The organism is Amycolatopsis bartoniae, from assembly GCF_014191255.1.
GTDB lineage: Bacteria > Actinomycetota > Actinomycetes > Mycobacteriales > Pseudonocardiaceae > Amycolatopsis_E > Amycolatopsis_E bartoniae.
On sequence record NZ_JACHWH010000003.1, the window covers coordinates 855,552 to 958,450 of the forward strand.

The 102,899-nt window shown below is 72.5% G+C and carries 102 protein-coding genes and 1 riboswitch (1 of these 103 only partly in view); of the genes, 56 read left to right on the forward strand and 46 right to left on the reverse strand.

What is annotated here, in order from left to right; translation table 11 throughout:
* The 4 genes in view from FHX82_RS20780 to FHX82_RS20795 are tightly spaced (at most 21 nt apart) and all read right to left on the reverse strand, a layout consistent with a single transcriptional unit that may run on beyond the window.
* Positions 1-588, reverse strand: the 5' portion of a protein-coding gene (locus FHX82_RS20780; protein WP_145936504.1) for a class I SAM-dependent methyltransferase. 90 nt of this gene lie to the left of the window's left edge; 588 of the gene's 678 nt are visible here — the first part of the coding sequence; the start codon lies at positions 586-588; its stop codon lies beyond the left edge, outside the window.
* Positions 585-896 carry a lycopene cyclase domain-containing protein gene (locus FHX82_RS20785; RefSeq protein ID WP_221216179.1) on the reverse strand — a complete coding sequence of 104 codons (312 nt, stop codon included), beginning with the start codon at positions 894-896 and terminating at the stop codon, positions 585-587. Before FHX82_RS20785 ends, FHX82_RS20780 begins: the two co-directional genes overlap by 4 nt.
* Positions 893-1,210: a lycopene cyclase domain-containing protein gene (locus tag FHX82_RS20790; protein ID WP_145936505.1), complete on the reverse strand. Its 318-nt coding sequence runs from the start codon at positions 1,208-1,210 to the stop codon at positions 893-895. Before FHX82_RS20790 ends, FHX82_RS20785 begins: the two co-directional genes overlap by 4 nt.
* 21 nt (positions 1,211-1,231) lie before the next feature.
* The gene (locus FHX82_RS20795) at positions 1,232-2,167 is read right to left on the reverse strand and encodes a phytoene/squalene synthase family protein (RefSeq protein WP_145936506.1); all 936 of its coding nucleotides are present in this window, start codon (positions 2,165-2,167) and stop codon (positions 1,232-1,234) included.
* 303 nt (positions 2,168-2,470) lie between these two features.
* Here FHX82_RS20795 and FHX82_RS20800 point away from each other — a divergent pair, with 303 nt between their 5' ends.
* Complete coding sequence (locus FHX82_RS20800; protein ID WP_145936507.1) at positions 2,471-3,361, forward strand: hypothetical protein; 891 nt, start codon at positions 2,471-2,473, stop codon at positions 3,359-3,361.
* Positions 3,362-3,453: 92 nt separating this feature from the next.
* Here the strand turns inward: FHX82_RS20800 and FHX82_RS20805 are convergent, their stop codons facing one another.
* Positions 3,454-4,086, reverse strand: a complete 633-nt coding sequence (locus FHX82_RS20805) for a ComEA family DNA-binding protein (RefSeq protein WP_145936508.1) — start codon at positions 4,084-4,086, stop codon at positions 3,454-3,456.
* A 133-nt stretch (positions 4,087-4,219) separates the two neighbouring features.
* Between FHX82_RS20805 and FHX82_RS20810 the strand changes: the two genes are divergently transcribed.
* Entirely contained in the window at positions 4,220-4,834 is a 615-nt protein-coding gene (locus FHX82_RS20810) for a hypothetical protein (protein WP_145936509.1), read from the forward strand.
* A 19-nt stretch (positions 4,835-4,853) separates the two neighbouring features.
* Here FHX82_RS20810 and FHX82_RS20815 read toward each other — a convergent pair whose 3' ends face one another.
* On the reverse strand, positions 4,854-5,486 hold the full coding sequence (locus FHX82_RS20815) for a TetR/AcrR family transcriptional regulator (RefSeq protein ID WP_145936510.1): 633 nt from the start codon (positions 5,484-5,486) through the stop codon (positions 4,854-4,856).
* Positions 5,487-5,610: 124 nt separating this feature from the next.
* Between FHX82_RS20815 and FHX82_RS20820 the strand changes: the two genes are divergently transcribed.
* The 3 genes from FHX82_RS20820 to FHX82_RS20830 are packed head-to-tail and all read left to right on the forward strand — an operon-like array spanning position 5,611 to position 9,573.
* Positions 5,611-7,092 (forward strand): flavin-containing monooxygenase, encoded by a 1,482-nt coding sequence (locus FHX82_RS20820; RefSeq protein ID WP_145936511.1) that lies wholly within the window; start codon positions 5,611-5,613, stop codon positions 7,090-7,092.
* A gap of 16 nt (positions 7,093-7,108) precedes the next feature.
* Entirely contained in the window at positions 7,109-8,614 is a 1,506-nt protein-coding gene (locus FHX82_RS20825; protein WP_145936512.1) for a long-chain-fatty-acid--CoA ligase, read from the forward strand.
* Positions 8,611-9,573: a phosphotriesterase family protein gene (locus FHX82_RS20830; RefSeq protein WP_145936513.1), complete on the forward strand. Its 963-nt coding sequence runs from the start codon at positions 8,611-8,613 to the stop codon at positions 9,571-9,573. The genes FHX82_RS20825 and FHX82_RS20830 overlap by 4 nt, the downstream gene beginning before the upstream one ends.
* Here FHX82_RS20830 and FHX82_RS20835 read toward each other — a convergent pair whose 3' ends face one another.
* Positions 9,574-10,242 (reverse strand): esterase/lipase family protein, encoded by a 669-nt coding sequence (locus FHX82_RS20835; protein ID WP_145936514.1) that lies wholly within the window; start codon positions 10,240-10,242, stop codon positions 9,574-9,576.
* Between the two features lie 130 nt (positions 10,243-10,372).
* Positions 10,373-11,638: a DUF6801 domain-containing protein gene (locus tag FHX82_RS20840; RefSeq protein WP_145936515.1), complete on the reverse strand. Its 1,266-nt coding sequence runs from the start codon at positions 11,636-11,638 to the stop codon at positions 10,373-10,375.
* A gap of 252 nt (positions 11,639-11,890) precedes the next feature.
* Here FHX82_RS20840 and FHX82_RS20845 point away from each other — a divergent pair, with 252 nt between their 5' ends.
* From FHX82_RS20845 to FHX82_RS20895, 11 genes are all read left to right on the forward strand, one after another.
* A complete protein-coding gene (locus FHX82_RS20845) occupies positions 11,891-13,921 on the forward strand; it encodes an AMP-binding protein (protein ID WP_145936516.1) in 2,031 nt (676 codons plus the stop codon).
* Between the two features lie 195 nt (positions 13,922-14,116).
* On the forward strand, positions 14,117-15,235 hold the full coding sequence (locus FHX82_RS20850; protein ID WP_145936517.1) for a DUF6801 domain-containing protein: 1,119 nt from the start codon (positions 14,117-14,119) through the stop codon (positions 15,233-15,235).
* A 1-nt stretch (position 15,236) separates the two neighbouring features.
* Complete coding sequence (locus tag FHX82_RS20855; RefSeq protein WP_145936518.1) at positions 15,237-16,019, forward strand: MlaE family ABC transporter permease; 783 nt, start codon at positions 15,237-15,239, stop codon at positions 16,017-16,019.
* 1 nt (position 16,020) lies between these two features.
* Positions 16,021-16,830: an MlaE family ABC transporter permease gene (locus FHX82_RS20860; RefSeq protein WP_145936519.1), complete on the forward strand. Its 810-nt coding sequence runs from the start codon at positions 16,021-16,023 to the stop codon at positions 16,828-16,830.
* On the forward strand, positions 16,827-18,008 hold the full coding sequence (locus FHX82_RS20865) for an MCE family protein (RefSeq protein ID WP_145936520.1): 1,182 nt from the start codon (positions 16,827-16,829) through the stop codon (positions 18,006-18,008). The genes FHX82_RS20860 and FHX82_RS20865 overlap by 4 nt, the downstream gene beginning before the upstream one ends.
* Complete coding sequence (locus FHX82_RS20870) at positions 18,005-19,018, forward strand: MCE family protein (protein WP_145936521.1); 1,014 nt, start codon at positions 18,005-18,007, stop codon at positions 19,016-19,018. The genes FHX82_RS20865 and FHX82_RS20870 overlap by 4 nt, the downstream gene beginning before the upstream one ends.
* On the forward strand, positions 19,015-20,007 hold the full coding sequence (locus FHX82_RS20875; RefSeq protein ID WP_145936522.1) for an MCE family protein: 993 nt from the start codon (positions 19,015-19,017) through the stop codon (positions 20,005-20,007). The genes FHX82_RS20870 and FHX82_RS20875 overlap by 4 nt, the downstream gene beginning before the upstream one ends.
* Positions 20,007-20,984 carry an MCE family protein gene (locus FHX82_RS20880; RefSeq protein WP_145936523.1) on the forward strand — a complete coding sequence of 326 codons (978 nt, stop codon included), beginning with the start codon at positions 20,007-20,009 and terminating at the stop codon, positions 20,982-20,984. Before FHX82_RS20875 ends, FHX82_RS20880 begins: the two co-directional genes overlap by 1 nt.
* The gene (locus FHX82_RS20885) at positions 20,981-21,970 is read left to right on the forward strand and encodes an MCE family protein (protein WP_145936524.1); all 990 of its coding nucleotides are present in this window, start codon (positions 20,981-20,983) and stop codon (positions 21,968-21,970) included. Before FHX82_RS20880 ends, FHX82_RS20885 begins: the two co-directional genes overlap by 4 nt.
* Positions 21,970-23,022: an MCE family protein gene (locus FHX82_RS20890; RefSeq protein WP_145936525.1), complete on the forward strand. Its 1,053-nt coding sequence runs from the start codon at positions 21,970-21,972 to the stop codon at positions 23,020-23,022. Before FHX82_RS20885 ends, FHX82_RS20890 begins: the two co-directional genes overlap by 1 nt.
* Positions 23,023-23,035: 13 nt before the next feature.
* On the forward strand, positions 23,036-23,575 hold the full coding sequence (locus FHX82_RS20895; protein ID WP_145936526.1) for a hypothetical protein: 540 nt from the start codon (positions 23,036-23,038) through the stop codon (positions 23,573-23,575).
* A gap of 32 nt (positions 23,576-23,607) precedes the next feature.
* On the opposite strand, the gene FHX82_RS20900 is transcribed toward FHX82_RS20895, so the two are convergent.
* The 7 genes from FHX82_RS20900 to FHX82_RS37110 form a co-directional block, all read right to left on the reverse strand.
* Complete coding sequence (locus tag FHX82_RS20900; protein ID WP_145936527.1) at positions 23,608-24,900, reverse strand: PucR family transcriptional regulator; 1,293 nt, start codon at positions 24,898-24,900, stop codon at positions 23,608-23,610.
* A gap of 200 nt (positions 24,901-25,100) precedes the next feature.
* Entirely contained in the window at positions 25,101-26,291 is a 1,191-nt protein-coding gene (locus tag FHX82_RS20905; RefSeq protein ID WP_145936528.1) for a PucR family transcriptional regulator, read from the reverse strand.
* 105 nt (positions 26,292-26,396) lie between these two features.
* Positions 26,397-27,338: a non-homologous end-joining DNA ligase gene (gene ligD / locus FHX82_RS20910; protein ID WP_145936529.1), complete on the reverse strand. Its 942-nt coding sequence runs from the start codon at positions 27,336-27,338 to the stop codon at positions 26,397-26,399.
* A 70-nt stretch (positions 27,339-27,408) separates the two neighbouring features.
* Entirely contained in the window at positions 27,409-28,350 is a 942-nt protein-coding gene (locus tag FHX82_RS20915) for a sigma-70 family RNA polymerase sigma factor (protein WP_229880659.1), read from the reverse strand.
* A 76-nt stretch (positions 28,351-28,426) separates the two neighbouring features.
* Positions 28,427-29,011 (reverse strand): TetR/AcrR family transcriptional regulator, encoded by a 585-nt coding sequence (locus FHX82_RS20920; protein WP_145936531.1) that lies wholly within the window; start codon positions 29,009-29,011, stop codon positions 28,427-28,429.
* Positions 29,008-29,478, reverse strand: a complete 471-nt coding sequence (locus tag FHX82_RS20925; RefSeq protein WP_145936532.1) for a GNAT family N-acetyltransferase — start codon at positions 29,476-29,478, stop codon at positions 29,008-29,010. Before FHX82_RS20925 ends, FHX82_RS20920 begins: the two co-directional genes overlap by 4 nt.
* Before the next feature lie 53 nt (positions 29,479-29,531).
* A complete protein-coding gene (locus FHX82_RS37110) occupies positions 29,532-29,660 on the reverse strand; it encodes a hypothetical protein (RefSeq protein WP_260172216.1) in 129 nt (42 codons plus the stop codon).
* Positions 29,661-29,850: 190 nt separating this feature from the next.
* On the opposite strand from FHX82_RS37110, the gene FHX82_RS20930 reads away from it, so the two are divergent.
* A complete protein-coding gene (locus tag FHX82_RS20930) occupies positions 29,851-30,237 on the forward strand; it encodes an STAS domain-containing protein (protein WP_145936533.1) in 387 nt (128 codons plus the stop codon).
* Between the two features lie 186 nt (positions 30,238-30,423).
* Here FHX82_RS20930 and FHX82_RS20935 read toward each other — a convergent pair whose 3' ends face one another.
* Both FHX82_RS20935 and FHX82_RS20940 read right to left on the reverse strand, forming a co-directional pair.
* Entirely contained in the window at positions 30,424-30,570 is a 147-nt protein-coding gene (locus FHX82_RS20935) for a hypothetical protein (RefSeq protein WP_183176744.1), read from the reverse strand.
* Between the two features lie 7 nt (positions 30,571-30,577).
* Positions 30,578-30,760, reverse strand: a complete 183-nt coding sequence (locus FHX82_RS20940) for a hypothetical protein (protein WP_145936534.1) — start codon at positions 30,758-30,760, stop codon at positions 30,578-30,580.
* 72 nt (positions 30,761-30,832) lie between these two features.
* Between FHX82_RS20940 and dinB the strand changes: the two genes are divergently transcribed.
* The 3 genes from dinB to FHX82_RS20955 all read left to right on the forward strand — a co-directional run bounded on the left by dinB (position 30,833) and on the right by FHX82_RS20955 (position 34,177).
* Positions 30,833-32,023: a DNA polymerase IV gene (gene dinB, locus FHX82_RS20945; protein WP_222425973.1), complete on the forward strand. Its 1,191-nt coding sequence runs from the start codon at positions 30,833-30,835 to the stop codon at positions 32,021-32,023.
* A 62-nt stretch (positions 32,024-32,085) separates the two neighbouring features.
* Positions 32,086-32,988 (forward strand): SRPBCC family protein, encoded by a 903-nt coding sequence (locus tag FHX82_RS20950; RefSeq protein ID WP_145936536.1) that lies wholly within the window; start codon positions 32,086-32,088, stop codon positions 32,986-32,988.
* A 13-nt stretch (positions 32,989-33,001) separates the two neighbouring features.
* Positions 33,002-34,177, forward strand: a complete 1,176-nt coding sequence (locus FHX82_RS20955) for a zinc-dependent alcohol dehydrogenase (protein WP_145936537.1) — start codon at positions 33,002-33,004, stop codon at positions 34,175-34,177.
* A gap of 21 nt (positions 34,178-34,198) precedes the next feature.
* On the opposite strand, the gene FHX82_RS20960 is transcribed toward FHX82_RS20955, so the two are convergent.
* The 3 genes from FHX82_RS20960 to FHX82_RS20970 are packed head-to-tail and all read right to left on the reverse strand — an operon-like array spanning position 34,199 to position 36,960.
* Positions 34,199-35,209 (reverse strand): LLM class flavin-dependent oxidoreductase, encoded by a 1,011-nt coding sequence (locus FHX82_RS20960; protein ID WP_222425974.1) that lies wholly within the window; start codon positions 35,207-35,209, stop codon positions 34,199-34,201.
* Positions 35,210-35,246: 37 nt separating this feature from the next.
* Positions 35,247-35,861 (reverse strand): FMN reductase, encoded by a 615-nt coding sequence (locus tag FHX82_RS20965; protein WP_145936539.1) that lies wholly within the window; start codon positions 35,859-35,861, stop codon positions 35,247-35,249.
* Positions 35,854-36,960: an LLM class flavin-dependent oxidoreductase gene (locus FHX82_RS20970; protein ID WP_145936540.1), complete on the reverse strand. Its 1,107-nt coding sequence runs from the start codon at positions 36,958-36,960 to the stop codon at positions 35,854-35,856. Before FHX82_RS20970 ends, FHX82_RS20965 begins: the two co-directional genes overlap by 8 nt.
* A gap of 174 nt (positions 36,961-37,134) precedes the next feature.
* Between FHX82_RS20970 and FHX82_RS20975 the strand changes: the two genes are divergently transcribed.
* From FHX82_RS20975 to FHX82_RS20985, 3 genes are read left to right on the forward strand one after another with little or no spacing between them, the layout of a single operon-like run.
* Positions 37,135-38,127, forward strand: a complete 993-nt coding sequence (locus tag FHX82_RS20975) for an alpha/beta hydrolase (RefSeq protein ID WP_183176719.1) — start codon at positions 37,135-37,137, stop codon at positions 38,125-38,127.
* A 46-nt stretch (positions 38,128-38,173) separates the two neighbouring features.
* A complete protein-coding gene (locus FHX82_RS20980) occupies positions 38,174-38,488 on the forward strand; it encodes an ArsR/SmtB family transcription factor (protein ID WP_221216181.1) in 315 nt (104 codons plus the stop codon).
* Positions 38,489-38,508: 20 nt separating this feature from the next.
* The gene (locus tag FHX82_RS20985; protein ID WP_145936542.1) at positions 38,509-39,507 is read left to right on the forward strand and encodes an LLM class flavin-dependent oxidoreductase; all 999 of its coding nucleotides are present in this window, start codon (positions 38,509-38,511) and stop codon (positions 39,505-39,507) included.
* Positions 39,508-39,513: 6 nt separating this feature from the next.
* Here FHX82_RS20985 and FHX82_RS20990 read toward each other — a convergent pair whose 3' ends face one another.
* Genes FHX82_RS20990 through FHX82_RS21005 form a run of 4 tightly spaced genes read right to left on the reverse strand, consistent with a single transcriptional unit; the run spans position 39,514 to position 43,167 of the window.
* Positions 39,514-40,665: an LLM class flavin-dependent oxidoreductase gene (locus tag FHX82_RS20990; RefSeq protein ID WP_145936543.1), complete on the reverse strand. Its 1,152-nt coding sequence runs from the start codon at positions 40,663-40,665 to the stop codon at positions 39,514-39,516.
* A 3-nt stretch (positions 40,666-40,668) separates the two neighbouring features.
* Positions 40,669-41,676 (reverse strand): ABC transporter substrate-binding protein, encoded by a 1,008-nt coding sequence (locus tag FHX82_RS20995; RefSeq protein WP_145936544.1) that lies wholly within the window; start codon positions 41,674-41,676, stop codon positions 40,669-40,671.
* Positions 41,663-42,361 (reverse strand): ABC transporter ATP-binding protein, encoded by a 699-nt coding sequence (locus tag FHX82_RS21000; RefSeq protein WP_145936545.1) that lies wholly within the window; start codon positions 42,359-42,361, stop codon positions 41,663-41,665. The genes FHX82_RS20995 and FHX82_RS21000 overlap by 14 nt, the downstream gene beginning before the upstream one ends.
* Entirely contained in the window at positions 42,346-43,167 is an 822-nt protein-coding gene (locus tag FHX82_RS21005; protein WP_145936546.1) for an ABC transporter permease, read from the reverse strand. Before FHX82_RS21005 ends, FHX82_RS21000 begins: the two co-directional genes overlap by 16 nt.
* Before the next feature lie 484 nt (positions 43,168-43,651).
* Here FHX82_RS21005 and FHX82_RS37780 point away from each other — a divergent pair, with 484 nt between their 5' ends.
* Positions 43,652-44,029, forward strand: a complete 378-nt coding sequence (locus tag FHX82_RS37780; protein WP_183176720.1) for an STAS domain-containing protein — start codon at positions 43,652-43,654, stop codon at positions 44,027-44,029.
* Positions 44,030-44,211: 182 nt separating this feature from the next.
* Here FHX82_RS37780 and FHX82_RS21015 read toward each other — a convergent pair whose 3' ends face one another.
* The 3 genes from FHX82_RS21015 to FHX82_RS21025 form a co-directional block, all read right to left on the reverse strand.
* The gene (locus FHX82_RS21015; protein WP_145936548.1) at positions 44,212-45,282 is read right to left on the reverse strand and encodes an isocitrate/isopropylmalate dehydrogenase family protein; all 1,071 of its coding nucleotides are present in this window, start codon (positions 45,280-45,282) and stop codon (positions 44,212-44,214) included.
* 5 nt (positions 45,283-45,287) lie between these two features.
* The gene (locus FHX82_RS21020; RefSeq protein WP_145936549.1) at positions 45,288-45,680 is read right to left on the reverse strand and encodes a hypothetical protein; all 393 of its coding nucleotides are present in this window, start codon (positions 45,678-45,680) and stop codon (positions 45,288-45,290) included.
* 62 nt (positions 45,681-45,742) lie between these two features.
* Positions 45,743-46,594 (reverse strand): SGNH/GDSL hydrolase family protein, encoded by an 852-nt coding sequence (locus FHX82_RS21025; protein WP_145936550.1) that lies wholly within the window; start codon positions 46,592-46,594, stop codon positions 45,743-45,745.
* Between the two features lie 133 nt (positions 46,595-46,727).
* Here FHX82_RS21025 and FHX82_RS21030 point away from each other — a divergent pair, with 133 nt between their 5' ends.
* A complete protein-coding gene (locus tag FHX82_RS21030) occupies positions 46,728-47,672 on the forward strand; it encodes an alpha/beta hydrolase (protein WP_145936551.1) in 945 nt (314 codons plus the stop codon).
* A 9-nt stretch (positions 47,673-47,681) separates the two neighbouring features.
* Entirely contained in the window at positions 47,682-48,281 is a 600-nt protein-coding gene (locus tag FHX82_RS21035; protein WP_145936552.1) for a TetR/AcrR family transcriptional regulator, read from the forward strand.
* On the opposite strand, the gene FHX82_RS21040 is transcribed toward FHX82_RS21035, so the two are convergent.
* Positions 48,235-49,236 (reverse strand): SDR family NAD(P)-dependent oxidoreductase, encoded by a 1,002-nt coding sequence (locus FHX82_RS21040; RefSeq protein ID WP_145936553.1) that lies wholly within the window; start codon positions 49,234-49,236, stop codon positions 48,235-48,237. The two genes, FHX82_RS21035 and FHX82_RS21040, sit on opposite strands and share 47 nt — an antisense overlap.
* 57 nt (positions 49,237-49,293) lie before the next feature.
* Between FHX82_RS21040 and FHX82_RS21045 the strand changes: the two genes are divergently transcribed.
* On the forward strand, positions 49,294-49,635 hold the full coding sequence (locus FHX82_RS21045) for a hypothetical protein (protein ID WP_145936554.1): 342 nt from the start codon (positions 49,294-49,296) through the stop codon (positions 49,633-49,635).
* On the opposite strand, the gene FHX82_RS21050 is transcribed toward FHX82_RS21045, so the two are convergent.
* The gene (locus FHX82_RS21050; protein ID WP_145936555.1) at positions 49,632-50,288 is read right to left on the reverse strand and encodes a dienelactone hydrolase family protein; all 657 of its coding nucleotides are present in this window, start codon (positions 50,286-50,288) and stop codon (positions 49,632-49,634) included. The genes FHX82_RS21045 and FHX82_RS21050 overlap by 4 nt on opposite strands.
* A 171-nt stretch (positions 50,289-50,459) precedes the next feature.
* Here FHX82_RS21050 and FHX82_RS21055 point away from each other — a divergent pair, with 171 nt between their 5' ends.
* The 4 genes from FHX82_RS21055 (at position 50,460) to FHX82_RS21070 (ending at position 53,755) form a co-directional block, all read left to right on the forward strand.
* The gene (locus tag FHX82_RS21055; protein ID WP_145936556.1) at positions 50,460-51,014 is read left to right on the forward strand and encodes a DUF1453 domain-containing protein; all 555 of its coding nucleotides are present in this window, start codon (positions 50,460-50,462) and stop codon (positions 51,012-51,014) included.
* A gap of 10 nt (positions 51,015-51,024) precedes the next feature.
* Positions 51,025-52,140: a sensor histidine kinase gene (locus FHX82_RS21060; protein WP_229880663.1), complete on the forward strand. Its 1,116-nt coding sequence runs from the start codon at positions 51,025-51,027 to the stop codon at positions 52,138-52,140.
* 132 nt (positions 52,141-52,272) lie between these two features.
* Positions 52,273-52,554 (forward strand): response regulator transcription factor, encoded by a 282-nt coding sequence (locus FHX82_RS21065; protein WP_229880665.1) that lies wholly within the window; start codon positions 52,273-52,275, stop codon positions 52,552-52,554.
* Positions 52,555-52,711: 157 nt separating this feature from the next.
* Positions 52,712-53,755: an FAD-dependent oxidoreductase gene (locus FHX82_RS21070; protein ID WP_183176721.1), complete on the forward strand. Its 1,044-nt coding sequence runs from the start codon at positions 52,712-52,714 to the stop codon at positions 53,753-53,755.
* Here the strand turns inward: FHX82_RS21070 and FHX82_RS21075 are convergent.
* Both FHX82_RS21075 and FHX82_RS21080 read right to left on the reverse strand, forming a co-directional pair.
* On the reverse strand, positions 53,752-54,327 hold the full coding sequence (locus FHX82_RS21075; RefSeq protein WP_229880668.1) for a TetR/AcrR family transcriptional regulator: 576 nt from the start codon (positions 54,325-54,327) through the stop codon (positions 53,752-53,754). The genes FHX82_RS21070 and FHX82_RS21075 overlap by 4 nt on opposite strands.
* Positions 54,324-55,088 carry an SDR family NAD(P)-dependent oxidoreductase gene (locus tag FHX82_RS21080; protein ID WP_145936559.1) on the reverse strand — a complete coding sequence of 255 codons (765 nt, stop codon included), beginning with the start codon at positions 55,086-55,088 and terminating at the stop codon, positions 54,324-54,326. Before FHX82_RS21080 ends, FHX82_RS21075 begins: the two co-directional genes overlap by 4 nt.
* Positions 55,089-55,233: 145 nt before the next feature.
* Here FHX82_RS21080 and FHX82_RS21085 point away from each other — a divergent pair, with 145 nt between their 5' ends.
* Genes FHX82_RS21085 through FHX82_RS21095 form a run of 3 tightly spaced genes read left to right on the forward strand, consistent with a single transcriptional unit; the run spans position 55,234 to position 59,934 of the window.
* Positions 55,234-56,169 carry a 5-dehydro-4-deoxyglucarate dehydratase gene (locus FHX82_RS21085; protein WP_145936560.1) on the forward strand — a complete coding sequence of 312 codons (936 nt, stop codon included), beginning with the start codon at positions 55,234-55,236 and terminating at the stop codon, positions 56,167-56,169.
* Positions 56,170-56,188: 19 nt separating this feature from the next.
* Positions 56,189-58,492, forward strand: coding sequence for a polysaccharide lyase 8 family protein (locus FHX82_RS21090; RefSeq protein ID WP_145936561.1), 2,304 nt, complete (start codon positions 56,189-56,191; stop codon positions 58,490-58,492).
* A gap of 53 nt (positions 58,493-58,545) precedes the next feature.
* Positions 58,546-59,934, forward strand: a complete 1,389-nt coding sequence (locus FHX82_RS21095; protein WP_183176722.1) for a sugar porter family MFS transporter — start codon at positions 58,546-58,548, stop codon at positions 59,932-59,934.
* 24 nt (positions 59,935-59,958) lie between these two features.
* Here FHX82_RS21095 and FHX82_RS21100 read toward each other — a convergent pair whose 3' ends face one another.
* Positions 59,959-60,807: a helix-turn-helix transcriptional regulator gene (locus FHX82_RS21100; protein ID WP_183176723.1), complete on the reverse strand. Its 849-nt coding sequence runs from the start codon at positions 60,805-60,807 to the stop codon at positions 59,959-59,961.
* A 55-nt stretch (positions 60,808-60,862) separates the two neighbouring features.
* Between FHX82_RS21100 and FHX82_RS21105 the strand changes: the two genes are divergently transcribed.
* A complete protein-coding gene (locus FHX82_RS21105) occupies positions 60,863-61,642 on the forward strand; it encodes an alpha/beta fold hydrolase (RefSeq protein ID WP_145939254.1) in 780 nt (259 codons plus the stop codon).
* Between the two features lie 25 nt (positions 61,643-61,667).
* Here the strand turns inward: FHX82_RS21105 and FHX82_RS21110 are convergent, their stop codons facing one another.
* Positions 61,668-62,573 carry an aldo/keto reductase gene (locus FHX82_RS21110; protein ID WP_145939253.1) on the reverse strand — a complete coding sequence of 302 codons (906 nt, stop codon included), beginning with the start codon at positions 62,571-62,573 and terminating at the stop codon, positions 61,668-61,670.
* Positions 62,574-62,658: 85 nt separating this feature from the next.
* On the opposite strand from FHX82_RS21110, the gene FHX82_RS21115 reads away from it, so the two are divergent.
* On the forward strand, positions 62,659-63,321 hold the full coding sequence (locus FHX82_RS21115; protein ID WP_145939252.1) for a TetR/AcrR family transcriptional regulator: 663 nt from the start codon (positions 62,659-62,661) through the stop codon (positions 63,319-63,321).
* Positions 63,322-63,326: 5 nt separating this feature from the next.
* Complete coding sequence (locus tag FHX82_RS21120) at positions 63,327-64,193, forward strand: S1 family peptidase (protein WP_229880670.1); 867 nt, start codon at positions 63,327-63,329, stop codon at positions 64,191-64,193.
* A 6-nt stretch (positions 64,194-64,199) separates the two neighbouring features.
* On the opposite strand, the gene FHX82_RS21125 is transcribed toward FHX82_RS21120, so the two are convergent.
* Complete coding sequence (locus FHX82_RS21125; RefSeq protein ID WP_145939251.1) at positions 64,200-64,436, reverse strand: hypothetical protein; 237 nt, start codon at positions 64,434-64,436, stop codon at positions 64,200-64,202.
* 85 nt (positions 64,437-64,521) lie between these two features.
* On the opposite strand from FHX82_RS21125, the gene FHX82_RS21130 reads away from it, so the two are divergent.
* Positions 64,522-65,661, forward strand: coding sequence for a glycosyltransferase (locus FHX82_RS21130; protein WP_229880672.1), 1,140 nt, complete (start codon positions 64,522-64,524; stop codon positions 65,659-65,661).
* A 97-nt stretch (positions 65,662-65,758) separates the two neighbouring features.
* On the opposite strand, the gene FHX82_RS21135 is transcribed toward FHX82_RS21130, so the two are convergent.
* From FHX82_RS21135 to FHX82_RS21150, 4 genes are read right to left on the reverse strand one after another with little or no spacing between them, the layout of a single operon-like run.
* Positions 65,759-67,123, reverse strand: a complete 1,365-nt coding sequence (locus tag FHX82_RS21135; RefSeq protein ID WP_145939249.1) for a GH1 family beta-glucosidase — start codon at positions 67,121-67,123, stop codon at positions 65,759-65,761.
* Positions 67,124-67,156: 33 nt separating this feature from the next.
* Positions 67,157-68,017, reverse strand: coding sequence for a carbohydrate ABC transporter permease (locus FHX82_RS21140; RefSeq protein WP_145939248.1), 861 nt, complete (start codon positions 68,015-68,017; stop codon positions 67,157-67,159).
* Positions 68,010-68,993 carry a carbohydrate ABC transporter permease gene (locus tag FHX82_RS21145; protein WP_145939247.1) on the reverse strand — a complete coding sequence of 328 codons (984 nt, stop codon included), beginning with the start codon at positions 68,991-68,993 and terminating at the stop codon, positions 68,010-68,012. Before FHX82_RS21145 ends, FHX82_RS21140 begins: the two co-directional genes overlap by 8 nt.
* Before the next feature lie 43 nt (positions 68,994-69,036).
* The gene (locus FHX82_RS21150) at positions 69,037-70,377 is read right to left on the reverse strand and encodes an ABC transporter substrate-binding protein (protein WP_145939246.1); all 1,341 of its coding nucleotides are present in this window, start codon (positions 70,375-70,377) and stop codon (positions 69,037-69,039) included.
* Between the two features lie 207 nt (positions 70,378-70,584).
* On the opposite strand from FHX82_RS21150, the gene FHX82_RS21155 reads away from it, so the two are divergent.
* From FHX82_RS21155 to FHX82_RS21200, 10 genes are all read left to right on the forward strand, one after another.
* The gene (locus tag FHX82_RS21155) at positions 70,585-72,219 is read left to right on the forward strand and encodes an ROK family protein (RefSeq protein ID WP_183176724.1); all 1,635 of its coding nucleotides are present in this window, start codon (positions 70,585-70,587) and stop codon (positions 72,217-72,219) included.
* Positions 72,220-72,869: 650 nt separating this feature from the next.
* Complete coding sequence (locus tag FHX82_RS21160; protein WP_145934029.1) at positions 72,870-74,750, forward strand: discoidin domain-containing protein; 1,881 nt, start codon at positions 72,870-72,872, stop codon at positions 74,748-74,750.
* Positions 74,751-74,804: 54 nt separating this feature from the next.
* Positions 74,805-75,914, forward strand: a complete 1,110-nt coding sequence (locus FHX82_RS21165) for an acyl-CoA dehydrogenase family protein (RefSeq protein ID WP_222425946.1) — start codon at positions 74,805-74,807, stop codon at positions 75,912-75,914.
* Entirely contained in the window at positions 75,911-77,242 is a 1,332-nt protein-coding gene (locus FHX82_RS21170) for an amidohydrolase (protein WP_145934028.1), read from the forward strand. The genes FHX82_RS21165 and FHX82_RS21170 overlap by 4 nt, the downstream gene beginning before the upstream one ends.
* 47 nt (positions 77,243-77,289) lie before the next feature.
* Positions 77,290-77,403: riboswitch (SAM riboswitch) on the forward strand.
* 37 nt (positions 77,404-77,440) lie between these two features.
* A complete protein-coding gene (locus FHX82_RS21175; protein ID WP_145934027.1) occupies positions 77,441-78,523 on the forward strand; it encodes an ABC transporter substrate-binding protein in 1,083 nt (360 codons plus the stop codon).
* Positions 78,520-79,536: an ABC transporter ATP-binding protein gene (locus FHX82_RS21180; RefSeq protein ID WP_222425945.1), complete on the forward strand. Its 1,017-nt coding sequence runs from the start codon at positions 78,520-78,522 to the stop codon at positions 79,534-79,536. The genes FHX82_RS21175 and FHX82_RS21180 overlap by 4 nt, the downstream gene beginning before the upstream one ends.
* The gene (locus tag FHX82_RS21185) at positions 79,517-80,398 is read left to right on the forward strand and encodes an ABC transporter permease (RefSeq protein ID WP_145934025.1); all 882 of its coding nucleotides are present in this window, start codon (positions 79,517-79,519) and stop codon (positions 80,396-80,398) included. Before FHX82_RS21180 ends, FHX82_RS21185 begins: the two co-directional genes overlap by 20 nt.
* The gene (locus FHX82_RS21190) at positions 80,391-81,176 is read left to right on the forward strand and encodes an ABC transporter permease (protein WP_145934024.1); all 786 of its coding nucleotides are present in this window, start codon (positions 80,391-80,393) and stop codon (positions 81,174-81,176) included. Before FHX82_RS21185 ends, FHX82_RS21190 begins: the two co-directional genes overlap by 8 nt.
* Complete coding sequence (locus FHX82_RS21195; protein WP_221216183.1) at positions 81,173-83,188, forward strand: hydantoinase/oxoprolinase family protein; 2,016 nt, start codon at positions 81,173-81,175, stop codon at positions 83,186-83,188. Before FHX82_RS21190 ends, FHX82_RS21195 begins: the two co-directional genes overlap by 4 nt.
* On the forward strand, positions 83,185-85,125 hold the full coding sequence (locus tag FHX82_RS21200; protein ID WP_145934023.1) for a hydantoinase B/oxoprolinase family protein: 1,941 nt from the start codon (positions 83,185-83,187) through the stop codon (positions 85,123-85,125). The genes FHX82_RS21195 and FHX82_RS21200 overlap by 4 nt, the downstream gene beginning before the upstream one ends.
* 309 nt (positions 85,126-85,434) lie before the next feature.
* On the opposite strand, the gene FHX82_RS21205 is transcribed toward FHX82_RS21200, so the two are convergent.
* Together FHX82_RS21205 and FHX82_RS21210 are read right to left on the reverse strand one after the other, a co-directional pair.
* Positions 85,435-86,751 carry a tetratricopeptide repeat protein gene (locus tag FHX82_RS21205; protein WP_145934022.1) on the reverse strand — a complete coding sequence of 439 codons (1,317 nt, stop codon included), beginning with the start codon at positions 86,749-86,751 and terminating at the stop codon, positions 85,435-85,437.
* Positions 86,748-87,620 carry an XRE family transcriptional regulator gene (locus FHX82_RS21210; RefSeq protein ID WP_183176725.1) on the reverse strand — a complete coding sequence of 291 codons (873 nt, stop codon included), beginning with the start codon at positions 87,618-87,620 and terminating at the stop codon, positions 86,748-86,750. The genes FHX82_RS21205 and FHX82_RS21210 overlap by 4 nt, the downstream gene beginning before the upstream one ends.
* Positions 87,621-88,089: 469 nt before the next feature.
* On the opposite strand from FHX82_RS21210, the gene FHX82_RS21215 reads away from it, so the two are divergent.
* From FHX82_RS21215 to FHX82_RS21230, 4 genes are all read left to right on the forward strand, one after another.
* Complete coding sequence (locus FHX82_RS21215; protein WP_145934020.1) at positions 88,090-89,049, forward strand: MBL fold metallo-hydrolase; 960 nt, start codon at positions 88,090-88,092, stop codon at positions 89,047-89,049.
* Between the two features lie 14 nt (positions 89,050-89,063).
* Entirely contained in the window at positions 89,064-90,650 is a 1,587-nt protein-coding gene (locus FHX82_RS21220) for an FAD-dependent monooxygenase (protein ID WP_145934019.1), read from the forward strand.
* 102 nt (positions 90,651-90,752) lie between these two features.
* Positions 90,753-91,877 carry an NDMA-dependent alcohol dehydrogenase gene (locus FHX82_RS21225; protein ID WP_145934018.1) on the forward strand — a complete coding sequence of 375 codons (1,125 nt, stop codon included), beginning with the start codon at positions 90,753-90,755 and terminating at the stop codon, positions 91,875-91,877.
* Between the two features lie 18 nt (positions 91,878-91,895).
* On the forward strand, positions 91,896-93,332 hold the full coding sequence (locus FHX82_RS21230; protein WP_145934017.1) for an aldehyde dehydrogenase family protein: 1,437 nt from the start codon (positions 91,896-91,898) through the stop codon (positions 93,330-93,332).
* A gap of 16 nt (positions 93,333-93,348) precedes the next feature.
* Here the strand turns inward: FHX82_RS21230 and FHX82_RS21235 are convergent, their stop codons facing one another.
* The 4 genes from FHX82_RS21235 to FHX82_RS21250 form a co-directional block, all read right to left on the reverse strand.
* Positions 93,349-94,269, reverse strand: coding sequence for an AraC-like ligand-binding domain-containing protein (locus tag FHX82_RS21235; protein WP_145934016.1), 921 nt, complete (start codon positions 94,267-94,269; stop codon positions 93,349-93,351).
* A gap of 37 nt (positions 94,270-94,306) precedes the next feature.
* On the reverse strand, positions 94,307-95,860 hold the full coding sequence (locus tag FHX82_RS21240) for an NHL repeat-containing protein (RefSeq protein WP_145934015.1): 1,554 nt from the start codon (positions 95,858-95,860) through the stop codon (positions 94,307-94,309).
* Positions 95,857-97,677 (reverse strand): flavin-containing monooxygenase, encoded by a 1,821-nt coding sequence (locus tag FHX82_RS21245; RefSeq protein WP_145934014.1) that lies wholly within the window; start codon positions 97,675-97,677, stop codon positions 95,857-95,859. The genes FHX82_RS21240 and FHX82_RS21245 overlap by 4 nt, the downstream gene beginning before the upstream one ends.
* A gap of 65 nt (positions 97,678-97,742) precedes the next feature.
* Entirely contained in the window at positions 97,743-98,264 is a 522-nt protein-coding gene (locus FHX82_RS21250; RefSeq protein ID WP_145934013.1) for a DinB family protein, read from the reverse strand.
* Between the two features lie 84 nt (positions 98,265-98,348).
* On the opposite strand from FHX82_RS21250, the gene FHX82_RS21255 reads away from it, so the two are divergent.
* Positions 98,349-99,299 carry a helix-turn-helix transcriptional regulator gene (locus tag FHX82_RS21255; RefSeq protein WP_145934012.1) on the forward strand — a complete coding sequence of 317 codons (951 nt, stop codon included), beginning with the start codon at positions 98,349-98,351 and terminating at the stop codon, positions 99,297-99,299.
* Between the two features lie 89 nt (positions 99,300-99,388).
* On the opposite strand, the gene FHX82_RS21260 is transcribed toward FHX82_RS21255, so the two are convergent.
* A complete protein-coding gene (locus tag FHX82_RS21260; RefSeq protein ID WP_145934011.1) occupies positions 99,389-100,081 on the reverse strand; it encodes a LysR family substrate-binding domain-containing protein in 693 nt (230 codons plus the stop codon).
* Positions 100,082-100,142: 61 nt separating this feature from the next.
* Here FHX82_RS21260 and FHX82_RS21265 point away from each other — a divergent pair, with 61 nt between their 5' ends.
* Positions 100,143-100,508 carry a DUF5997 family protein gene (locus FHX82_RS21265; protein ID WP_145934010.1) on the forward strand — a complete coding sequence of 122 codons (366 nt, stop codon included), beginning with the start codon at positions 100,143-100,145 and terminating at the stop codon, positions 100,506-100,508.
* Positions 100,509-100,679: 171 nt separating this feature from the next.
* On the opposite strand, the gene FHX82_RS21270 is transcribed toward FHX82_RS21265, so the two are convergent.
* Positions 100,680-101,009: an antibiotic biosynthesis monooxygenase family protein gene (locus FHX82_RS21270; RefSeq protein WP_145934009.1), complete on the reverse strand. Its 330-nt coding sequence runs from the start codon at positions 101,007-101,009 to the stop codon at positions 100,680-100,682.
* Positions 101,010-101,066: 57 nt separating this feature from the next.
* On the opposite strand from FHX82_RS21270, the gene FHX82_RS21275 reads away from it, so the two are divergent.
* Positions 101,067-101,495: a MarR family winged helix-turn-helix transcriptional regulator gene (locus FHX82_RS21275; RefSeq protein ID WP_145934008.1), complete on the forward strand. Its 429-nt coding sequence runs from the start codon at positions 101,067-101,069 to the stop codon at positions 101,493-101,495.
* Between the two features lie 68 nt (positions 101,496-101,563).
* Positions 101,564-102,187, forward strand: coding sequence for a PASTA domain-containing protein (locus FHX82_RS21280; protein WP_145934007.1), 624 nt, complete (start codon positions 101,564-101,566; stop codon positions 102,185-102,187).
* Positions 102,188-102,899: the final 712 nt, after the last annotated feature.

The following is a 102,899-nucleotide window of genomic DNA, read 5'->3' on the forward strand; positions in this document are numbered from 1 at the left end:
CAACCGGGCGGCGAAGGCCGTCGCGCCGTCGAAGTCGAGCACGCTGCGCCACAGGTACCGGTACAGCCCGGCGTCGCCGGAGACCACCTTGCCCAGCGGGATGATCACCGACCAGCACACCGCGGTCCACACGGCCTTTGCGACGAGGCTGTCATTGACGCTGTAGTCGTGCACCACGAGCACCCCACCGGGACGCAGCAGGCCGCGCAACGCGGCGAGCGTGGTGTCCGGGTCGGGGAGGTTGCGGATGAGGTACGCGGCGAAGATCGCGTCGAACCGCCCCTCGATCCCAGCCAGGTCCTCCGCGCGGCTGTGCACGAAGCTCACGCCGTCCGGCCAGGGCTTGCGCCGCGCCTCGGCGAGCATCCCGGCCGACCCGTCGAGCCCGACGACCTCCGCCCCGGGCACCACGCTCAGCACGGCGGCCGTGGACGCCCCGGTGCCGCAGCCGGCGTCGAGGACGCGGCGCGCGTCCGCCGGGATCGCCGCCGCCGAGCGGCGCAGGTGCACGTGGTAGCCGGGGTTGAGACCCACGAGCCGGTCGTAGGCGCGGGCACCGCGGTCGAACGCCGCGGGAACCTCGGTCATGCGGGGGTGTCCTTTCGCGCGCGGAGCCAGCACAGCAGGGTGAGGGTGACGAGGCTGAAGCCGAACAGGTAGTCCTCGACGGGGATGTCGAACGGGAAGCGCACGCCCGTCATGTCGTCCGGGTTGTAGCGCACGATCGGGTCGGGCAACCTGGTGAGCCAGCCGTCCACGGGCACCTGGAAGGCCACGACGATGACCATCGAGATCCAGTAGGCGGGCCGCCGGAACAGGCCGGTGCGCAGCCACAGCAGCTCCACGGCCACCACCGCCGGCACCGACAGCACCGCGGGCACGGTGTAGCCCATCATCGGCGGATCCTGGCGAGCATCCGCTCCACGGTCTCGAACGTCAGCAGCCCGCACAGCGGGACCACGACGAAGAACAGCGCCTCCTCCAGCGGGACACCGAACGGCAGCGTGAGCCCGACCAGGAAGCGCGCGTCGTAGCTCCACACGTGCGCCGCGATGGCCAGCACGTCCCACACCAGGAACACCACGGCCGCGGGCAGGATCGCCCGCGCCAGCCGGGCGGGCCGCCGGTACACCCGCGACCCCGTCAGCTCCAGTGGCAACGTCACCAGCAGGCACGCGGCCAGCACCAGCAGGTACTGCAGGTGGTCCATCCTCCGCCCTTCCCGTTCCTCTCACGCCGGACTCCGCCCGGCCGCGCCGACCCGGGCCCACAGCACGCGCGTCGCGGCGCTGCCGGCGAGCGCGAGCCGGGCCGGGTTGCCGACCGTCGCCCTGGTGCGGAACACGTTGTGCCCCTCCGCCTCGATGCGGTCGAGGATGCGAGCGTAAAGCGTGAAAGCGGTGGCCACACACGGGCGCGACACGGGGTCCAGCAACGCGATCCCCGGCCGGGCACGCCGGTAGATCGCCCGGGTGAAGGCGATCTGGTCGGCCAGCGCGCGCCGCACCCGCTGGTCGAGGCGGCCGGTGCGGTGGCACCACGCGAGCAGCTCGCGGTCGACGCCGTAGGCCGCCAGCTCGTCCTCGGGCAGGTACACGCGGCCGCGGTCGAGGTCCTCGGCCACGTCGCGCAGGAAGTTCGTCAGCTGGAACGCCTCGCCCAGCGCCGCCGCGTGCGGGGCCGCCTCGGCCGGGTCGCCGACCGTGCCCAGCACCGGCAGCATCTGCAGCCCGATCACCTCGGCGGAGCCGTGCACGTAGCGGCGCAGGCTGGCGCGGTCGGGGTAGCCGGTGACGGTGAGGTCCATCCGCATCGAGTCGAGGAACGCCCAGTACAGCGCGGGGTCGATGCCGAACCGCGCGGTGGTGTCCACGACCGCGGCGAGCACGGGGTGCGCCGAGCGGCCGGTGCGCAGGCCCTCGGCCAGGTCCTTCCGCAGCTGTTCCAGTCTGCCGGCGATGTCGCCGCCGGGCTCGTCGACGATGTCGTCGGCGTGGCGGGCGAAGCCGTAGAGCGCGTGGACCGCGGGGCGCTGCCGGGGGTGCAGCAGGCGGGTGGCCAGGAAGTACGTCCGTCCGTGCCGGGCGTTGAGCGTGCGGCACCGGAGGTACGCGTCGTGCAGCAGCGGGTCGGTGATCCGCGCCGCCGCGAGCTCTCGCCGGGTCAAGTGGCCGCTCCTGGAATCCGAGGTGTGCGCCGGGGGTCTCCGGGTACCCGGGTGGGCACGAAGCGATGCACAACCGTTGCAACCATAGCGAGGTGGGGTGCCCTGAGCACGATCACGGACCTCGCGGTACCCCCGTCCACTGTGCCCGACCGGTGGGCGCAGCCGGGAGACGAGCGCCGGGCGGGATGAACCCGGGGGCGAACCCCGCCCCGCGCGGGGGGCCAGAACTTCTCCTCTTCCAATATTGGGATCTATATTGCTGGAACGGACCGCCGAAGCGCCGAAACCCGAAGGGCGGGTCACATGCCCGAAGACACCGCGGACGTCGCCCTCGAGGTCGCGCACACCGCGGACCAGTGCACCCTCGCCATCCGGGCCGACCAGCTCAGCCGGCTGAGCGACCTGATCGCCCGGAGCGGCCACCGCGAGGAGCTGGTCGCGATGTGGGCGCGGCTGCTGGTCACGGTGGTGCCGGAGGACCGGGCCGCCGAGCTGGTCGAGCAGCTGTGGCAGCGGGGTGAGGACCGGTGGCTCGTCGCGGTCGAGCACTTCCTGGACTACGCCCACCGGCGCCACCCGGCGAGCCTGGGGAACTTCGCCGCCGAGGTCACGTCGTGGCCGGGCGCGGAGCAGTCCGCGTTCGCCGAGCTGGTCCTCGCCGCGATCGCGGGCGCGCTGCCGGAGGGGATCGTGCCGTCGCACTACCTCGTGGCGCGCGGCCTGGTCGTCGAGGCCGCGGCGGCGCTGGGTTGCGGCGAGCTGACCGACGCGCTGGCGGGGCTGGTCGCGCTCGGCTGGCGCGAGCCCGGTGCGCTGCCACCCGCCCGGCTGGCGTACGACCTCGCCCGGCACGTGGAGCAGGAGCTGCCGGGCCTGGCCGTGCGGCGGCGGGCGATCGCGGTGCTCGCACTGGTGGTGGGCGGTTTCCGCGACCCGGGGGAGGCCGTGGTGATCCGCCTGCACGACGGCGCGCTGTTGCTGACCGACGGCGACGACCCGGCGGACGCGGCGGGCGAAGCCGAGAAGGCGACGGTGGTCGCGGCGCGCGTGGCGCGTCACGGCGGCCGGGGCGACCTGGCACGGATCGAGACCGAGCTGGCACTGCACGCGCCGGAGGAGCAGGACCTGCTGCCGGTGCTGCTGGCACTGGCGCTGGCCGCCGGGGCCCACGTGCGCGAGGACGCGCGGGTCTGAGCTCGGATGTTTTTCCGGTGGCGGAGCCACTTCATGCGGGCCGTCAGCTTGCTCCGCCACTCGCACCGCTTCGCACGCCTTCAACCACCCTCTCAGGTCAGGACGAGGCCGCGTTCGCGGACGAGGTCCCAGGTGTGCAGGGGCAGGTCGGCGGCGGTGAACACGTCCTCGACGCTCAGGAACCGGCCGCCGAACTCCTGCCGCGCGTCGACGACGGCCTGCGCCTGTTCCGGGGTCAGCTCGCAGACGCGGGCGAGCACGGCGGGCGGCGCGGTGTTGAGGTCGACCAGGCCGCCGTCGTCGTAGTCGCGCCCGAGGTCGGGGCGGCCGATGCCCAGCTCGCGGGCCAGCAGCGGGTCCTTCGCGGCCAGCTCCCGCGCCGCCTGCCGTCGCGCGCGGGCCGCGAGCACCCGGGCGACGGCCGGGTCCACCTCGGGCGCTGGCGCGGGGAGCCGGACCGGCTGCTTCCCCAGCCGCACCTGCAGGACGCAGGCCGACGCGACCCCGGCGAGCACGACGAACCCGCCCGCGGCGCTGGGCAGGGCCACCTCCAGCACCGCCACCACGACGTAGACCAGCGCCCAGAGGTAGAGCCGCGGGCGGGCGAGCCGCGCCGCCGCGTGCAGGAACGGCACCCACCCGAGCAGCCCGGCGCTGAAGATCGTCACCGGCAGGTACCACCACCACGTGAGGCGGCGGGCGGGAGCGGGGTTCGGGGCGGTCATGCTGGTCCTTCCGTTCGTCCGGTGATCGCCGGGCCGCCGGGTGCCGTTACGCGACTCACCCCGACATGTGCCGGACCGCTCGTGCACCTCCGCCGTTCACGTCCGGTTCGCCCGTGGCGGCGACGCTTCGTCGGTGAGCCCTTCGCACGCCCCGGCCCGGCGAGGTGCTGCCTCGTGGTTCGGCCTCGACACCGGCACCCGCACACTCGGAGAGGCGGACGACCTGGCACACGAGCTGGTGGACCGGCTCCGCCTGCCGGAGTCCGCGGTGGTGTGCACGCACCTCGTCCGGCTGGGAGAGCCGCACGTCGCGCTGTCCCTCGCGGTGCCGCCCGGGTTCGACGGGGTGTGGAACGAGCTGACGAGGTACGCCGAGCACGGGACGGCCGGAGCGGCCGGCGGCAGCGGCCGGTCGGGCCGCCCGGACCTGGCCGCGGCGGCGGCGCTGGCGGCGGCCGAGCACCAGGCGGGCACGGGCGGGCGCGCCGTGGTGTTCCCCGGTTCGGCGGCACTGCGCGGGACGGTGCTCGCCGGGGAGCTGCTGGCGCGCTCCGCGATCGGGCGGCTGGTGGTGTTCGGCGGGCAGCCGCCGGAGGCCGGTGACCTGCTCGAAACGCGGGACCACGTCCGTCCGGAATGGAGGGACGGGGAGCTGGTGCTGGCCGTGACGCGGATCCACAATGGACGGTTCGCGCCGTTCGAGGCGGCTCCTTCGGCGGTCTGCCAGGCGGACCAGATCAGTCCATAGTGGACGACGGCTGCCTCGGTCAGCCGTAGATCGCGCGGAGCCAGATCTCCAGCAGCACGTCCACCACGTCGGCCTCCGCGACCGTCGGCTCCTCCGCCGCGAAGGTGGCGTGCAGCATCCGCTCGTTCATCAGGTTCAGCGCCGTCGCGATGTCGCGCGCCGGGCGGCCGGGGGGAGCGGCGCCGCGCTCGCGTTCGGCCTCGATGCTCGCCGCCGTGCGCTCGACCCAGCGGTCCATCACCTTCGACCACAGCTCGCGCACCTCGGCGTTCGCGGGGCGCGCCTCCGCCAGCGCGAGCGCCACCGCCCGGTGCGCGCGGAACGTTTCGTAGAACGCGTTGATGCAGCCCCGCCACGCCTGCGCCTTGTCCTCGTTCGGCTCGTCCAGCACCCGCGACGACGCCCGGTCCGCCTCCTCGGCCACCCGGTCCAGCAGCGCGAGCAGCACCGCGTCCTTGCCGCGGAAGTAGAAGTAGAACGTCGGCCGCGAGATGCCCGCGCCCCGCGCCAGCTCGTCGATCGAGATGTCCCGCAGCGGCCGCTGTTCGAGCAGCCGCTCCGCGGTGGCCAGGATCGCCAGCTCCCGGTCGTCCCCGGTCGCCCGCGGCGGACGGCGCCCGCGGGTGGGCCGGTTGCCGGCTTCGGTGCTCATACCGGCACTCTAGCGGGCGCCGAGCTGGCTCAACACTGTGTCGAGTCCCTCGACGTGGTGTTGACGAGGCGAACCTACTCTGGGTAAGTTCCGGTCAGCAGGAGTCCGCGAGCAAGGGAGCCCGATGACACGCGAACACGGAGACGTCCTCATCGTCGGCGCCGGGCTGTCCGGCATCGGCGCGGCCTGCCACCTCGTGCGCGAGAACCCTGGCAAGACCTTCACGATCCTGGAGGCACGCGGCGCGATCGGCGGCACGTGGGACCTGTTCCGGTACCCCGGTATCCGCTCCGACTCCGACATGTTCACCCTCGGCTACGAGTTCCGGCCGTGGACCGACGCCAAGGCCATCGCCGACGGCGAGTCGATCCGCCGCTACATCCGCGAGACCGCGCGCGAGTACGGCGTCGAGGACCGGATCCGCTTCCACCACAAGGTCGTGCGGGCCGAGTGGTCGAGTGCCGACGCGCGCTGGACCGTGACCGCGGAGCGTTCGGACACCGGCGAGACCGCCGAGTTCACCTGCGGCTTCCTGTTCACCAACGCCGGGTACTACGACTACGACGAGGGCTACACGCCGAAGTTCCCGGGCGTCGAGGACTACCGCGGCCGCCTCGTCCATCCGCAGCACTGGCCCGAGGACCTCGACTACGCCGGCCGGCGCGTCGTCGTCATCGGCAGCGGCGCCACCGCCGTCACGCTCGTGCCCGCGATGGCCGAAAAGGCCGGGCACGTGACGATGCTGCAGCGCTCGCCCAGCTACGTCCTCGCGCTGCCGGGTACCGACCGGCTCGCGCAGCGGCTGCGCCGGATCCTGCCGTCGAAGGTCGCCGACCCGGTCATCCGCTGGCAGCACGTCCTGGCGAGCTCGCTGCTGTTCAGCCTTTCCCGCCGCCGTCCCGGGCTCGTCAAGAAGCTCCTGCGCAAGGCGGCGCAGCGGCAGCTGCCGCCGGACTTCGACGTCGACACCCACTTCAACCCCAGCTACGACCCGTGGGACCAGCGCCTGTGCGTGGTGCCCGACGGCGACCTGTTCCGGGCCGTGCGCCACGGCCGCGCCTCCGTGGTGACCGACCGGATCGCGACGTTCACCGAGCGCGGGCTGCGGCTGGAGTCGGGCCGGGAGCTGGCGGCCGACGTGATCGTCACCGCCACCGGGCTGAACCTGCAGCCCGTCGGCGGGATGACGCTCGCCGTCGACGGCGAGGACGTGGACCTGAGCAGGACGGTGTCCTACAAGGGGATGATGCTCTCCGGGGTGCCCAACTTCGCCTTGACCGTCGGCTACACGAACGCGTCCTGGACGCTCAAGGCCGACCTCGTCGCCCGGTACGTCGGCCGCCTGCTCCGCCACATGGACGAGCACGGCTACGACCGCTGCACGCCCAAGGCGCCCCCGGGGCCGCTGCCGAGCGTGCCGTTCATCGACCTCAAGTCCGGGTACGTCCTGCGCAGCATCGACAAGCTGCCGAAGCAGGGAGATGACGCCCCTTGGCGGCTGTACCAGAACTACCCGCGGGACGTACTGTTGCTCCGCCGCGGGCCGCTGGAGGACGAGGGGATCGAGTTCTCCAGGGCGGCGGCGCGGAAGACGGCGGCGGTCTGAGCGGAGGAAGAACCCGATGAGCTTCACGCTGGCAACGATGCTGCGGGAGTCCCGGCTGGCGGCGCCGGACAAGGTGCTGTGCCACTTCGGCGACGCGTCGTTCACCTACGCGCAGGTCGACGAGCTGTCCGGGCGGGTCGCCGCGAGCCTGCTCGACCTCGGGCTGACGCGGGGGGACAAGGTCGCCGTGCACCTGCCGAACCTGCCGCAGTTCCTGTTCGCCTACTTCGGCATCCTCAAGGCCGGGCTGGTGATGGTGCCGCTCAACCCGTTGCTGCGCGCGGCGGAGATCGCCTACCATCTGTCCGATTCGGACGCTCGTATGATCGTCACGTTCGAGTCCTTCGCGGCCGAGGCCGTCAAGGCAGCGTCCGAAGTGGACGTTCCGGCCTACGTCGTGACCGCCCCCGGTGCCGAGCCGCCCGCGGGCACGCGCCACTTCGACGAGCTCTACCGCGGCGCCGACACCGGCGACCTCGTGCCGACGAACGCCGACGACACCGCCGTGCTGCTCTACACCAGCGGCACGACGGGGAGGCCCAAGGGCGCCGAGCTGACGCACTTCCAGCTGTACATGAACTGCACGGTCAGCGGCGAGCTGTTCGGCTACCGCGACGACGACGTCGCCATGGGCGTGCTCCCGCTGTTCCACGTGTTCGGGTTGTCCAGCGTGCTCAACATCTCCGTGCGCTTCGGCGGCACGGTCGTGCTGGTGCCCCGGTTCGAGGTGGCCGCCGTGCTCGACGCCGTCGAACGGCACCGGTGCACGATCTTCTCCGGGGTGCCGACGATGTTCCACGCGCTGGCGCACGCCGACGTGGCCGGGCGCGACCTGTCGTCGCTGCGGGTCGGGGTGTCCGGTGGTGCCGCGATCCCCGGCGACACGATGCGCGCGTTCGAGGAGAAGTTCTCGGGCGTGGTGATCCTGGAGGGCTACGGGCTGTCGGAGACGGCGAGCACCGCGACCTTCAACCGCAGCGCGCAGGAGCGCAGGGTGCTCTCGATCGGGAAGCCGATCTGGGGCGTGGAGGTCCGCGTGGTGGACGAGAACGACACGCCGTTGCCGCCGGGGGCGGGGAACGTCGGCGAGGTCGTCGTCCGCGGGCACAACGTGATGAAGGGCTACTACCAGCGGCCCGAGGCGACGGCGGAGGCGTTCCGCGGCGGCTGGTTCCACACCGGCGACCTCGCGTACGCCGACGAGGACGGCTATCTGTACATTGTGGACCGCAAGAAGGACCTGATCATCCGCGGCGGCTACAACGTCTACCCGCGGGAGATCGAGGAGGTCCTCTACGAGCACCCGGCGGTCGGCGAGGCCGCGGTGATCGGCAGGCCCGACGCGAAGCTCGGCGAGGAGGTCGTCGCCGTCGTCAGCACCACGGCGGAGATCACGCCGGACGAGCTGGTGGAGTACTGCCGGGAACGGCTCGCGGCGTACAAGTACCCGCGTGAGGTGCGGATCGTGCCCGAGCTGCCGAAGGGGCCGACGGGCAAGATCCTCAAGAAGGAGCTGCGGTGACGGCCGTGCCCACCGTGCGCGGCACGGTGGACAGCGGGGAGCTCGGCCGCACCTACATGCACGAGCACATCTTCGCGCTCACGGCCGACGTGCAGCAGAACTTCCCCGAGGAGTGGGGCGACGAGGACGCGCGGGTCGCCGACGCCGCGGCCAAGCTGAAAGCGCTTGCCGCGCAGGGCGTCCGGTCTATTGTGGACCCCACGGTGATCGGGCTGGGCCGGTACATCCCGCGGATCCAGCGGGTCGCGGAGCTGGTGCCGGAGCTGAACATCGTGGTGGCGACGGGGATCTACACCTACGAGAGCGTGCCGCCGTTCTTCTACCACCGCGGGCCCGCGGTGGGGCGGCCCGAGCCGATGGTGGACATGTTCGTCCGCGACATCACCGAGGGCATCACCGGCACCGGCGTGCGGGCGGGGATGCTCAAGTGCGCGATCGACGCGCAGGGCCTGACCGAGGGCGTCGAGCGGGTGATGCGCGCGGTCGCGCAGGCGCACCACCGCACGGGCACGCCGGTCACCGTCCACACGCACCCGGACTCGAAGACGGGCCGCCACGTCAAGCGCGTGCTGTGCGACGAGGAAGGCGTCGACCCGCGGCGCGTGGTGCTCGGGCACAGCGGCGACACCACCGACTGCGACCACCTGAGCGAGCTCGCCGATGCCGGTTTCGTGCTGGGCATGGACCGGTTCGGGATCAACCTCGCCACCACCTTCGAGGCGCGCGCCGACACGCTGGTCGAGATGTGCCGCCGCGGCTACGCGGACCGCATGGTGCTCTCGCAGGACGCGGCGTGCTACATCGACTGGATCGACCCCGAGGTACTGGGCCTGCTGCCGCAGTGGCACTACCTGCACATCGCCGACGAGGTGCTGCCGTACGTGCGCGAGCGCGGCGTCACCGAGGAGCAGGTTCAGACCATGCTCGTCGAGACGCCGCGCCGCGTCTTCGAGGGGTGATCAGGTGCCGAGGAACGTCCGCACCTGGGTCAGGACCGCGGTGTCGGTGAGGTACCCGATGTGCGTCTGGCACGCGACGTAGTTGTTCGTCGCCCCGTTCAGCTCCGTGCTGGTGTACGGGATGATGATGCCGTCACACGGCGAGTACCACGTGGCGTACCGCGTCGGGCCCGGGGTTTCGTCGCCGGAGGTCACCTGCGCGATGAACGACGAGCCCGGGTACATCTCCTGGCACGACGGGTTGGTCAGGCACGCGCCGGCGTACGTCGTGCCGTGGTTGGCGCCCGCGATCGACGCCACGTGGTTCACGTACGCCGACCCGCCGAGCTCGTGGACGTACCAGTCCGTCACGAGACCGCCCATCGAGTGGTTCACGATGTCGACCTTCGCCGAGCCGGTCTGCTGCCGCACCTGGTTGACGTAGGACGCGAGGCCCTGCGCGCTCGTCTTGTTGGATCCCGCCCAGTTGTAGTTGTAGGCGTACAGCTCGTTGCTGCTGTACCCGGCCGCGGCGAACAGCGCCTCCGCGGTCGTCCAGTTCGACGCGTTTCCGGAGTAGCCGTGGACGAAGATCACGGGGGTGTGGGTGGCGGCCTGCGCGGGACCGGCACCGGCGAGCATCAGCACGCCGGTGCACAACGCGAGCAGTGCGCCCAGGACACGACGCATGGAACCTCCTCGTCGAGGGAACAGGGATCTCCGAGTGTCGCGTGCCGCGCACGGGCGCACATCGGTGAAACGGCCAGTGCGCGACAGGAAAGGACCCCGGCCCGCGGGCCGGGGTCCTCCCGGTGCGAGGTCAGGACGCCTTGGGGGTCAGCGTCGCGTTGATGGTGTTGCCCGGGCCGGTGGCCAGCGCGCTGATGAGCCCGTTCAGCGGCCCGCAGCCGGTCAGCGACGCCACGTCGTAGGTGCCGCTGAGGTTTCCGCCCGTCAGCGGGTCGAACCCGGGGCCGGACCGCAGCGCGATGTCCGACGGGGCCGAGGTCCGGCAGCTGGGCGACTTGCTGATCGGGAAGCCCAGCACCTTCACGACCGGCAGCTTGATCGTCGTGCTGCTGTGGGAGGTGAGCACGCCGTTCGCGAGCGTGCCGGTGGTCTGGCCCTCCTGCTGGAACGCCACGTTCGCGGTGATCGGGATGAAGTGGAACAGCTTCGCCTGGAGGCTGCTCGGGTCGAGCGTCAGGTCCGCGGTGAAGGCCCCGGTCGCGAGGTCGAGGTTAGCGTCGATGCCGCCGGTCAGCGGCACGTTCGCGCCGAGCTTCTTCAGCGTGGACGAGCCCTGCAGCGCGTAGCCGTACTGGATGCCGCCACCGGGGTTGCCGGGCGTCGTGGTGGGCGCGGTCGTCGTCGGCTCGGTGGTGGTGGGTTCGGTGGTGGTGGGCTGCGTCGTGGTCGGCTCGGTGGTGGTGGGTTCGGTGGTGGTTGGCTCCGTCGTGGTGCCGCCGCCGTTGATGGTGATCGTGGCCAGTGTGTTGTTCTGGCCCGGCACCTGCGTGCACTGGGAGTCGAACGTGCCGAGCCCGGTGTCACTGCCGTCCGCCCGCTTCGGGTGCAGCGTCAGCTTGACGTCCCCGACCGTGATGGTCGCGGTGCCGGGCTGGGTGAACGTCATCGACGGCGCGGAACCCGTCGCGGTGACGTCGAACGAGCCGGACGCGGGCACCGGGGTGGTCGGGATGGTCGCCGGCACGGTGACCGGGATCGTGCCCTCCGGCGCGGTGACCGTGGAGCTCGCCGCGGCCGAGCCTTCGACGGTGGCGGCCCCGACCAGCGTCAGGCCCTGGGTGGCCGTCGCCGGCACCGTCGAGACCGTCGTGACGTCGAACGCCGGGGTCGGTTCCCCGACCGTCGCCGTGTCCGGGACGTCGGCGCTGATCCTGATCGGCAGCGTCTGCGTGCCGATCAGCGGGAACGGGCACGTGTAGTTCAGCGTCAGCGACGCCGGCGCCGCCGAGCTGACGCCGCCGCCGAGCAGCACGGCGGTGAGCGCGGTCCCCGCCGCCACACAGCCGGACGCGCCCGCAGCGAGCCATTTCTTCGTTCTGTTCCGGTGCTTCACCATGATCCTCCGAATATCGGCGGTGATACCCGAGATCCCACGAGGAGAAATCGGCGGAAACGGTTTTGCTACCGGTGAGTAAGCTAGTTTCGCGGAATCGGCGGCCGCAAGGTGCCGGACCATTTCCCCGGTGAAGTTGTCACGGGACGGCACGCTCGCGCGGGCCCGACTGGCACGCGGAGGCCAAGAGTGGGCCCGAGCTTCGTGCTCCGGGAGCGTTGACCGGACGCCAGGAACGGCTCTAGTTTCGGCCGAATGCCGGACTGTGTCAGCGTCGACATCGACATCGACTCCCCGCGCTCCGAGGTGTGGCAGGTGATCAGCACCCCGGAGCTGTACCCGCGCTACTTCCGCGGGGTGGGCACGTGCGAACGCACGGGCACCGTGGGCGGGCGGGGCGCCCGCTACCGGATCAGGCTGAGCCTCTGCGGCGCCCCGGCCGAGCACGAGCTGCGCGTGCTGATCAGCCGCCGCGACGAACAGCTGGTGCTCGACAGCGAGGGTGACACCGCGGGCTCGGTGTCGCTGCAGCTCACCGACGCCGGCCCCGGCCGCACGCAGGTGCGGTGCATCTTCTTCCGCCCGCCGGGCAACCCGAACGACCTGCGGGAGTGGGTGCGCGACGGGCTCGCGCGCGTCGGCAGGCACCTCGCGGGCGTGCCGGACCAGCTGCCCGCCGAGCGCGCGCCGACGGCGCTGCAGATCGCGAACACGCTGGTCTCGGCCGGCATCATCACCGCGGGCCGCCCCGACCGGCTGCTGCGTCAGCTGCGGGCGGTGTCGAAGTGGGGCGCCACCCTCGCGGGCGGCTACACCGCGGCCGCGGCGAGCGCGCCGAAAGAGCTGGCGGTCATCGACGACGAGGGCCCGCGCTGGACGTTCGCGGAGCTGTCGCACCGCGCCGACCGCCTCGCGGGCGTGCTGCGCACGATGGGTGCCGGTCCGGACGGGAAGGTCGCCGTGCTGGCCCGCAACTCCGGCGAGCTCGTGCTCACGCTGCTGGCCTGCGGAAAGCTCGGCGCCGACGCCGTGCTGTTCAACACCGGGCTCGCCGAACCGCAGGTGCTCGAAGGGGTGGAGCGGCACGGGGTGCGGATCGTGGTCGCCGACCCGGAGTTCACGCCGCTGCTGACCGGGCTGCCGTCCGCCACCGCGTGGCTCGACACCGACCGCCTCGGCCCGCTCGTCGACCGGGCGCCCGACGTCCGGATCGACCCGCCCGAGGTCCCCGGCAGGCTCGTGGTGCTCACCTCCGGCACGACCGGGGAGCCGAAGGGCGCCCGGCGCCCCACGCCGAAGGGGCTGTCCGCCGCCGTCGCGCTGCTGTCGCGGATCCCGCTGCACGCGCGCGACCGGATGCTGATCGCGGCGCCGCTGTTCCACACGTGGGGCCTCTCGGCGCTGCAGGTCGGCACGCCGCTGCGGACCACGCTCGTGCTGCAGCGGCGGTTCGACGCCGAGGAGTGCCTGCGCGCGGTCGCGCGGCACCGGGTCAACACGATGTTCGTCGTGCCGCTGATGCTGCAGCGGATGCTGGCCCTGCCCGCCGACGTGCGGGAGAAGTACGACACCAGCAGCCTGCGGGTGGTCGTGAGCAGCGGCTCGGCGCTGCCCGGCGCGCTCGTCGAGAACTTCACCGAGGCGTTCGGCGACGTGCTCTACAACTTCTACGGCTCCACCGAGGTCTCCGCGGCCGCCGTCGCCACGCCCGAGGACCTCAGGTGCGCGCCGACGACGGCGGGCTACCCGCCGCTCGGCTCGCGCCTGGCCGTGCTCGGCCCGTCCGGCGAGCCGCTGCCGCCGGGCGAGGTCGGCTGGATCCACGTGGGCAACGACCTGCTGTTCGACGGCTACACCGACGGCAGCAGCCGCGCTGTGCGGCACAACCTGATGGACACCGGTGACCGCGGTTACCTCGACGCCGACGGCAGACTGTTCGTCTCCGGCCGGGCCGACGACATGATCATCTCCGGTGGCGAGAACGTGTTCCCGCGCCCCACCGAGGAGGCGCTGGCCACGCTGCCCGGCGTGCTGGAGACCGCGGTGCTCGGCGTACCGGACGCCGAGTTCGGGCAGCGCCTGGTCGCCTACGTCGTCGCCGACCCGCGGGCCGGGCTGACGGAGGACTCGGTGCGCGAGTACCTGCGGCACCGGGTGGCGCGCTTCGCGCTGCCCCGGGACGTGGTGTTCGCCGCGGCCCTGCCCCGCACCCAGACGGGCAAGGTGCTCAAACGATTGCTGCTGGAGGAGGGCTGGCTCACCGGGGAAAGACGCGCACACGCGTGACAAGTTCCGGCGGAGTAATTCGCGGGAAGTGCCAAAAGCGGATTTCCGTGACAACGTCCGCGGGTGCGGTGCGCAGTTCCGTGACAAGAATCGCGGCGTTTTCGAACACCGGGGACGAGATCATTGTGGGTAGTTCCTACGCGCCGGTAGCGTCGGCTCCCGTCCCGTCTCCGCCGTCCTTTCCGGGAACCCGCCGTGAACCGTGCTCTCCGCGCCGCCGTCGCCGCCGTGGCGCTGGCTGCCGGCCTCGTCGCGCTGCCGCCGGGGGCGGCGCTCGCCGGACCGGTGAGCCACGACGGCACGAGCACGTGCGACGGCTCGCCGGTGACGGTGTCGTTCAGCGCCACGTTCGCGGACGCGGTGCCCGCGGGCGGCGAGGTGGTCGCGGCGCAGCCGGCGGTCCGGATCGTCGTGCCCGCCGCGACGGTGGACGGCTGGCGTTCCGGTGGGGTCACCGCCGTCGACGCCTCGGCCGTCGCGGAGCTGACCTACGGCACGGCGACCGCCACGGTGGCCGGACTGTCCACATCGGACGTCGCGCTGCCGGAGTCCGGTGACCTGACCGTCACGCTCACCGGGCAGGCGCCGGGGATGCCCGCGCAGGCGGGGGAGCAGCCGGTGGCGCTCGGGCGGCTGGCGCCGGCGCTCGTGGCGCACGACCGCAGCGGCAGCAGGGACCTCGGGTGCACGGAGGTGCCCGGTGCGCCGTTGACCACGGTGGCCGTCGCCCCGACCGCGCAGGCGCCCGCGATCCTGGCGGACACCCCGTTGCTGACCGCGCACTTCCTCGTGGACGGCACCTCGCGGATCGCGAAGCTCGGCTCCGACCTGAAGCTGACCCAGGGCACCTTCGACGCGGGCCTCTACAACGGTGACGCGGGCACCATCCGGATCGAAGGCGATCTGGCGATCCCGCCCACAACCGGATACTTCATCGCCTTCCGCTTCATGCCGGTCACCAGCCTCGTCCAGCTGCCGCAGACGGAGAAGGCCACGGGCACGGCGGACATCTCCAGCGGCCTGTTCACCCCGGACATCGACGTCACGGTCCGGGTGAACCTCACGGTGGGCGACGTGCGGGAGGACGGGGTGCCCATCGAGGTCGGCGACTCCTGCCACGCGCCGCTGGTGATCCGGATGCGGGGCCGCTCCTCGCTGACTCCAGGCTCGCAGTCGACCATCCAGTCCACTTTCGACATTCCGCCGTTCACCGGGTGCGGGGTGACCGAGAACCTGGACCCGCTGCTGACCGGCCTGATCTCCGGGCCGGGCAACACGATGACGACGACGCTGACCGCGCAGGGGGTGGGCTGACGTGACCACCCCGCTCACCGCCGCCCGCGGCGCGGTCTCCCAGTTCGGGCAGCTGTTCGCGCTCGGGGCGGACGTGCTCGTCGCGATGACGAAGCGCCCGTTCCAGGTCCGCGAGTTCGTGCACCAGTTCTGGTTCGTCGCCAGCGTGTCGATCCTGCCCGCCGCGCTCGTGGCCATCCCGTTCGGTGCCGTGATCACGCTTCAGCTCGGCTCGCTCACCAGCCAGCTCGGTGCCGAGGCGTTCAACGGCGCCGCGAGCGTGCTCGCCGTGATCCAGCAGGCGAGCCCGATCGTCACCACCCTCGTCGTCGCCGGGGCGGGTGGTTCCGCGATCTGCGCGGAGCTGGGCGCGCGGACCGTGCGTGAGGAGATCGACGCCATGGAGGTCCTCGGCGTCTCCCCGGTGCACCGGCTCGTCGTGCCGCGCGTGCTGGCCGCGACCGCGGTCGCCGTGCTGCTCAACGGGATGGTCAGCTTCGTCGGCGTCACCGGCGGCTACGTGTTCAACGTGCTCCTGCAGGGCGGCACGCCGGGCGCGTTCCTCGCGAGCTTCTCCTCCCTGGCGCAGCTGCCCGACCTGTGGGTGGGCGAGATCAAGGCCGTCGCGTTCGGGTTCCTCGCCGGGCTCGTCGCCTGCTACCGCGGCCTGCACCCGCGTGGCGGCGCGAAGGGCGTGGGCGACGTGGTGAACCAGTCCGTGGTGATCACGTTCCTGCTGCTGTTCTTCGTCAACTTCGTGATCAGCGTCCTCTACCTGCGGCTCGTGCCCGCGAAGGGAGCGTGACGTGACCACCCGACCGGCCTACGCGCTGGCGCGCCTCGGCGACCAGCTCACCTTCTACCTGCGGGCGCTGGCGTGGATCCCGCGCACCGTCACGCACTACTACCGCGAGGTGATCCGCCTGCTGGCGGAGGTCGCGTTCGGCAGCGGTGCGCTCGCCGTCATCGGCGGCACGATCGGCGTGATGGTCGGCATGTGCGTGTTCACCGGCACCGTCGTGGGGCTGCAGGGGTTCAGCGCGCTCAACCAGATCGGCACGTCCGCGTTCGCCGGGTTCCTGTCCGCCTTCTTCAACACCCGCGAGATCGCCCCGCTCGTCGCCGCGCTCGCGCTGTCCTCCACCGTCGGCTCCGGGTTCACCGCCCAGCTCGGCGCGATGCGCATCGCCGAGGAGATCGACGCGCTGGAGGTGATGGCGATCCGCAGCATGCCCTACCTCGTGACCACCCGGATCGTGGCGGGCTTCCTCGCGATCATCCCGCTGTACGTGATCGGGCTGCTGACGTCGTATCTGGCCGCCCGGACCACGACGGTGTTCGTCTACGGCCAGTCCGCGGGCACCTACGACCACTACTTCAGCCTGTTCCTGCCGCCCGGCGACGTGCTGTGGTCGTTCGCGAAGGTGCTGGTGTTCAGCATCGCGATCATCCTCACGCACTGCTTCTACGGCTACCGCGCCAGCGGCGGCCCGGCCGGCGTCGGGGTCGCGGTGGGCCGTTCGGTGCGGACGTCGATCGTCGTGGTCAGCATCCTCGACTTCTTCCTGAGCCTCGCCATCTGGGGCGCCACCACGACCGTGCGGGTGGCGGGATGACCGGCGGGCGCCCGCTCCTGCGGTTCCAGGTGCTCGGCCTGGTGTTCCTCGCCGTGCTGGCCGGGCTCGGCTGGCTCACCGTCGAGATCTACGACAAGGCGTTCACCTCGGTCGTCCCCGTCACGCTGCGGGCCGACCGCGCGGGCACCCAGCTGAAGGCGAACGCCGACGTGAAGGTGCGCGGCGTGCTCGTCGGCGAGGTCCGCGAGGTGACGGTGCGCCCCGGCGGCGTCGACGTGCACCTGGCCCTCGACCCGGCGATGACCGGCCGCATCCCGCGCAACGTCACCGCGCGGCTGCTGCCGAAAACCCTGTTCGGGCAGCGGTACGTGAGCCTCGTGCTGCCCGCCAGCCCGGCCGGGAAGATCACCTCCGGCGCCGTCATCGACGAGGACCGCAGCGCCGGGGCGGTCGAGCTGGAGCAGGCGCTGCGCGACCTGCTGCCGGTGCTGCAGACCGTCCAGCCGCAGAAGCTCGCGAGCACCCTGGGCGCCGTTTCCCAGGCGCTGGAAGGGCGCGGCGAGGAACTGGGCACCACGCTCGGCACGCTGCAGGACTACCTGGCGCGGCTCAACCCGGAGGTGCCGCAGCTCCAGTCCGCGATCTCGAAGTTCGCCGACACCGTCCGCACCTACGAAACCGCCGCGCCGGACCTCGTCGACGCCCTCGGTGACCTGCGTTCCACCGCGACCGCGGTCACCCGGCAGCAGCAGGACCTCGCCGCGCTGTTCACCACCGTCACCGGCGCCGCCGACGACACGCACGGCTTCCTGAACGCGAGCGGCGGCACGATCGTCTCGCTGTCCGCGGACAGCAGGCCCGTGCTGGACCTGCTCGCCGAGTACGCGCCGGAACTGCCCTGCCTCGCCGACGCCGCCGCGAAGCTGGTGCCCACTGTGGACAAAGCACTCGGCGCGGGCACGAACCAGCCCGGCCTGCACGTCGAACTGCACGTCAAACCCGCACCCGCGCAACGGACTCCGCCGACTGTCGCGAAAGGACCAAAGTGCTACTCGGCGGGTTCGGCGGCCCCGCCCACCGCGAACAGCCCCGCCGAGCAGCAGCTGTTCTCCGAGCTGCTCGCGCCGGTGTACGGGGTCTCGCCCGACGACATCCCGGGCTGGAGCGGGCTGCTGCTCGGCCCGGTGCTGCGGGGAACGGAGGTGACGCTGAAATGAGGGGACTGGCGGCCCCGCTGGTCAAGGGCCTCGTGTTCGCCGTGGTCACGGTCCTCGCGACCGCGCTGCTCGCGGTGACCATCGCGAACCAGGGCGGCGGGGAGACGGTGAGCTACCGCGCCCGCTTCACCGACGTGACCTCGCTGAACGACGGCGACGACATCCGCATGGCCGGGGTGCGGGTCGGGCAGGTGGAGGACATCGAGCTGGTCGATCGGCGCTTCGCCGAGGTCACGTTCAGCGTCGACCGCGACCGGAAGCTGGCCGCGACGGTGACCGCGACCGTCAAGTACCGCAACCTGATCGGCCAGCGCTACGTCGCGCTGGACCAGGGCACCGGCGCGGGCACGCTGCCGCCGGGCGGGCTCATCCCGCTGGAGCGCACGCACCCCGCGCTCGACCTGACGGCGGTGTTCAACGGGTTCAAGCCGCTGTTCCAGGCCCTGTCGCCGACCGACGTCAACAAGCTCGCGGGCGAGATCGTGCAGGTGCTGCAGGGCGAAGGCGGCACGGTCGACGACCTGCTGCGGCACACCGCTTCCCTCACGTCGTCGCTCGCGAACCAGGACCAGGTGATCGGGCAGGTCGTCACCAACCTCAACACCGTGCTGGAGCGGGTGAACGCCCACGACGCCCAGCTCTCGCAGCTGCTGGACGCGACGCAACGGCTGGTGTCCGGGCTCGCCGCCGACGCGAAACCGCTCGGCGACGCCATCGACGGCATCGGGCAGCTCACCGCCAGCGCCGCGAACCTCGTCCAGGACGGCCGCGCCCCGGTGCACGCGGACGTCGACGCGGTCAACCAGCTGGCCAAGGCGCTGGGGGACAACACCCCGGAGTTCGAGAAGTTCCTGGCGAACCTGCCGCAGAAGTACGAGGCGATCGGCCGCATCGCCTCCTACGGCTCGTGGCTCAACTTCTACCTGTGCGCGGTGTCGTCCGACGCCGCGCCCGCCCCCGGCGGCGGCCCGGTGGGCGTGCCGGACACGCAGGCGAGGTGTGGCGCATGAGGTCCTTCCGCTCGCGCAGCCCGTTCCGCGTCGGCCTCGTCGGCGGCGTGGTCCTGCTGCTGGCCGGGCTGCTCACGCTGTTCTGGGACGACCTGCCCGGGCTCGGCTCCGGCACCACCTACACCGCCGACTTCGGCGAGGCCGCGGGGCTCGCGTCCGGCGACGAGGTACGCATCGCCGGAAAGAAGGTCGGCGAGGTGACCGGCGTGGCACTCGCGGGCGATCACGTGCGGATCTCCTTCCGCGTCAGCGGCGCGTGGGTCGGCGACCAGACCGTCGCGGCCATCCGGATCAAGACGCTGCTGGGCGCCAAGAACCTCGCGCTCGACCCGCGCGGCGACCGCGACCAGGACCCGCACCAGGACATCCCGCGGAACCGGACCGTGACGCCCTACGACGTGACGGCCGCCTTCGGGGACCTGGCGCAGACCGCCGGGGAGCTGGACACCGACCAGCTGGCGCAGAGCTTCCGTACGCTGTCCGACACGTTCTCCGCCGCCACCCCGGACGACGTGAAGTCCACTCTGGACGGTCTGTCGTCGTTGTCCCGCACCATCTCCTCCCGCGACACGCAGCTCAAGCAGCTGCTGGCGGGCACCTCGAAGGTCACCGGCACGATCGCGCAGCGCACCGGCCAGCTCGCCGACCTCATCACCGACGGCAACGTGCTGCTGGCCGAGTTCCAGAAGCGCCGCGACGCCATCGACGCGCTGCTGCGCGGCACGCAGGACCTCGCGGCCCAGGTCCGCGGGCTGATCCAGGACAACGACGCGCAACTGCGGCCCGCGCTGGAGCAGCTGGACCGCGTCACCGACGTGCTGGCACGCAACCAGGGCAACCTCGACCGCAGCCTGGCGCTGGCCGGGCCGTTCTACCGGCTCGTCGGCGACGCCATCGGCAACGGCGACTGGATCGACACCTACGTCTGCGGGCTCGTCTCCGGCGCCGGCGGCAGCTGCCGCCCGCCGAAACCGGGAGGGAGCGGGTGATGGTCAAGTACCTGCGGATCACCGCGTTCGTGGCGATACTGGCGGTGCTCGCCGGGTCGGTCGCCGTGCTGGTGCACGAGACCACCCGCAGCAGGCACTTCACCGCGTACTTCACCTCCGCGGTCGGCATCTACGCGGGCTCGGACGTGCGCGTGCTCGGCGTCCGCATCGGCGGTGTCGACGCCGTGGAACCCCAGGGACAGCAGGTGAAGGTCACCATGTCCGTCGACCCCGCTGTGCCCGTCCCGGCGAACGCCGGCGCGCTCGTCGTGACGCCGAGCCTGGTCTCCGACCGGTACGTGCAGCTCGCCCCTGCGTACACGGGCGGGTCCAAGCTGGGCGACGACGCGGTGATCCCGGTCGCGCGGACCGCCGTACCGGTGGAGATCGACCAGCTGTACGCGAGCCTCGACCGCCTGACCACCGCGCTCGGGCCGGCCGGCGCCAACGGGTCCGGTGCTCTCAGTGAGCTGCTCAAGAGCGCGTCGGCGGACCTCGGCGGCAACGGGCAGCAGTTCGGCGACATGATCCGGCAGCTGGGGCAGGCGGCCACCACGCTGAGCGAGTCGAAGGACGACGTCTTCGCGACCGTCGACAACCTGCAGAAGTTCACGACCATGCTGGCGGACAACGACTCCCAGGTGAGCAAGCTCGCCGACCTGCTCGCCGGAGTCTCGGCGAACCTCGCGGGGGAGCGGGACGCGTTCGGCGGCGCGCTCGACCAGCTGGCCGGCGCGCTCGGGCAGATCCAGCAGTTCGTGCGCGACAACCGATCCCATCTGAAAGCCAATGTGGACAAGCTGATGGGCACGACGCAGCTGCTCGTGAACCAGCGGAACTCCCTGTCCGAGGCCCTCTCCACGGCCCCGGCGGCACTGGGCGACCTGCTGAACGCGTACGACTCGGGCAGCAGCACCCTCTACACCCGCGCCGACCTCAACGAGTTCAGCATGCTGCCACTGGGAGGTGGCCAGTGAAGCGCTTTCTGCTGCTGGTGCTCGTGCTGCTGGGCACGGCGACCGGCTGCTCGTTCGGCGGCCTCTACGACACGCCGCTGCCCGGCGGCGCCGCCCTCGGCGACCGCCCGTACCGGGTCACCGCCGAGTTCCGGGACGTGCTCGACCTCGTGCCGCAGTCCGCCGTGGAGGTCGGCGACGTGCCGGCGGGCCGGGTGGAGAAGATCGCGCTCGCGGCGGACGGCCGCACCGCGGACGTCACGGTGGTGCTCAACGGCGACGTGCGCCTGCCCGCCAACGCGACCGCCTCGCTGCGCCAGTCGAGCCTGCTGGGGGAGAAGTTCGTCGAGCTGGCCGCACCGGACGATCCACAAGGGACACTGACCGACGGGGCGAAGATCCCGCTGGCGGCCACGAACCGCAACCCGCAGGTCGAGGAGGTGCTCGGCGCGCTGTCGATGCTGCTCAACGGCGGCGGGGTCGGGCAGCTGCAGGAGATCACGCGCGAGGTGAACACCGCGCTCGACGGGCGCGAGCCGGAGGTCCGCGCGCTGCTGTCGGACCTCGACACGTTCGTCACCGGACTGGACTCGCGGCGGGACGACATCACCCGCGCACTGGACAATGTGGACCAGCTCGCCGGATCGCTGGCCGGGCGCGGCGAGGAGATCAGCGGCGTGCTGCGGGATCTCGGACCGGGAATCGACGTGCTGGCAAGGCAACGTGACCAGCTGATGTCCATGGTGGACTCGCTGAACGGGCTTTCCGGCGTCGCCACGGACACCATCACCCGCAGCAAGGACGACCTGCTGGCGGACCTGCGCTCGCTCGAACCGACCCTGCGGCAGCTCACCGCCGCCGCGCAGCAGCTGCCCCGCGCGATGGAGCTGCTGCTGACGTTCCCGTTCCCGGACTCGGTGCTGCCCGCCATCAAGGGCGACTACCTCAACCTGTTCCTGGACTACCACGCGCAGACCGGGCCACCGCTGCCACTGGGAGGTTCGTGATGCTGACGCGGCGGGTGCGGCTGCAGGTGGTCGTGTTCGTGCTGCTCGCGCTGGCCGGGGTGACCTACGTCGGCGCGCGCTACGCCGGCGTGGAGCGGCTGCTCGGCACCGGCGGCTACCTCGTGCACGCCGAGTTCCCCGACACCGGCGGCGTGTTCAGCGGGGCCGAGGTGACCTACAACGGCGTGCCGGTCGGCCGCGTCGGCGACCTGCGGCTGACGGACGCGGGCGTCGAGGTCGACCTGCGCCTCGACGACGGCTCCCCGCCGGTGCCCGCGGACGTCGAGGCCGTGGTGACCGACCGCTCGGCGGTGGGGGAGCAGTACGTCGACCTGCGCCCGCGCAGCGCCGGAGCGCCGTACCTGCACGACGGGTCCGTGATCGCGCGGCCGAGCACCGCGCTGCCGCCCAGCAGCAACGACCTGGTGGTGAACCTCGACCGCCTGGTGAACTCGGTGCCGCGCGACGACCTGCGGACCGTCGTGGACGAGCTGTACCTCGCGACGCAGGACACCGGGCCGGGCCTGCAGGCGCTGCTCGACGCGACGAGCGGGTTCACCCAGGCGGCGGCGGACCACCTGCCGCAGACACTGGACCTGATCACCGACGGCAACACCGTGCTGGCCACGCAGCTCGCCAGCTCCGACGCGATCAAGCGGTTCGGGGAGAACGCGAAGCTCATCGCGTCCACATTGGACTCTTCGGCGGGCGACGTGCGGACGATCCTGTCGTCGGCCGCGCCCGCCGCCCAGCAGATCAGCGCGCTGCTGCACGAAACCGGGCCGAACCTGACGAGCCTGCTGGCGAACCTGCTCACCACGTCGCAGGTGCTGCTCGACCACCGGAACGGCGTCGAGCAGCTGCTGGTGGTGGCGCCGGAGGCCGTCGACCTGGGCGGCCGCGTGATCACCGGCGACACGGCCGGGTTCGGCCTGGTGACCACCTTCTTCGACCCGCTGCCCTGCACCGCGGGGTACGAGGGCACGCCGTACCGCGACGGGCTCGACACCGCGCCCGTCCCGCTCAACACGGGCGCCGGGTGCCGGCGCTAGTTTCGGAGGAACGATGAGGATCCGTCTGCTCACCGTCGCGCTGGCCGGGCTCGCGCTCACGGCGTGCGGCACCGCGTCCGCGCCGACGAGCACGGAGAACGGCCCCGCGATCACCTGGTCGGACCACGTGTGCGAGGTGGTGCGCGCGGGCGGCGTGCGGCTCGCGCAGCTGCCCGCGGTCGACCCGTCCGCGCCCGCGAAGGCCAAGGACAGCCTGGTGACGTACCTGGGTTCGCTGTCGGCCGCGCTGACCGACCTGGCGAACGGCATCACGCGCGAGGGCGTCCCCCCGGTGCGCGACGGCCAGGCCACGCTGGACCGCGCGATGGCGACGCTCACGAGCAACCGCACGTCGGTCGACCGGGCGAAGGAGAAGCTGGCCGCCGCCCCGGTGACCGACCAGGCGACGTTCGACGCCGCGGTGCAGAACGCGAGCACGGCGTTCGCCAACCTGGGCACGGCGGAGGGCCCGACGAAGGACTTGAAGGACAACCCGGAACTCGCGCAGGCCTTCGGAAAGGCCCCGAACTGCCGCAACCTGGACGGCGCCTGAGCTTCGGTGCGGCCCCGTTCCGCGAAAAACCCTCAGCCCTCCAGCAGCTGCTGCGCCCGCAGGGCGATCTCCAGGTTGGACCGGCTCTCCGGGTCGTTCAGCTGCTCGCCGAACAGCTCCTCCAGCTGACGCATCCGGTAGCGCACCGTCTGGGGGTGCACGCCGAGCCGGTCGGCCATGTCCGGTGCCGTGCCGCTGGACTGCAGCCACGCCAGCAGCGTCTGGCTCAGCCGCGCCCGCTGCTTCTCCGTCAGCCCCTCCAGTGGCGCCAGGCACCGGCGGATCAGCTCCCTGATCAGGAACTCGTCCGACAGCAGCCACAGCGTCGCCAGGTGATCGGTCGCGCGGATCACCGGACCCACCTCGATCACCGACCGCGCGGCCAGCTCCATCGTCCGCCGCGCCCAGCGCAGCGACAGCGCGGCGTCCCCGAGCTCCACCGGCGGCCCGACGGCCGCCCGCCACCCCGCCAGCGCCTGCTGCAGGTCCTCACCCGGCAGCAGCGACGAGTCCGCCAGCAGACAGGGCTGCGGCCCCTCCAGGTCCATCAGGATCTCGGAGTCCAGCGGCGGCGGCTCCAGGTCGTGCTGGTCCGCCCGCGGCTCCAGCGCCACCGCCACCACCCGGTCCGGCAGCTTCCAGCCCGTCGCCAACGCCAGCGACGCGATGGCCTTCGGCGACGCCGGCGGCTCCGCCAGCACCAGCTCCAGCAGCTGCCGCCGCTGCCGCGCCCGCGTGCCCGCCGCCCGTGCCTGCGCCGCCGCGTAACCCTGCAACGACAACGCGGAGATCTCGTCCACGTACGAGAAGATCGCTTCCGCGCCCACGCACAGGAAATCCGTGGACAGCCCCAGCGACTGGCTCACCGCCGCGATGTAGCGCCACGCCACCCGGCCGCCCACGCGGTACGCGGTCTGCAGCTGGTTGAGGGTGCGCCCCTCGCTGAACTCGACCTTGCCCAGGTGCCGGAACACGCTGATCCACGCGTCCTGCGGCGCGGCGGGGTTGCCGAGGTTGTCCAGGCAGTGCAGCACGGCCTGCTGGACCGCCTCGACGATCGTCTTGCCGAACGGGCCTTCCAGCGGCTGCGCGTACTCCGGCACGGCCAGCTGGATCTCCCGGAGAATCTCCCGCGACAGCCCGTCGGCGTGGGGGCGGAATGCGCGCGACAGCTCACGCGGCAGCGAAGCCCACAACCGGCTCGCGCGCCCGATGCCCGCCGACAGCTCCGGCTGCCGTGGCCGGGGCGGGAAACCGCCGGGGCGCGCGCGGGGCGGGGAGATCCGTCGGGTACTGGGCTGCCGGGAACCGGCCTCGGTCGTCATGATTACCTCTGATCGCAACGAAACTGGCGGCGCTGCCGTCGCACGGCTCGGTAACCTTCCGCACTTGTCGGAGGAACAACATCGCACCGGGCCAGCGGCTTGGCAAGCAGCTCTTCCGGAACCGGAGTAACGCTGCCCCGCGATCGGCGCAGCACCGTTCAGGAAGGTGACATTCCGCCGCCGCGGTTTCCGTCCGCGCCTCACAAGAACCCGGTACCGCGCAACCGCTCCGCCCGCAGCGCCAGCCGCAGCCCGAAGCGTTCGTCGGCGTCGTCCAGCCGGTCGCCGAACAGTTCCCGCAACTGGTGCAGCCGCGCCCGCACGGTCTGCGGGTGCACGCGCAGCCGTTTCGCGATCTCCGGCGCCCCGCCGCGGGTCTCCAGCCACGCCAGGAGCGTGTCCGCCAGCCGGGCGCGCTGCTTCCCGCCCAGCTCCGCCAGCGGGGCGAGCGCGCGGTCACGCAGCTCGCCCGCCAGGAAGTCCTCACCCAGCAGCCACAACGTCGTGAGCTCCCGGCGGCACCAGATGATCGGCTCGTCCTCCCGCGCCGGCAGCAGGCTCAGCGCGCGCCGGGCCATGCGGTGCGCCGCCGGGGCGTCGGCGAGCGCGACGGTGGGGGAGACCGCGGCCCGCCAGCCGTTCCACCGCCCGATCAGCGGCATCAGCTGGCTCCGCGGATGCGTGGTCAGCAGGCACGGCTGGGCGCTCTCCAGGTCGACCAGGACCTCGTCGTCGAGCAGCTCGACCGGGAAGTCGGCGGAGCCGCTGCTGCGCTCCAGCGCCACCACGGCCACCTGCCCGGGCAACGGCCATGCCGCGCCACGGCACATGCCCTCCAGCGCGGCCGCCCCGGCCGGTGGTTCGGACAGCAACCGCTCCAGCAGCCTGCGCCGCCGCCGTTCGATGGTGCCGCTGGCGAGCGTCTGCGTTTCGCTGTAACCCTCCAGCGCCGTCGCCGACAGCTCCTCCACGTAGGCGAAGATGATCTCGGCCGAATGGGCGAGCACCGACGGCGACGCCCCCGCGCGGCGCAGCACCGGCGCGATGTACTGCCACGCCACGCGCGCGCCGATCCGCGCCGCGGCCTGCAGCGAGTCGAGGTTGCGGCCTTCGAGGAACTCCAGCCGCCCGCGGTTGCGGAACAGCTCGATCCACTCGTGGTGGCGGATGCCGGGGTTGCCGATGCTGTCGATGACGTGCCGCACGGCCTCTTCGACGGCCTCGGTGAACACCCGGCCGAACCGGCCGTTCAGCGGCCGCGAGTAGGCCGGGACGGAGCGCTGGACCTCCGCGATGATCGCCGCGGCGAGGCGGCCCGCGTGCGGCCGCAGCTCCACGGCGAGCCAGCGCGGTCCGGAGGCGAGCAGTTCGGCGTTGCGATCCTGCACCACGGGCCGATGGTACGGACAACCCGTTCGGGCTGGACAGGAAAACACCAGGCAGCGGCGTTTTTTGTCACCGGGCGACGGAAACCGCGGTGGCCGTTCGTGGCGGGGTCAGTCCTTCACTTCCAGGCCGTCGCGATCGGCCCACTCCAGCAGCGTTTCCAGCGAGTACACCGCCTCGTCGATGCCCTCGTGCAGGTCGCCCAGCTTCGCGAAGCGCTCCGGCACCGTGGCAATCGTGCACTCGCGTGGTTCCACCTCGTCGATCTCGTCCCATGTGATCGGGGTGGACACCGTCGCCTCCGGCACCCCGCGCACGGAGTACGCGCTCGCGATGGTGTGGTCGCGGGTGTTCTGGTTGTAGTCCACGAACACGCGCGCCGGGTCGCGGTCCTTGCGCCACCACGTGGTGGTCACGTCGTCGGGCGCGCGCCGCTCGACCTCCAGCGCGAACGCCAGCGCGGCGCGGCGGACCTCCTGGAAACCCCAGCGCGGTTCGATGCGCACGTACACGTGCAGCCCGTCGCCGCCGGAGGTCTTCGGCCAGCCGGTCGCGCCGAGCTCCGCGAGCACCTCCTGCGCGACGTGCGCGACGCGCCGCACGCGCGCGAAGTCGCACTCCGGCCCGGGATCGAGGTCGATGCGCCACTCGTCGGGCCGTTCGGTGTCGGCGCGGCGCGAGTTCCACGGGTGGAACTCCACAGTGGACATCTGCACGGCCCAGATCACGTGCGCCAGCTCGGTGACGCACAGCTCGTCCGCGTGCCGGTTGTACCGCGGGAAGTGCACGCGCACCGTCTCCAGCCACGGTGGCGCGCCGTGCGGAACGCGCTTCTGGTGCACCTTCTCGCCGCTCACGCCGGACGGGAAGCGGTGCAGCATGCACGGGCGTTCCCGCAGGGCGCGCACGATCCCGTCGCCCACCGCCAGGTAGTACCGCGCCAGGTCCAGCTTCGTCTCGCCCCGCGCGGGGAAGTACACGCGGTCCGGATGCGACAGGCGCACGGTCCGGTCGCCGACCTCGAGCTCCACCGCGTCGTCCTTGGCTGCCATACGGGGAATCTAGCCGTCCGGACGCGAGAACGCCCGCGGTCGCGACCGCGGGCGTTCTCGGGGAAGGGGGTCAGCCCGCCACGGGCAGCAGGGCCTCGCGGCGTGCCGGGTCGCGCAGCTCGGTCAGCGCCTCCTGCTCCAGCCGCCTCGCCTGCGACCGGGTGACCCCGACCTGCTCGGCGGCCTGCTGCAGCGTGCGCTGACGGCCGTCGTCCAGCCCGTACCGCAGCGAAATCACCTTCTTCGCCAGCGGCGGCAGGCTGTCGAGCGCCTCGCCCAGCAGCACCGTGGTGGCCTCGCGGGCGATCGTGTCGCCGACGGGGTCGTCGTCCGTGCTGCCGATGAGGTCGCCCAGCTCGACGTCGCCGTCGCCGATCGGCGCGTCGAGGCTCGTGGTCACGCGGGCCACGGCCTTCAGCTCGGTCACCCGGTTCAGCGGCAGCGCCGTCGCCTCCGCGAGCTCCTCGGGCGTGGGGTCGTGGTCGGCGTCCGCCCGCAGCGCCGCCTCGACGCGCTCCAGCTTCGCGAGCTGGTCGCTCGCGTGCTCGGGCACCCGGATCGCGCGGCTGCCGAAGGCGATCCCGCGCTGCATGGCCTGCCGGATCCACCACATCGCGTACGTGGAGAACTTGTAGCCCTTGGTGTAGTCGAACTTCTCGACCGCGCGGATCAGCCCGAGGTTGCCCTCCTGCACCAGGTCCAGCAGCGGCATCGAGCGCTCACGACGCTTGCGGGCCGCGGCCACCACCAGGCGCAGGTTCGCCTCGATCATGTGGTCCTTCGCGCGGGCGCCGTCGCGCACGACCCGTTCGAGGTCACGCCGCTCGACGGTCAGCTCCTGCTCACCGGCGTCGGCGCGGCGCAGCAGCTCCTCGGCGTACACCCCCGCCTCGATCCGCTTGGCGAGCTCGACCTCCTCGGTGGCCGTCAGCAGCGGCACCGCCCCGATCGCGTCCAGGTACACGCGGACGCTGTCGGGCTCCTCGGTGCGCCGCTCGGTGCGCTTCGCCATGATCATCACCCCCTTCCGGAACGTCCGCCTTGTTCAACGAACGAACCGGCTGCCGAATTCCGTTCGGCGGGAGCGGTCAGGCGTGGGCCACGGCACCGTCCAGCAGCGGGGTCAGCTCGGTGAGCACCGCGTCGAGCGGGGCGACGTCGAGGTGCGCGCGGGCGAGCACGATCGCGCCCTCCAGTGCGCTGATCATGAGCAGCGCGAGCGACTCGCTGCGTGCCGCGGGCACCCCCATGCCCCGCAGCTCCTCCGCGAGGGGCTCCTGCCAGCCGGTGAACGCCCTGCTCACCGCCACCCGCAGGCGCTCGCTGGCGGCGGCGGTGTCGGCGGTGGCGGCGACCAGCGGACAGCCGGCGCCGAATCCCGCCGCCTCGAACTCGTCCCGCCACTGCGCGACCATCGCGGCGAACAGGTTGCCGGGGGTTTTTTCCGTCAGGGCGTCGGCGTACCGGTGGACCCGCTTCGCGACGTACCGGGCGGCCCAGGCGATGGCCTCGTCGACGAGTTGCTCCTTGCCGCCGGGGAAGTAGTGCTGCAACGAGCCGCGGGGCGCCTCGGCGTGCGTCACGACCTCCCGCAGGCCGGTGCCGCTCACCCCCTGCGCCCGGATCAGCTGTGCGGCGCTGAACACCATCCGCTCACGTGGTGACCTCGTCATCCCGGCACCTCCTCCATGACGCCTGTCATGGTACGGGTGTACTCGCGTTCGAGCTGACCGAACACCGGCACGGCGGAGAAGCCCTGCGCGCGCAGGAACGCCAGCGCGGGGAGGTTGTCCGGCAGCACCGTGGCGTGGACGGTCCGGCCCGCCCAGTGGCCCGACCGCCACAGCCAGTCCGCCAGCGCGCGCCCGACCCCCTGTCGCTGCCACGGGTCCGCCACGAGCACGGCCAGCTCCGCGACCTGCGCCGTTTCGGGCACGAGGTTCAGCAGGCCGGCCGGCGTGCCCCCGAGCCAGGCCAGGCCCGAGTGGCCGGCGAGGAGGTAGCGCCGGTAGCGCGCCCAGGTGGTGCCCGGGTCAGGCCGGCCGGGCAGGAAGAACCGGCGGCTCAGGCTCTGCGGCGAGCACGCGAGGATCAGCCGCTCGACGGCGGCCGCGTCCGGCTCTGTTATGACAGGCGTCATGGAACCCAGTGAAGCACCGATCGCGGCGCTCCGCCATGACGCCTGTCATAGAACTATTCGCGTCCGCGTACGATCGTGGGCTCGAAGTCCGCGTCGTCGTAGACCGGCTCTCCCGGTACGGGAATCGGGGCGGGCGTGTCGTTCTCCAGCGGGCTGGGTTTTCTCGGTGTCGCGATGTCCATGATCACTCCATACCTGGGGGGCAGGAACGTCAGGAAGGGGTTGCCCTCAGCCGGGTGGCAAAACCGCCGGATCGGGCGCTCTCGTCGCGGCGGCGAGTGGTGCTCGGCGTGGGCGGGTCGTTAGTCTTTCGGTGTGCGGTTGAGCCCCCAGCCGTCCGGGCATGTGGGCTTGCTGAGGAGGACGACTGCGATGAGCCAGCCAGCGGACAACCGGGTGCCCCGGCCGCGCCGGGCGCCGGACGCATTGGAGTTCGTCATCCGCACGGCCGAACCCGGCCAGGTGGTGCTGGAGGTGGCGGGCGAGGTCGACATGGTGACAGCGCCCCAGCTCGCCGACGCCCTCGCCGTCCAGCTCGGCCGCGACGTCAAGGTGGTGGTCGTCGAGCTCGGGCGCGTGACCTTCCTGGGGTCCTCCGGGCTCGCCGTTCTGGTGAACGCCTGGCGTTCACTCGACCCGGGGAAGACGTTGCTGATCGTGGCCCCCACCCGGGCGGCCTACCGCGCCTTCGCCCTCACCGGCCTCGCCGACCAGCTGCCCCTGCACCGCAAACTCGACGAGGCCCTGGCTTCTCTTTGAAAGTTGAACGCGCCCTGCGTGACGGTGCGGGTAGCGGAACCTGAGGAAGCTTCTCGCTCCGGGATCGCCTCCTCATGACCGCCAGGTCACCACGGAGGCGCTGTCCTCGCGAGAAGCTCCCTCAGAACCCGCGGCGGTGCCGGTTGACGGCCCGCCTGGAAAGCGGCTCACGCCGCAACGGATCATTCACCCCTGCTGGGGGTCGAAGTCGTCGTGGGGATCGCCGGTCGAGGTGCCGGTCTCGCCGCGGCGGACCTCCTTTTCCTCCTGCGTGCCGGAGTCGTCCGGGCGGCGGGTGCGGTCCTCGTCCTCGCTCTTGCGGTCCACGGTCATGGCCTCCTCAGGCGGTTTCCTCGGGGTGACGGCGTTCGACGGGTTCGGGCGCCTCGGTGCGCCGGTCGGAGTCCCGCAGGATCTCCCGCGCCTGCCCCTCGCGGTCGCTGCTGCCCACGGCGTCCTCCTCCGGCAGGAGGTGGGCCCGGGTTTCGGCGCGCTCGTCGAGGGCGTTGCGTTGCTCGTCCATGTCCACGACTGTTACCCGTCGCGGGCGTCCGGGAAACTCGGAACTGTCGGACCCCCGTGCGAACATGTGTTCGTGTCCACCGAGGGTCCGATCCTGCACGCCGACCTCGACTCGTTCTACGCGTCGGTCGAGCAGCGGGACGACCCTGCCCTGCGCGGGCGGCCGGTCATCGTCGGTGGCGGCGTCGTGCTCGCCGCCAGCTACGAGGCCAAGGCGTACGGCGTGCGCACGGCGATGACCGGCGGGCTCGCGCGTTCGCTGTGCCCGCAGGCGATCGTGGTCCCGCCGCGCATGTCCGCGTACGCCGAGGCCAGCCGGGCGGTGTTCGGCGTGTTCGAGCGCACCACGCCGCTCGTCGAGGGGCTTTCGATCGACGAGGCGTTCCTCGACGTGGGCGGCCTGTTCCGCATCGCGGGGCCGCCGAGCCGGATCGCGGCCCGGCTGCGCCGCGACGTCGCCGAGCAGGTGGGGCTGCCGATCACCGTCGGGGTGGCGCGCACGAAGTTCCTCGCGAAGGTCGCCAGCGGGGTCGCCAAGCCCGACGGGCTGCTGGTGGTGCCGCACGACGGCGAGCTGGCCTTCCTGCACCCGCTGCCGGTGGAGCGGCTGTGGGGCGTCGGGCAGGTCACGGCGGGCAAGCTGCGCGCCCGCGGCATCACCACGGTCGGCCAGGTCGCACGGCTGGGGGAGGCGACGCTCGTGTCGATGCTCGGCCGCGCCGCCGGGCGCCATTTGCACGCGCTCGCCCACAACCGCGACCCGCGCCCGGTGCAGACGGGGCGCAGGCGCCGCTCGATGGGCGCGCAGCGGGCGCTGGGCAGGCGGCGCCGGTCGCCGGAGGAGCTGGACGCCGTGCTCGCCGCGCTGGCCGACAGGCTGGCCCGGCGCCTGCGTGCGGCCGGGCGCGTCTGCCGCACGGTGACGCTGCGCCTGCGCTTCGCGGATTTCAGCCGCGCCACCCGCTCGCACACGCTGCGTGACCCGACAGCGCAGACCGCGGCGATCCTCGGCACCGCCCGCGGCCTGCTCACCGCCAGCCGCACGATGATCGAGAACGACGGGCTCACCCTGCTCGGGCTCAGTCTGTCCAATCTGGATGACGACGGCGCCGTGCAGCTGGCGCTTCCCTTCGACGGCAACGACAACGGCGCCCTCGACGCCACGGTCGACACCATCCGCACCCGGTTCGGCACGGGGGCGGTCACGCGCGCGATGCTGCTCGGCCACGAGGAGGGGCCCACGGTCCCGCTGCTGCCGGACTGAGCGAACCGGTTTCCCTCCCGTCCTCGCGGGTACCAGTTCGGCTCGCCGACTTGGGAGACGACATGAGCAGACAACGATCGAAGCTGGTCGACGGGCTGGGGGTGTTCAGCCTCGGCCTCGGCACGGCGCAGCTGACCGCCCCGGGCGCGGTCAACCGGCTCATCGGGGCGCGGGACGACCCGAAGACCCGTGCGGTGCAGCGGTGGCTCGGCGGCGCGCGCGAGTTCACCGCGGGCGTGGGCATCCAGGCGCGCAAGGCCCCGGCGGCCTGGCTGTGGGCACGGGTCGCGGGGGACGCGCTCGACCTGACCGTGCTGGCCCGCGTGCTGCGCGGTGCCCGCAAGGACGACCGCCGCCGGGCCGCGCTCGCCACCGCCGCCGTCGCCGGAGTCACCCTGGCCGACCTGGTGGCGGCCGCGACCACCACCCGTCACGGTGGCCGGGTCCCGGTGCACGCGGCCGGGCGGATCACGGTCAACCGGCCGGTCGCCGAGGTGTACGAGGCGTGGCGGCGGCTGGAGAACCTGCCGCAGTTCATGACCCACCTGCTGCAGGTGCGGCCGCTGGGTGGCGGGCGCAGCCACTGGCGCGCGTCCGGGCCCGCGGGCCTGGACATCGAGTGGGACGCCGAGATCACCGCGGAGCGCCCGAACGAGCACCTGGCCTGGAAGTCGGTCGACGGCGCGAAGGTGACCAACTCCGGGCGCGTCGAGTTCCGGCCCGCGCCGGGCGGGCGCGGCACCGAGGTCCGGGTGCACCTGGACTACGACCCGCCGGGCGGCTCGCTGGGCGCGGCCGTCGCGAAGCTGTTCGGCGAGGAGCCGGACCAGCAGGTGCGCGACGACCTGCGCCGGTTCAAGCAGCTGCTGGAAACCGGCGAGGTGGTCCGGTCCGAAGGCAGTCCCGACGGCGCGGACGCGCGGAACCTGCTGACCCAGCGCCCGGCCCAGCCGCAGCCGGCGTGAGGGGAGGAGAACCATGCGAGCCAACACCTGGCAGGGCAAGACCAGCCTGAAGGTCCAGGAGGTGCCGGACCCGAAGATCCTCAACGCGCGGGACGCGATCGTCCGCGTCACCTCCACCGCGATCTGCGGTTCGGACCTGCACCTGTACAACGGGTTCATCCCGACCATGCGCAAGGGCGACATCCTCGGCCACGAGTTCATGGGCGAGGTCGTCGAGGTCGGGCGCGCGGTCACGAGCCTGCGGCCCGGTGACCGCGTCGTCGTGCCGTTCCCCATCGCCTGCGGGCACTGCCGGGCGTGCGAGCGCGGGCTGACGTCGGTGTGCGAGAACTCCAACCCGAACGCGGAGATCGCCGAGAAGCTCACGGGCCACTCGCCGTGCGGCATCTTCGGCTACTCGCACATGATGGGCGGTTACGCCGGTGGCCAGGCGGAGTACGTGCGCGTGCCGTTCGCCGACTTCGGCCCGCTCAAGGTCGACGACGGCCTCCCCGACGAGCAGGTGCTGTTCCTGTCCGACATCCTGCCCACCGGTTACATGGGCGCGGAGATGTGCGACATCAGCCCGGGCGACACGGTCGCGGTGTGGGGCGCGGGGCCGGTCGGTCAGTTCGCGGTCGCCAGCGCGAAGCTGCTGGGCGCCGAACGCGTCATCGCCATCGACCGGTTCGACTACCGGCTGAAGATGGCGCAGGACGGGGCAGGCGCCACCGACGTGATCAACTACGAGGACACGCCGGTGCTCGACGCGCTCGACGAGCTGACCGCCGGGCGTGGGCCGGACGCGTGCATCGACGCGGTGGGCCTGGAGGCGCACGTCGACGTCACGCCGCTGCACGCCTACGACAGGGCGAAGCAGACGGTGAAGGCGGAGACCGACCGCCCGCACGCGCTGCGCGAGGCGGTGATGGCGTGCGCCACTGGCGGGGTCGTGTCGGTCATCGGCGTGTACGGCGGGTTCGTGGACAAGTTCCCGATGGGCGCGTTCATGAACAAGTCGCTGCGGATGCGCACCGGGCAGGCCCACGTGCACCGGTACCTCAGGCCGTTGCTGGAGCGCATCACGGCGGGCGAGCTCGACCCGAGCTTCGTCATCACGCACCGGATGAAGCTCGACGACGCGCCCAAGGCGTTCAAGATCTTCCGCGACAAGAAGGACAACTGCGAGAAGGTCGTGCTCACGCCGTGACGGCCGCGCTCCGGGCGCGGGTCAGCGCCAGCCCGCGCCCGGAGCCACCTCGCGCACGATCGACTCCAGCAGGTGGGCGTTGTAGTCCACGCCGAGCTGGTTCGGCACCGTCACGAGCACGGTGTCCGCGGCCTGCACGGCGGCGTCGGCGGCCAGTTCCTTCGCGATGACGTCCGGTTCGCCGACGTAGGACTTGCCGAACCTCGCCAGCCCGCCGTCGAGCCAGCCGACCTGGTCCTCGCTGCCGCGCTCGCGGCCGAAGTAGCGGCGGTCGGTGTCCGTGGTCAGCGGGATCACGCTGCGGCTGACCGAAACGCGCGGCTCGCGGCCCCAGTCGTGCCGGCGCCACTCCTCGCGGAAGACCTCGATCTGCTCGGCCTGCAGCTCGTCGAACGGCACGCCGGTGTCCTCGGTGAGCAGTGTCGAGCTCATCAGGTTCATGCCCTGCCCGGCGGTCCACTTCGCGGTGGCCCGGGTGCCGCTGCCCCACCAGATCCGCTCGGGCAGCGTCTCCGACAGCGGGTCGACCGCGAGCCGCCCGCGGCGCCCGCCGGTCATCCTCGGGTCGGCCTCGGCGACGCCCGCGCCGCCGATGGCCAGCCGGAACAGCTGGGTGTGCCGGCGGGCCAGGTCCGCATCGGTCTCGCCGTCGGCGGGCACGTACCCGAAGGCCGAGGCCCCGTTCAGCGCCGGCTCGGGGGAGCCGCGGCTGATGCCCAGCTGCAGGCGCCCACCGCTGATCAGGTCCGCCGCGGCGGCGGCCTCCGCCATGTACAGCGGGTTCTCGTAGCGCATGTCGATCACGCCGGTGCCCAGCTCGATGCGCGAGGTGCGGGCGGCCATCGCCGCGAGCAGCGGAAAGGGACTCGCGAACTGCGGCGCGAAGTGGTGCACCCGCAGGTACGCCCCGTCCACGCCGAGCTCCTCCGCCGCGACCGCCAGCTCGACCATCTGGGTCAGCGCGTCGGCCGCGGTGGGCGTCACCGTGCCCGGCCCGTAGTGCCCGAACGACAGGAACCCGATCTTCTTCACAGTCACTGCAACTCCTGCCGCGCCGGGGAATTCCCGGTCACAGGTCCCGCATCATGTCTTCGAAGCTCGGCACCGCGCCGAATGGTCCCGCGGGCGCCGCGGGCTCGCCGCCCGCGAGGCGGGACGCCAGTTCGCGGCCCGCGCGCTCGATCCGCTTCGGCAGGGGGTTCACGTCGTCGCCCTCACCGGCCCAGTCGGCGGTCGCCGCGAAGACGCCCGTCGCGACGGTGTCGGTGCGCAGGTAGGTGAACAGCGGGCGCACCGCGTACTCCAGCGCCAGCGAGTGCCGCGCCGTGCCGCCCGTCGCGCCCAGCAGCACCGGTTTCCCCGCCAGCGAGTCCTTGTCCAGGATGTCCACAAAGGACTTGAAGAGCCCGGAGTAGGACGTGGTGAAGATCGGTGTGACGGCGATCAGGCCGCTCGCGCCGGTCACCTTGTCCAGCGCCTCCGGCAGCTTCCCGGACGGGAACCCGGTGAGCATGGCGTTCACGACGTCGTGCGCGAGGTCGCGTAGCTCGATCGTCTCCACGCTCGCCGTCTTGCCCTCCGGCAGGGCGTCGAGGGTCGCCTGGGCGAGCCGGTCCGCGAGCAGCCGCGTGGACGACGGCTGCCCCAGCCCGGCGGAGATGCTCACGATGCTCAGGTCACTCATGGTTCTCTCCCGACTCGGCCAGCTTCCTGGCCTCCGCGACGCGCTCGGCGTGGCTCGGCGGGTTCGCCGGCACGTGGGCGGGACGCTTGCTCTCCATCTCCTTGCGCAGCACCGGCACGACCTCCTCGGCGAGCAGGTCGATCTGCTCCAGCACGGTCTTCAGCGGCAGCCCCGCGTGGTCGATGAGGAACAGCTGGCGCTGGTAGTCACCGACGTGCTCGCGCATCTGCGCGTAGCGCTCGATCACCTGCTGCGGGCTGCCGACGGTCAGCGGCGTGGCGGCGGTGAAGTCCTCCATGGACGGCCCGTGGCCGTACACCGGGGCGTTGTCGAAGTAGGGCCGGAACTCGTTCCACGCGTCCTGCGAGTTCTTCCGCATGAACGCCTGCCCGCCGAGCCCGACGATCGCCTGGTCGGCCTTGCCGTGGCCGTAGTGCTCGAAGCGCTGGCGGTAGAAGTTCACCATCTGCTTCGTGTGCGAGATCGGCCAGAAGATGTTGTTGTGGAAGAACCCGTCGCCGTAGTAGGCGGCCTGCTCCGCGATCTCCGGGCTGCGGATCGAGCCGTGCCACACGAATGGCGGCACGCCGTCGAGCGGGCGCGGGGTGGCGGTGAAGCCGCGCAGCGGGGTGCGGAACTTGCCCTCCCAGTCGACCACGTCCTCCTCCCACAGCCGGCGTAGCAGGGCGTAGTTCTCCAGCGCGAGCGGGATGCCCTGGCGGATGTCCTGGCCGAACCACGGGTACACCGGGCCGGTGTTGCCGCGGCCCATCATCAGGTCCATCCGGCCGCCCGAGATCACCTGCAGCATCGCGTAGTCCTCGGCGATCTTCACCGGGTCGTTCGTGGTGATCAGGGTGGTCGAGGTGCTCAGCACGATGTCCTTCGTCGTGCCGGCCAGGTACCCCAGCAGGGTGGTGGGGGAGGAGGCCACGAACGGCGGGTTGTGGTGCTCCCCGGTGGCGAACACGTCCAGCCCGGCCTGGTCGGCGTGCTGGGCGATGGTGAGCATGGACCGGACGCGCTGCGTGTCGCCGGGCGTCTCGCCGGTGGTGGGGTCGGTCGTGACGTCGCTGACCGTGAATATGCCGAACTGCATCGGGCGCCTCCTCGTTGGCCTTCTGCTCGGTAAACGTCTCGCGCGGAAGAATATTTCCCGCGAGAAGAAGCGGTGGTCGCGGGGGTCGCCGGCGGGCGAGCGGGCACTGAACGTGGACCGTGGCAGGGTGGGACGAGGATGATCCCGACCCCACTCGCGCCGAGGAGACGCCCGATGACGAGCACCGATACCCCGGTGGGACCGCCGCCGCCGTTCGACCCGGAGCTGGCCGCCGCACTGGTCACGGTGCAGGAGCAGCGCGGCCCGCAGGTCCTCGACGTCGAGTCCCTGCCCGCGGTCCGCGCCGCGCGGGCGCAGGACTACCTGACGGTCGAGGAGCTGACCCTCGGCGGCCGGTACGCCGTGGCGGAGCGGGCGGTGCCGGGGCTCGCGGGCGCGCCGGACGTGCCGCTGCTGGTCTGCCGTCCCACCGGGGTCGCGGCCCCGGCGGGCGCGCTGTACGTGATCCACGGCGGCGGCATGATCCTGGGCAGCTACCGCAGCCGCGAGATCGGCGCGGTGCTCGCCGACGTCGAGGAGCTGGGCCTGGTGCTGGTGGCGGTCGACTACCGCCTCGCGCCGGAGAACCCGTTCCCCGCCGGGCTGAACGACTGCTACGCGGGTCTGCTGTGGACGGTCGAGCACGCCGGTGAGCTCGGCTTCGATCCCGCGCGGGTGGTCGTCGCCGGAGGCAGCGCGGGCGGCGGGCTCGCGGCGGGAGTCGCGTTGCGGGCCCGCGACGAGGGTGGCCCGGCGCTGCTCGGGCAGCTGCTGCAGTACCCGATGCTCGACGACCGCAACGACACCTGCTCGGCGCGGCAGATGGCGGGCCTCGGCGTGTGGGACCGGACGGCGAACGAGTTCGGCTGGACAGCCCTGCTCGGCGCCGCCCGCGGCGGCCCGGACGTCTCGCCGTACGCGGCACCCGCGCGGGCCACGGACCTGTCCGGCCTGCCCCCGGCGTACCTCGACGCGGGCTCGGCGGAAACCTTCCGCGACGAGGACGTGGCCTACGCGACGCGCCTCTGGCAAGCCGGCGGGGAGGCGGAGCTGCACGTGTGGCCGGGCGGCTTCCACGGCTTCGACCTGCTGGCCCCGCAGGCCACCCTCTCGCGGATCGCGCGCGAGCAGCGGGTGTCCTGGCTGCGGCGGCTGTTCGCCCGGTGAGCAGGGTCATGGTGCCCGGACGCGGCGACGGGGAGTAATTTCGTCATTGAGCGAAATACCGAAGGAAGGCGCGCACGTGCTCGACGAGTGCAAGGCACTGGCGAACGAGACCCGGTTGCGCATCCTGGAGTGGCTCAAGGACCCGGAGGCGAACTTCCCGGAGTGCACGCCCGGGCTCGGCGTGTGCGTGGGGCTCATCCAGCGGAAGGCGGGCACCTCGGCGTCGACGATGTCGGCGCACCTGGCGGTCCTGCACCGCGCCGGGTTCCTGCACGCGACCCGCCGCGGCCAGTGGACGTACTACCGGCGCGACGACGAGCGCATCCGGGCCTTCACCGAACGACTTCACAGCGTCCTGTAGCGCACGAAAGGCAGCCGCACATGCCCACCGCACTGTCCGTCCTCGACCTCGCCCCGATCGCCCCCGGCCAGACCGCGCGCGAGAGCTTCGCCGGCAGCGTCGCGCTCGCGCAGGCCGCGGAGCGCGCCGGCTACCGGCGCGTCTGGTACGCCGAGCACCACAACATGTCCTCGATCGCCTCCAGCGCGACCAGCGTGCTGATCGGGCACATCGCCGAGCACACCGAGACCATCCGGCTCGGCTCGGGCGGGATCATGCTGCCCAACCACTCGCCGCTGGTGATCGCGGAGCAGTTCGGCACGCTCGGTTCGCTGTTCCCCGGCCGCATCGACCTCGGGCTCGGCCGCGCGCCGGGCAGCGACCAGAACACCACCCGGGCGCTGCGCCGCGACCCGATGTCGGCCGACTCGTTCCCGCAGGACGTGCTGGAGCTGCAGGGTTTCCTCACCGGGCACTCGCGCGTGTCCGGCGTGCAGGCGGTGCCGCGGCCGGAAGGCGAGGTCCCGCTGTACATCCTGGGCTCGTCGCTGTTCGGCGCGCAGCTCGCCGCGCAGCTCGGCCTGCCCTACGCGTTCGCGTCGCACTTCGCGCCCGACGCGCTGCACCAGGCGGTTTCGGTGTACCGGGAGTACTTCCAGCCGTCCGAGCAGCTCGCCGAGCCGTACGTGATCGCGGGCGTGAACGTGTTCGCGGCCGAGGACACCGACGAGGCCGAGGAGCAGCGGAACGTCGCCTACCGCAACCGCACGCGCAACTTCATCGCCCGCGGCGGCCGCTCGCTGACCGACGCCGAGGTGGACGCCTTCCTCGCCTCGCCGGGCGGCAGCCAGCTCGCCTCGATGACGAAGTACACCGCCTCGGGCACGCCGGAGCAGGTGCGCGCGTACCTGGCGGACTTCGCCGCGGACGCCCAGGCGGACGAGCTGATCACCGTCCACCAGGCGACGCGGATCGAGGACCGGGTGCGCTCGGTGGAGCTGACCGCGGCCGCGATGGCCGCGGAGCCCGCCCAGCGCTGAGGCGCCTCACTGGGCTGCGACTGTCCTTTCCGGACGGAGCTGTGCCGTCGGCGTGCCGCCCAGCAGGCCGCGGCGCGCCAGCTCCGGCCGGACGCCCTCGCCGAACCAGTACGCCTCCTCCAGGTGCGGGTAGCCGGACAGCACGAACTCCTCGAAGCCCAGCGCGTGGTACTCCTCGATGAGGTCGGCGACCTCGGCGTGGCTGCCCACGAGCGCCGTGCCCGCGCCGCCGCGCACCAGGCCGATCCCGGCCCACAGCCCGGGGTGGATCTCCAGTCCGCGCACGCCCTTCGCGAGCCCGCCGCCGTGCAGCGCCACCATCCGCCGCTGCCCGACGGACTCGCTCGCGCCCAGCTGACGCTGCGCCTGCTCGACCTGCTCGGGGCTCAGCGCGTCCAGCAGCCTGCCCGCCTCCGCCCACGCCTCCTCGGAGGTGTCGCGTGAGATCGTGTGCAGCCGGATGCCGAACCGCACCTTCCTGCCCTGCGCGGCGGCCAGCTCCCGCACCCGCGCGATCTTGTCCGCCGCCTGCGCGGGCGGCTCGCCCCACGTCAGGTACACGTCGGCGTGCCGCGCGGCCACCGGCAAGGCGGCCGGGGACGAGCCGCCGAAGTACACCTGCGGCAGCGGATCCGGCGGGGCGAGCAGTGTCGCGCCCTCGACCCGCAGGTGGTCGCCGTCGAAGTCGAACGGCTGCCCGCTCCACACGCCCCGCAGGATCGACAGGAACTCGTCGGTGCGCGCGTAGCGCTGGTCGTGGTCGTGCCAGTCGCCGAACCGGCGCTGCTCCACGGAGTCGCCGCCGGTCACGATGTTGAGCAGCAGCCGGCCGCCGGAGATCCGCTGGTAGCTCGCGGCCATCTGCGCGGCGAGCGTCGGAGACAGCACGCCGGGCCGGAACGCGACGAGGTACTTGAGCTTCCGGGTCTCGCGCAGCAGCGCCGCGGTGACCAGCCACGCGTCCTCGCACCACGTGCCGGTGGGCGTCAGCACGCCCTCGAAGCCGAGCGACTCGGCGGCGCGCGCGACCTGCGCGAGGTAGTCGATGTCCGGCTCCCGCTGGGCGGCCGGGCCGAGGGACTTGTTGGCGTGGAAGCGTTCCACGATCGTCCGGCTGTCGCCGGAGGTGGGCAGGAACCAGTGCGGCGTGACGGTCATCGGTCATCCCCTCGCGGCGGCGAGATCGGCGGCGTACCGGCGGTCGACGAACTTCGCGAAGTCGACCTTGCCCGGCAGCACCTTGTCGTTGGTGAAGGCGTCGGACAGTTCCTGCTCGGACGCCACGACGGTGTCGTCCAGTTCGACCGGCAGGTCCGGTCCCTTGCTCGTGGCGGCACGGGCGACGTCGGGCGCGAGCCCGGTGTCCGCGGCCCACGCCTGCGCCCACTGATCGCGATGCGCGTCCGACCAGCGCTCGGCCTTGGCGATCCGGACGACGTAGTCCCGGATCGCGGCGTTCTTGCCCGCGTCCGACAGCGCCGCGCGCCCGGCGACCTGGAAGCTGTAGCCGTTCGCGGTGCCGGTGCCGTCGGCCAGCACGCGGGCGTGCGCTTCGAGCTGCGCCTGCGAGGTGTACGGGTCCCACACCGCCCACGCGTCGATGCGGTGCTGGGTGAAGGCGCCGTAGGCGTCGGCGGGCTGCAGGAAAGACAGCTTGACGTCCTTTGTGGACATTCCGGCCCTACGCAGGGTCAGCAGGATCTGCCCGTGCGCGGAACTGCCCTTGGCGACCCCGATGGTCTTGCCGCGCAGGTCGGCCACGGTCTTGAGCGGCGAGTCGGCGGGTACCAGCACGGTGTCGCTCACGACGTTGCCCTTCGCCGCGCTGACGACCGAGATCTGGCCGTCGGCGGCGGCGGAGAAGATCGGGGGAGTGTTGCCGACGCCGCCGATGTCGATCGCGCCCGCGGAGGCCGCCTCCAGCAGCGGCGGGCCGGACGTGAAGGTGGCCCACTCGATCTTGTACGGCAGGTCGTCCAGCAGTCCCGCGGCCTTCAGCAGGGTCTGCGAGTTGCCCTTCTGGTCGCCCACCTTCAGCGTCACCTTCGCGAGGTCGGCGGCGCTGACGGGCGGCGGCACGGTCGCCGGGCCCTGCGCGGCGGTGGTGCCGCCGCACGCGGCGAGGCCCAGCGTGAGCAGCAGGGCGGCGAACAGGTTACGCGAGCGCATGATCGGTCACTCCCAGGGCGGCGAGCACGTCGGCCCGCACGTCGAGGTGGTCGCCCAGCTTGCGCGGGCGGGGGTGGTCGAGGGTGTGCTCGGCGAGGATCCGGCCGTCGCCGAGCACCAGCACGCGGTCGGCCAGCAGCAGGGCCTCGTCGACGTCGTGGGTCACCAGCAGGATGCCGGGCCGGTGCTCCTGCCACAGGTCCTCGACCAGCCGCTGCATCGCCAGCCGGGTCAGCGCGTCGAGCGCGCCGAACGGCTCGTCGAGCAGCAGGAGGTCCGGTTCCCGCACGAGAGCCCTGGCCAGCGAGACGCGCTGGGCCTCGCCGCCGGACAGCGTGCGGGGCCAGGCGTCGGCGTGCGTGGCGAGCCGGACCTCGCCGAGCGCGCGTTCGGCCAGTTCGCGGTCGCGGCCTCGCCCGGGCAGGCCGAGCACGACGTTGCGCCACACCCGCCGCCACGGCAGCAACCGGGGCTGCTGGAACGCGATCGACACCGCGCCCTCGACGGTCACCTCGCCCTCGACGTCCGGGTCGAGCCCGGCCAGGATCCGCAGCAGCGTGGACTTCCCCGAACCGCTGCGGCCGAGCAGGGCCACGAACTCGCCGCGCGCGATCTCCAGGTCCACTTCGGACAGTACGGTGCGCGGGCCGAACCGCTTGGTCAGGCCCTTTATCCGTGCCGCCACCGCAGTGCCCTCCGTTCGACGAGGCGGACCAGTGCGTCGGTGGCCAGGCCCAGCACCGCGTAGACGACGAGCCCGACCACGATCACGTCGGTGCGCAGGAAGTCGCGCGCGTTGGTGATGAGGTAGCCCAGCCCGGCGTCGGCGTTCACCGTCTCGCCGACGATCAGCGCGAGCCACGCGACGCCGAGGGACTGGCGCAGGCCGACGAGCGCCTGCGGGACGGCCGAGGGCAGCTGGACGTGCAGGAGCCGTTCGCCGCGGGTGTAGCCGAGCGCCTTCGCCGCCTCCACGAGGTCGGGGTCGACGCCGCGCAGCGCCGAGAAGATGTTGAGGTACAAGGGAAAGAGCACGCCGAGCGCGACGAGCAGGATCTTCGGTTCTTCACCGATGCCGAACCACAGGATGAACAGCGGGATCAGCCCGAGGAACGGCAGCGTGCGCAGCATCTGCACGGGCGGGTCGATCAGGACCCCGGCCCACGCCGACAGCCCGGCGGCGACGCCCAGCACCAGCGCGACGGCGGCGCCGATCGCGAACCCGGCGGCCACCCGGCCCAGTGACACCACGAAAGCGTCACCCAGTTCGCCCGAGCGGGCGGTCTCGATGCCCGCCTGCAGTACGGTCCACGGCGAGCTCAGCTTGTCCGCCGGCAGCAGCCCCGTCGAGCTCGCCACCTGCCACAACCCCAGCAGCGCCAACGGGCTGAGCCAGCGGCGCAGGTCGGGCAGGCGGCGTTTCCGGGGCGGTGGTGGTCCTTCGGCGGTTTCCTCCGGGCGTGCGAGCACGCCGGTGGCGGTCAGTGACACGGATTTCTCCCCACTGGAGCCGGAAGTGCGTGGGGGCCATGGAACCGTCCACGGCGCCGGAGCGTCAACGCGTCCCGCACTGTGGAAGCCCGGTTCGGGTGACGAGACCGGGTGACCGGGGGACGGGCGGATACTGACTGTCATGCGGTCACACAGGGTGCCGGGGTGCGTTCGTGCCGGATCTGCTGCGGGCACTGAAGACACAAAACCTTGCGGCGCAAGGGTTTTCTACCTTACGGGGGTTCCCCGGCTGCGAAACAGGTTCACGATGAACGGGCGGTGGCGAGCAGGTTCCGCAGTGGCTTGCGGATCGGTGGCTTCCGGTGATCCTCTGTGGACGGATTTCCCCCGGTGGGGGCATGGCCGCGGGGCGGTGCCGGTGCGAGGCTGTAACGGCGGCGGTGCCCAGAGCCGCCGCGAAGCCGAGAGGCGGTGTCCGCCGGCCGGGGTTCCGGGCGGCGGCGTTCCCGACAGGAGGCGCGTGGTGGCCGGAGAGAGTGCACGGGTGGCCGCCCCCGGTCCGCGGCTGCGGGTCCGGGTGGAGTGGCCGTTGCCCGCGGTGGTGGTCGTCCGCGTCGAGGGGGAGGTCGACCTGCTGACCGGCCCGCAGCTGTGGTCGGCGCTGCGGGAGCAGGCCGCGTCCCGGCCGGAGGTGCTGGTGCTCGACCTGGCGGACGTGTGGTTCTTCGGCGCGCGCGGCCTCGAGCTGCTGCTGTCGGCCCAGGCGCTGCTGGCCCACGGCGACGGCGTGCTGCGGCTGGCGAGCCCGTCTCATGCCGTGATGCGCACGCTGGGGGTGCTGGGGATGGCGGCCGGGTTCGAGACCTGCGTGCGGGCCCTGGCGCCGGTGGTCGAGCGCTAGGCCCGCGGTCGCTGGTGGGTGTGGGGAGAGTCCGTCCGCGGGCGCGGCCCCGCGATCGCACGTGCCCGGGAACGCCTCTGCTGTCCCGGCACATGTGCGACGGTTTCCACCGGCCTCAGCAAAACCGCGGACGCTATCCGCAGCAAAACGGATCATCGCGGCTGATGAGGCAGCCGAACCCGTCAGCCCACCGCGTCGACCACCGCGTCCGCGAAGGCGCGCGTGCCCGCCGTCCCGCCCAGGTCCGCCGTCGCGGTACCCGTCCGCAACGTGTCCGCCACCGCCGCCTCCATCCGCCGCGCGGCGGCCGTCAGCTGGGGGTTCGAGTGACGGGTGGCGAGCCAGTCCAGGAGCATCGCGCACGACAGGATCATCGCCGCCGGGTTGGCGGTGTCCTGGCCCGCGATGTCGGGCGCCGAGCCGTGGGTGGCCTGGGCCATGGCGCGGTCCGCGGACGCGTTGACCGACGGGGCGATGCCCAGCGAGCCCGCGATCTCGGCCGTCAGATCGGACAGGATGTCGCCGAACATGTTCTCCGTGACGAGCACGTCGAACTCCGGCGCCCGCCGCAGCAGGTGGACCGTCATGGCGTCGATGTGCTCGTCGTCCACCGCCACGTCCGGGTACTCCCGCGCCACCTCGCGGCACACCTGGAGAAACAACCCGCTGGTCAGCCGCAGCACGTTCGCCTTGTGCACCACCGTCACGCGGCCACGCCGCCCCCGCGCGAGCCGGAACGCTTCGTGCGCGATGCGTTCCACCGCGGCCCGCGTGATGATGCCGTGGGCGATCGCGACGTCCGGCGTCGGCATGAACTCACCCGCGCCCGCGAACGTGTTCCGGTCGGCGTAGAAACCCTCGGTGTTCTCCCGCACCACCACGAGATCCGTGCCCGGCAGGAGCGCACGCGCCCCGTCGAACGCCTTCGCCGGCCGGATATTCGCGAACAACCCGAAGTGCTTGCGGATCGTGCCGCTCGGGTTCAGCCGGGACCGGTGCGGCTCGGGATAACCGGCGTTGTCGTGCGGCCCCAGCACCCACGCCTCCAGCCCGGAAAGCGCTTTCACCGTGGCGTCCGGCAGGGGAGAACCGGCACTCTCGATCGCCGAGCGGCCCACCGGCAGCGGCACCCACTCGACGGGCGGCATCCCGGCGGCCGCGACCGCCGCGTCCACCACCCGCACCGCGGCGGGCACGATCTCCGGGCCGATCCCGTCGCCTTCGAGGACGCCGAGCCGCAAGGAAACACTCATCCGCGTCAGAACTCGTCCGACCGGGTCAGCTCGTGTTCGAGCGCGTCCGCCCGCGCGACCACCGACCGGAGCGGGCGCCCGAACTCCTCCTCCAGGTGCAGCGACGCCAGCGGCACGGTGTGCTTGATCAGCGCGACGCCGTCCACCACGGCCGCGCCGCCGACCGGTGACGCGCCCGCCAGCTCCAGCAGCCGCCGCAGGTCGAGCTTGTCGGCCCAGCCCACCGGCGACGAGATCTCCGCGCACGGCGCGCCGTCGGCGTCCGGCAGGTAGTGCACCGCGACCTGCTGCGTCCGGCCGCCGTCGGTGCCGACGCGGAACCGCAGCCAGTCGTTCGCGTCCTCCAGTACCTCGTACCGGACTCGCACGTAGTTGATCACGTCGGCCCAGACCGTCACCTTCGCCGCCTTTCGCCTGCCGGTAGCGGCGCCAGCTTAACCGCACCGGCAGGCGGGCCGCGTCAGCCGAGGCCGAGGACCGCGATCGTGCGGGCGGCCATCTGCGCCTCGCCGAGCGCGTTCGGGTGCACGACGACCGGGTTGGTGCCCTGCAGCACCGGCTCGATCCAGCGGACCCCCGCCGCCTGGCACGCGTCGTGCCCGTTCGACGCGCTGCTGAAGTCCACATAGGTCACGCCGGTCGCGGCGGCGGCGCGGCGGATCGCGTCGTTCAGCGTCGCCTGGATGCCCCGCAGGTACGGCACGTCACCGGTGGCGACGGGCATCTTGTCGAAGCAGCCGCCCGTCGCGGGCAGGATCCACGGGTAGCCGAGGATGCCGACCTCCGCGTGCGGCGCCTTGGCCCGCACCGCCTGCAGCGCGCTCACCAGTGACGGGTAGGTCTTGGTGCGGATGGTGTCCTCGAAGGACGAGCCGTACAGGTCGTGGCACGGGCTGCCCTGCCCGAGCGACGCGATCCCGGCGACCCCGCACGCGAGGATCGCGCTGATGAACACGCCGCTGTCGTTGCCGCCGATCGTCATCGTGGTCACGTCGGTGTCCGCGCTCAGCGCGTCGACCTGCGGCGGCACACCGGGGTACTGCGAGGTGGTGAAGTGCCGCGTCTCCGCGGCGCCGCACGTCACGTCGGTGAGGTGCGCACCGGTCGCCTTGGCGATGTCGTGGGGGTAGTTGAGGGACGAACGCAGGCACAGCGGCGGGGCGGTGGGGTCGGGCGGCAGGACACCGGAGGCGGCGCTGTAGGAGTCGCCGAGGGCGACGTAGTCCAGCGGGGTGGCGGCCTGGGCGGGCACGGCGGCGAACGTGGCGGCGGCGGTGGCCGCGGCGAGGGCGGCGGACAGGCGGCGTGGCATGGCTTCTCCCGGCTTCGACGACGGTGATCCAATTACTACTCGTGAGTAGGTAGCTAGATGGTCGAGCACGGGGAGGTGCGCCGTCAACACTGTTGACCTACCGTGGTCGCGGCGCGGAAAGGAGGCCGGACGGATGGCCGAGCTGAGTCGGGTGTTGCGGGTACTGGGCAGGGTGCAGGGGGCGGTGTCCATCACGCGGATGGACGCGGCGCGGATCGCCCGCGCGCAGCAGCAGAGGATGCCGCACAACGTCCTCACCGATCTGCTGTTCGGCGGGCTCGCGAAGGGCGTGACGGTCTTCGACGGCACCGCCGCGGGCGCGGAAAGTCCCTTGGACGTGCGGGTTTACCGGCCCGTGGGCGTGCGCGCCGGTGCGCCGCTGGTGGTGAACTTCCACGGCGGCGGCTGGGTCCTCGGGGGGCTGGACCAGGGCGACTGGCTGTGCAGCCACGTCGCCGCGGGAACGGGCGCGGTCGTGGTGTCGGTGGGTTACCGGCTCGCCCCGTCGCATCCGTGGCCCGCCGCGGCCGAGGACTGCTACGCCGCCTTGGCCGACCTCGCGAAGCGGGCCGCGGAGTTCGGCGCGGACGCCGGCCGGGTGGCGGTGATGGGCGACAGCGCGGGCGGCAACCTCGCCGCCGTCGTGGCGTTGATGGCGCGCGACCGGTCCGGCCCGCCGCTCGCGTACCAGGCACTGATCTATCCCGCGACCGACCTGACGCTGTCCAGCCCGTCGGTGGCGGAGAACGCGCACGCGCCCGTCCTCACGCGGGAGGAGTGCGTCGCCTACCGCGACCACTACCTGCAGGGGCAGGACCCGAAGCAGCCCTACATCTCGCCCCTGTTCGCCGACGACCTGGCCGGGTTGCCGCCGGCGCTCGTCCAGGTGGCCGAGCACGACCCGATCCGCGACGACGGCCTGCGCTACGCCGACGCGTTGCGGAAAGCGGGAGTCGAGGCGCGCACCACCACGTACGTCGGGATGCCGCACGGCTACTTCGCGTTCCCGCGGCTCTGCCGCAGCGCGCCGCAGGCGCTGGCGGAGCTGTGCGCCGAGCTGACCGCGGCGCTCCATTAGCATCGCGGGATGGCCAGGCAGCGGTCCGGGACGGCGACCCGGGAAGCCATCCGGACGGCCGCGGCCCGGCTGTTCCGGGCGCACGGCTTCGCGGGCACGTCGGTCCGCGACATCGCCGCGCGCGCCCAGGCCGACCCGGCGCTGGTGATCCGGCACTTCGGCACCAAGGAACTGCTGTTCCTCGACACCATGCACCTGACGATGGACGACGAGCCGCTGCTCGACGTCCCGCTGGAGTCGCTGGGGCGGCGGTTCGTCGAGGTGCTGCTCGACTCCGGCGACGACACCCGCGACGTGTACCTCGCGCTGCTGCGCGGCAGCGGCCAGCCGCAGATCGGCGGACGGCTGCAGGACACGCATGAAACCGCGTTCGTGGCGCCGCTGCGTGCCCGGCTGGCCGGGCCGGGCGCGGACACGCGGGCCCGGCTCGCCGGGGCGCTGATCGGCGGGCTGCTCTACGCGCTGTGGGTGGTCGGCGACGAGCAGCTCGCCGCGGCCGGGCGCGAGGAGATCGTCAGCCGGTACGGTGACCTGCTGCAGCAGCTGCTCACGCCGGACGCCGCTACTGCACCGACCAGCCCCCGTCCGACGGCAGCACCGCCCCGTTGACGTTGACGCCGTCGTCGCTGAGCAGGAACGTGATCGACGCGGCGAGCTGGGGCGCGGTGGCGATCGGCGGGATGAGCGCCAGGAACCCGGCGGTGCGGTCGCGGCCGAACTGCGACATCTCGCCGCCCGCGCCCATTCCCGTCGCCACCCCGCCCGGGGCGACGGCGTTGACGCGGATGCCCGACGGGCCGTACATGAACGCCGCGCTGCGCGTGATCCCGACGACCGCGTGCTTCGACGCGGTGTAGGCGACCCCCGAGGTCGAGCCGCGCAACGCGGCCTCCGACGCGACGTTGACGATCGAGCCCCGCCCGGCGGCGAGCATCGCGGGCAGGACGGCGCGGGTGAGCCGGAACGGCCCGTCGACATTGACGGCGAAGACGCGCTGCCACATCGCGTCCGACACCTCGTGCAGGGGGCTGAAGTCGTCGGCGATGCCCGCGACGTTGGCCAGGCCGTCGATGCGCGGCCCGGCGGCCGCGACGACGCGCTCGATGTCTCCGGGTTCCGTGAGATCCGCGGCGACGGTTTCGACGTCCCGCAGTTCCTCCAGCCGGTCCCGGGCGATGTCGACGGCGATCACCCGCCCGCCCTCGCGCGCGACGCGGGAGGCCGTCGCCCGGCCGATGCCCGACGCCGCGCCGGTGACGATCACCGTGCGGCCCTCGAACCGCCCGGGCACGACGCGCTCCTGCCAGCCGGTGGTCTCCTGCGCCGCGTCGGGCACGACGCCGTCGTTCGCGCGGGCGACGAGGTCGTCGACCACGTCCTGCGGCAGCGCGCCCTGGCTGAGCTCGACCAGCTGGCTCAGCGGGAGCTGCCGGACCGGGGCGAGCACGCGCTCGTCGAAACCGCTCTGCCCCAGCAGGTCCCGCAGCAGCGGACCGCCTTCCGGGTGGGCCAGCCAGTCGCCGACCGGAGCCTGCGCGGTGAGGGGTTTCGGGTCGTCCGCCATGGCGTCTCCTCGTAGTCAACTAAGTTGACGAAGGAGCGTAGCCGTTAAGGTGGAGCCATGCCGGACGAGATCCTCATGTCGATCGCCACCACGCTCGCCACCAAGGCCGCGACGGGCCTGTACGACCTGGTGAAGAGCAGGTTCGGCAAGGACCGCGAGGCGGTGGCCGAGCTGGAGGCGGCGGATCCGGAGCGCCCGGAGACGGTGCGCGCGCTGGCGGAACGGCTCGCCACGGTGGAGCAGGCGGACGCGGCGTTCGCGGACGAGCTGCGCGGCGAGTGGCAGCGCGTGGAGGGCGGCCGCCAGACCGCGACGGGCGGTGTGAACAACCAGGTGACCGGCACGGTGCACGGCAAGGTCCTGCAGGCGGGCGACATCCACGGGGACATCAGCTTCTAGTCGCGCGGCTGCTGACCCCGCAGTGCCGCCGTGGTGCCCACGGTGCGGGCGAACCAGTCCGTGGCCAGGTGCGCCACCTGGTCGAGTGCGCCCGGTTCCTCGAACAGGTGACCCGCGCCGGCGACGATCTCCAGTCTGCTGTTGGCGGGCAGCAGCCGCATCGCCTGGCGGTTGAGGTCCACCACCGTCTCGTCCCGCTCGCCCGCGATGAGCAGCGTCGGGGCCTGCACGCGGGTGAGCGCGCCGCCCGCGAGGTCCGGCCGTCCGCCGCGCGACACCACCGCCCGCACGGCCGCGGGCCGCTCGGCCGCGGCGAGGAGCGCGACGCCCGCGCCGGTGCTGGCGCCGAAGAAACCCACGCCGCTGCCGGCGGTCGCGGGCTGGGCGGCGAGCCAGTCGACGACGGCCGTGAGCCGCCCGGCGAGCACCGGGACGGCGGGCTCGTCCTCCCCGGGCGCGAGCAGGTCGAGCAGGACCGTGCCGAGCCCCGCCGCCCGCAGCTGCCCGGCGACGGACCGGTTGCGGGGACTGTTCCGGCCGCTGCCGGAGCCGTGCGCGAACACGACGATCCCGCCGGGCCGCGCCGGAAGCGCGACGTGCGCCGCCAGTCGCAGCCCGCCGAGGGGAATCCGGACCTCCTCGTCGAGGACCATGCTGCCGCTCCTTTCCGAAGCACCCGGGCTACCCGCTCGCGCCGGTGACCATGCGGGCTCCACCGGCGGGTGGAGGGATTTCTCCACCCGGGGATACGGCGCTCGTCCGACGACGAAAGCCCTGCTCAGCCGTAGTTTCGACCCCGTCAACGAGAAACGGGGTGGGAGACCATGAGCGGACCTGTCGAAGTAGTGCTCGTCATCGCGGTGATCGCGTACGTGTTGATCCGGCGCCTGGCCGGAGAGCCCGCCCAGGCCAAGCGGATGCTCGTCATCCCGGCGATCCTGGTGATCGTGGGGTTGAAGGACCTGCACGGCGTCACCGGCGCGGCACTGGCTTACCTCGTGGTGACGGGCCTGGTCACCGTGGTGCTCGGGGCGTTGCGGGGCGCGAGCATCCGGCTCTTCCAGCGCGAGGGCGTCGTCTTCATGCGGTACACGGCGGTGACCCTGGGACTGTGGGTGCTCAACATCGCGGTCAAGTTCGGGTCGAGCTTCCTGATGCACGTCCTCGACCCCGCTGCCGCCACCGCGGCGGGCAACACGCTGATGCTGAGCCTCGGTCTCGGCGTACTGGTCGAGGGCCTGGTCGTGCTGGCCAAGGCCGTGCGGGGCGAGGGCCGGATCCTGTGGGAGAAGGGCCGCGACGGCGGGCCGCACCGGAGCGCGCAGTGGCTCGACGACCTGCAGCGGCGGTACTCCGGCCGCGGCCCGCTCGATCGTTAGGGTGAGGTCCGTGGACGACGGGCGCCGCGTCGCCCGGTACACCGACGAGCTGCTGCGCCCGTTCGGGTTCGCGGTCCTCGTCGCGGTGACCGCCGTCCAGTTCGCCACCCGGCCGGTCACCGCCCCGGCCCTGTCGGTCCCGCTGTTCGCCGCCGTCTCGCTGCTGACGCTCGGTGGGCTGCTGCCGTGGACCCGCCTGCCGGCCGGCGGGCGGGTCGCGCTCGCGGCGGCCTTCGCCGTGCTCACCGCGGTCCTGCTCCCGCTGGCGCAGGCGACGCTCGCTCCGGCGTTCGCGTTCGTGGCGACCGCGGTGGCCGGGGAGAAGCTCGGCCGCCGGGCCGCCGGGTTCGTCGCCGCCGCGGGAGCCGTCGCCACGGCCGTCGCGGTGTGGGCGGCCGGGGAGCTGCACCCGACCGCCGACGACTGGCCGTGGTGGCTCGCCCTCACCGTCGCGGCTCCGGTGTTCGCCGGGATCGCGCGCCGCGACCGGCAGGCGGCCGTCCTCAACGCCCGGCGCGCGCTGCGCTCGGAGGCACGGGAGGCGGCGCTGCGTGAACGCGCCCGCATCGCCCGGGAGATCCACGACGTGCTGGGCCACTCGCTGTCCGGCATCGCGCTGCAGCTCGACATGGCCGACGCGCTGCACGGCAAGGGTCGTGACGACGAGGCGAACCAGGCCACCCGCCGCGCCCGGGCACTGGCCGTCTCCAGCATCACCGAGACCCGGCGCGCGATCGAGGCCCTGCGCGCGGACGCCCTTCCGCTGGACCGCGGCCTGCGGTTGCTGGCGGAGGGCGAGGATGTGCCGTTCGAGATCAGCGGGGACCCGGCGCCGGTGCCGACCGAAACCGCGCACGCGCTGCTGCGTGCCGCGCAGGAGGCGCTCACCAACGCCGCCAAGCACGCGCCCGGCGCGGAACGGTCGATGGCGCTGGCCTTTCCCGCGGGCGCCGTGACGCTGACGGTCCGGAACGGCCCGCGGGCCGGGGAAGCGGATCCGCAGGTCGCGGCGGGCGGAGGCATGGGGCTGGTGGGGATGCGGGAGCGGATCGCGTTGCTCGGCGGGAGCCTGCGGGCCGGACCCGCGGCGGGTGGCTGGCGCGTGGAAGTGGAGGTGCCGAGGTGACGCTGTCCCTCGTCGTCGTGGATGACCAGGCGTCGGTGCGGGAGGCGCTCGCGGTGATGCTCGACCTGGCCGACGACCTCACCGTGGTCGCCGCCGCGACCAACGGGCAGGAGGCCGTCGACGCCCGCCGTCGTGCTGGCGCCCGAGGTGCAACGGCGGCTCATCACGCTCGCTACCCGCCGCGCCCGCCCGGTGGCGGCTTTCGCGCTGACCGCCCGCGAACAGGAGATCCTCGGGCTGATCGGCGAGGGGCTGCGCAACGCGGAGATCGCCCGGCGGCTGGTGATCAGCGAGGCGACGGTCAAGACCCACCTCAACAACCTGTTCGCCAAGGCGGGTTTCCACTCCCGCGCCGAGGCCGTCCGGTACGCGCTGAGCACCGCCACCCCCGGCGGTTACCGGCGCGGGGACTGAACCCGCCGCGGCGCTGGGCACGGCGCTCGTCGTGCTGACGGTGGCCGCCCTGCGGCGTTGGCTCATGATGTGGACCGTTTGATTTTCCCCGCGTTCCGGGTGCATGCTGTCGGGACGCGGAAAACGCTGTGTCCACAGTGGAAAGAAGGTGCGGGCGGTGAGCGGGCGCGAGGCCGACGTCGTCGTGGTGGGGGCCGGCGGCACGGGCTCGGCCGCGGCATGGCAGCTCGCGGCCCGCGGGGTGGACGTGCTCGTGCTCGAAGCGCGCCCGGCCGACGAGCCGTGCCGCGCCGCCGAGGTCTTCCGCGTCGCCGGGGCCGAGCTGTCGCACAACCACCTCGCGCTGCAGGCGCTGCCGCTGTGGCGGGAGCTGGAGCAGGAGACCTCGACGCGGGTGCTGACGCTGACCGGCGGGGTCGCGCACGGGCACACCGAGGACCTGGACCTCCTGGCGTGGGCCGCGGACGCGGTGGGCAAGCCGGGGCGCTGGCTGCCGCCCGAGGAGGCGGTCGAGCGCTGGCCGGGCCTGCGCTACGCCGGACGTGTGTTCTTCCACCCGCTGGCGGGCCGGATCGACGCCGGGGTCGGCGTGCCCGCCCTGCGCGCGGCGGCGGTGCGCCAGGGAGCCGTCGTGCGGCGGGGTGAGCCGGTGACCGGGATCGAGCCGCGGGGTGACGATCTCGTGGAGGTCCGGACCACCGAACGCGGCTACCGCGCGCGGCGGGTCGTCGTGGCGGCCGGAGCGTCGTCGGCGAACCTCGCGGGCGGGTTCGCCCCGCGGGCGAACGCCGAGCGGACGGTGGATTTCGCGGCGGTGCGGGCGGACCTGGACTGGCCGGTGTTCTTCCACCACCTCGACCGGCCGGAGCTGGCCGCCGGGGGCTATCCGGGCGCGGTGTGCGGCATGGCGGAACCCGGCGCCGGGCTCTCGGTGGGGTTCCTCGCGCCGGGCGCGGGCGACCCGGCGGCCCGGCAGCGGGCCCTGCGCCGGTACGCGCACGAGTGGCTGCCGGGCGCCGACCCGGACACGGCGGCCACGGGGGAGTGCCGGTACGCGGCGTCGGAGTTCGTCGTCGCGCGCAGGGGTCCGGTGGTGGTGGGGTCCGGTTTCGCGGGGCAGGGGTTCCAGTTCCTGCCCGCCGTGGGCCGGGCGCTGGCGGAGCTCGCGACGACGGGGGACGTGGCCCGGTACACCGGCTAACGGGGTCCACTGTGGACGCTCGTCAGTACGCCGCCCAGCAGGAGGTCGATCAGGCGGGACGCCAGCTTTCGCTGCTGCTCCGCTCCGGCGATCATCGTGATCCCGCCCAGCGCCAGCAGCACGTCGTTCGGCGCGAGGTCCGCGCGCACCGCGCCCGCCGCGGCTCCCGCGTCCAGCAGGGTGCCGATCGCCTGGCGCAGGCGGTCCCGGGTGTGCAGCCGGTCCACTTCGGACAGCAACACCGCCCGCAGGGTGTCCGCCATCCCCTCCTTGGCGGCCATGAAGTCGACGAACCGCTCCATCCACGCCCGCAGCGCGCCGGCCGGCGGGCACTGCCCGAGCAGCTCCGGCGCGGCCGCGCACAACCTGTCCACCTCGTTGCGGTAGACCGCCTCGACCAGCGCCTCGCGGGTCGGGAAGCGCCGGTACAGCGTGCCGATCCCGACCCCCGCCGCACGGGCGATCGCCTTCAGCGACGTCTGCGTGCCCTCCCGAGCGAACGCCGCCGCGGCGACCTCCAGCAGGCGTTCGCGGTTGTCGCGCGCGTCTGCGCGCAGCCTCCGCTCCGTCACCACGTCTGCTCGGCCGCGCGCACGAGGATCTCGTTCACCGCCACGTGCCGCTCCCGCGTCACGATCCAGGCGACCGCGTCGGCGATGTCCCGCGGTCGCAGCCGCTCGATCTCGGTGGTCTGCCGGGCGACCGCGTCACGCAGCTCGTCGCGGATGTGCGACACCAGCTCGGTGTCCACGGTGCCCGGTTCGACCACGCTCACGCGGACCCGGCGCTCCAGCAGCTCCTGCCGCAGCGCCTCGGTGAAGGCGTTCACCCCGAACTTCGTGAGGTTGTAGACCGCGGTGCCCGCCCGCGCGACGCGGCCCGCCGTCGAGCTGATGTTGACGACGTCCGCGACCCGCCGGGGCCCGTCCGCCGCCGCCCGCGTCAGGTGCGGGATCGCCAGCTGCGTGACGTACAGCAGCCCCTCGACGTTCACCCGGATCATTCGTTCCCATTCGCCCTCGGGGGCGTCGGCGACGGGACCGACGAGCATGAGCCCGGCGTTGTTGACCACCGTGTCCAGCCGCCCGAGCCCGGCGACCGTCCGCTCCACCGCTTCGGCCGCCTGCTGCCGGTCGGTGATGTCCGCCGGGACCACCAGCGCCCGGCCACCCGCCGCTTCGATCCCCGCCGCGACCTCCGCCAGCCGCTCGCGGCGGCGGCCCAGCAGCGCCACCGCCGCGCCCTGGCGGGCCAGCTCCTCCGCCGTCGCCGCGCCGATCCCGCTGCTCGCGCCCGTGACCAGTGCCGCCGTGCCGTCCAGTTTCGCTGTCATGACGCCCAGAATACGGTAACCGGACCCGGGTCCGGTTACGTCGGCAGAGGGGACGAATGACCCATTGACTTGTGACGGCGGTCATACTACTTTCCCGAATACGTCCCCATATAGGTACTCATTCAGATATGTGAACGGACTCTAGATGACGCCTCCCGCGCTCGACGGCCTGCTCGCCTTTCCCCTCACCCCGTTCGCCGAGGACCTGTCGCTGAATCTCGACGCGTTCGCCGAGCACGTCGAGAGCCACGTCGCCGCCGGGGCGGGAGCGCTGTTCGTCGCGTGCGGCACCGGGGAGTTCAGTTCACTCGCCCCCGAAGAGCTGGCGGCGCTCCTGCACACCGCGCGCGACGTGGTCGCCGGCCGGGTTCCGGTCTGGGTCGGCGCGGGCGGGGGCGCCGCCTCCGCGCGGGCCGGGGTCGCGGCCGCCGCGGCGGGCGGCGCCGACGGGGTGCTGCTCCTGCCGCCGTACCTGGTGTCCGGGCCGCCGCGCGGGCTCGTCGACCATGTCCGCTACGCCCTCGGCGACACGTCGGTCCCGGTCGTCGTCTACCACCGCTCGCCGGGCGTGTTCACCGCCGCGACCGCGCGGGCGCTGCTCGACCTGCCGTCGGTGGTGGGGCTGAAGGACGGCTACGGCGACGTCGACCTGATGACCCGGATCGTCACCGCCATCCGTGCCACGGACACCGACCGGGCGCGGAACTTCCTGTTCTTCAACGGGTTGCCCACCGCCGAGATGTCGGCGAAGGCGTACGCCGCGATCGGCGTCGCCCGCTACTCCTCCGCCGTGCACTGTTTCGCGCCCCGGATCGCGCACCGGTTCCACCGGGCGCTCACCGAGGGCGACACCGCGGTGATGGACGCGCTGCTGGCGGGGTTCTACCTCCCGTTCGTCGCGTTGCGCGACGAGACCCCCGGGTTCGCGGTCTCGCTCGTCAAGGCGGCCGCACGGCTGCGGGGCGACAAGGTGGGCCCGGTCCGGCCGCCGCTCGGCGAACCGACGCGGGACCAGCTCGACCGGCTGGAGCGCATCGTCGACCACGGTTTCTCCGTGCTGAAAGGCATCGAGGCCGCCTAGACCCGACGGGAGCCTGGTCATGATCAGCCGGAGAACGGTGTTGTGGGGCGCCGCGGCCTCGGCCGCACTGGCGGGCGTCGCTGTCCGCTCCGCAGGAGCGGCCGAGTCGTCCGTCGTCTCTGGGTACCGCGAACTGCAGACGGGCATCAACCGGCCGTCCCCGGAGCGCACGGCCGCACTGGCGAACCTCGGGCGCGTCGCGAAGTCCTACTACGACACCATGAACGTGAGCGGCGACGGACCATTGTGGACGGACCTGCCGTTCGGCCCCGGCAGCGACTACACCACGTCGATGTACGGGAGGCTGCGCGCGATCGCCGTCGACTGGGGGACACCGGGCGGCACCCTCGGCGGAAACCCCGAGGTGCCGTCGCGGATCACGGCGGCGCTCGAACTGCTGTACGCCAACCAGTACCACGAGAACATCGGCGAGATCGGCAACTGGTACACCTACGAGATCGGCATCCCGTACTACCTGCTGCACACCCTGGTCACCGTCGCCGAACGGCTCGACCCGGCCGACCTCGCGCGCTACGTCCGGCCGGTGCGGCGGTTCGCCGGCGACCCGAACCGGCGCGCGAACAGTCCGTCCACTGTGGAGACCGGCGCGAACCGCGCGGACAAGGCCCTCATTTCCATCGTGTCCGGAGCGCTCGTCGGCGACCCGGCGTGGATCCGCACCGGCATCGACGCGATCACTGACGTCGCGGGCGGGGGAGCGGCGAGCCTGCTGGCCAAGGTGGAGCACGGCGACGGCTTCCACACCGACGGCTCCTTCCTGCAGCACGAGACGATCCCGTATCCCGGGCACTACGGCATCGTGCTGCTCACCGCGCTCGCGGGGGCCCTGCACGTCACCGAGGGCACGGAGTTCGCGTTGCCCGCCGGTCTCAAGGAGCAGGTGTACGCGCTGGTGCCGGACACCTTCGCGCCGTTCGTCGCCGGCGGCGCGCTGATGGAACCCGTGCGCGGCCGGATGCTCTCGCGTCAGGGCGAGACCGGGCACGACATCGGGCACCAGCTCACCGTGGCCACCGCCGTGCTGGCGCGCACGGCGACCGGGCGGGCGCGGGCCCAGCTCGCCGGGCTCGTCGCGAAGTGGATCTCCGAGGGGACGTACGCGCCGTTCTTCGAGATCTCCGACCCCGAGCGGTTCGCGCCGGGGCCGGATCTCGTCGCCGTACCGGGCATCGAGTTCGCCCAGGAGGTGCTGGCCACCGGTGTCCGGCCTGCGGCCACCGTCGCCGAGCACCGGATCTTCGGCCAGCAGGACCGCATGGTGCACACCACGCCGGACTGGTCGGCCTCGCTCGGCGTGGGCTCCACGCGCATCTCGCGCTACGAGTCGATCAACTCCATGAACCTGCACGGCTGGTACACCGGCGACGGCGTGCTGTACACGTTCCTCCCGACGGCACGCGGGCACTACTCCGACGCCTACTGGCCCACCGTCGACCCGCTGCTGCTGCCCGGTACCACGGCGAAGGACGGCGACCCCGGGCCGCTCGGCTCCACTCCGCTGACTCCCCGCGCCCACACCGGTGGCGTCCGCCACGACGAACGGCACGGCGCCTACGCGCTGGACTTCGTCTCGGCCGACGGCACGCTGACCGCGAGGAAGTCCTGGTTCTTCACTCCGGCGGGGATCCTCTGCCTCGGTGCGGGCATCACCGACGGCTCGGGGCAGCGGGTGCGCACGACCATCGAGAACCGCAACGTCGGCGAGGGCGGCGACAACGCTTTGCTGACGGACGGCGCACCGGTCAAGGTCGCGTTAGGACGGTCCACAGTGCTCCGTCCACAGTGGCTGCATCTGGCCGACGTAGGGGGCTACCGCGTGCTCGACGGTGCGAAAGTGACGGCGCTGCGTGAAGACCGGACGGGCACCTGGCGCGACATCGACACCGGCGCGAACACCAAGGGCACCACCGTGCCCTACCCGCGCCGCTACCAGAAGCTGGTCCTCGACCACGGCGTCCGCCCGTCCGGCGCGAGCTACGCCTACGCCGTGCTGCCCGGCGCGTCCGTGCTCGCGACGGCGGCGTCGGCGTTCGCGTGGCAAGTCCTGGCGAACACCCCGGAGGTGCAGGCGATCCGGCTGCCCGGCGGCACGCTGCTGGCGAACTTCTTCGCCGCGGGCACCGCCGGCGGCGTGCGCGTCTCCGGGCCTGCCTCGGTCGCGCTCGGGCGCGTGCGCGGCGCGTGGCAGCTCGCCGTCGCCGACCCCACCCAGCTGCAGGACACCGTCCGGGTCACCGCGCGCGGGCAGACGGTGGCGGTACCCGTGGCCCTCGGCGCGACCAGCGTGGTCCGGCCGCGGTAGCAACTCCCCATCCCTTCGACCCCATCGGGAACCAGGAAAGAGGCGACTCGGCAATGACGCGGACAGCGCCACCACGGCGGACCATCAACAGGACCACGTTGTACTTCTTCGGCGCGCTCGGGGGCATCCTGTTCGGCTACGACCTCGGGGTCATCTCCGGCGCGCTGCCGTTCATCACCAAGGTGTGGTCGCTGACCAGCTGGGACAAGGGCATCATCACCGCGAGCATCTCCGTCGGCGCGGTGCTCGGTGCGATCTTCTCGCCGCGCACCAACGAGATCATCGGCAGGCGGCGCACCATCATGGCGGCCGCCGTGGTCGTGGTGCTCGGCACGCTCGCGGCGACGTTCTCGCCGACGTTCACGCTGCTGGTGATCTCGCGGCTGATCATCGGCATCGGCATCGGGTTCTCGTCCTCCACCGTGCCCACCTACCTCTCGGAGCTGGCACCCGCGAGGCTGCGGGGCGCGATGGGCGCGCTCAACCAGATCTTCATCGTGCTCGGCATCCTCATCGCGTTCCTGGTGAGCTACTGGCTCGGCTCGGCGGCGAACTGGCGCGCGATGTTCGCCGGCGCCGTCATCCCGGCGGTGGTCCTGTTCTTCGGTTTGATCGCGCTGCCGGAGACCCCGCGGTGGCTGCTGAAGAACGGCCGCGAGGACGAGGCGCGTTCGGTGCTGGTCAGCTCGCACGGCGGTAGCTCCGACATCGACGGGGAGCTCGCGAAGATCCGCGAGGTCGTCCGGCTCGACACCGAGGAGAAGGGGCGCATCCGCGACCTGTGGGCGCCGTGGGTGCGCCCGATGCTGATCGTGGCCGTGCTGCTCGCGGTCGGGCAGCAGTTCTGCGGCGTCAACGCGGTCAACGCGTACTTCCCGACCATGCTGATCGGCCTCGGCTTCGCCACCCAGGCCGCCCTGCTGTCCGGCGTGCTGCTGGGGATCACGAAGTTCCTGTTCACCGCGTGGGTCGTGTTCGTCGTCGACCGCTGGGGCCGCAAGCCGCTGCTGCTGATCGGCAACGTGATCATGGTGGTGACGCTCGTCGGCGCCGGACTGACGGTGCTCAACGTCAAGGACACCGGCACCCTCGGCGTGCTGATGCTGGTGATGATGATCCTGTACCTGGTGGGCTACGAGCTCGGCTGGGGCGCGGTCGTGTGGGTGATGATGGCCGAGGTGTTCCCGCTGCGCGAGCGGGCGGCGGGCATGGGCGTCGGCAGCGTCGTGCTGTGGGCGGCGACCGGCATCGTGACCGCGGTGTTCCCGCTGATGTCCGACGCGAAGGCACTGGGCATCGGTGGCTCGATGTTCGTGTTCGCGGCCGTGAACGTGGTGCTGTTCGGCCTGACGAAGTGGCTCGTGCCGGAGACCAAGGGCCGCAGCCTGGAGCAGATCGAGCTCGACCTGCGGGCCCGCACCCCGTTGCGCGCCAAGGTGTGAGCCCCCGCGGCGGCGCCGGTTCCGCTACCGGCGCCACCGCTGGTCCTCGGCGAAGGCCCCGGGGGAGACGCCCGCCCGGGACTGGAAGAACTTCGCGAAGTTCGCCGGGTCGTCGAAGCCGAGCCGGTGGGCGCAGGCGGTGACGGAAAGCCCGTCGTGGGCGAGGAGGCGTTTGGCCTCCAGCACCACCCGGTCGTCGATGAACCGCTTCGCGCCGATCCCGAGCGCCTCCTGCGTGGCGCGGCGCAGGGTCCGCGGCGCGTAGCCGAGCCGGTGGGCGTACCAGGCGACCTCACGGGAACGCCGGTACCCAGTCTCCACGGCGCGGCTGAACGCGGCGAACACCTCCCGGTTGTCGGCGGGCCGCGGCGCCCCGTCGGCGGTCCGCAGCAGCAGGACCTCCAGCAGGTGCCCCAGGATCGCGGCGCCGCCCGGCCCGGCGACCGCCGCCGCGTACTCGCGGCGCAGGTGCTCGGCCGCCAGCCGCACCAGGTCCGCGTGCTCCGGGCGCCAAACCGCCGGGCCGAGCGGGTCGGCGCCCGGCGAACCGGCGGGCACGAACTCGGGCCGGAACAACACCACCGTGCCGGTGACCTCGCGGATGTCCTCCCACGAGTGCGTCCACCCCGGACGGATCCAGACCACCTGGCCGGGTTCGAGGCGGTGCCGGACGAAATCCACCGTGGCCGTGCCGCGCCCCGAATTCGCGAGGGCGAGCACGTGGAAGTCCGCCCGGTGCACCGTGGTCGGCTGCTTTCCCGCCGGAAGGGCTCGAAGCCGGCCGAAGGTGAGCACCTCGACGCCGAACGGCGAGTCCTCCGCGACGCGGTAGCGCACGGTTCTGATGGCGGGTTGCTGTCCGTTTTCCACCATGACAGGACCGAAGCGTACCTGGGCTGCGCGGCACCGCGCGCCTAGCGTCGAAGCCATGGAAACGACACAAGACGTGAAGGTGGCCGGGGGCGTGCTGCCCGTGCGGTTCCGGCCGGGTACCGGCCCGGCGCTGGTGTTCCTGCACTACTGGGGCGGGTCCGGCGAGACCTTCGCCCGGGTGGCCGAGCGGGTGGCTCCCGGCAGGCCGGTGGTGCGCTACGACCAGCGGGGCTGGGGCGCGGCGCGCGAGCTGCCCGGGCCGTACGGACTGACCCAGCTGGCCGAGGACGCGAGGCAAGTGGTCGAGGGGCTCGACCGGTATGTCCTCATCGGACACTCGATGGGCGGGAAGGTGGCGCAGCTGGTCGCGGCCGGGCGGCCGGCGGGTCTCGCGGGCGTGGTGCTGGTGGCCCCGGCACCGGCCCGGCCCGCCGTGGGCCCGCAGGAGCAGGAGGCGCTCGCGCACGCCTACGACAACGCGGAAACCGTGCGCGGCGCGCTGGACCACGTGCTGACGCACCGGCCACTGCCGGACGACGTGCGGGAGCGGGTGGTCGCCGACAGCCTCGCCGCCACCGAGGACGCCCGGCTCACCTGGCCTCGCGAGGGCATCGCCGAGGACATCGGCGATATTGTCGGGCGGGTCGAGGTGCCGGTGCTGGTGCTCGCCGGGGAACGGGACCAGGTCGACCCGCCCGCGGTGCTGGCCGAGCGCCTGCTGCCGTTCCTGCCGACCGCGACCATGGCCGTCCTCCCCGGCACCGGGCACCTGTCCCCGCTGGAGGCGCCCGGCGAGATCGCCACCCGGCTGGAGGCGTTCGTGGCCGGGCTGTAGCTGCGGCCTCCGTGGATCCCGCCACTCAGGGGGAAACCCGCATCGAGCGGGACGGTACGGCGTCGAGCGCCGCCAATGTCTCGTCGTCCAGGTCGATCGCGCCCGCGGCGAGGTTGGCCTCCAGGTGCGTGGGATCCGCGGTGCCCGGGATGAGCAGGACGTTCGGCGAGCGCCGCAGCAGCCAGGCCAGCCCGAGCTGCGACGGCGTGCACCCGAGGGACTCCGCGGCGGCGAGGACCGCGGGCTCGTCGGTCACTTTCGGCAGGCCGGGAACCGCGCCGCCCAGCGGGAAGTACGGCACCCACGCGATGTCCTCGGCGACGCAGAGCCGCAGGACCTCCTCGTCCTCACGCGAGACGAGGCTGTAGGCGTTCTGCACGCACACGATGCCCGCCGGCAGCGCCCGGCGCAGGATCTCGGGGGACACGCTGCTCAGGCCGATCCCGCCGATCTTGCCCTCGTCCCGCAGCGCGGTCAGCACGGCGAGCTGGTCGTCGAGGTCGACCACCTGGTTCCCCTCGACCCGGCCGCCGGGACCGGTGTCCGTGCGCCGCAGGTTCACGACCGGCACCTGCTCGACGCCGAGGCTGCGCAGGTTGTCCTCCACGCTCGCCCGCAGCTCCTCCGGCCGTTGCGCGAGCCGGAGCGGGAGCCGCCCGCCGGGGTGGGGATCGGCGCCGACCTTGCTGACGACGAGGACCTCGTCGCCCCCGCGGAGCGCCTCCCTCAGCACCTCGTTGGCGAAGCCGAACCCGTAGAACTGCGCGGTGTCGATGTGGTCGACGCCGAGCTCGACCGCGCGGCGCACGAGCGCGACGGCCGCGGCGCGGTCCTCGGCCAGCCGTGGGAGCTGCGCTGTGCCGTAGCCGACGCGGGAAACCGTGCGCCGGGCGAGGGAACCGGTGCCGCCGGGGCGGGGAGTGGAGGTCATGCCGGAAGTCCTGCCTGTGGGAGGATGAGGAAGCGGAGGAACCTCCGCCTAGCGGAACCGTAGCACTAACGGAGGTCCCTCCGCTTTGAGTCCGCCCGGACGTCCGCTGCGCGCGGACGCGAAACGCAACCGTGAGCACCTCGTCGCCGTCGCGCGGGAAGCGTTCGCCACCGCCGACACGGCCGTGCCGCTCGAAAGCATCGCCCGGGAAGCCGGGGTCGGGATCGGCACGCTGTACCGCCATTTCCCGACCCGGGACGCGCTCTTCGAGGCCGTCTACGCCGCCGAACTGGACGACCTCACCACCAGCGCGCCCGCGCTGCTCGGCGAACTGCCGCCCGACGCGGCACTCCGCGCCTGGCTGGGCCGCTACGCGCAGTTCGTCGCGATGAAGCGCGGAATGGTCGACGCGCTGCGCACCGGGCTGGCGGCGGGGCGGCTCACGCCGCCGGCCCGCGAGCGGGTCACCGCCGCGGTCGCGACCTTCCTCGAAGCCGGTGCGCGCGCGGGATCGCTGCGCGGCGACGTCGAACCCGGGGACGTCACCGCGATGCTCCTCGGGGTGCTGCTGACGACAGCCCCCGACAGCACCTCGGAACAGACCGCCCGGCTGCTCGATCTGGTCATGGACGCGTTGCGCCCTGGGCAGGATCCAGCCTCGACGGACAGCGGAAGGTGCACCGGCGGGCAATCTGCCGTATCCGAAATCACAGAGACCGAACCACCCCCGGGGTCCCGTACGTCATAGCAGGGGTGAGAACCAGTTCGAGGGGGCGGAGGTTCGCCTGGCACTGCGCACTGGCCCTCGCCGTGGTGGCGGGGGCCGGTGGGGCGTACACCTACGCGGTGCCGCGTCAGGCGGGCACCGCGAGCGAGCAGGCCGTGTCGCGGCCCGCGGCCACCGGCGCGAGGGCCGACGTGCCGGCGGGCGAGAGCACCACCGCCGCCCCGAAACCCGCGGTGATCCTGCCGTTCAACGCGAAGCTCAGCTCGAAGGACATCCCGACCGAGGACGGCGGGGTGCGCGGCGGCGGCTGCAGCGGCTCGCTGATCGACCCGAGCTGGGTGATCACCGCCGGGCACTGCTTCCACGACTTGGCGGGCAACCGCGTGGGCGGGCAGCCGCCATACCACATGAGCGTCACGGTCGGGAAGAACAAGGACAGCGACACCGGCGGGCAGACCGCGCAGGTGGTGACCGTGCGCCAGTCCCCGGTGAACGACCTCGCGGTGGTGAAGCTCAGCACGCCGATCACCGGCATCACCCCGTTGTCGCTGGACGGGAAGCCCAAGGTGGGGCAGGAACTCGCGTTCGCGGGCTGGGGCTCGCTCTCGCCGACGGTCGTCACGCAGTCGGACCACCTCAAGCGCGGCAACTTCCGCGTCACGAAGATCAACGCGTACACCCTCGAAGCGCAGCCGGTCGTGCCGAGGACCGTCGAGAACAGTCCCTGCAAGGACGACTCCGGTTCGCCGTTCTACGTCTCCGGCGACAACGTGCACGGGCAGCTCGTGGCGATCGAGAACTACGGGCCGGACTGCCCGCAGCCGGGGACGGAGGTCCTGGCCCGCGTGGACGTCGTGCTCGACTGGATCGCCGAGCAGATCGGGCACCGGTAGCGCGGATCAGCGCACCGAGTCGCCGTCGGGAAGCGGCTTCGCCGTCGTCCGCAGGTCCCGCGCCCGTTCCCGGGCGGCGCGGGCGGCGTCGCAGGCCCGCCGGGCTTCCTCGTGCAGACGGACGCTGACGTCCCGCACCGCCTTCGCCGCGTCGCACGTGACCACCGCCAGTGCGACCGGGTCGCCACCACGGCGGTGGGACGTCCGGTCGCCGGCCGATTCGCTCCGCTCCCACCGGACCATGGCCGCACCCTCTTCCGTGTTGCTTCCACGGTGCGGCGCCGGGGCTCGCGGCGCAAACCGGGGATCGTTTGGCAGGCTGCTTCCCGTGATCGTCGTGCGCGTGGTGGCCGGGGTGGCGTTGCTGGTGTGGGCCGGGCTGGCCCTGTGCCACGGCGGGTTCTGGCGGACGGGGCAGCGGCTGCCGCCGCGCCGCACGCCGCCGGTGTGGCCCTCGGTGGCGGTCGTGGTGCCCGCGCGCGACGAGGCGGACGTGCTGCCGCTGACCCTGCCCGGCCTGCTCTCGCAACGGTATCCGGGCCGGGCGCGGGTGGTCCTGGTCGACGACGGCAGCACCGACGGCACCGCCGCGGCGGCGGAAAGGCTTGCCCGCGAGGGCGGTCTGCCGCTGACGGTGACGTCGCCGGGGCCGGTGCCGCCGGGCTGGACGGGCAAGCTGTGGGCGGTCGCGCACGGCGTGGCGACCGCGGGCGAGGTGGACTTCCTGCTGCTCACCGACGCCGACATCGCGCACGACCCGGAGTCGCTGACGGCGCTCGTCGAAGCCGCGGGCGAACGGGACCTCGTGTCGCAGATGGCGGTGCTGCGCACGGAAACCGCGTGGGAGCGGCTGGTCGTCCCGGCCTTCGTGTACTTCTTCGCGATGCTCTATCCGTTTCGCCGGGTGAACCGCCCGGGCACGCGGACCGCCGCCGCCGCGGGCGGCTGCTGCCTGGTGCGCCGCACGGCACTGGAGCGCGCCGGGGGAGTGGCGGCGATCCGGGGCGCGGTGATCGACGATGTGGCGCTCGGTACCGCGATCAAGCGCACTGGCGGGCGGATCTGGCTGGGGCTCGCGGACCACGTCCGGAGCGTGCGCCCCTATCCGACGCTGGGTTCCTTGTGGCGCATGATCTCCCGCAGCGCGTACACGCAGCTGCGGCACTCGCCGCTGCTGCTCGCGGGAACCGTCGTCGGGCTCGCGCTGGTGTTCCTCGTCCCGCCCGTCCTGACGGTCGCCGGCGCGCTCCTGCCGGACACGCCGACGTGCGCGTTCTCGGCCGCGGCCTGGCTGGTCATGACGCTGACGTTCGTGCCGATGCTGCGGTACTACCGGCTGAACCCGGCGGCCGCCCCGCTGCTGCCCGTCACCGCGACGCTGTACCTGCTGATGACGCTCGACTCCGCGGTGCGGCACTGGCGAGGGCGGGGCGCGGAGTGGAAGGGCCGCCACTACTCTCGCGGATGATCCTCCTCGCGGGCTCATCAAGGCCGCGATGGAGGTCCACTCCGACGTCGCGCCGCTGGTCCGCCGCGTGCTCACCGGCAACGCGGCGCTCTGACGCTCACCCCGCCTGCTTCTCGAACACGCTCTGGTGCGCGCGGATCAGGTCCGCGTAGTCGTGGCCGCTGCTCTTGATCGTCCGCCGCTGGGTCCGGTAGTCGACGTGCACCAGGCCGAACCGCTTGTCGTAGCCGTAGGCCCACTCCAGGTTGTCCAGCAGCGACCAGACGTAGTACCCGGTCAGCGGCGCGCCCGCGGCCTTGGCGCGGGCACACGCGGCGATGTGCTCGGTCAGGTAGGCCGAGCGCTCGGGGTCGTGCACCGAGCCGTCGGGAGCGACCACGTCGTCGTACGCCGCGCCGCTCTCGGTGACCACCAGCTCCCGCGCGCCGTAGTCCCGGCTCACGCGCAGCAGCAGCTCTTCCAGCCCCGCCGCGTGGACCTCCCAGTCCATCGCCGTGCGGGGACCGGGGCCGGGCAGCTGCCGGGTGAACGGGGCGACCGCGCCGGGGTCGTCGGCGATGATCTGGCGGAAGTAGTAGTTGACGCCGAGCCAGTCGAGCGGCTGCGCGATCGTCGCGAGGTCGCCCGGCCGCTCGGGCAGATCCACCTGGTAGACCTCCAGCATGTCGGCCGGGTAGCCGCGGCCGAAGACCGGGTCGAGCCACCAGCGGTTGATGTGCCCGTCGGCTCGCCGGGCCGCGGCGATGTCCGCGTCGGCCGGAGTCGCGGGCTCGCACGTGCTCAGGTTGTTGGTGATGCCCAGCCGGACCTCGCCGGGCGACGCGGCGCGGACCGCCTGCGCGGCCAGGCCGTGCCCGAGGTGCAGGTGGAACCCGGCGTGCACGGCGGCGGTCAGATCGGTAAGCCCGGGGGCCATGCGCCCTTCGAGGTGCCCGATCCACGCGCTGCACAACGGTTCGTTGAGCGTGGCCCACTCCGTGACGCGGTCGCCGAGGCGCGCCGCGACCACGGCGGCGTACTCGGCGAAGGCGTAGGCCGTCTCGCGCGCGGGCCAGCCGCCGCGGTCCTGCAGCACCTGCGGCAGGTCCCAGTGGTAGAGCGTCGCGTTCGGACGGATCCCGGCGTCCAGCAGGGCGTCGACGAGCCGGTCGTAGAAGTCCAGGCCCGCCTGGTTCACCGCACCGGTGCCGCCGGGGACGATCCGCGGCCACGCGATCGAAAACCGGTACGACGTCAGGCCGAGTTTCCGCATCAGCGCGACGTCCTCGGGCCAGCGGTGGTAGTGGTCGCACGCCACGTCCCCGGTGTCGCCGTTGTCGATCGCCCCCGGAACGCGGCAGAACGTGTCCCAGATGGACGGACACCGGCCGTCCTCGGCGACCCCGCCCTCGACCTGGTACGCGGCGGTGGCCGCGCCCCAGGTGAAGCCGGGGCCGAACACGGAGAGGTCGGGAAAAGGCATGGGACTCCTCGGATCGCGGTGCGGAGGGGAGGGTTACTTGACCGAGCCTGCGGTCAGGCCGGCGACGAGGTACCGCTGCAGCAGCAGGAAAGCCGCGACCACGGGCACGCTGATCACCAGTGACGCGGCCATGATCTGGTTCCAGTACACGTCGTTCTGCGAGGCGTAGTTGCGCAGCCCGACGGCGAGCGTGCGGGTGGCGTCGCCGGTCATCACCGACGCGAAGAGCACCTCGCCCCACGCGGTCATGAACGAGTACACCGCGACGGTGACGATGCCGGGCACGGCGGCCGGGAGGATGATCCGCACCAGCGAACCGAGCTCGCCGTTCCCGTCGACCTTCGCGGCTTCGTCGAGCTCGCGCGGGATCGAGTCGAAGTAGCCGACGAGCATCCAGATCGAGAACGGCAGGGTGAAGGTGAGGTAGGTGATCACCAGGCCCAGCAGGGAACCCGACAGCTTCACGCCGGTGGCCGCGCCGATGTTGACGTAGAGGAGGAACAGCGGCAGCAGGAACAGGATGCCGGGGAACATCTGCGTCGACAGCACGGTGACGCTGAAGACCCGCCGTCCCGGGAACCGGTGCCTGCTCACGGCGTACGCCGCCAGGATCGCGACCACCACGGACACCACGGTGGAGCACGTGCAGACGATGAGGCTGTTGAGGAAGTAGTGCGCCAGTGGCACGGTGCTCCACATGTCCACGTACGGCCGCAGCGTCAGGTGCGCGGGAAACCACTCGAACGCGGACTGCACGTCCCGCAACGGTTTCAGCGAGCTGCTCACCATGACGTACAACGGCACGAACGTGAACAGGCCCAGCAGGGTCAGCCCGATCCGGCGGGTCCAGACGAACGAGGCCGCCGGGGCGAGCGGGGAACGGCGGTCAGGCATCGGCCTTCCTCCGGTTGGTGACGAACAGGTAGGCCGCCGTGACCACCAGCAGGAAGAGCAACAGCAGCACCGACATCGCGGAGCCCGAGCCGAAGTTCCAGCTGTGGAACGAGGTGTCGTAGATCTGCAGCGACACCAGGTTCGCCTCCGGCGGGGCGACGTTGCCGAACAGCACGTACGGGGTGTTGAAGTCGTTGAAGTTCCACAGGAACAGCACCAGGACGAGCACCTGGTTGACCGGGCGCAGCTGCGGCAGCGTCACCGACCGGATGCGCCGCCACACCCCGGCGCCGTCGAGCGCGGCGGCCTCGTAGAGGTCCTGCGGGATGTTCTGCAGCCCGGCGGTCACGACGAGGAACGCGAACGGCCACATCCGCCACACCGCCGTGATCACCAGCGCGAAGAAGCTGTTGCCGCCCAGCAGCCAGAACGGCGGCTCGCGGAACAGGTGCAGGTCGTCCACGAGCAGCCGGTTCACCAGTCCGTTGTCGCGCTGGAACAGGAACTCCCACGTGATCGCGGCGGTGTAGGCGGGCAGCGCGTACGGCACGAGGAAGTACGTCCGCAGCAGCCCGCGGCCGCGGAACGGGTCCTGCATCAGCAGGGCCGCGCCGGTGCCCAGCAGCCACGAGAACGCGACCGCGAGCACCGTGAACGCGCACGTGACGCCGAAGGAGTGCAGCAGCCGCTGGCCGATCGCGCCGTCGAAGTCGAGCGCGAAGCGGTAGTTCGCCAGCCCGGTGAACGGGGCCGCGCTCCAGTGCCGGATGAAGAACTGGGTCAGCTGCCGGAAGCTCATGAAGACGCCGACCACCATCGGCACCACGTGCACGAGCAGCTCGAACACCACGGCGGGCAGCAGGAACAGGTACGGCAGGCCGGCCCGCCGCACCCGCACCCACGAGCGGCGGGGCGCGCGCGGGGCGGGTGGCGGCCGCCGCGTCGTGGGCTGCGCGGCTTCGGCGGCGAGGGTCATGCGAAGTCCTTCCGGGCGCGGGGCGGTCGGGTGAGCGGGGTGCTCAGCCGCCCGCGTTGAGCTGCTGCTGCGCCTGGTCGAGTTCGTTCGCCACGGTCTGCTCGGTGACCGGCTTGCCGCTCGCCGCCGCGGCGAACAGGTTCTTCAGCACGGTGCCCATCGCCGTCTCGAACTGGCTTTCCTGTGCCACGGCGGGCATCGGGGCCGCGGAGTCGGTGAGGATCCTGCGGTAGACCTGCGCGGCCGTGGTCTGGAACGCCGGGTCGTTGTAGGCGTCGGTGACCGACGGCAGGGAGCTGTAGGCCTTGTTGAGGTCGATCTGGGTCTGCCTGCTGGTCAGGAACTTCACGAACTGCAGCGCCGCGTCCTTGTGCTGGGTACCGGCGAAGACGGACACGTTGATGCCGGCCACGATGGAGTCGACGTGCTTGGCGCCCGCGGGCGGGGACGCGGGGAACGGGATCGGCACCACGCCGTACTGGTCGGTCTTCATGCCGTAGTTGGCCAGCTGCGCGTCCGCGGTCTGCCACAGCAGCATCGCGGCCTTGCCGGTGGCGAAGTCCTGCACGGCCTCGGTGCCGTTGGAGTACTCGGCGACGCTCGGGCTCGCGATCTTGTCGGTCGCCACGAAGTCGACGTACTGCTTGATCGCGGCCACGTTCTGGGGCGTGTTGAAGGTGGGTTTGCCCGCGGCGTCGAAGAAGCTGCCGCCGTGCTGCTGGCTGAACGTGAAGGCGTGGTGGGCGTTCTCGGACGTGCTGGCGCCCTCCAGGCTCACGCCCCACTGGTCGCCGTGGGTGAGCTTCTTGCCGTCCTCGACGAACTCCTCCCAGGTGGTGGGCGGGTTCGTGATCCCGGCGGCGGCGAACATCGCCTTGTTGTAGTAGAGCGCGTAGGCCATCGAGTAGAGCGGGACGCCGACCGGGTCCTGCCCGGGCGCGCCGGTGGCCGCGAGCGCGTTGGGCAGGAACCGGCCGGTGTCGCCGAGCTGGTTGAGCACGTCTGCGGAGACCGGCAGGAACGCGCCGGTGGCCTGCAGCGATGTGGACCAGGTGTTGCCGATGTTGACGACGTCCGGGCCCTCGCCGGAGGTGGCCGCGGCGAGGATGCGGTTGAGCAGGTCGTTCCAGCCGATCACCTCCAGGTTCACCTTGATCCCGGTCTGGCGGGTGAACTCCGCCAGCTCGGGGGTGAGCACCCGGGTGTCCTCGGAGATCGAGCTGCCCTGGTCGCTGGCCCAGTAGGTGATGGTCTGCGGGCCGCCTCCGCCGCCATCGCTGCCGCCGGAGCTGCACGCGGAGGCCACCAGCGCGGCCGAGACGGCGGTGGTGAGCAGGACTGAGCGAAGGCGCGGGGCGGAGCGAAGGCGCGAGGACGGGCGCATGCCGGACCTTTCGACGGTGAAAGCCTGGGCGGGGTCATCGGTGCGGGAGGCGGGGAGCGGCGCGGCGGAGGACGGGGGCCGCCGCACTGGGGGGAGACTTTGTTCGGTACTTAGTTCACGGTGTGATTTAACCTGTGAGGTAAGTCTCACGTCAACAGTGGGGGCAGGATCGGCGGGAGGGACCGCCGGAGGTGGGAGGGTGGGCGCATGACCGACGCCGGGCGCAGGAACGTCCGCGACCTGCGGCGGGCCAACCGGGCCCGGCTGCTGCGGGAGCTGTACTTTTCCGGCCCGCTGAGCCGTCAGGACCTGATTTCGGCGACCGGTCTGAGTTCCGCGTCGGTCAGCAATGTCGCCGCGGACCTGATCGAGGCCGGGGTGGTCGTCGAGGCGGGGGCGGTGGAGTCCGAGGGCGGGCGGCCGCGGATCCTGTTGCGCGTCGACACGGAGCGGTTCCCGGTCGTGGGTATCGATGTCGGCGAGACACGGATTCGCGTGGAGCGGTTCGATCTGGGGCTGCACGAGCAGGCGTCGGCGGACATCCCCGTGGACGCGGCGAGGCCGGACCCGGGCCGCATCGTGGCCGGGATCGTGGCGGGGCTGGGGGCGGTGACGGCGGGTGCGGCGCGGGTGCTCGGGGTGGGGATCGGCGTGCCGGGCATCGTGCAGCACGAGCCGTCGGCGGTGGTGCACGGGCAGACGGTGGGGTGGGACGCGCTGCCGCTGGAGGAGTTGTTGCGCGCGCACACGGATCTGCCGCTGTTCGTCGACAACGGTGCCGCGACGATGGGGCAGGCGGAGCTGTGGTTCGGCGCGGGTCCCGCGACGGACAGCGCGGTGTTCCTGCTGATCGGCTCGGGCATCGGAGCAACGCTCATCGCGGACGGTGCCGTCTTGCGGGGCTCGACCACCAGTGCGGGTGAGTGGGGCCACACCAACGTGGAGATCGGAGGCCGCCGTTGCCGCTGCGGAGCCCGCGGCTGCCTGGAAGCGTACGTCGGCGCGGAGGCGGTGATCGCCCGCTACCACGAGACGCCAGGCGCGATGCCCCTCGATGCGAGGAACGAGGAGCAGGCACTGGCGCGGATCGTGGCACTCGCCCAGGGCGGCGCGGTGGTGGGTGGTGGTGCTGAAGGCACAGCCGCGGCGGGTGGCGGGGGTGCGGCGGGTGGCGGGGGTGCGGCTGGTGGCGTGGCGGGTGCGGCCGGTGGCGGGGGTGCGGCCGGTGCCGGGCGCGCGGCCGGTGCGGCCGATGGCGTGACTGCTGCCGGGGCCGGGGGCGTGCCTGGTGCGGGTGCCGCCGATGCGGCGCGTGGTAGGAGCGCGGCGCGTGGCGTCGGTGCGGCCGATGCTGGGGGCGCCGGTGCCGGGAGCACGGCGGGTGCGGCGGGTGGCGCCGGTGCGGGGCGTGGCGCGCGTGCTTGGGGCGGAGCAGATGCTCGCGATGCGGCCGGTAGCGCTGGTGCGGTGGGTGGCGCCAATGCGGCGGGTGCCTGGGGCGCCGGGAGCGAGGCGAGTGCGGCGAGCGAGGCGGCGCGGGCGGTGCTGGAGGAGACGGCGCTGCGCATCGGGGTGGGGATCGCGAACCTGGTGAACCTGTTCAACCCCCGGCGGGTGATCATCGGAGGCTGGGCCGGGCTGACCATGGCGCCACTGCTGCCCAGCATCCGGGACGCGGCGCAAGCCCACGCGCTGCGGCTGCCCTTCTCGCAGACCTCGATCGAACTGGGCGCACTGGGCCCGGACGCGGTAGCCCGCGGCGCGGCGACCCTGCCGGTCGCGGCGTTCCTGGCCTCGGGTGGGGAGGGTTTGGCGCCGGGAGCGGCGCGCAGCGCCTCCTGACAGCGGCGGCAGAAAGCGCTTTCCAACAAGGAGGGCGACGAAACTCCAGATGGTCCATGGCTTACGTGGCCGGTATCGGCTGGGCAACAGTGGCTGCTGGCGAAGTGCCAGCGGCCGCAGCAGGCTGGAAAGCGCTTCCCGCCCACAGGTACGACGCGCCATATCCGCGGGCGCGATCCGTGCCGTCGATGGTCGTCACCGGCAGTGCGTGGGCAGTCGCAGCGGTGGGAGAAAGCGCTTTCCGACCACAGGTACGGCGCGCCATCTCCGCTCGGCCGATCCGGATCGCCGATAGTCGTGACCGGCGGGACGTGGGCAGTCGCAGCGGCGGGAGAAAGCGCTTTCTGCCCACAGGTACGGCGCGCCAGCTCCGCTCGGCCGATCCGGATCGCCGATAGTCGTGACCGGCAGGGCGTGGGCAGTCGCAGCGGCGGGAGAAAGCGCTTCCCGCCCACCGGTACGGCGCGCTATCTCCGCTCAGGCGATCAGGATCGCCGATAGTAGTCACCGGCGGGACGTGGGCAGTCGCAGCGGCAGGAGAAAGCGCTTCCCGCATTGACACCCGCCCTGCGCGAGGTCATCATGCTCCCTGCGGGAAGTGCCCTGGACGGGGTTGCCCTGAACACCCACGAAACCCTTCGAGGAGTGTCATGCCCGCGATCTCCCGCCGCAGCGCCGTTCTGCTCGCCGCCGTCACCGCGACAGCCACCGCGACCGGGGCCGTCCAGTGGGCGCCTTCCGCCTCCGCCGCGTCCACTGTGGACTGGAACAGCGACTGGGCCGCCGCCGCGTATGCCGCGAACCCCGGGGCCGCCACCGCGTCCGGCAGCGAGAACGCCGGACTCGGCCCCGGCCTCGCGTTCGACGGCAACGCCGCCACCCGCTTCGCCAGCAACTTCGCCGACGACGCCTGGTTGCGCATCGACCTCGGCACCACCATCCGCGTCACCCACGTCGTGCTCACCTGGGAAGCCGCGTACGGCCGCCGCTACGTCGTGGAAGTCTCCGCCGACGGCACGAACTGGACCACCGTCTACACCGAAAACGCGGGCACTGGCGGCACGGTCACGATCCACACCTACCCGCAGCCCTCCCTCGGCCGTTACGTACGGTTGCGCGGACTCGAGCGCGCCACCCCGTACGGCTACTCGCTCTACTCCTTCCAGGTGTTCGGCGCTGCCCCCACGCCGGCGTCCACCGCGGTCGCGAACCTCGCCCTCGGGCATCCCGCCTACGGCAACTACTACCAGGACGCCGGGCACACCCCGCAGAACGCGTTCGACGGCGGCATCCCCTCCGGCCTCACCGGCGACACCACCCGCTGGGCCAGCGACTGGAACGACCAGCGCTGGGTCGCCGTCGACCTCGGGGCGACCTCCCGCATCACCGCCTTCGACCTCTACTGGGAAGCCGCCTACGCCGTCGACTACCAGCTCCAGGTCTCCGCCGACAACCGCACCTGGCAGACGGTCTACCAGCCCACCGCGGCCCAGGTCGCCCAGCGCGCGGCCGACATCGGCACCCCCGGCAGTTCGACCGGCATCCACGACAGCATCACCCTGCCCAGCCCCGCGACCGGCCGCTACGTGCGGATGCTCGGCCTGCGCCGCCGCAGCTTCTACAACCCCGCCCCGGCCACGGCCCAGTTCGGCTACGCCCTCTACGATTTCCAGGTCTGGGGCACCGGCGGCAGCGCCACCGCCGAGTACCCCGCCGCGCCCGCCGACCCGGCCGGGACCTACCAGACCGTGTTCTTCGACGACTTCACCGGACCCGGCCTCGACCGCGGCAAGTGGCGTGTCGTCGTCACCGGCTCGACGATGGGGTCGGTCAACGGTGAGTCGCAGGCCTACATCGACGACGCCAGCACCCTGACCGTGGCGAACAGTCAACTGCTCATCACCCCGAAGTACCTGCCGAACGGCTACACCGCGCCCGGCGGCGGCACCTACCACTTCACCTCCGCCCGCATCGACACCAGCACCGCGGTCAACTTCACCTACGGCCGCGTCAGCGCCCGGCTCAAGATGACCGCGGGCGACGGGTTCTGGCCCGCCTTCTGGCTGCTGGGCAGCAACGTCGACGACCCCACCGTGTCCTGGCCGGACTGCGGCGAAACGGACATCATGGAGAACATCGGCTACGCCACGTGGACCAGCAGCTCGCTGCACGGCCCCGGCTACTCCGCCGACGGCAACATCGGCACCATCGAGAACTTCCCGGCGGGCCAGACCATCGAGAGCTGGCACACCTACAGCGTCGAGTGGACGCCCTCGGCGATGCGGTTCGCCCTCGACGGCACGCAGTACCTGGAGATCCTGCGCCGCAAGACCGAGGCGACCCGGGGCGCGTGGGTGTTCGACCACAACCAGTACGTGATCCTGAACTTCGCCCTCGGCGGCGCCTACCCCGCGGGCTACAACCAGGTGACCACACCGTACTGGGGCCTGCCGCAGTCCAGTGTGGACAAGATCGCCGCCGGCGGGGTGACGTTCGCCGTGGACTGGGTCCGGGTCGAGCAGCTGCGCTGACGCCGTCCCCTCCGCCGCGCCTGGCAAGATCGGACGTGGAGTGGGAGGGACACAGTGGACCTGGAGAAGGTGACGCGGCGGCTCGCCGAGACCGCCGCCGAGTACGACCGCACCGGCGACTTCCCGGCCGCCGGGGTCGAGGCGGTGCACGAGGCCGGGCTGCTCACGTCGACCGTCGCGCGGCGGTACGGCGGGCGCGAGCTCGGCCTCGCCGGGCAGGTGGAGGTGCTCGCTGCGCTCGGCGAGGGTGACCCGTCGGTGGCGCTGATCTGCGCGATGACGCTGATCACCCACGCCCGGCAGGCGCGCCAGGCGCAGTGGCCGGAGGAGCTGTACTCGCGCGTGCTCGCCGAGTCCGCGCAGCGGCCGACGCTGATCAACACCGTGCGCGTCGAACCCGAGCTGGGCTCGCCCGCGCGGGGCGGGCTGCCCGCCACCACCGCGCGGCGGACGGCGGCGGGCTGGTCGGTCAGCGGGCACAAGCGGTTCGCGACCGGCGCCGAGGGGCTGAGCTGGTTCCTGGTCTGGGCGGCGACCGACGAGCCCGAGCCACGCGTCGGCACGTTCGCGGTGCCCGCCTCCGCGCCCGGTATCCGGATCGAGCGCACGTGGGACCAGCTCGGGCTGCGGGCCAGCGGCAGCCACGACGTGGTGTTCACCGACGTCGAGATCCCGGCGGACTTCCTGATCCAGGCGGCGTCCCAAAGCGGCCCGCCGGACAACCTCGCCGTCGCCGCGACCGCCCTGCCGCTCGCCGCGCTCTACCTCGGCGTCGGGCGGGCGGCGCAGCGGGCCTTCCACCGGTTCGCGCACGACCGGGTGCCCGCGAACCTGGGCCGCCCCCTCGCCACGACGGAGAAGTTCGCGCAGGCCGCGGGCGAGATCGAGACGCTGCTGTCCGGTGCCGAGGAGCTGCTGACGAGCGTCGCCGGGCGCCTGGACGCGGGAGAGGAGCTGCCGCCGACGCGCGCGCTCAGCGCCCGGGTGCTGGCCGACCGGCACGTGCACGCGGCGGTGTCGCTCGCGATGCGGCTGCTGGGCAATCCCGGCCTGAGCCGGCACAGCCCGCTGGAGCGCCACTTCCGCGACATCCAGTCCGCCGCCGTGCACGCGCCGCAGGAGGACACGGCGCTCACCGCGATCGGCCGGAGCGTGCTCGGATGACCCCGGCCGAACTGAAAGCCCGGGCCTGCGCGGAAATCGACCGCCGTGCCGCGGAGATCGTCGCGCTGAGCGAAGACATCCTGCGCCATCCCGAAACCGGCTACCGCGAGACGCGCACCGCCGAGGTGGTCGCCCGGAAGTTCGCCGAGCTGGGCCTGGCCCCGCGGGCCGGGCTGGCCCGCACCGGGGTCAAGGCGCGGATGCGCGGCCGCGGGCCGGGCCCGGCGGTCGGCATCCTCGGCGAGCTGGACAGCCTGGTGATCCCCGACCACCCGTTCGCCGACCCGGAGACCGGCGCCGCACACGCGTGCGGGCACAACTCGCAGGTCGCCGCCATGGTCGGCGCGGGCATCGGGCTGCGGCCGGTGCTCGGCGAGCTGGACGGCGACGTCGTGCTGTTCGCCGTGCCCGCCGAGGAGTGCATCCAGACCGGCTGGCGGCTGTCGCTGCGGGACGCGGGGGAGCTGCACCACACCGCGGGCAAGGCCGAGCTGATCCGGCTCGGGCACTTCGACGACGTCGACCTCGCGCTCCTGACCCACGCTGGCACGCCGGAACCGGCGCTGGGCCTCGGTTTCACCGGGACCGGCTCGCTGCTGATGCGGGTGCGGTTCCACGGCCGCGCGGCCCACGCCGCCGCCTCACCCGAGGCCGGGATCAGCGCCTACAAGGCCGCCACCGTGGCGATCTCCGCGATCGACGCGCACCGCGAGATGTTCCGCGAGGGCGACGGCATCCGCGTGCACCACCTGATCACCAGCGCGGGCTCGGCCGTCAGCTCCATCCCGGCGCTGACCGAAATGGAGGTGCTCGTGCGCGCCCGCACCATCGAGGCCATGCGTGACGCCGCCGCGAGAGTCCAGGGCGCGGTGCGGGGCGGGGCGCTCGCGATGGGCGCGGACGTCGAGATCCTCACCACCGTGTCGTTCCTGCCCTACGCCGACGACGCCCCGCTGGCCGAGGTGGTGGAATCGAGCGCCCGCGAACTGGTCGGCGACGGTTACGCGCGTTTGGACGGTCCCGGCGGCGGTTCCACCGACATGGGCGACCTGGGCCAGGTGATGCCCGTGGTGCAGGCGATGGCGGCGGCCGGGGTCGACGCGCCCTTCCACAGCAACGCCTTCTACACCGCCGACCACGTCGCGTCCGCCGTGGTGCCCGCGAAGCTGATGGCGATGAGTGCGATCGACCTGCTGCACGGCGGAGCCGCGCGGGCACGGGACGTGCTCGCGCGCAGCGGGCCGAAACTGTCGCGTGCGGAGTTCGTGCGGCTGCACGACTCGCTCACGCACGAGGAGACCTTCCGCAGCGCCGATCACCGCCTGTGAGAACGATCTCAGTGGGAAATGGACTTCGCGGGTGATAGGTTCGGGTCCGTCATGAGTTCCGGCGCCAAGCCCCGGCTGGCCGGACGGCAACCCTCCAACTGCGGTGGGGTGCCCCGGGTGAGGACATGGCCGCCCACAGCCGTGGGCGGCAAGCGCGGACCTGTCTGATCCAGGTCCCTTCGGCCTGAGGACGATGCGATGTTCAAGCGCATGAGCGCGGTCCTGGCCGCGGCCGCCGTCCTGTTCACCAGCGCGTGCGGGGTGGACACGGCGAACACGGGCGGTTCCGCCGGTTCCGGCGGTTCCATCACGGTCACGGCGTTCGCGGGCGCGTGGAGCGACGCGTTCCGTTCCTCCTTTGTGGAGCCGTTCGAGAAGGACACCGGCATCAAGGTGAACCTGGTGCTGGGCGCCGACGCGGACTGGCTCACCAAGCTGCGGGCCGCGAACGGCAAGAACCCGCCGTTCGACGTCGTCGCGTTCACCTCCGAGTCGGTGCGGGCCGCGGTGGGCGGCAACCTGCTGCAGCCGCTGGACACGGCGAAGATCAGCACCTGGCCGCAGCTGTCGAGCACGCTCGTGCAGCAGTCGGTCGTGAACGGCAAGTCCTACGGCGCCCCGCTGACCACCGGTTCGCTGGGCTGGCTCTACCGCACGGACAAGATCGCGAATCCGCCGAAGGACTGGCAGGACATCTTCGACCCGGCCTACTGCGGGCACATCGCGTTGCCGCCGCTGACCTACAACCCGGGTATGCAGTTCTTCTCCGCGCTGGTGCACAGCCTCGGCGGGCAGCTGTCGAACCCGTCCGATGTGGACCGTGCGTTCACTGAGCTGCAGAAGCTCAAGGGTTGCGTCTCGTCGTTCCCGGCCGACGCGGGCAGCGTCGCCACCGCGGTGCAGAACGGGGACGCGTGGATCGTGCCGTTCTGGGACGGCCGGGCGCTGGCGATGGAGAAGGCGGGCCAGCCGATCGGCTTCACCTACCCCGCCTCGGGCGCGGTCGGCGCGCTGACCTCCTACTACGTGGCGACCGGGACGACGCACACCGACGAGGTGTACAAGTTCCTGAACTACCTGACCGCCGCGCAGTACCAGAAGCCCTTCGCCGAGGCCACGTTCTACGGCGCGGGCAACGACACGATCGCCTACAGCGCCGACTTCGACGCCAAGATCAAGCACGGTGAGGACGTGTACAAGACCTTCACGTGGGTCGACTACGCGGCCGCCACCCCGAACCTCAACAGCTGGCAGCAGCGGTGGAACCAGATCTTCGGGTGAGCGAGCACCTCGACATCAGCGGCCTGACCGCGGGCTACGACGGGCAGCGCGTGCTCGACGTCGGCAGGCTCACCGTCGGCCGCGGCGAGTTCCTGTCCGTGCTGGGCCCCAGCGGTTGCGGCAAGACGACCCTGCTCAACACGCTCGCCGGTTTCGTCCGCCCGCAGTCGGGCAGCATCCGCCTGGACGGCGAGGACGTCACCGGCGTCCCGCCGTACCGGCGCGGGCTGGGCCTGGTGTTCCAGAACTACGCGCTGTTCCCGCACCTGAGCGTGGCGGACAACGTCGCGTACGGGCTGAAGGCACGCAAGGTGCCCAAGCGCGAGCGCGCCGAGCGTGTCGAGGAGGCGCTGCGGCTGGTGAGCCTCGAAGCCTACGCCGGCCGCCGGCCGCGGCAGTTGTCCGGCGGGCAGCAGCAGCGCGTCGCGGTGGCCAGGGCGCTCGCGATCCGGCCCGCGCTGGTACTGCTGGACGAACCACTGTCCAATCTGGACGCGAAGCTGCGCCGCGAGATGCGGGTGGAGCTGCGGGCGCTGCAGCAGCGGCTGGGCATCACGATGGTGTTCGTGACGCACGACCAGGAGGAGGCGCTGTCGCTGTCCGACCGGATCGCCGTGATGAACGGCGGCCGCGTCGAGCAGGTGGACACGCCGGAGGTCGTGTACCGGGAGCCGGCGACACGGTTCGTGGCCGAGTTCCTCGGCGCGGCGAACGTGCTGGAGGGCCGTGCCGAAAACGGCGTGCTGACCGTCGGTGACGTGCGTTTCCCTTGGCACCGCGAGGTTTCCGGTGACGTCACGGTCGCGGTGCGGCCGGAGCGCGTCCGGCTCGGCGGCAGTGAAGGTCGGCCGGTGGCGAAGGTGGCGCTGCGCTCGTTCCTCGGTGACGCGTGGCAGGTCGAGCTGCTGCTGCCCGGCGGCCTGCGCCTGACCGCACGGGCGGAGCAGGCGCCGCCCGAGGGCACCGAGGTGGCCGTGAGCTGGGAGCCCGGGGATGTCATCGTCCTCCGCTGAGGCCCCGAAGGGGCGGCTGCGCGGGCTCGGTTTCGTGCTGCCCGCGCTGGCGTTCCTCGTGTTCCTGCTGATCGTGCCCATGGTCCGGATGCTGATCATGAGCTTCCACCCGGTGGACGAGTACGGGCAGGCGCTGCCGGGCTTCACCGCGGAGCAGTACCGCCGCGTGTTCACCGAGTCCTTCTTCTCGGAAGCGTTGCTGCACAGCGTGTTCGTCGCGCTGGTGGTCACCGTGCTGTGCCTCGTGCTGGGCTATCCGGCGGCGTACGTGCTGGCGCACCGCAGGCCGGGGCTCGTGCGGACGCTGCTGCTGCTCGCGGTGATCTCGCCGCTGCTGACGAGCGTCGTGGTCCGCACCTATGGCTGGTCGGTCCTGTTGTCCGGCAACGGTTTGGTGAACCGCGTGCTCGTCGGGCTGGGGCTGCGCAGCGAGCCGGCGAACCTGCTCGGCAGCACCGGCGCGGTGATCGTCTCGGTCACGCACGTGCTGCTGCCGTTCGCGATCGTGCCGCTCACCACCGCGCTGCGGAACATCGAGCCGAACCTCGGCCGCGCGTCGCTGAGCCTCGGCGCCGGGCCCGCGCGGACGTTCTGGCGCGTCACGGTCCCGCTGAGCCTGCCGGGCATCGCGGCCGGCGTGCTCATCGTGTTCGCGCTGGCGATGGGCATCTACATCACCCCGATGCTCATCGGCGGCACCAACCAGCCACTGGCCGGGATCCGCATCTACGACCAGGTGAGCAGCGTGTTCGACTACCCGATGGCCGCCGCGCTGAGCTTCGTGCTGCTGGTGCTGACCGGCGTGTGCACGGCGGTCTTCGGCGGCGGTTTCCGCCTCTGGACCCGGAGGCTGCATGGCTAAGCTGCTCACCGCCGCGGGCAGGGTGTTCGCGGGCCTGGTGTTCCTGTTCCTGCTGGCACCGCTCGTGGTGCTGGTCGTCGCGTCGTTCAACTCGGCCGACTCGGTGGCGTTCCCGCCCTCGGGGTTCTCGCTGCGCTGGTACTCCGCGGTGCTCTCGTCCGCCGACTGGCTCGTGTCGTTCCAGCTGTCCGGGCTGCTGGTGGTGTTCGTCGTGCTCACCACGATCGTCCTGGGCACCACCGTCGCGTACGGGCTGGCGCGCGGCACCTTCCCCGGCAAGGGGATCCTGGCCGGGATCGCGCTCGGCCCGCTGCTGATCCCGGAGATCATCATCGCCCTGGGCCTGCTGTACTACCTGCAGGGCCTGCAGCTGACCAACACGATCACCGGCCTGTGGCTCGCCCACTCGCTGATCGCCCTGCCGTACGTGGTGCGCGCCGTGCTCGTCAGCGCGGCCGGGCTCGACCCGACGCTGGAACGCGCGGCGGCCAGCCTCGGCGCGAGCGGGGCACGCGTGTTCTGGACCGTCACGTTGCCGCTGCTGCGGCCGGGGATCATCGCCGGGGCGGTGTTCGCCGCGGTCACCTCCCTCGGCGAGGTCGCCATCACGGCACTGGTCGCCGGCGCCAACACCACCACCGTGCCGCTGCGGATCTTCTCCGCGGTCCAGTTCGAGCTGGACCCGTCGGTCGCCGCGGTGTCCACCCTGCTGCTGCTCGCCAGCGTCGTCGTGATGCTGGTGCTGGAACGATTCGTGCGCCTGTCGGAGCTGCTGTGACCACCATTCGAGCCGGGATCGACGTCGGCGGCACCTTCACCGACTTCGTGCTCGCGATGCCGGACGACAACCGCGTGCTGCACCACAAGGAGCCGAGCACGCCCGACGATCCGACAGTGGCCGTCGCGCAGGGCCTCGCGGCGATCGCGGCGCAGGCGGGCATCTCCCCGGCCGAGTACGGCGCGATCACCCACGGCACCACCATCGGGCTCAACACGATCATCCAGCGCCGCGGCGCGCGGCTCGCGCTCGTCGTGACCGAGGGCTACCGCGACATTCTGGAGATCGGCCGTAGCCGCCTGCCCTCGTCGTTCGACCTGCACGCGGCAAAGGAGGAGCCGCTGGTGCCGCGCGAGCTGGTCGTGGAGCTGCCCGCGCGGCTGCACCCGGACGGCACCCCGGCCCGTACGCCGGCCGACGAGGAGCTGGCCCGCGCGGCCGCGGAGATCGACGCGGACGCGGTCGCGGTCGTCGTGCTGCACGCGCACACCAACCCCCGTTTCGAGGCGGAGATCGCGCGGCGGCTGGCGAAACTGTTGCCGGGCACGGAGGTCGCCGCGTCGGCGACGGTGTGGCCGGAGGTCCGCGAGTACGAGCGGACGCTCGTGGCCTGCCTGAACGCGTACATCCAGCCGCTGATGAAGGCGTACTTCGAACGGCTGGAGGAGCGCCTCGCCGCGCTCGGCATCACGGCGCCGGTGACGATCGCGGGGTCGAACGGGGGAGCGCTGAGCCTGCGCGCGGCCGTCGACCGTCCGATCGAGACTGTCCTTTCCGGACCGGCGTCAGGCGTCACGGCCGCGACGAAGCTCGCCGCGGAGGCGGGCATCGAGCGCCTGGTCACCTTCGACATGGGCGGCACCAGCAGCGACATCGCGGTGGCGCTGGCGGGCACGCCGGAGATCGCGACGCGCACGAACATCGGCGGCCTGCCGCTCGTGCTGCCGGTGGTCGCGGTCAACGCGATCGGCGCCGGCGGCGGTTCCGTGGTGCGGGTCGACGAGCACGGCGTGCTCAAGGTCGGCCCGGAAAGCGCGGGCGCCGTGCCCGGACCGGTCGCCTACGGGCGCGGTGGCACGCGCCCGGCGATCACCGACTGCTACCTGCGCACCGGCCTGCTCTCGCCCGGTGCGTTCCTCGGCGGCCGCATGACACTCGACGCCGAGGCCGCGAACCGGGCGCTCGCGGAGGTCGGCGATCGCATCGGGCTCGACAGCGTGCACGCGGCGGCCGCGGCGCTGCGCGTCGCGACCGCGGGCATGGCCGTGGAGCTGCAGAAGATCCTGGTGCAGCGCGGTTTCGACCCCGCGGAGTTCACGCTGGTGCCCTTCGGCGGTGCGGGCCCGACGCACGCGGCCGCGCTCGCCGAGGAGGTCGGCATCAGCGAGATCGTGGTCCCGCCCGCGGCGGCGACGTTCTGCGCGCTGGGCGCGGCGGCCGCGGACCTGCGCCGCGACTTCGCGCGCAGTCTGCGCCGCCCGCTGGACGAGGACGGCCTCGCGCGGCTGCGTGAAATCGTCGGCGACCTGCGGGAGCAGGCCCGCACGTGGCTCGCCGAGCAGGGCGTCGCGACGGGCGAGCCGCGGTTCGACGTCTCCGCCGACCTGAGCTACCTCGGCCAGGCCTTCGAGCTGCGAGTGCCGCTCGGCGAGCTGACGGTGGCCGCCGTGGCCGAGGCGCTGCACGCCGAACACGAGCGCCTGTACGGGTTCCGCGACCTGCAGGCCCCCATCCGGCTGGGCACGGCCCGGCTCACCGTGGTCGGGCCGGTGGCGGCGCTGCCGTACCGGACGGTGTCCGGCGGCGGGTCGGAACCGGCGGCGAGCGGCACGCGGCCGGTGTTCCTCGGCGGCGAGTGGGCCGAGGCGCGGATCTTCCAGCGGGCGGAGTTGCGGGCCGGTGACCGGTTCGCCGGGCCCGCCGTAGTGGAGCAGGAGGACACCACCGTGGTCGTGCCCGCGGGCTGGGCGGTTACCGTGGACGAGTTCGGCAACCTGCGGGTGCGCCGATGAAGCTCGACCCGGTCACCCTGGAGATCATCGGCAACAAGTTCTCCGCGCTCGCCGAGGAGATGTGCCTGACGCTGCAGCGCACCAGCCGGTCGCTCTACGTCAAGGAGACCGCGGACTTCTGCTGCGCGCTCGCCGGACCGGGCGGCGGGTTCGTCGCCTATCCGCGCGGCATCGGCGTGTCCGGGTTCGTGGGGCTCGACGTGGCCGCCACGGCGGAGGCCGCGGGTCCGCTGGAGCCGGGCGACGTGATCATCACCAACGACCCGTTCACCTCGGGCGGGCTGGCCACGCACCTGACCGACCTCCAGCTCGTCGCGCCCTACTTCTCCGAAGGCGAGCTGATCGGTTACGGCTGGGCGTTCATCCACTGCTCCGACATCGGCGGCCGGGTGCCCAGCAGCCTGTCACCGACCAACGACGAGATCTTCCAGGAGGGCCTGCAGATCCCGCCGGTGAAGCTGGTCCGCGCGGGGCAGCCGAACACCGACGTCGAACGGCTGATGGCGGCCAACAGCCGGATGCCCGACGCCAACCGCGGTGACCTGCAGGCCATGATCGCCGCGCTGCGCACGGGCCGCACCCGGCTCGCCGCGATCGTCGAGCGGCACGGCGTGGCCGACGTGCTCGCCGCGCAGGAGGACGTGGTGGACTACACGGCCGCGAAGGCGCGCGCCGCACTGTCCACATTGGAGGACGGCACGTACAGGTTCGTCGACTACCTCGACGACGACGCGGTGTCGAAGGTACCGGTCCGCATCTCCGTCACCGCGACGCTCTCGCAGGGGCAGCTGCACCTGGACTTCACGGGCACCGACCCGCAGGTGGCGGCGGCGTTCAACATCGCGAGCCTCGGCCGCCCGCACGCCTGGATCACCACGCGAGTGCTCGCGCTGATCTGCACCCTCGACCCGGCGATCGCGCTGAACGCCGGGCTGGTGCGGCCGATCAGCGTGACCGCGCCCGAGGGCAGCGTCGTCAACGCGCTGCGCCCGGCCGCGGTCGGCATCCGGCACGCGACGGCGTCGCGGGTGAACGACGCGCTGGGCGGCGCGCTCGGGCTGGCCGCGCCGGACGTGCTGCCGGCGGCGTCGAGCGGGCTCGTGGTGCCGGTGGTCGTCGCGGAGCAGGACAACGTGCAGGTGCTGGAGCCGATGGTCGGCGGCACCGGGGCGCGCGCGGGCGCCGACGGCGTGGACGGGCGTGACAGCGGGATCTCCAACCTGGCCAACAACCCCGTCGAGACCGTGGAGACGGAGATCGGCGTGGAGATCCTGCGGTACGGGCTGGTGCCGGACTCCGGCGGCGCCGGGCGCTGGCGCGGCGGCAGCGGGCTGGAGCTGACGTTCCGGGTGAAGGGCGACGGGTCGCGGCTGCTGGCCCGCGGGCTGGAGCGGCAGTGCTTCCGGCCGTGGGGCGTGCGTGGCGGCGGGCCGGGCACGCCGGCGGTGCTGCAGGTGAACGGCGAGCCGGTGGGGAAGGTGGACGTGCTGCCGCTGCGGCGCGGTGACGTGGTGACCCTGCGGACCTCGGGCGCGGGCGGCTTCGGCGACCCGTTCGAACGCGACCCGGCGGCGGTGCTGCGGGACGTGCGGCGCGGCCTGGTGACACGGGAAGCGGCGGAGCGGGACTACGGCGTGGTGCTGAGCGGCGCCGAGGTCGACGAAGCGGCGACGGCGCGGCGGCGAGCCGGACGGAGCCGCGAGGGGTTCGGCTTCGGCCCGGAACGCGAGGCCTGGGAGTCGGTCTTCGACATCGAATCGGGCGACGCCCTGGTGCGCTTCCTGTTCACCCTGCCGAGGCACGAACGCTACCGCCACCGGGCGGACATCGTGGCCGCCGTGCTGGCGGAACTGCCGCCGGAGTTCCCCCGGGTGCGGCCGGACGCGGAGCAGCGGGAACGTGCGAGGGCGGTGCTGGCGTCCCGTATCGGGGCGTGAGGGAGCCTGCCGGTTGCTCGCGCCGGCCGGAGCCGGTGCGAGCAACCGGTCCCCGATCGGTCAGCGGCAGCTTGCCGGCTCCGGCAGGACGATCACGACCGGAGGCTGCTGCTCTGGCTCGTCATCGACCGGTTTCGACGTGCCCGTGGCCGAAGCGGCCAAGATCGCCAGGGTGACGGCAGCTGCTCGTTTCCGCAGCCGGAACCGGGCCGGCGGTGCAGGTTTCTCTTTCATGGCAGGAGATTCCCACTGCGCCGGAAGGGGTGGAAGGGGGTGCGGTCACACACTTGGAAAAAGTGCTGCCCGGCGTCACGGCCGACCGGCCACAGTGGACTCAGGCTCGAGTGCCCCGAGTTGTTGCCGGAGCAGCTGTGCTTCCGCGACCGCAGGGGCGTCCTGCAGCTCGCTCAGGATCGCGATGGCCGCGGTGACCGCCTCCTCCGCTTCCGCGCGCAGTCCCAGCGCGGCCAGTGACTTTCCGCAGCCCAGCTGGCTTTCCGCCTCGCCCCGCGGTTGCCCGTTGTCGCGCCGCAACAGCCGGGCCTGCTCGAAGTGCACGAACGCCCGTGCGGCGTGCCCCTGCTCCAGTCGCATCAGGCCCAGCTGGTGATGGGTGTGGCTCTGGAGTGGGGACACCCGGGTCCTGAGGGCAAGGTGCAGGGCGTCTTCGGCGACCCGGATCGCTTCTTCCACCCGGCCCATGCGCTTGAACGTGGTCGACATGGTCGCCGAGACGATGGCCGTGCCGAAAGGCCACTCGGGCGCGGCGAAGTGCCGGAGCGCCGCGTCGAACCTGCGCAGTGCCTCGGTGTAGTGCCCGGTACCCGTCAAGCTTTCGCCCAGGGCGTGCATGGTCCACGCACGCCCCCTGTCGTCGTTTCCGGATTCGTGGAGGGTGGCCGCTTCGCGGAGCGGGCGGAGAGCTTCGTCGTCGCGGCCGAGTTCGTGCAGGATCCAGCCCAGGCCGTGCAAGGCGCGGGCGAGCCCGGTTCGGCTGCGGGCCCGGCGGGCAAGGCGGACCGCGCGGGTGAACAGCTCCAGGCATGCGCTCCAGTGTCTCGTCAGGTAGAGGAAAGGCAGGTAGAGCACGGGAATCTGCCAGGCTTCCGGCAAGCCGTGCCGCTCCGCGTCCTGAACCAGGGCCACGACCGAGGCGAACTCGGTGTCCATCCACGACAGCGGCCCGTGCCCGGAGAAGTCCGGGAGGTGGAAGCCCTTGGTGTCCACCGCCATGGCGGGGCCCGCCCAGTCCGGCGCGATGGCGTCGCCCGCGGTCGCCGCGGCGGCGACGTACCAGCGGATCAGGCGTTTCCGGGCGGCGGTCCGGTCGTCCTCCTCCCTCGCTCGCCCGGCCGCGTAGGCGCGGGCCGTCCGGTGCAGGTGAACCCGCCCGTCGACGGTGACCTGCACCAGGTCCCACTCGTCGAGCGCGTCGAGGTCGGCGCGGACCTCCTCCGGCGTTCCTCCGGTGAGGGCGGCCACGGCCTCGGGCGAAAGGGACGAGCACGGCTGGGCCGCCAGTAGGCGGAAGGTGCGCGCGGCGCTCTCCGGCAGCTCCGCGTAGCTCAGATCGAGCAGGACCTTCGTCGCCTGGAGGAGTTCGGCGCTGGGCGAGGGTTCTCTCATCCTCGCTCCGCCTCCAGCGTGTCCACGAGTCCCCGGATGGTGAGTTCCGGCTTGCACGCGAGCAGCTTGCCCGCGCGCCGCAGGTTCGAGGGGACTCCACCGCAGAGCTCGAGGAGCCGGTCGGTCGCCTCGGGTTCCTCGGTGATCCGTGCTTCGCCGGCCAGGTTCGACAGGAGCGTCCGCGCGGCCGGTGGGTCGAGCGGGCCGAGCGGAACGACCTCGGCGCCGGGCAGCGGGAGCGGGAGCTGGCTGGTGAGCACCACCGCACTGCCCGTCCCCGGACGAAGCGCCGTGAACAGTTCGAGCGAGTCCACGTTGTCCAGCACGAGCAACACCGGCTTGCAGCTGGTGATGCGCTGGAAGTGGCGGAGCAGCTCCTCCGGTGTCTGACCGGCGAGCGCGGATGCGTGGATCCCCAGAGCGGTGAGCAGACGCGTCAGCACCGGCCCCAGCTCCTCGGGCGTCATCGAGCTGTGCAGGTCCACGATCAGGGCGCCACCGGGGAAGCGCTTTCCGGCCTCCTCCATCCAGGCGTGCACCAGGTGGGTCTTGCCGATGCCGGCCGGGCCGACGACGTTGACCAGGGCTTGTTCACCGGCACGTCGGCCCAGCACGGCGGTGTCCAGGCGGTGCCGTGCCGCCCGGCGGCCCAGCAGCGGACCTCGCCTGGCGGGTGCGTTCAGAAGTACCGTCTTGAGGAGCCGCGCGAGGAGCGCCTCGAACACCACGCGCGTCAACCGGCCCCCGCTGTCCAGTACCGCGTCGAGCCGCTGCGCCAGCTGCAGCGATGGGATCCGAGAGCTGCTCAACGCGTTCGTCAGGGACGAAAGCGAGTAGCCCGCTGCCTTCGCGACCTCGGTCTTGCTCATGCCACTGCCCTCCCACAACTCGTGGAAGACGACGGCGAACCGGCTTTGTGGTGCCTGGGCAGGCATCCGACCTCACTAGGATCTGTCTGGGCACCGTGGGCGGAGCCGCCCCCGGTGCTGCCACCTGTTCGGAGTACGAGTCGATTCGGACAGTTAGCTGATTTTGGTGGTTGGAATCCTAGTCCCACTTCTGGGTGCCGTGCGATCCGCCCTACCGCGTCAGGCCGCGTCCTGCCGCATACCCTCCGTTGCTCTGGCGCTTCCCCGGCGGATCGGCTACTGTCCCCAAGTAGTCAAAGCTTTGATCGTCTCCCCTGAGACGGTCGACGGGAAGGGACTGCCGATGACGCACAGCCCCGCTTCGCCCGGAGCTCCCGCTTTCCCGCGGGCCCGGACGGGCGCATCCTCACCTCAGTGCGCGCCGCAGTCTCCTGACGCCGACCTCGCCACCGAGTGAAGGGACATTCCCATGGCCAAGCCGTTCGCCTCCTCCGCCGACACCGCCGCCAAGGAGCAGACGCTGGAGGTGCTCGCCGACGGCGTCTACGCGCTCACCGCCGAAGGCGACCCGAACATCGGGGCCATCGAGGGCGAGGACTTCCTCGTCTGCTTCGAGGCGCTCGCCACACCGGTCGCCGCGCGGAAGTGGCTCGCGAAGCTGCGTGAGCACACCGACAAGCCGGTCCGCTACCTGGTGCTGAGTCACTACCACGCGGTGCGCGTGCTCGGCGCCAGCGCGTTCGACGCCGAGACGATCGTGGCCCACGAGAACACCCGGGCGCTGGTCGCCGAGCGTGGCAAGGAGGACTGGGAGAGCGAGTTCGCCCGCATGCCGCGGCTCGCCGAGGCCGCCGAGTCGGTGCCCGGCCTGACCTGGCCCACCCTGACCTTCGCGGACCGGCTCACGATCGACCTCGGCGGCGACCGCGGCGACCTCGTGCTGCAGTGGCACGGGCGCGGGCACACCGAGGGCGACATCACCGCCTGGCTGCCCCGGCAGCGGATCCTGTTCGCCGGGGACCTCGTGGAGGCCGAGGCGGCGCTCTACACCGGCGACGCGTTCCACCGCGAGTGGGCCGCGTCCACATTGGACAACCTGAAAGCGCTCGGCGCCGAGCAGCTCGTCGGCGGGCGTGGCGGCGTGAGCCGCGGGCGCGACGCGGTGGACGCCGCGATCGAGCAGACCCGCAACTTCCTGCGCGTGATGATCCGCGAGGTCGGCGCCGTGCGGGAGCGCGGCGGCACACTCAAGGAGGCGTTCGAGGCCACGCACGCCGCGCTGGTGGACGACTACGGGCACTGGCCGATCTTCGAGCACTGCCTGCCGTTCGACGTTTCGCGGCTGTGGGACGAACTGTCCGGTGTGGACCGTCCGGTGATCTGGACCGCCGAACGGGACCGCGAGGTCTGGGCCCAGCTGCAGGGCTGAGGAGGAGCGCCGCGATGACCACCGCACCCTGGACGGGCGAGCCCGTCGTCGTGCTCGGCGCCGGCCCGGTGGGGCAGACCACGGCCCTGCTGCTCGCCCGCTGGGGCGTGCCCACCCTCGTCCTGGACCGCCGCCCGGCGCGGGACAGGATCGGGTCGAAGGCGATCTGCCAGCAGCGCGCCGTTCTCGACGTGTGGGAGTCCGTCGGCGCCGGCCGCCGGATCGCGGACGAGGGCGTCACCTGGACCACCGCCCGCACCTTCCACCGCGACGCCGAGCTGTTCAGCTACACGTTCGCCGACTCCGGGCAGCCCGCGTTCCCGCCGTTCGTGAACATCTCCCAGACCCGTACCGAGGAGATCCTCGACGAGTGCATCGCCGCCCAGCCGCTGGTGGACCTGCGCTGGGGCCACGAGGTGACCGCCGTCGAGCAGGACGCGGCCGGGGTGTCGGTGCGCCTGGCCGACGGCCGGGACCTGCGCGGCTCCTACCTCGTGGTGTGCGCCGGGGCGCGTTGCGACGAGCTGCGGAAGCTGCTCGGCGTGCGGTTCGACGGGCACTCCTTCGACGACCGGTTCCTCATCTGCGACATCCGCACCGACCTGCCCGGCTGGGCCACCGAGCGGCGGTTCTACTTCGACCCCGAGTGGAACCCCGGCCGCCAGGTGCTGATCCACCCGTGCCCGGACTCGACCTTCCGCATCGACTGGCAGGTGCCCGCCGGTTACGACCTGGAGGCGGAGACGGCGTCGGGCGCGCTCGACCGCCGGATCCGCGCGATCATCGGCGACCGCGACTACGAGATCGTGTGGAAGTCGGTCTACCGCTTCCACTCCCGGGTGGTGGACCGGATGCGCTGCGACCGGATCCTGCTCGCGGGCGACGCCGCGCACCTGGTCTCGCCGTTCGGCGCGCGGGGGCTGAACTCCGGTGTCGCCGACGCGGAGAACGCGGCCTGGAAGCTCGCCTACGTCGGCTACGGCTGGGCGCCGGACGCGCTGCTGGACACCTACCACGCCGAACGGCACGCCGCGGCCCGGGAGAACCTGGAGGTCACCACGGCGACCATGGACTTCCTGGTGCCCCCGGACGAGGAACGCGCGCGCCACCGCGTGGACGTCCTCACCCGGGCGGCCACCGACCCCGCCGCGCGCGCGATGGTCGACTCCGGGCGGCTGTCCGAGCCGTTCTGGTACGTGGACTCGCCGCTGACCACCGCCGACCCGAGCCGCCCGTTCCCGGGGCGGCCACCTCGGGGTCAGGTCCCGCCCGCGGGGCCGGGGGTGCTCCTGCCCGACGCGCCGGTGGCGGGCGGCCGCGCCCGTGCGCTCGCGCGCGACGGGTTCCTGGTGCTGTGCCACGGAAACACGCCCGTTCCGGTGTCCGGCCCCGGCCCGGTCCGGTCGCTCGCGCTGGCCGATCTCGACCCGGACGGCACGCTCACCGCCGCCCTCGGCGCCAGGCCCGGCGAGGTGTGGGTCGTCCGCCCGGACGCCCACATCGCCGCGGTGCTGGCCGACCCGGCACCGGCCGACGTCGACGCCGCGCTGCGCCGCGCCACCGCCGCGGATCTCGCCAGGGAGGCAAAACTCGTGTCCTGAGTGCACGGATTGGCGAGCGCCGGTACGCGCGGTGGCGACCGGCCCGGAGGCCGCGAGGGTCTACTGGAACGGACCGCAACGACGCAGTCCTGGAGGTAGCCCATGCCGATTTCCACCCGAACGTCGATCATCCGCGAGGCCCCCGGCCGGTACGAGACCGTCGAGGTCGAGCTCGACGACCCGCGTCAGGGCGAGGTCACCGTCAAGCTCGCGGCGTCCGGACTCTGCCACTCCGACGACCACGTGGCCACCGGGGACGTGCCCGTCGGGATCTACCCGTACGCCGGCGGGCACGAGGGTGCGGGCGTCGTGACGGCCGTCGGGCCGGACACGCCGGGCTTCGAGGCCGGCGACCACGTCGTGTTCTCGTTCCTGCCCGCCTGCGGCAAGTGCGAGTTCTGCGCCCGCGGGCTGTCGAACCTGTGCGACCTCGGCGCGTCCCTGCTGACGGGCGCGCGGGCCGGTGACCCGGCCAGTTTCCGGATGCACCTGGACGGCGAGCCGGTCGGCCAGCAGTGCGGGATCTCGACCTTCAGCGAGTACACCACCGCGGCCGTCGACTCCGTGGTGAAGATCGACAAGAGCATCCCGCTGCGGGCCGCGGCGCTCGTCGGCTGCGGGGTGCCGACCGGCTGGGGTTCCGCGGTGAACTCCGCGGCCATCCGTCCCGGCGACACGGTGATCGTCGCCGGGATCGGCGGCATCGGCGCCAACGCGCTGCAGGGCGCGGTGCACGCGGGCGCGACGACGGTCATCGCCGTGGACCCGGTGCCGGAGAAGCAGGAGTGGGCCAAGCAGTTCGGCGCGACCCACTTCTACGAAAACCTCGGCGAGGCCGCCGAGTACGCCCGGTCGATCACCAACGGCCAGGGCGCGGACGCCGCGATCCTCACCATCGGCGTGGTGCGGGGCGAGCACGTCGCCGAGGCGCTCGCGGCCGTCCGCAAGGCCGGCACGGTGGTGGTCACCGGTCTCGGCGACATCACCGCGGTGGGCGCGCCGATCGCCCTCGGCGACCTCACGCTCATGCAGAAACGGCTGCAGGGCTCGCTGTTCGGCGAGTCCAACCCGCGCCGCGACATCCCGAACCTGCTGTGGATGTACCAGGCCGGGCAGCTGAAGCTCGACGAGCTCGTGACCCGCACCTACACCCTCGACCAGATCGCCGACGCCTACGACGACATGCACGCCGGCCGCAACCTCCGCGGCCTCGTCGTCTTCGACTGAGCACCCCAGGAGCTTGCCATGCGCACCGACATGTACATCGGCGGGAAGTGGACCGGCGGCGCCACCACGTTCCCCACGCACAACCCCGCGACCGGCGAGGTGATCGCCGAACTGCCCGAAGCCACCGCGTCCGATGTGGACAGTGCGGTCGAGGCCGCGAGCGTCGCCTTCGCCTCGCCGGAGTGGGCCGGGCTGCTGCCCGCCCAGCGGGCACGCCTGCTGTTCAAGGTCGCGGACCTGCTGGAACAGCGCGCGGCCGAGTTCGCCCGGCTGGAGACCACCGACCAGGGGCAGCCGCTCGCGATCAGCGGCGGGTTCTCCGTGCCCAACGCCGTGGAGCACTTCCGCTACTACGCGGGCTGGGTCACCAAGATCACCGGTGTCACGGCGCCGCTGTCGGTGCCCGACGTGGACTACCGGACGCGCCGCGAGCCGCTCGGGGTGTGCGCGCTGATCACGCCGTGGAACTTCCCGCTGATGATCCTGGTGTGGAAGCTCGCCCCCGCGCTGGCCACCGGCAACACCGTCGTGATCAAGCCTGCCGAGCAGACCCCGCTGAGCACGCTGCTGCTCGCCGAAGTCCTGGAGCAGGCCGGAATTCCGGCCGGGGTGGTCAACGTCGTCACCGGCGGGCCCGAGGTGGGCAAGGCGCTGGTGCGGCACCCTAAGGTCGCGAAGATCTCGTTCACCGGCTCCACCGCGGTGGGTCGCGAGATCGCGGCGGAAGCGGGGCGGGCGCTGAAGAAGGTGTCGCTGGAGCTGGGCGGCAAGGCACCGAGCATCATCGCCGCGGACGCCGACCTCGACGCCGTGGTCGAGGGCAACCTGATGAGCGGGCTGCTCAACTCCGGGCAGGTGTGCGCGGCCGCGACCCGGTTCTACGTCGACCGCGTCCGCGCCGACGAGTTCGCCGAAAAGCTCGCCGGCGCGGCGGGTTCGATGAAGCTCGGGTCCGGTTTGGACGAAACGACCCAGCTCGGCCCCGTGGTGTCGCAGGAACAGCTCGACCAGATCGACCGGTACGTCGGCATCGGCAGGTCCGAGGGCGCGCAGCTGCTCACCGGCGGCGAGCGCGCGGGTGGTGAGCTCGCGAACGGCTACTTCTACCGGCCCACGGTCTTCGCCGGAGTCGCCCAGGACATGCGCATCGCGCGGGAGGAGATCTTCGGCCCCGTGCTGACGGTGCTGCCCTACGACGAGCCGGAGGAGCTGGCGGCGCGGGCCAACGACACCGAGTACGGCCTCGCGGCCTACCTCTGGACGCGCGACATCGGCGCCGCGAACCGGCTGGCGCACCAGGTGAAGGCGGGCACGGTGTGGATCAACATGCCGCCGCTGCTGGACGCCGGTGCCGCGTGGGGCGGGATGAAGGCGTCCGGGATGGGCCGCGAGATGGGCTGGGAGGCGATCGAGGCCTTCACCGAGGTGAAGAGCATCTGGACGAACCTGGCGTGAGGAAACCGCCGGGCGGCTACCGGGCCGCCCGGCGGATCTCCGCCGCGGTCTGCCCGAACTCGGCCTTGAGCGCGCGGCTCAGGTGCGTCGCGTCGAGGATGCCCCAGCGGGCGGCGAGCGCGGCCGTCGTGCGGTGCGCCAATGCGGGGTCGGCCAGGTCGCGGCGGAGGCGTTCCAGCCGCTGGCGGCGGATCCACGCCGAAAGCGTGAGCGAGCGCGCCTTGAGCACCTTGTGCAGGTAGCGGACCGACACGTGGTGGGCCCGCGCGACCGACTCGACCGTGAGACCGGGATCGCTCAGCCGGGTGAGGCAGTGGGCGAGGATCCGGTCGGCGAGGTCCTCGCCGGGGTCCGGCCGCAGCGCGGTCAGCTCCGAGATCACCACCGACACCAGCGCGTCGGTGAGGTGGGAGGTGGCGTCGCCGGCGAACCCGCCGGGGTCCTCGTCGAGCACGTCGGTGATGGCCTGGAAGAACCCGCCCACCACCCGCTGCACGCCCTGCACCGTGGGCACGGCGACGGCCGTCCGCGACGCGACCGCGTCGGCGTGCGCGCCGAGCAGGGCGCGCGGCACGGCCACGACCGTGGCGTCGTAGGGCTCGGGGAAGGTGAGCCGGTACGGGCGGCCGGTGTCGTAGTTGACCAGGTCACCGGGGCCGAGCACGCAGCGCCGCCCGTCCTGCTCGACCTCGCTGCGCCCCGCCGCCAGCACGGTGACCTTGACCAGGTCGCGGTCACCGGAGGTGATCAGCCCCGGCGGCCGCTCCACCCGGCAGGGTGCGCAGCGGATCCGCGTGACCACCACGTCGCCCGCGCTCGCGGCCCGGATCGAGCCCGCGAACCCCGGCGCCAGCGGCCGCACCCGCAGCGGCGCGAACGCCGCCGAAGCCAGCGCCTCGAAGGAGGCGACACGCTCGTCCACGCTGACCGGCGCCATGCCTGTTCCTTACCGACCGTTCGGAAATTCCGTCCCGTCACGATACGGTCGGCGGCCCCTGGCGTTCAAGACGCAGCACGGTGCCCTCGGCGGGCGCCGAGACGTGCAGGGCGCCGTCCGGCCCGGCCGCGAGCCCCGCGAACGGGTGCGGGACGCCGGGCATGCCCTCGGCGAACAACGCGGGCCGCTCGCTTCCGGGCGGCTGGGCGGGCAGGTCCTCGGCCTCGGTCCGCACCTCGCCGGTCGCGAGGTCGACCGCACGCAGCCTGCCGCACCCCGTCTCCAGCACGAACAGCTCGTCCCCGCGCACGGCCAGGCCCTGCGGCGCGTCGAGCCCCTCCACAACGGGCACCGGCACCCCGTCGTCGATCCGGTAGACCGCGCCCCGGCTCTCGTCGCTGACGTAACAGCGCTGGTCCCCGTCGAGTGCGACGTCCACCGGCCGCCCGAAGCCCTCGGCGAGCACGGTGACCTCGTCCTGCCCGTCGACGGCGACGACCCGTCCGGCGCCGTTTTCGGCGACGACGAGCGTGCCGTCGTCCCGGACCGCGATGCCCGTGGGCTCGTCGAGGCCCTGCACGCGCTTACGGCCGTCGGTGCACACCTCGCCGTACTGCGACGTCGTGTGCAGGTGCCCGTCGCGCTCGGCGATCCCGTGGGTGAAAGGCCGCAGTTCCCGCGTCACCACGTCGTTTCCGGTCGTGACGACCACGCGGTAGTGGTCGGCGGCGAACACCGTCCCGGACCGGTCGGCCGCCACGCCGAACGGGCCCGCGAGGCCCTGCGGCACGACCGGGCGCGTCCGGCCGTCCGGGTGCACCTCCGCGATCCCGCCGCTGGCGAAGCTGGACACGAACATCCGGTTCTCCGCGTCGAAGGCCGCGTTGTCCAGCCCGGGAATCCCGGTCGTCACGAGGGTCCGCCCGCCGGAGGGGCCGATGCGGGTGATGACGCCCGCGGCGCCGCGCGAGAGGACCAGCAGCGTGCCGCCGAGGTCGAAGCGCACCGCGACCGGCTCCAGCACGTCCTCGGCCACCACCTCGGGCGCGCCGCCGTCGGGGGAGATGCGGAAGACCTGCCCGGTGAGCATGTGCGGGTAGTAGAGGTGCCCGTCCGGGCCCAGCTGCATCGCGTTGCCCATCGCCAGCCCGCCGGTGAGCACCACGGGCTCGCCACCGCCGGGGAACAGCTCCAGCAGCCGCCCGTCCACGCACATCTCGTTGACGAACAGGCGCTCGCCGACGCAGGTGATCCCGTTGGGCACGCGCACGTCACCGGAGACCAGGCGGTACTCGCCCGCCGGAGTCCGCTGCCAGACGCGGCCGGGCACCAGATCCGTGAGGTACATCGACCCGTCCGGCCCGAACGCGAGGTCGTCGGGCGACTGCACCGGGCCGCCGGGCGGCACCACCACCTCGACGTCCCCGGAGGCGACGTCGACGGCGCTGATCCGGCCGCCGAGGAACTCCGCCACGTACAGCCGCCCGTCCGGACCGAACGCCACGCCATTGGAATTCCACAGTGGATTCGGCCGCGTGGTGCGGCGGATCGCCCAGCGGCGGCTCGCCGCCGGGCCATGCGCACCCCTCATCCGGAGACCAGCACGTCGTCCATCCCGCCTTCGGCGCGCCAGCGGCGCAACAGGTCGTGGAAGGCGAGCGCGCCGTCGCCGAAGGACTCGTTGCGCTCGCGCGGCTTGCCCTCGTTGTTGTAGTAGCCCGGCGTGCACTCGGCGAGGAACTTGTACCGCTCGGAGCCGTACGAGTGGATCCTGTCCACCCATTCCGCTTCGGCCGCTTCGCTGGGCTCGACGTACTTCGCGCCGCGCTTGCGGGCCTCGGCGATCACCTCGGCGACGTGGGTCGCCTGCTCGTCGAGGATGTGCGTGAAGTTCACCGAGCTGGCGTTCTGCAGCGGCCCGAGGTGGAACAGGCTGGGGAAACCGTGGCTGTAGAAGCCGTGCAGCGTCCGCGGCCCGCGCCCCCAGTACTCGCGCAGCGTCTGCCCGCCGCGGCCGTACACCGGCAGGCGGCCGGTGAGTATGCCCGAGCGGCCGACCTCGAAACCGGTGGCGAAAATGACGCAGTCCACTTCGTACTCCCGGTCGCCGACAACGACGGCGTGCTCGGTCATGCGGGAGACACCGCCGTGGTCGGCCGTGTCGACCAGGTGCACGGTGGGCCGGTTGAACGTCTGCAGGTACTCGTCGCTGAACCCGGGCCGCTTGCACATGTAGCGGTACCAGGGCTTGAGCAGCTCGGCCGTCGCCGGGTCCTCGACGAGCTCGTCCACCCGCGCCCGGATCTCGTTCATCTTCCGGAAGTCGAGCAGCTCGTCGACGAACTCCTGCTCCGCGTCCGACAGCGAAGCCTGGTCCTCGCCCGCGATCAGGTACCGCTGGAGCCGGGCACTGCTGCCGGTCCACGCGTCCGCCACCAGGTCCTCCTCGGCCTGCCCGCCGGTGACGAGAGTGAGGAAGTTCTCCCGCCGGCGGCGCTGCCAGCCCGGCGTCAGCGACGCGGCCCACTCCGGGTCGGTGGGGCGGTTGCCGCGAACGTCCACAGTGGACGGGGTGCGCTGGAAGACGTACAGCTCCCGCGCGTCCCGGCCCAGGTGGGGCACGACCTGGATCGCGGTCGCGCCCGTGCCGATCAGCCCCACGCGCTTGTCGGCGAGCCCGGTCAGCCCGCCGTTCGCGTCGCCGCCGGTGTAGGCGTAGTCCCACCGGCTGGTGTGGAACGTGTGGCCGCGGAAGTTCTCGATCCCGGGGATGCCCGGCAGCTTCGGCCGGTCGAGCGTCCCGTTCGACACCACCACGTACCGGGCACGCAGGTCGTCGCCGCGGTCGGTGCGCACGACCCACTCCGCCGCGGCCTCGTCCCAGCGCAGCTCGGTGACGGCGGTCTGGAAGCACGCGTCGCGGTAGAGGCCGAAGTGCCTGCCGATGGCGCGGGCGTGCTGGCGGATCTCCTCGCCGGGGGAGTACTTCCACCGCGGCACGGAGCAGACCTCTTCCAGCAGCGGGAGGTAGACGTAGGACTCGATGTCGCAATGGATGCCCGGATACCGGTTCCAGTACCACGTGCCGCCGAAGTCCCCGCCCTTCTCGACCACCCGGAGGTCCTCGATGCCGGCCTGGCGCAGCCGGGCGGCCGCGAGCAGCCCGCCGAACCCGCCGCCGACCACCACGACCTCGTGCCGCGCGGTGATCGGCTCGCGCGTGAAGTCCGCGTCCGCGTACGGGTCGTCGGCGTAGTAGCCGAACTCGCCCTCGATCGGCTGGTACTGGGCGTTGCCGTCGGGCCGGAGCCGCCGGTCGCGTTCGGCCCGGTAGCGGGCGCGCAGGGCGTCCGGGTCGATGCCCAGTGCGCCCGGGTCCGGCAGGGAGGTGGTCGCCGAGTCGTTCATTCGTGCCTTTCTGTCGCCTCGTGACCACCTAACCGAATACCGTCGTGGTAAGTCAAGCAGTTGACTTAACCCATGCTCTTCGCTCCGTCCAGGGCCTCGCGGATGATGTCCGCGTGCCCGGCGTGCTGGGCGGTCTCGGCGATGATGTGCAGCAGCACGCGCCGGGCCGACCACTCGGTTTCGGTGTTCCACGGCGCCTTCGGCAGGGGGATGACGACGTCGAGGCTGGGCAGCGACGCCACCACCTCGTCGGTCCGCCGGGCCACCGCTTCGTACTCCGCCAGCACGCCCGCCAGCGTCTCGTCCGGCAGCAGCCGGAACTCCTCCGCCCGCTTCGCGAAGTCGGCCTCGGTCATGGCGCTGAAGTCCGGCATCGCCGACGGGCCTTCGAGGATGAAGGTCGTCCAGCCCCGCTCCACCGACGCGACGTGCTTGATCAGACCGCCCAGGCACAGCTCGCTCACCGTGGTGCGCTGCCGGGCCTGGTCGTCGGTCAGGTCGCGGGCGGGGAACCGCAGGAAGTGCCGGTGCTTCGCCAGCGTGGCCAGCAGGTCGGCGCGCTCGGTGGTGGTCGTGGTCGCGTTCATGGTTCTTCCTTCCGTTCGGTCTGGAGACCAAGCTAGGAGGCATAGTGGCCACTTTCTGGCCGCAATGGCGGGAGAATCGGATTCATGGCGAACACGAGCACCCGGACGCTGCGGCTGCTGTCGCTGCTGCAGAGCCACCGGTACTGGCCGGGGACGGAACTGGCCGAGCGGCTGGGCGTGTCGCCCCGGACGCTGCGCCGCGACATCGACCGGCTGCGCGAGCTGGGCTATCCGGTGGAGGCGCAGCGCGGTGTCGACGGCGGCTACCAGCTCGCACCCGGCGCCGCGCTCCCTCCGCTGGTGGTCGACGACGAGGAGGCGGTCGCGCTGGTCGTCGGGCTGCAGGCCGCGGCGCAGGGCACGGTGGCGGGGATCGCCGAGTCCTCGGTCCGGGTGCTGGCGAAGGTCGTACAGGTGATGCCGGCCCGGCTGCGCCGGCGCGTCGAAGCGTTGCGGGCGATGACCGTGCCGCTGGTGTGGGACGGATCGGCGGGGGTGGACTCGGGCGTGCTGACCACGATCGCGCTAGCGTGCCGGGACAGCGAGCGCCTGCGCTTCTCCTACACCGCCGCGGACGGCCGCAGCGCCGAGCGGCACGTCGAACCGCTGCGGCTGGTCTCGCTCGGGCGCCGGTGGTACCTGGTGGCCTACGACCTCACGCGGCACGACTGGCGCCGCTTCCGCGTCGACAGGCTGAGCGCGCCGAGCGCGACGGGGGACGGCTTCCGGCCGCGGGAACTGCCGGCCGCGGACGCCGCCGCGTTCCTGCGGGAGGGGCTGGAGAACGCGTGGAGCTCGTACCGGGTGGAGGTGCTCGTCGCGGCCCCGGCCGAGGCGGTGCGGGAGCGGATCGGGCAGTGGAGCACCGTCGAGGAGGCCGGGCCGCGGCGGTGCCGCGTCACGATGACCTCGGAGTCGCTCGACTGGCCGCTGCTGGCCCTGGGCGTGGCGGGCGCGCCGTTCCAGGTGGTGTCGCCGCCCGAGCTGCGGGAGCGGGCGCACGAGTGGGGAGAGCGGTTCAGGCGGGCGTCTTAGCCGGTGCGGCCTGCCGGTTCGTCAGCGTGACCGTGGGGGGCTGATCGTGTGGCCGTGGACGCTGACCGCTGTGGCAGGCTCCTCGCGGACTAGGACCGGCGGCGAGGTTTCCCGCGGCGGGGGTGGGGCGGGTTCGCGCGGGGTTGCTTCGCCGGCTTCTTGCGCTTCACCGGCTCCTGCTGCGGGCGCCCGCGGGTGCTGTTGACGGTGCGGCCGCGGACGATCCCGATGAACGTCTCCATCAGGTCCGTGGTCTCCTCCTCCAGCCACGACAGCGCGACCTGCGACTGCGGGGCCTCCAGCAGCGGCCGGTAGGTCAGGTCGCGGCGGTGGTGCAGCCGCGCGAGGGACTGCGGGACGACGAGCAACCCCACGCCGGCGGCGACCAGTTCGATCGCGTCGGCCGTCGTCCCGGGGCGTTCCAGCGCCGGGCGGCCCGGGGGCTGCGGCCAGTCCAGCGTGTCGTCCTGCGGGTGCAGCAGAACCTCGTCGGTCAGGTCACCGGGCGTCACCTCGTCCGCCGCGGCGAAGAGGTGGTCCTTCGGCACGACGATCACCGTCGCCTCGGTGTAGAGGGGGATGGCGTGCAGGCCGGTGCGGTCGATCGGCAGCCGTAGCAGGGCGGCGTCGGCGGTGCGGTCACGCACCGTGGCCTCGGCTTCACCGGGCGGCACCTGGACGAGGTCCAGTGGCACCTCCGGCCTCCGCTCACCCCAGATCCGCGCCCACTTGCCGGGCGTCGCCCCGGGAACGTACGCGAGCGTGAAGTGCGGGCCGGTCATGCGGGTGAGGTTACCGGGTGTGACCGCGGGCGCCGGCCGCGCGCTCGCTACCCTGGCGGTCATGACGTCGCAGAAGACCCCTCAGACGATGAAGCCCGCGACGGCGGCGAAGAAGCTGGGGGTGTACCTGGAAGCCACCCCGGCGGAGTTCCGCGAGGGCGTGGTCTCGCGCGACGAGCTCAACGCCCTGCAGGCCGATCCGCCGGAGTGGCTGCGCGACCTGCGGCGTAACGGCCCGCACCCGCGGCCGGTGGTGGCCGCGAAGCTGGGCATCTCCATCAGCGGTCTCGCGCGGGGCGGCATCACCGAGCCACTGACCACCGAGGAGATCGACGCGCTCAAGGCCGAGAGTCCCGAGTGGCTCCAGCGCGAACGCGCCACCCAGGCCGAGGTCCGCAAGGAAGCAGCGCGGCAGAAGGAGAAGTGACCCCCTCGGTGCCGGTTTCGGCGGCGACGCCCGGCTCGAGTCGAGGGAGGAGTGGCTGGACCCGACCGTGCGGGTGAGCCGTTCCGGTCAGGTCGGGATCGGGGAGTGGCAGCCGATCGCCGGGGCAACCGGCTGTCCTTCCGCAGCGAGCGGTTCCCCGTGCTCGGGTCCTCAGTGGACTGACGTGTGCACGGATTCCACTGTGTACAAATGCGGGTCGAACCCGTCCACGAGCGCGGCGGCTTCTCGCATGTGCTCCTGTGCGGTGGGGTTCTGCAGCATCGCGCGGTAGGCCTCGACGGACTCCCACTGCGCGTAGTTGACCACGCGGGTGCCGTCCTCGCCGGCGTGGAGGTTGGCCGAGACGAAGCCGGGCACGTGCCGCATGACCTCATCCGTCGCCCGGGCGAGCACTTCGACCAGCTTGCGCTGCCGGTCGGGCTGGACGGTGAAGACGTTGATCAGCGTGACGACGGGCGCGTCGGTGGCGATGGTGGTCATGGTGTTCCCTTCAGTGTCAGGATCCTTACATGACTGATTATGTGTAAGGTTCCTGTCATGAGTCAAGGGGAGATTCTGCGCAGCGCCGGCTACCTCGTCAAACAGGTGCAGCAGGCGTTCCACCGGGCGTGCGAGGAACGGCTGCGCCCGCTGGGGTTGTCGATGTCGCAGTACGCGGTGCTGCGGGCGCTGGCGGACGTGCCGGGCGCGTCGTCGGCGGAGCTCGCGCGCCGCACCTTCGTGACCCGCCAGTCCCTGCGGGACGTGCTGGCCGGGCTGCGGGCCGCGGGACTGGTGAACGTGGCCAGCCGGCCCACGTCCGGCCGCGCCCTGCCGGTCACGCTCACCGAGGACGGGCGGTCGCTGCTCGTGCAGGCCCAGGAGATCGTGCTGGACGTCGACGACCGCATGACGGCCGGGCTCGCGCCCGCGGAGGTCCGGCGATTGGTGTCGCTGCTGGAGGTCTGTGCGCAGAACCTGGGTTAGCACGGTCGGCGCAGGGTGGTGGCCGATCGAGCGGTGTCAGGCTAACCTGACACCCAGAGGTGATGGCCATGGAGCTGTGGCGAGAAGGTCAGCAGGCGTGGCGGCGGCTGGCGGACTGGGTGCACGGGGCCGCGGCGGACCAGGCCGGTGCGCTCGACGCGCTGACGGATCTGGGGACCGTCCGGCGGCTGCTGGACCAGGCCGAGTTCGAGGCGGTGCGCGTCGCCCGCGTGCAGGGGCGGTCGTGGTCGGAGATCGCGGTACGGCTGGGCATGACGCGGCAGTCGGCGTGGGAGCGGTGGCGGGACCTCGACGAGCCGTCCGCTGCGGAGCCGCCGGAGTCGGTCCCGCAGCGGCGCCGGCGGTCGGTGACGCCGGAGGCAGGGCAGCAGCGGCGGCGCGCGTCGGTGACGGTGCCGGACGTGGTGGGCCTGTCGTGGGACGACGCCTGGGCGGTGCTGGAGAAGAAGGGCCTGGTGGCGACGTCGTCGGACCCGGACGGGCTGCCGGTCGGGATCGTGACCGACCAGAGCCCGGAGTCGGGAGCGATGGCCGTCCCCGGCGCGCCGGTGCGCCTGTGGCTCTCCCGCGGCGACGGCGGAGCCGGGGTGCGCGAACCCCGCCGCCCCAAGCCGGACCCGAAGAGCGGCCGCAAGATGCGGGACGAGATCACCGGCGAGACGGTGAGCTGACGCCGGGCGAGCGCGCGGCGGTTCAGGCAGGCGGTGAGTTTGGTGGGGGCCGGCACGCTGGCCGTGGGCGGCAGGTCCCGTGGGCTCCGGTGGCCGCGGCTCGCTGGCCGGTGGTGGCGAGGCTGCGGGGGTTGGACTGGGGGACAGCCGTTACATGGTCCGGTGGGCCAGGAGGCTGCGGTGCCCGGGGAGTGGCCGGGACGCTGGCGGTGGGCGGCACGCCACGTGGGCACCAGTGGCTGCGGCTCGCTGGCCTGTGGTGGCGAGGCTGCGGGGGTTGGGACCGGGCCGACTGCGGTGACACGGTCCGGCGGCCCGAAGGCGGCCGCGCCCGGGGGAGTGGCCGGGACGCTGGCGGTGGGCGGCACGCCACGTGGGCTCCGGTGGCCGCGGCTCGCTGCCCGGTGGTGGCGAGGCTACGGGGCTGGGACCGGGCCCGGCGGCCGCGACATGGACCGGTGCGTCAGTGGACCGCCGTGCCCGGGCAGCGGCGGGGACGCCCGCGGTGGGCGGCGGGCCCTGTGGGCACGGCGGGCCGTGCCTTGCCGCCCTGCTGCGGTGACGCTATGGGGCTGGGCTACGGGCTGGTCCGGCAGCCGTGACATGGTCCGGCGCGTCAGGAGATCGCCGTGCCCGGGGAGCAGCTGCGGACTCGACTGCCGTTGCCCGGAGGGCGAGAGAAGCCGCAGCCCGGCACTATCCTCAATGGACA

Coding starts and splice junctions, on each gene's coding strand:
- FHX82_RS21230 (WP_145934017.1), top strand. CDS start 91,896: ATGCGCACCGACATGTACATCGGCGGGAAGTGGACCGGCGGCGCCACC.
- FHX82_RS20840 (WP_145936515.1), bottom strand. CDS start 11,638: ATGGTGAAGCACCGGAACAGAACGAAGAAATGGCTCGCTGCGGGCGCG.
- FHX82_RS20930 (WP_145936533.1), top strand. CDS start 29,851: ATGAGCCAGCCAGCGGACAACCGGGTGCCCCGGCCGCGCCGGGCGCCG.
- FHX82_RS21135 (WP_145939249.1), bottom strand. CDS start 67,123: ATGCCTTTTCCCGACCTCTCCGTGTTCGGCCCCGGCTTCACCTGGGGC.
- FHX82_RS21030 (WP_145936551.1), top strand. CDS start 46,728: ATGGCCGAGCTGAGTCGGGTGTTGCGGGTACTGGGCAGGGTGCAGGGG.
- FHX82_RS20920 (WP_145936531.1), bottom strand. CDS start 29,011: ATGACGAGGTCACCACGTGAGCGGATGGTGTTCAGCGCCGCACAGCTG.
- FHX82_RS21255 (WP_145934012.1), top strand. CDS start 98,349: ATGGCGAACACGAGCACCCGGACGCTGCGGCTGCTGTCGCTGCTGCAG.
- FHX82_RS20875 (WP_145936522.1), top strand. CDS start 19,015: ATGAGGTCCTTCCGCTCGCGCAGCCCGTTCCGCGTCGGCCTCGTCGGC.
- FHX82_RS21040 (WP_145936553.1), bottom strand. CDS start 49,236: ATGGCGGACGACCCGAAACCCCTCACCGCGCAGGCTCCGGTCGGCGAC.
- FHX82_RS20880 (WP_145936523.1), top strand. CDS start 20,007: ATGGTCAAGTACCTGCGGATCACCGCGTTCGTGGCGATACTGGCGGTG.
- FHX82_RS21240 (WP_145934015.1), bottom strand. CDS start 95,860: ATGAGGGGTGCGCATGGCCCGGCGGCGAGCCGCCGCTGGGCGATCCGC.
- FHX82_RS20870 (WP_145936521.1), top strand. CDS start 18,005: ATGAGGGGACTGGCGGCCCCGCTGGTCAAGGGCCTCGTGTTCGCCGTG.
- FHX82_RS21085 (WP_145936560.1), top strand. CDS start 55,234: ATGACGCCTCCCGCGCTCGACGGCCTGCTCGCCTTTCCCCTCACCCCG.
- FHX82_RS20805 (WP_145936508.1), bottom strand. CDS start 4,086: ATGACCGCCCCGAACCCCGCTCCCGCCCGCCGCCTCACGTGGTGGTGG.
- FHX82_RS20995 (WP_145936544.1), bottom strand. CDS start 41,676: ATGCGCTCGCGTAACCTGTTCGCCGCCCTGCTGCTCACGCTGGGCCTC.
- FHX82_RS21035 (WP_145936552.1), top strand. CDS start 47,682: ATGGCCAGGCAGCGGTCCGGGACGGCGACCCGGGAAGCCATCCGGACG.
- FHX82_RS21100 (WP_183176723.1), bottom strand. CDS start 60,807: ATGGTGGAAAACGGACAGCAACCCGCCATCAGAACCGTGCGCTACCGC.
- FHX82_RS21105 (WP_145939254.1), top strand. CDS start 60,863: ATGGAAACGACACAAGACGTGAAGGTGGCCGGGGGCGTGCTGCCCGTG.
- FHX82_RS21110 (WP_145939253.1), bottom strand. CDS start 62,573: ATGACCTCCACTCCCCGCCCCGGCGGCACCGGTTCCCTCGCCCGGCGC.
- FHX82_RS20985 (WP_145936542.1), top strand. CDS start 38,509: ATGCCCACCGCACTGTCCGTCCTCGACCTCGCCCCGATCGCCCCCGGC.
- FHX82_RS20940 (WP_145936534.1), bottom strand. CDS start 30,760: ATGGACGAGCAACGCAACGCCCTCGACGAGCGCGCCGAAACCCGGGCC.
- FHX82_RS20915 (WP_229880659.1), bottom strand. CDS start 28,350: ATGGCGAAGCGCACCGAGCGGCGCACCGAGGAGCCCGACAGCGTCCGC.
- FHX82_RS21200 (WP_145934023.1), top strand. CDS start 83,185: ATGAAGCTCGACCCGGTCACCCTGGAGATCATCGGCAACAAGTTCTCC.
- FHX82_RS21025 (WP_145936550.1), bottom strand. CDS start 46,594: ATGCCACGCCGCCTGTCCGCCGCCCTCGCCGCGGCCACCGCCGCCGCC.
- FHX82_RS20815 (WP_145936510.1), bottom strand. CDS start 5,486: ATGAGCACCGAAGCCGGCAACCGGCCCACCCGCGGGCGCCGTCCGCCG.
- FHX82_RS21125 (WP_145939251.1), bottom strand. CDS start 64,436: ATGGTCCGGTGGGAGCGGAGCGAATCGGCCGGCGACCGGACGTCCCAC.
- FHX82_RS37110 (WP_260172216.1), bottom strand. CDS start 29,660: ATGGACATCGCGACACCGAGAAAACCCAGCCCGCTGGAGAACGACACG.
- FHX82_RS21210 (WP_183176725.1), bottom strand. CDS start 87,620: ATGAGCAAGACCGAGGTCGCGAAGGCAGCGGGCTACTCGCTTTCGTCC.
- FHX82_RS21145 (WP_145939247.1), bottom strand. CDS start 68,993: ATGACCCTCGCCGCCGAAGCCGCGCAGCCCACGACGCGGCGGCCGCCA.
- FHX82_RS21220 (WP_145934019.1), top strand. CDS start 89,064: ATGACCACCGCACCCTGGACGGGCGAGCCCGTCGTCGTGCTCGGCGCC.
- FHX82_RS21055 (WP_145936556.1), top strand. CDS start 50,460: ATGAGCGGACCTGTCGAAGTAGTGCTCGTCATCGCGGTGATCGCGTAC.
- FHX82_RS21170 (WP_145934028.1), top strand. CDS start 75,911: ATGACCCCGGCCGAACTGAAAGCCCGGGCCTGCGCGGAAATCGACCGC.
- ligD (WP_145936529.1), bottom strand. CDS start 27,338: ATGGCAGCCAAGGACGACGCGGTGGAGCTCGAGGTCGGCGACCGGACC.
- FHX82_RS21155 (WP_183176724.1), top strand. CDS start 70,585: ATGACCGACGCCGGGCGCAGGAACGTCCGCGACCTGCGGCGGGCCAAC.
- FHX82_RS20895 (WP_145936526.1), top strand. CDS start 23,036: ATGAGGATCCGTCTGCTCACCGTCGCGCTGGCCGGGCTCGCGCTCACG.
- FHX82_RS21080 (WP_145936559.1), bottom strand. CDS start 55,088: ATGACAGCGAAACTGGACGGCACGGCGGCACTGGTCACGGGCGCGAGC.
- FHX82_RS21175 (WP_145934027.1), top strand. CDS start 77,441: ATGTTCAAGCGCATGAGCGCGGTCCTGGCCGCGGCCGCCGTCCTGTTC.
- FHX82_RS20865 (WP_145936520.1), top strand. CDS start 16,827: ATGACCGGCGGGCGCCCGCTCCTGCGGTTCCAGGTGCTCGGCCTGGTG.
- FHX82_RS21250 (WP_145934013.1), bottom strand. CDS start 98,264: ATGAACGCGACCACGACCACCACCGAGCGCGCCGACCTGCTGGCCACG.
- FHX82_RS20925 (WP_145936532.1), bottom strand. CDS start 29,478: ATGACGCCTGTCATAACAGAGCCGGACGCGGCCGCCGTCGAGCGGCTG.
- FHX82_RS21245 (WP_145934014.1), bottom strand. CDS start 97,677: ATGAACGACTCGGCGACCACCTCCCTGCCGGACCCGGGCGCACTGGGC.
- FHX82_RS21140 (WP_145939248.1), bottom strand. CDS start 68,017: ATGCCTGACCGCCGTTCCCCGCTCGCCCCGGCGGCCTCGTTCGTCTGG.
- FHX82_RS21270 (WP_145934009.1), bottom strand. CDS start 101,009: ATGACCACCATCGCCACCGACGCGCCCGTCGTCACGCTGATCAACGTC.
- FHX82_RS21280 (WP_145934007.1), top strand. CDS start 101,564: ATGGAGCTGTGGCGAGAAGGTCAGCAGGCGTGGCGGCGGCTGGCGGAC.
- FHX82_RS21015 (WP_145936548.1), bottom strand. CDS start 45,282: ATGAGTGTTTCCTTGCGGCTCGGCGTCCTCGAAGGCGACGGGATCGGC.
- FHX82_RS20955 (WP_145936537.1), top strand. CDS start 33,002: ATGCGAGCCAACACCTGGCAGGGCAAGACCAGCCTGAAGGTCCAGGAG.
- FHX82_RS20845 (WP_145936516.1), top strand. CDS start 11,891: ATGCCGGACTGTGTCAGCGTCGACATCGACATCGACTCCCCGCGCTCC.
- FHX82_RS21235 (WP_145934016.1), bottom strand. CDS start 94,269: ATGGCGCCGGTCAGCGTGGACGAGCGTGTCGCCTCCTTCGAGGCGCTG.
- FHX82_RS20800 (WP_145936507.1), top strand. CDS start 2,471: ATGCCCGAAGACACCGCGGACGTCGCCCTCGAGGTCGCGCACACCGCG.
- FHX82_RS21190 (WP_145934024.1), top strand. CDS start 80,391: ATGGCTAAGCTGCTCACCGCCGCGGGCAGGGTGTTCGCGGGCCTGGTG.
- FHX82_RS21045 (WP_145936554.1), top strand. CDS start 49,294: ATGCCGGACGAGATCCTCATGTCGATCGCCACCACGCTCGCCACCAAG.
- FHX82_RS21185 (WP_145934025.1), top strand. CDS start 79,517: ATGTCATCGTCCTCCGCTGAGGCCCCGAAGGGGCGGCTGCGCGGGCTC.
- FHX82_RS21150 (WP_145939246.1), bottom strand. CDS start 70,377: ATGCGCCCGTCCTCGCGCCTTCGCTCCGCCCCGCGCCTTCGCTCAGTC.
- FHX82_RS21275 (WP_145934008.1), top strand. CDS start 101,067: ATGAGTCAAGGGGAGATTCTGCGCAGCGCCGGCTACCTCGTCAAACAG.
- FHX82_RS20890 (WP_145936525.1), top strand. CDS start 21,970: ATGCTGACGCGGCGGGTGCGGCTGCAGGTGGTCGTGTTCGTGCTGCTC.
- FHX82_RS20935 (WP_183176744.1), bottom strand. CDS start 30,570: ATGACCGTGGACCGCAAGAGCGAGGACGAGGACCGCACCCGCCGCCCG.
- FHX82_RS21090 (WP_145936561.1), top strand. CDS start 56,189: ATGATCAGCCGGAGAACGGTGTTGTGGGGCGCCGCGGCCTCGGCCGCA.
- FHX82_RS21095 (WP_183176722.1), top strand. CDS start 58,546: ATGACGCGGACAGCGCCACCACGGCGGACCATCAACAGGACCACGTTG.
- FHX82_RS20975 (WP_183176719.1), top strand. CDS start 37,135: ATGACGAGCACCGATACCCCGGTGGGACCGCCGCCGCCGTTCGACCCG.
- FHX82_RS20965 (WP_145936539.1), bottom strand. CDS start 35,861: ATGAGTGACCTGAGCATCGTGAGCATCTCCGCCGGGCTGGGGCAGCCG.
- FHX82_RS21260 (WP_145934011.1), bottom strand. CDS start 100,081: ATGACCGGCCCGCACTTCACGCTCGCGTACGTTCCCGGGGCGACGCCC.
- FHX82_RS20970 (WP_145936540.1), bottom strand. CDS start 36,960: ATGCAGTTCGGCATATTCACGGTCAGCGACGTCACGACCGACCCCACC.
- FHX82_RS20900 (WP_145936527.1), bottom strand. CDS start 24,900: ATGACGACCGAGGCCGGTTCCCGGCAGCCCAGTACCCGACGGATCTCC.
- FHX82_RS21050 (WP_145936555.1), bottom strand. CDS start 50,288: ATGGTCCTCGACGAGGAGGTCCGGATTCCCCTCGGCGGGCTGCGACTG.
- FHX82_RS20825 (WP_145936512.1), top strand. CDS start 7,109: ATGAGCTTCACGCTGGCAACGATGCTGCGGGAGTCCCGGCTGGCGGCG.
- FHX82_RS20820 (WP_145936511.1), top strand. CDS start 5,611: ATGACACGCGAACACGGAGACGTCCTCATCGTCGGCGCCGGGCTGTCC.
- FHX82_RS20790 (WP_145936505.1), bottom strand. CDS start 1,210: ATGGACCACCTGCAGTACCTGCTGGTGCTGGCCGCGTGCCTGCTGGTG.
- FHX82_RS21205 (WP_145934022.1), bottom strand. CDS start 86,751: ATGAGAGAACCCTCGCCCAGCGCCGAACTCCTCCAGGCGACGAAGGTC.
- FHX82_RS20785 (WP_221216179.1), bottom strand. CDS start 896: ATGATGGGCTACACCGTGCCCGCGGTGCTGTCGGTGCCGGCGGTGGTG.
- FHX82_RS20835 (WP_145936514.1), bottom strand. CDS start 10,242: ATGCGTCGTGTCCTGGGCGCACTGCTCGCGTTGTGCACCGGCGTGCTG.
- FHX82_RS21215 (WP_145934020.1), top strand. CDS start 88,090: ATGGCCAAGCCGTTCGCCTCCTCCGCCGACACCGCCGCCAAGGAGCAG.
- FHX82_RS21265 (WP_145934010.1), top strand. CDS start 100,143: ATGACGTCGCAGAAGACCCCTCAGACGATGAAGCCCGCGACGGCGGCG.
- FHX82_RS21225 (WP_145934018.1), top strand. CDS start 90,753: ATGCCGATTTCCACCCGAACGTCGATCATCCGCGAGGCCCCCGGCCGG.
- FHX82_RS21160 (WP_145934029.1), top strand. CDS start 72,870: ATGCCCGCGATCTCCCGCCGCAGCGCCGTTCTGCTCGCCGCCGTCACC.
- FHX82_RS20990 (WP_145936543.1), bottom strand. CDS start 40,665: ATGACCGTCACGCCGCACTGGTTCCTGCCCACCTCCGGCGACAGCCGG.
- FHX82_RS20950 (WP_145936536.1), top strand. CDS start 32,086: ATGAGCAGACAACGATCGAAGCTGGTCGACGGGCTGGGGGTGTTCAGC.